The sequence below is a fragment of the Streptomyces pseudoechinosporeus genome (genome assembly GCF_054783935.1).
Window position 1 is genome coordinate 231,071 of record NZ_BAAGPS010000050.1, and the last position, 87,726, is coordinate 318,796.

Below are 87,726 nucleotides of genomic sequence, written 5' to 3' on the forward strand. Positions count from 1 at the left end.
ACGAGCACGGCAAGCACGACGAGAACGGCAAGCACGACTCGCCGCACGGCGGCATGCACACCGGCGGTGGCGCGCTGACCGGCCTCACCGACGCGGGCCACGACAACGGCTCGGAAAGCTACAAGGAGAACGGGGACAAGGGATACGGCAAGGAGGAGTCCTGGAAGGGCGAGTACGACAAGGACTCCCGGAAGGGTGAGCACGACAAGCCCCACGGCGGAGTGCACACCGGCGGCGGCGGGCTCGCCGAACCGTCGGTGACCGCGGGCGGGCTGGCCGTCCTGGCCGCCGCCGGCGCCGGCCTGTACGCGGCGCGCCGCAGGAAGACCGGCGCGAACGTGGCCTGACCCACGCCGTACGACATAGCCGCCGCAGCCGCCACGCGCACACCGTGTGGCGGCCCGGCGGCCCTCTGCGAGGCCCTTCCCTCCCCTGCTGCCGCGTCCTAGTGAGGTGGTCCCGATGGCAGCTCCCCCTCTCCCTCCCCGTCCCCCCTATCCCCCACATCCGCCCTCACCCCCCTCTGTCGACAACTCCCCCTCCGGAGGCGACGCCCCGGCCCAGAACCGATGCCGTACGAGCCTGACCATGGTGTGCGCCGCGGCCCTCATGATCCTGGCAGCCATCCTGTACGGCGGCGGGGACTCGTCCTCCGGCACCTCCCAAAGCTCCCTGCATCCGCCGTCCGCCCAGCAGGCCCCGCCTGCCGAGCCCCGGGCGGAGAGGGACCCGCCCCAGGCGGAGAAGTCGGAGAAGCAGCTGCCGCACTCGCGGCCGACGCGTCTGCTCATCCCGAAGATCTCGGTCGACGCCCCCTTCGTCCCTCTCGCCCTCGGCCGCACGGGGCAGCTCGAAGCCCCGCCCGCCGACAACGTCAACCTCGTCGGCTGGTACGCCGAGGGAGCCTCCCCCGGTGAGGCGGGCACGTCGATCATCGCCGGGCACGTGGACACCCGGACGTCCCCGGCCGTGTTCGCGGGTCTCGGCGAACTGAAGAAGGGCGATGTCTTCCACGTCGCACGGGCCGACGGGCGCAAGGCGTCCTTCGTCGTCGACAGTGCGGAGACCTTCGAGAAGGACGACTTCCCCGACGAGCGGGTGTACGCCGACACCCGCCGGGCCGAGGTCCGGCTCATCACCTGTGCGGGTGACTACGACCGCTCGGCCAGGGACTACACGGAGAACCTGGTGGTCTTCGCCCACCTGATCTGAACCCCGGCAGCGAAGCCCCGGCCGCCTCCGCGCAGTTGGGTGCCGAGGTTCCCCCGTGGCCCATCACCCGCGTAGTCCATACGAATCGCGCGCTTCCGGGGACGGGCACAAGATCGAACCACGCCGAAGTCGCAGTACCGCGACCGACGTCCACCCCTGCCCCGCGAAACGTCCATCCCTGCCCCCCGAAGGAGATAAGCAGGATGACCACCACGTCCGCCCCTGCCTCAGAACCGCCGACACGCCAGGTGTCGCCACGTGTCTCCCAGTCCGTGTTCGACGGCTCCCAGCTTCGAGTCGTCCTGCTGGTGGACGTCCACGACGGAGCCCAGCAGCAATTCCTGGAGGCGTACGAGCAACTGTGCAACCAGGTCGCGTCCGTTCCCGGGCATGTCAGCGACCAGCTGTGCCAGTCGATCGAGAATCCCTCCCAGTGGCTGATCACCAGTGAGTGGGAGAGCGCCCCGCCGTTCCTCGCCTGGGTGAACAGCGAGGAGCACTTCCAGATGGTGCAGCCGCTGCACAGCTGTGTCCGGGACACCAGGTCGCTGCGCTTCCACGTCGTCCGCGAGACCGGCGGCCCGGTGGCGGACGCCACCCCCGCGAAGCGTCATCTCCAGGCCTCGCCCCGGATCGGTGACGGCGTGATCCACCACGCCCTCACCTTCACGGTCAAGCCGGGCAGTGAGGCGGCTGTCGCCCAGATCTTCGCCGACTACGCCGTGCCCGAACCGCGGGTCGACGACACCACCCGGCTGTGCCGTACCTCCCTGTTCATGCACGGCAACCGGGTGGTGCGGGCCATCGAGGTGCGAGGCGACCTGAACGCAGCTCTGCGCCACATCGCCCGGCAGCCCGAGGTACAGGCCGTGGAGGAGGCCATCAACCCCTACCTGGAGTGGGACCGGGACCTGAGCGACCCCGAGTCCGCCCGGGTCTACTTCACGCGGGCCGCGCTGCCCGCCGTACACCATGTGACGGCGGAGCAGGAGGACCCACGGGCGGAGCGGCATGCCCTGTACTACCCGGCGCGGCCCGGTCGCGGCATGCGGCTGGCCGAGCTGCTGGCCCGGCAGGACGAAGCGGCGGCGGGCAGTCCGTACAGCCCCGTTCTGCGCAGCACGATCTTCCAGCGTGACGACGTGGTGGTCCGGCTGATCGACGTACTCGGCGGTCTCGACGCCGCCGACCCGGTGTTGGCCCTCGGCCTCCCGGACTCCGGGCCCGCGGCCGAGCTGACGACGCTCGTGGACAAAGCCGTCGGTGCGGACGCCGGTGCGGATGCTTCCCTCATCCGCCTCCTGGGCCTCGCCCGCATGGAACTCGTCACCGACCGCCGCTCGCCCGAAGCCTGACCCACCCGAAGCCTGACCCGTCCACCACACGGGTCGCGGCGATCACGGCCCTCATGTCGACCGCCCTCATGTCGACACAGCACACGATCGGAGCAACGTCATGACCAAACCCCGTCCCAGAATCGTGGATCTCAACGAGGTTGAGCCCAATACCCGGCGCGGCGGCGATCTGCGCGCCATGCTCACTCCCGCCACGGTCGGCTCCACCAGCGGTTTCATGGGCGTGGCCATCGTGCAGCCCGGCGAGCGCGTCGGTGAGCACTACCACCCGTACTCCGAGGAGTTCGTGTACGTCCTCCGCGGGCAGCTGGAGGTCGACCTGGACGGCGACCCGCACCCGCTGCGGGCCGAGCAGGGGCTCATGATCCCCGCTTACATGCGGCACCGTTTCCGCAACGTCGGCGATGTGGAGGCGCGCGTCGTCTTCCACCTCGGTCCGCTGGCGCCGAGCCCGCCGCTCGGTCACGTCGACACCGAGGGGACCGACGCCGCCGAGGTCCCGTCGGAGGAGACCGGCGCGAGTGAGGGCCGGACGGTCGACCGAAGCAAGGTCGGTTCATGAGCGGGCGCGTGGCGGTCACCGGCATGGGCGTCGTCGCCCCGGGTGGCATCGGTGTACCGGCTTTCTGGGATCTCCTGGCAGGCGGGCGCACCGCGACACGGGGCATCACGTTCTTCGACCCGACAGGGCTGCGTTCGCGGATAGCCGCCGAATGCGACTTCGATCCGGCGGCCCACGGGCTGGACGCGGAGCAGATCGCACGCTCCGACCGGTACATCCAGTTCGCACTGGTCGCCGCGGAGGAAGCGGTACGGAACGCCGGCCTGGACCTCGGCCAGGAGGACCCCTGGCGGGTCGGGGTCTCCCTGGGGACCGCGGTGGGTGGCACCACCCGCCTCGAGCACGACTACGTACTGATCAGCCACCAAGGACAGCGCTGGGACGTGGACCACCGGGAGGCCGGCCCGCATCTGCACCGCGCGTTCTCGCCGAGCACGCTCGCCTCGGCGGTGGCGGAGCGGTTCGAGGCGCGCGGGCCGGTGCAGACCGTCTCCACGGGCTGCACCTCGGGCCTCGACGCGGTCGGCTACGCCTTCCACACCATCGAGGAGGGCCGGGCGGATGTGTGCATAGCCGGCGCCTCGGACTCGCCGATCTCACCGATCACCATGGCCTGCTTCGACGCGATCAAAGCCACGTCCGCGAACAACGACGACCCCGCCCATGCCTCACGTCCCTTCGACGCCAACCGTGACGGCTTCGTCATGGGCGAGGGCAGTGCCGTACTCGTCCTGGAGAAGCTCGAACACGCCCTGGCCCGCGGCGCCCACGTGTACTGCGAGCTCAGCGGCTACGCCACCTTCGGCAACGCCTACCACATGACCGGGCTGACCAAGGAGGGCCTGGAGATGGCCCGCGCGATCGAGGTCGCCCTCGGTCACGCCGGGCTCGACGGCACAGCGATCGACTACGTCAACGCGCACGGCTCGGGCACCCAACAGAACGACCGTCACGAGACCGCCGCGGTGAAACGGGCCCTGGGACAGCACGCCTACGACACCCCCATGAGCTCCATCAAGTCCATGGTGGGCCACTCCCTCGGCGCGATCGGGGCGATCGAACTCGTCGCCTGCGTACTGGCGTTGGCCCACCAGGTGGTACCGCCCACCGCGAACTACGAGACCCCGGACCCCGAGTGCGACCTGGACTACGTCCCCCGCGTCGCTCGCGAGCGGAGACTGAACAACGTGCTCTCCGTGGGCAGCGGGTTCGGCGGCTTCCAGTCCGCGGTGGTCCTGACCCGGCGAGGGGAGAGGACACGATGAGCGAACCGCGTCCACGGCGCGCGGCCGTCACCGGAATCGGTGTGATCGCGCCCAACGGAACCAGCATTGAGTCCTTCTGGAAGTCCACTCAGGAGGGCGTCAGCGTCCTCGACCGGGTCACTCGCGAGGGCTGTGAGCACCTGCCTCTGCGGGTGGCCGGCGAAGTCCGGGGCTTCGAGCCGTCGGAGGCGGTCGAGGAACGCCACCTCGTGCAGACCGACCGGTTCACGCACTTCGCGCTGGCCGCATCCGACCTCGCGCTGGACGACGCCCGCCTCGGCCAGGCCGACACCGGCGACGCGCCGTTCTCCATGGGCGTGGTCACCGCGGCGGGTTCCGGCGGCGGTGAGTTCGGTCAGCGCGAACTCCAGCAATTGTGGGGAAAGGGCAGTCGCTACGTCGGCCCGTACCAGTCCATCGCCTGGTTCTACGCCGCCAGCACCGGCCAGATCTCCATCCGCCGCGGCTTCAAGGGCCCCTGCTCGGTCGTCGCCGCCGACGAGGCCGGCGGTCTGGACGCCCTCGCCCACGCGGCGCGGGCCACGCGGCGCGGCACCGATGTGATCGTGGCCGGCGCGACCGAGGCACCGCTGGCCCCGGCTTCGGTGGTCTGCCAACTCGGCTACCAGGAACTGAGCACGGCTCAGGACCCGGCGCACGCCTACCGCCCGTTCACCGCCGAAGCCTGCGGATTCGTGCCCGCCGAGGGCGGCGCCATGCTCGTCGTGGAGGACGAGCGCTCGGCCCGGGAGCGGGGCGCGACCGTACGGGCCACCGTCGCCGGACACGCGGCCACGTTCACCGGCGCCTCCCGCTGGGCGGAGTCCCGGCAAGGGCTCGCCCGGGCCATCAGCGGTGCGCTGGAGGAAGCCGGTTGCGCCCCGGGGGAGATCGACGTGGTCTTCGCCGACGCCCTCGGCGTACCGGAGGCGGACCGTGCCGAGGCGCTGGCGATCGCCGACGCGCTCGGTGCGCATGGCGGACGCGTACCCGTGACCGCCCCCAAGACCGGTATCGGCCGCGGCTACTGCGCGGCGTCCGTGCTGGACGCCGCGGCGGCCGTGCTCACGATGGAGCACGGCCTGATCCCCCCGACCCCCAACGTCTCCGACATCTGCCATGACCTCGACCTCGTGACCGGCCGGGCCCGTGCCGCCGAGCTGCGCACGGCGCTGGTCCTCAGCCGGGGCCTCATGGGATCGAACTCGGCGCTGGTGCTACGGCACGGCGCCGCCGAGTGAGCCGGAGGAGCGCGCCGGTGTCGAGAGCGCTGGGGGTCCCCCGGACGGAGTCTGGGGGAGCGCGGAGTGCCCGACGAAGGAGGGTCGAGCACGGTCGTGCTCTCGACACCGGCTGTAGCGCTCCGTAGGCGAACAACCGAAAAAAATCGCCTCGTAGCGAGGCGAGGAACATAAGGAGAAGAACCGCATGAGTGAGCAAATCACCGTGGAAGAGCTGTCCGAACTCATGAAGAAGGCGGCCGGAGTCACCGTCGCCCCCAGCGAACTGCAGGAGCGCAGTGACTCCGGCTTCGATGCCCTCGGCATCGACTCGCTCGGTCTGCTCGGCGTCGTGGGCGAGTTGGAGAAGCGGTACGGCACCCCGCTGCCTCCCGACGCGGAGCGCTGCAAGACGCCGCGACAGTTCCTCGACCTCGTCAACGGTGCCCTCGTGGCAGGAGCGTGACATGACCGGACACACCGAGAACGAGATCACCATCGCCGCACCGCTGGACCTGGTCTGGGACATGACCAACGACGTGGCGAACTGGCCACGGCTGTTCAGCGAATACGCCTCCGTCGAGATCCTCTCCCAGGAGGGCAACAGGACCACCTTCCGGCTGACCATGAAGCCCGACGAGAACGGCACCGTGTGGAGCTGGGTCTCGGAGCGGGAGACGGACCGCGACGCGCTCAGCGTGCGCGCCCGCCGCGTCGAGACCGGCCCCTTCGCGTACATGAGCATCCGGTGGCAGTACGAGAAGGTGCCGGAGGGCACCCGGATGGTGTGGACGCAGGACTTCGCGATGAAGCCGGACGCGCCTGTCGACGACGCCTGGATGACAGACAACATCAACAAGAACTCCAAGACCCAGATGGCACTGATCCGGGACCGCATCGAACAGGCCGCCGCTCGGCGCCGTCCCGTGCCGTCCATGACCGACTGAGCCGACGGAGGACAGCTCGATGAGTTCGATGCACCAGACCCTGATCGTCGCCCGGATGGCTCCCGGGTCGGCCCCCGACATCGCCAAGGTGTTTGAGGAGTCCGACCGGGGCGAGCTGCCGCATCTCGTGGGAGTCGCCCGGCGCAGTCTCTTCCAGTTCGGAGAGGTGTACCTGCACCTCATCGAGGCCGAACACGACCCCCGTCCGGCCATCGCCAAGATGGCCGGGCACCCCGAGTTCCGGGGCATCAGCGAGCGGCTGTCGGCGTATGTCGCCGCGTACGACCCCGCGACCTGGCGATCCCCGAAGGACGCGATGGCCCACTGCTTCTACCGCTGGGAGCGGGACTCCACCGCCTGAACCGCACTGCGTACGCCAACGGCCGCCGGGCCCGCGACAGTCAAGTCGCGGGCCCGGCGGCCGTTGGTCCGCGGCATGTCCATCCGGGATGGACCACGTGGATCGTATGGGCGGCGGCCGAGGGGGCGGCCCCGAGCCCCGTCCCGATGACCGCCGCGGTGCATGCCAGGTAGGCGATACGCTGTTTCATCATATTCCGCACGTTATGCACCAATTGATCCTCGACAAGGTCGAATGGTCCGTCTGGCGGCGCGTCCCCACCGCCATTCCTGCTTCTACGCCCACGTGTAACCGTTTTCGCGCCATGGCCGCGTATGCGAGAAGGCGCGCCAACGCGGCGGTCCCACGACCTTGACGCGCACTCGTCACGGTGCTTCCATCGCAGGCGTGTAAACGGTTTAACTCCCCAGCGTTTCCGGCCTTGGAGGTTGTCATGCGCATGAAGTACGGAGTGGCCGTCCTGGCGCTCTGCGCCACACTGGCCGTCGGCCCCACGACCCCGGCCTCACCCAGCGCGACCACGGCCACGGCCGACGCTGCCGCGGAGCCGACGGTGCAGGCCACGCGCATGATGGAGAACCTCGGTCGCGGCGTCGTGGCGGTGCGCTCCAGCAATACCCAAGTCCTGGTCTCCTGGCGGCTGTTGGGACTCGACCCGGAGGGCATCGGCTTCAACGTCTACCGGTCCACCGCCGGCGGCGCGTACACCAAGCTCAACTCGAGTGTCCTGACCGGCGGAACCAACTACGTTGACCCCACAGCCGACTTGACGCGGTCCAACAGCTACCGAGTGGCCCCGGTCGTGGGCGGCCAGGAGCAACCGCCCAGCAGCGCCTTCACGTTGACGGCCAACCACGCCACCGAGCCCGTGGTCCGCGTGCCGTTGCGTTCCGGCGGTCCGGTGAAGTTCACCTGGGTCGGCGACCTCGACGGCGACGGCGAGTACGACTACGTGGTGGACCGGCAGACCTCCCCCCAGAAACTCGAGGCCTACAGCAGCGACGGCGACTTCCTCTGGGAGGTCGACCTGGGGCCCAACAGCCAGAACCAGGACAACATCGAACCGGGGTCGTCCGCGATCGACCTGGGCCACTGGGACGGCGTCACGGTCTACGACTTCGACAGCGACGGCCGCGCGGAAGTCGCCCTGCGGATCGCCGACGGTGTCAGGTTCGGCGACGGAACGACCTGGACGCACGCGGACGACTCACGTCAGTTCATGGCCGTCCTCGACGGCCGGACCGGAGCGCTGCGCAACTGGTCCGCCATACCGACGACTTACCTGGGCGACGGTCCGATGGCCGCGCGTCTCGGGGTGGCGTATCTCAACGGCACGACGCCGAGCCTGGTCGCCTTCATGAAGAACCGGCGCGACGACGGGGCCTTCAACCTGATGATGGGCGCCTGGAGGTTCACCGGCAGTGCGCTGAGGCAGGAGTGGACGTGGCAGCGCGGCAACCAAGACGCGCCCGACGGGCACAACACCCGCGCCATCGACGTCAACGGTGACGGGACGGACGAGGTCGCCGAGATCGGGTTCGTACTGAACGGCAACGGCTCCCTGCGCTACTCGATGGCACCCGAGGGCATCATCCACGGCGACCGCTTCCACATCGCCGACATGGACCCCAGCCGTCCGGGCCTGGAGGGCTACGGCGTACAGCAGGACAACCCGAGCGGCCTCCTCGAGTACTACTACGACGCCGCGAACGGCTCCGTCATCTGGGAGCACAACGGTGGCCCGGCCGACGTCGGACGCGGCATGGCGGGCGACGTCGACCCGCGCTTCCCCGGCATGGAGGTCTGGTCCTTCTCGGGCCTGTACAACGCGCCCGCCAACAGGCTCACCGAACCGAACGCGTCATTGCGCCCCTGGCCGCAGCTGGGCCTGTGGTGGGACGGCGACCTCACCATGGAGCTGCTCAACGACGGCAAGATCGAGAAGTGGGACCCGAACAACCCGACGCCGAGCGGCAGCCTGCCCCGGCTGGTCAGCACCTGGAACTACGGCGCGGTCGACGCCGCCCAGGGCGTACAGCCCACCCTCGTCGGCGACATCCTCGGCGACTGGCGCGAGGAGGCCGTGTACACCAACGCGTCCTACAACGAGCTGATCATCTTCACCACGAACCAGCCGACGAACACCCGGCTGTACACCCTGGCGCACAACCCCGCCTACCGGAACGCCATGACCTTCAAGGGCTACCTCCAGTCCCACCACCCCGACTACTTCCTCGGAGCCGGCATGACCAGGCCGCCCCGGCCGGACATCGCGTACGCCGGACAGTGAGCCACGCGCACAGCGCGAGGTTGCGCATGGCAGAGCCCAGGTCGCCGGGCGAACACCCGGCGACCTGGTCTCTGCCTCGTTCCCGTGCGTTGCCGTGGCCTGGATCACACGGTCCGGATTGAGTGGCGCACCCGGTGGTTGTCCGTATTGGGCTGTGACGGCCCAATGCCGGTGCAAGGATGAAGCCCGCCATGAGTGCTGGACGGAGTGTTCGTACGCTGAGGGCCGCGATGTTCGCGGTCGTCTGCGTACTGTTCGCTGTCCAGGGACACGTGATGACGTCCGGTGTCGCGGTGCCCGGCTGGGCACTGGCCGCCGGAGTCGTCGCGACGGGCGGCATGGCGTGGGGTCTGGCCGACCGGGAACGCGGACTCTTCGCGGTCGGTTCTCTCACGGTCGCCACCCAAGTGGTCCTCCACGCGGTGTTCTCGCTCGCGCAGGCGGTCGTACGACCGGAATCGGCGTCGCTCGCGCAGCGGTGGGTGCGCTCCCTGCTGTGCACGCCGCCGGGAAGCGGTACGCACCCCGACGGCGCGGCGACGACCGCACACTCCATGGGCCACGGCATGGCAGGCATGTCCTCGATGGACGCCTCAGCCTCCACGGCCCACGCGGGGCATCTCATGGACGGCATGTCCCCCACCGGCATGCTCGCCGCCCACCTGGCCGCCGCCCTGCTGTGCGGCCTGTGGCTCGCCCACGGTGAGCGCGCCGCCTTCCGTATCCTGCGGGTTCTCGCCGGCTGGCTCGTCGCGCCGCTGCGCCTGCCGCTCCAGCTGCCCACCCCGCCGTACCGCCCGCGCGTCCGCGCTCTCCGGGACGGCTCGGGTCACGCGTTGCGGCAGCTCCTCCTCGTATACGCGATCACTTCTCGGGGTCCGCCTGCCCGGCCCGCTGTCCTCTGACGACAGCCGGAGTCAACAGTCACCGGAACCGCCGAGCTATCTGCTCCGGCCTGGTTCCCGGACCCCGAGAAGGACACAGGTGTTCACTCCTGCCCTGCATAGCTCACCCTGCCCGCAAGACGAGTCGATAACCTCCTGGGCGCTCGCCGCCCGCGGCGGTGACCTGGACGCCGTCGAGAAGTTCGTCCGCGCCCTCCACCGGGACGTCAGCCGCTACGTGACGTACCTCGGCGCCGATCCGCAAGCGGCCGACGACCTGACCCAGGACACCTTCCTGCGGGCCCTCGGCAGCCTGCACCGTTTCGAAGGCCGTTCCTCGGCGCGCAGTTGGCTGCTGTCCATCGCGCGCCGCGCGGTCATCGACAACATCCGGTACGCCTCCGCCCGGCCCCGGCTGTCGGACCGGGACAACTGGCAGTCGGCCGCCGAACGCGCCCAGCCGCGCGGCCTGCCCGGCTTCGACGAAGGCATCGCCCTCGCGGAACTGCTGGCCGCACTGCCCGACGACCGCCGCGAGGCCTTCGTACTGACCCAGATGCTGGGCCTGCCGTACGAGGAGGCAGCGCGGGCCGGCGGCTGCCCGGTCGGCACGGTGCGCTCACGCGTGGCCCGCGCCCGCAACTCACTGATCGAGTCCCTGTACGAGGCCGAAGGCCACGGGCCGCCGGCCGCGGTGGCTGCCTGATATCCCGTACGACCCTGTACGCCCCGTATGTCGCTGCCGCCCGGCTCATGGGCCGGGCGGCAGCACCCCGGAAAACCCGAACTCAGCCCCTACACATCGACCATCGGTACGAGGAGTCCCTGTGCATCACCCGGCCCTTGCCCTTGCCCGCAGCCTGCGCCGTGTTGGCGCCCTCGGCGCCCTCACGGCAGCCGCGTTCGCGGTCGCCGTCGCCACCGCGGGACCGGCCGCCGCCCACGCGGACGTCGAGGCGGAGGGCGCCCGGGCCCTCGACCAGAACGTGGCGCTGAACTTCTCCGCGGAGTCGGAGTCCGGCTCGGCCGGCATCACCAAGCTGGAGGTGGTCCTGCCCAAGGGCATAGCCCCCGGCGACATCACCTACAAGGAAGGCCCGGACGGCTGGAAACTCGCCCTCACCAACCGGGGTTACACCGTCTCCGGACCGAAGCTCGCCGTCGGTGAGGACGCCGAATACGTCGTCACCGTACGGCAGTTGCCCGACGCCGAGTCGCTGGTCTTCAAGACCGTGCAGAGCTACAGCGACGGCCAGGTGGACCGCTGGATCGAACTGGACGACAGCAGCAGCGGAGACGGCCATGGCCACGGTCACCCCGCACCCCGCCTGGACCTGGAACCCGCCGCCCCCGGCGCCAAGCCCGTGAGCCCCACCCCCACCGAGGAGCCCACGACGGCGGCCCCCTCGTCCGACACCGCCGCGAACGAGCCGAAGACCGGCACGTCGGCACCGGCGGCGGAGCCCGCGGCGAACAGCGCGGAGGGCGACGACGGCATGCCCATCGCCGTACCCGTCGGCATCGCCGCGTCCGTCCTCGTACTCGGCGGCGGCGCGTGGTGGCTCCGCAGCCGCCGAAGCGGATCCGCCTGAGAACCGTGGCCCCGTAGAGGGCCGGAGCCGGTGAGCGTCAGGGACCCACCGGCTCCGGTGCTGACAGGCCGCAGACTGCGGCCGGGTCCGACCTGCTGTGTTCCTCAGGCGGAGGGCGCTCCGGTCAGGACTTCCACCTGACCGGTGTCGAGCGAGTAGTACGCGCTGACCACCGCCAGGTCGCCCTTCTTCACCAGCGGGCCGAGGTCCTTGTTGGTCCGCAGGTCGGCGGAGGTCTGCTTGATGTGGACGCGGGTCATGGCCTCGACCGGGTCGGTGTGCTTCTCCTTGGCGATCACGTCGTACGCCGGGCGCAGGGCCTCGGCGATCGACTGGAGGTTGCCGGGCAGCGGCTTGCCGTCCTTCAGCGCCTTGTGCGCTGCCTTGACCGCGCCGCAGCGCTGGTGCCCCAGCACGACGATCAGCGGGGTTCCGGAGGTCATCGGCCCGTACTCGACGGAACCGGTGACCACGTCGCCGACCACCTGCCCGCCGGTACGCATCACGAACAGGTCCCCGAGCCCGGTGTCGAACAGCAGCTCCGGCGGCACACGCGAGTCGATGCAGGACAGGACCACACCGAAGGGATCCTGCTCCTCGGCGACGAACTGACGCCGGCGGGGATCCCGGTCGGGGTGCTGGAGCTTCCCGTTCACCCAGCGCTCGTTGCCCTCCATCAGTCGCGCGAACGCCGCCCAGGGCGAGTCCGGGCGCTCGCCCGCCGCCGGTGACGGTGTCGAGGGGTTCTTCTCCGCCGCCCCCGCGGCCGACGCTGTCTTCTCCGTCGTCGCGCTGTCCGTCTTCGACGAACAGCCGGTGAGGAGGGCCGCCGCGGTGGCGGCCAGCCCTCCGGTGAGAATGGCCCTGCGCTGTGGTCGCACTGCACTGCCCATGTGTGTTTCTCCTTCCAGCCTTGTGCGGGTACGCCACTCTGGCGGGCCGTCGGTTAGCGTCCGTACAGCTCTCATGCAGGCCGGAAGAAGCACTCGTCCAATTCGCCCGGCGTGACATCAGGTGACGCTGGGTAACCCGTGCCGGGCAGGGTCGAGACAGGGCGATCAGCATCACCCGTACGGGCGGCGCGGCTCAGAAGGGTCAGTACGCCGCCCGGAGTTGGCGGAGCGTGCGTCAGACGAGCAGATCGTCCACGTGTGCTTCGCCCTCGCGGTATCTGCGCGCGATCTCCGCACTGCAGTCGTCGGCCGTCCGCTGCAGCTGCCGACGGCGGCGCGAGACCTGCTGCTCGTACCGTACGAGCCGCCCCATCGCGGTGTTCAGCTCCAGATCCGTACGGGCCTCGAGGTCGGACAGCTCCACATCCGCGAGCATGTCCGCGGCCAGCCGCCGGAACTCCTCGCTGCGCGGGGTGCCGAGCGTGACATGCCGGGCCGAGGAGCGCTGCTGTGCGGGCGCGTCCGTCAGGATCTCCGACAGCCGCGCCACGACGGACGGGATGGACGAGTCGGAGGATGCTTCCTCGGCGAGCGGTGCCTCAGAGGACGAGCGGGCGGGATCGGCCCGTCGCCCGAGTTCCGCACGCAGGATGTCGATCCGCCCCTGGAGCAGTCGCCGTACATAGCTGAGGTCCGCCTCGTCCCGCTGGGCGCCGCGCCGCATCGTCCGCAGCTCGGGCAGCCGCAGCCCGGACAGATCGCGCTCGACCGGCGGACTGTCCGTCCGTTGCACCGGCGGACGGACCCCCACCGGAGGCGCCGTAATCGGATGGCCCGTAGCCGAATGTGCTGCTCCCCCAGCCCCCGCGACCGCAGGCGGTGACTGCCCCATACCCGACGTGCTCATGCTGCTCATATGCCTCAACCGTCCCCTCGACCGGCGTGTGGATGCATCGTGCCACCCCCGCAAGCTGCTATGAGCCGGAGTGCACCCGATACGCCCCAGATGGAGGCTTAAGGAGTGATAAGAAGACCCTCTACAGGGGTCAAGCCGATGCACGGCATGATGGTCCGTATGCGTGCGGTGGTGCAGAGGGTTGACGGCGCGAGTGTGGTCGTCGACGGCGAGACGGTCGGTGAGATCAACGGCGAGGGATTGTGCGTCCTGGTGGGCGTCACCCACGAGGACACCAAGGAGAAGGCGGCCCAACTGGCCCGCAAACTCTGGTCGATCCGGATGCTGGACGACGAGAAGTCGTGCAGCGACATCGACGCGCCGCTGCTCGTCATCAGCCAGTTCACGCTCTACGGCGACGCCCGCAAGGGCCGCCGCCCCACCTGGAACGCCGCCGCCCCCGGCGACATCGCCGAGCCCCTCGTGGACGAGGTCGTCGCCCAGCTCCGTTCCCTGGGCGCGACGGTGGCGACGGGCCGCTTCGGCGCCAAGATGCGCGTATCGCTGACGAACGACGGCCCGTTCACGGTCCTGCTGGAGATGTGACGCCCCGCGAGGGGCCCGGCGGCGCCCTACGGTGCGGTATCGCGCCCACTTGAGGGGCCGCAGGCCCCGATAGGGGCGCGGGGCTGTATCGATGTGCGGCTCCGCCGCGGTGGGGGTCCCCCCGCTCGAGCGAATTCGAGAGTGGGGGAGCGACCAGCCACATCGAACCCGCAGATTCGAACCGTATAACCCAGCGGAGCGCTTACGCCTCGACCACGGCCTCCTGCGACGCAGCCGTCGCGTCGGCCATCAGCGGTGCGTCGAGCGGCACGTTCCGCTTCACCAGGGCCAGGGCGATCGGGCCGAGCTCGTGATGGCGTACGGACGTCGTGATGAAACCGATCTTGCGCCCGTCCGGGCCCTCCTCCGCGAGCCGGATCTCGGTACCGTGCGGCGGCAGGTGCACCTCGCTGCCATCAAGGTGGAGGAAGACCAGCCGCCGCGGCGGCTTGCCCAGGTTCTGGACGCGGGCGACGGTCTCCTGACCCCGGTAGCAGCCCTTCTGCAGATGCACCGCCGAGCCGATCCAGCCCAGCTCGTGCGGAATGGTCCGGTGGTCGGTCTCGAAGCCGAGCCGCGGCCGGTGCTGCTCGACGCGCAGCGCCTCGTACGCCAGGATCCCGGCGACCGGCCCGCTCTTCGCCGCGTACGACTCCAGATCGCTGCGAGGCAGGAACAGATCACGCCCGTACGACATCTCCCGTACGACGACGCCCTGAGGCACCTCGGCGATGGAACCGGCCGGCAGATGCACGACCGCGAACTCGCTTGTCCGGTCCGCGACTTCGACCCGGTAGAAGAACTTCATCGACTCCAGGTACGCGATCAGCGCGTCCTGGGTGCCGGGCTCCACGTGGGCCCAGGTGGTCGTCCCGTCGTCGACGAGATACAGCGCATGCTCGATATGGCCGTGCGCGGAAAGGATCAGCGCCTCGGTGGCATGGCCGGGCGGGAGGTCGGAGACGTGCTGGGTGAGCAGCAGGTGCAGCCAGCTGAGCCGGTCCTCGCCGGAGACGGTGACGACGCCGCGGTGCGAGAGGTCGACGAAACCCGTGCCGTCGGCGAGGGCACGCTGTTCGCGGAACAGGTCGCCGTAGTGCGCGGCGACGCCTTCGTCCACACCCTCGGCGGGCACGGCACCGGGCAAGGACAGCAGGGGGCTCTTCATGGGCATACACCCTACGACCGAGTAGTTGCGTGTTTTATTTCCTGTTCGCGCTCTTGCCCGAGCAGTCCTTGCACCGGCCGAAGATCGCGAAGTGCTTCATATCGGTGTCGAACCCGAAGCTCTCCCGCAGCTTCGCCGTGAACTCGGCGGCGACCGACACATCCGCCTCGATCACGTTCCGGCAGTCCCGGCACACCAGGTGGAGATGGTGATGACGGTCCGCGAGATGGTACGTGGGCGCGCCATGCCCGAGGTGGGCGTGCGAGACCAGCCCGAGCTCCTCCAGAAGCTCCAAGGTCCGGTACACGGTGGAGATGTTGACCCCCGACGCCGTCTTCCTCACTTCCACGAGGATGTCGTCGGGCGTCGCATGCTCCAGCGTGTCCACAGCTTCGAGCACAAGCTGCCGCTGCGGCGTCAGCCGATACCCGCGCTGCCGCAGATCACTCTTCCAGTCAGTGCCTTCGGCACTGCTTCCGGTGCTGCTCTGAGTGCTCACCACACTGGAAAGTCTAGGACTACTTGAAGAAGGCGATCCCGTCGTCCGGCATGTCGTCCGGGAGGGCCTTGGCCCAGCGTTCGACGTCCTCCGGGGACACGACCTTCTTGAGCTGGGCGGACATGTAGGGGCGGAGCGGCACCTCGGGGGTCTGCTTCTCGCCGACCCACATGAGGTCGCTCTTGACGTAGCCGTACAGCCGCTTGCCGCCGCTGTACGGGCCCGAGGCCGCCGTACGCGCGACCGCGTCCGTCGCCAGGTCGATCTGCGGCTTCTTGTCGGCCAGCTCGCCGTACCAGACCTCGACGACGCCGTCGTCTCGGACCATCACGACCTCGACCTTGCGGTCGGCGTCGATACGCCAGTAGCCGGACTCGGTCTCCAGCGGCTTCACCTTGTTGCCCTCGGAGTCCAGGACCCAGGTGCGCGAGTGGTACTCGAGGAAGTCCCGCCCGTCGTGGCTGAAGCTGACTTCCTGGCCGAAGTTGCACTTCTCGGCACCGGGGAAGTCATGGACACCCGCGCCGGTCCAGTTGCCGAGCAGGAAGGCCAGGGGGACCAGGTCCTTGTGGAGGTCGGACGGGATCTCGATCATGATCAGCTCAGAAGTCTCGTACGTGGGTGATGGGGGGCGTCCGTGACGGCGCTCAGCGCTGGCCCTGGTACAGCTTCTTCACGGTCAGCCCGGCGAAGGCGAGGACGCCGACGCAGACCAGCACGAGCAGAGCTTCGAAGAAGATCGTAAGCACGGGGTGCTCCTTGGATGAGCGAGGTTGGGCGGTGGGGCCGTACACAGAGCCGGGCTCCAGCTTACGCGGCCATGGTCCGGCGCTCTGTGCGAGGTGCCGCGACTAGGCTTCACCCCATGGCGAAGAAGCTCGTGATCAAGGTGACGGCCGGGGCGGACGCTCCCGAGCGGTGCTCGCAGGCGTTCACGGTGGCGGCGGTCGCCGTGGCCAGCGGGGTGGACGTCTCGCTCTGGCTGACCGGTGAGTCGGCGTGGTTCGCACTGCCGGGCAAGGCCGCCGAGTTCGAGCTGCCGCACGCGGCTCCACTCCCCGATCTGCTCGAGTCGGTACTGGCCGGCGGCCGTCTCACACTGTGCACCCAGTGTGCGGCCCGCCGGGACATCACGGAGAAGGACGTGATCGAGGGCGTACGGATCGCCGGGGCGCAGGTCTTCGTGCAGGAGGCGCTGGCGGAGGAGACGCAGGCGCTCGTCTACTGAGACGCCTCATGCGCAAGTTCTAGCGCCGGCGCCTCCTGCCGTCCAGCTCGTCCCACCACTCGTCGGACTTCGGGTCCCCGGAGGGGGCGTCCCACCAGCGGTCGTCCGGGCCGCGCCGGTTGGCCACCATGGCCGCGAGGGGCGGAATCACCATCGCCACGACGCACATCCCGATGGCCACGGGCATCGACCAGAGCCGCACGACTCCCCAGGCGAGGACGAAGAGGCCGATGCACGTGCCCATCATCGCGAAGTAGGCGTGACGCCGTCGTGCGTACATGCCTCCAGCGTAGGTCCGGAGATCCCGGGATCCCCCGAGGTCCGGGCAAGCCGAAGGGCCGCACCCCGTGAATAACAGGTGGCGTCCAACCCCCTGGGGTGCGGCCCTTCAGCCGTTCATACGGCGCGTGCCGTCAGACCGTTCAAACGGCGATCAGACGGCGATCGCGACCTCGGCCAGCCCGCCCGTCTGGGCGACGACCGTGCGGTCCGCCGTGCCGCCCGGGACGAGGGCGCGTACGGTCCACGTGCCCTCGGCCGCGTAGAAACGGAACTGTCCCGTCGCCGAGGTCGGGACCTCGGCCGTGAACTCGCCGGTCGAGTCCAGCAGACGGACATAGCCGACCACGGGCTCGCCGTCCTTGGTCACCTGGCCCTGGATGGTGGTCTCACCGGGCTTGATCGTCGAGGCGTCGGGGCCGCCGGCCTTCGCTCCACACATGTGCTGCTCCTACGTAGTTGAAGATCGGGGCTTACTTGGCGGCGCCGAGCTCGATCGGCACGCCGACGAGGGAGCCGTACTCGGTCCAGGAACCGTCGTAGTTCTTGACGTTCTCGACGCCGAGCAGCTCGTGCAGGACGAACCAGGTCAGGGCCGAGCGCTCACCGATGCGGCAGTACGCGATGGTGTCCTTCGCCAGGTCGACCTGCTCCTCCTGGTAGAGGGCCTTTAGCTGGTCGTCCGACTTGAAGGTGCCGTCGTCGTTGGCGTTCTTGGACCACGGGATGTTGCGGGCGCTCGGCACATGGCCGGGGCGCTGCGACTGCTCCTGCGGCAGGTGAGCCGGGGCGAGCAGCTTGCCGCTGAACTCGTCGGGCGAGCGGACGTCGACCAGGTTCTGCGCACCGATCGCGGCGACGACGTCGTCACGGAACGCGCGGATCGAGGTGTCCTGCGGCTTGGCCTTGTACTCGGTCTTCGGGCGGTTCGGCACCTGGGAGCCGTCGACCAGGTCGCGGGAGTCCAGCTCCCACTTCTTGCGGCCGCCGTCGAGGAGCTTGACGTTCTCGTGGCCGTAGAGCTTGAAGTACCAGTAGGCGTACGAGGCGAACCAGTTGTTGTTGCCGCCGTAGAGAACGACCGTGGTGTCGTTGGCGATGCCCTTCTCCGACAGGAGCTTCTCGAAGCCCTCCTGGTCGATGAAGTCACGGCGGACCGGGTCCTGGAGGTCCTTGGTCCAGTCGATGCGGATCGCGTTCTTGATGTGGTTCTTGTCGTACGCGGACGTGTCCTCGTCCACCTCGACGACGGCCACACTCGGGTCATCCAGGTGCTCCTGGACCCAGTCCGCGTCAACCAGGACGTCGCTGCGGCTCATTCTGTTTCTCCTCCGGGGCAGTTGCGGCGGGGCGGTACGTCGATGAGTGGGTGCGGTACGCGCAGGACAGCGGGGCGTACGTGGCGCACGGGGGTGGCCCTGACCTGGTGAGCGCGTCAAAGGGCCCGGGGATCGCGGAAGTCGGCGCTTCCGCTCAGAAGGTGCGACAGAGCATGGCGGCGACACGGCACAGGTCTACTGCCCGCCGCTTCGTCAGATCCGCCTGCTGTCGCTTCATGGGGTCGATCGTAGGGAGGGTGGGGGTGGCATGTCACCGGCGTGTCGAATGATGAGACGCGATTGTCCGCGATGCGGGATGATGGAGCGGCAGCAGTCGTGTTCGTACGGCTGTTGCGGGCTCGTCGCCTTCATCGCATCTGCTTCGCGGACGGGGGCGTCTCGCCTTTCGGACAGCGCCCCCTCGGCCGAAGACTGCACTCGCCCTGCCGTACTACCCGACGAGCGAGACGTCCGAACCCCGAACCGTGATGTCGACGCCGTTCGGTGCCGCCTCGACCTTGTCGAGCTTGATGCCGCCGGGGAGGCCGTCGATGCGCTGCTGGAAGTCGGTGACCGTGCGGGCCTTGTCCTCGGCGAGCTGGACGCCGAGGTCGGGGAGCGCGTCGGCGCGGGCCCTGACGGTGTCGCCCTCGACGCTGACCGTGCTCAGTACGGAGACCGGCTCGGGGAGCTTGGTGCCGAGTACGGTGGCTTCGACCTCGACCTTGATCTTGCCGTTGCCGCCGTCGGAGAGGCCGACGACCTCGGCGGTGACTCCGCTCGCGAGCTGTACGGGTTCGGACTTGGCGGCCTTGAGGAGTTCGTCGTACGAGATCGTGGCCGTGCCGGTGGCCGAGGCGGCGGTGGCGGAGCTGTAGTTGCCGGAGAAGGCGACGCCGCGCATCTGAGCGGTGAGGTCGTCGATACGGATCTTGTCGGGGCCGGTGTTCTGCGCGGTGCCGCCGGTGTCCGCCTCGAGGTTCTGGATGCCGACCTCGACCTCGTCGAGTTCGCCGCCGACCACCTGGGTGAGGAAGGGGAAGCCCTTGATCGACACGCTGGGTGTGCTGGCCAGGCCCTCGCTGGTCCGCAGCTTGTCCGCCGCCTCGTCCTCGGCGAAGCCGACGGCTACGCGGTCGGCGATGACGAAGAGCCCGCCCAGGATGACGGTGACGATCAGAAGTATTCGCAGTGCGCGCATGTCTTGGTGTTCCCCCACCTCGGCATCGACGGCCTCCGGTGGCCGTCGAGCGAGAGTAACCCTGGCGAGGGGTTGGCTGTGGTGGTTACGGTGAGTTGTGGATCAGCTGTGACAGGGGAGGCTTAGCCCAATGCCCTGCCCAGCAGGTAGATCGCCGGGGCCGCCGCCGCGAGCGGAAGGGCCACTCCCGCCGTGAAGTGGACGAAGCGGGACGGGTAGTCGTAGCTGGCGACTCTGTGGCCGATCAGGGCCGAGGCGCCGGCCGCGGCGCCGAGGAGGGCGCCGCCCGTGCCCAGGTCCGTCAGGGCACCCAGCCCAAGGCCCATGCCCGCCGCCGCCAACAGGGCGACCAGCAGTGACGCCGGTGTCGGGAGGGGGAGCGCGCGGGCCAGTACCGCCGCCGCTACCGCCGCCGCGCCCACCGTCACCGCCTCCGAGGTCGCCGCGAGATGCCCCGTCGCGACGATGGCCAGCGCCGCGGAGGCGACCGTGGCCATCAGCCCGTACATGCGCTCGTCGGGTTCGGCGCGGCTGCGGAGTTGGAGGACCAGGGCGAGCAGGACCCAGACGCCGAGGGTGCCGAGGATGGCGGCGGGGGCGTTCTCGCGGCCGGCCACGAGCAGCACGACGTCCGCCGTGAGCGCGCCCGCGAAGGCCACCGCGATGCCCTGCCGGGCGGGCCACATGCCGTTCAGCCGGAACCAGCCCGCCGCGGTCACCGCCTGCAGGATCACCAGCGGGACGAGGAGTGCGTACTCGCCGATCGCCGCCGTTCCCGCGAGCAGCGCCCCGAGCACCGCCGTCAGCGCGGCCGGCTGCCCGCCGGGTTCGATGATCGGTGAACGCCCCTCGGCGCGGGCACGCTGGGCGTCGGTGACCCGGGGGTTGCCGGTGAGGGTGGGCGGTCCGTACGCGGGGGCGGAGGCGGGGACAGCGGGGTCAGGAGCAGCGGATACCGGTGCGGGTGCGGGCGCAGGCGCGGGCGCGGATACCGGCGCGGGTGCGGGCGCAGGCGCCGGAGCGGACGGCGGCGCGAAGTCCCCGTACGCCGGACCCTGCACATACCCGTACCCCTGGCCTTGACCCTGGCCCGTGTGATCCCAAGCCGGAGTCGGAGCCCCGTACCCCTGGGACGACTGGTCCGGAGCCGGAGCCCCGTACCCCTGAGACGGCTGGTCCGACGCCGGAGCCGGAGCGTGACCCCTGTACCCCTGAGACGGCTGATCCGGAGCCGGAGCGTGCCCCCCGTACCCCTCAGCCCGCTGATCCCACCCCGGCGTATGGCCCCCGTACCCATGCCGCGTCTCATACGCCGGCTCTGCCGGAGCCGGAGTCGGAGCCGCCGCCGGCGGCACAGGCGGCGTAGGACGTGCGTGGGTCTGGGTCTCCCACGTCTGGCCCTCCCACTGCTGGGTCTGGTGCTGCGCGTCCTCGTCGGACTGCTGCTGCCTGGGCCAGCGGGGCTGCTGCTGTTGAGGGGAGCCGTGCCCTTCGTGCGCCCCTCCCCCACTCTCGGCTTCGCTCGAGCGGGGGGACCCCCACTGCTGGTTGCTCATGATGCCCGTCACCCTCCTGCGAACGGCGGGAGCACCTCGACCGTGCCGCCCTCGGCCAGCTGTACCGTCTCATGTCCGCGGGTGCCCACGGGGTCACCGTCGATGAGGAACGAGCATCGCCGCAGGACGCGGACGAGTTCGCCGGGGTGTCGCGCGCGTGCCGCGTCGAGCGCCTCGGCGAGGGTCTCCGCCTCGTACGGCTCCTCGGCGACGCCGGCGGCGGCCTTGGCGGCGGCCCAGTAACGCACCGTGCCCTGTGCCATCACGTTCCTCGATCGGTAAGTCAGCGGGTGTCGGTCAATGGTGACAGTCGACACGGACAGGCTAAGCGGTCTCGGGGAGGTGGGGTGCGTTCCCGCGTCGTCCGGTGCTGGGGGCACCCCCAGCGGTAGCTGGGGGAGCATCGGCGTGCTGCCGCATCGCCCTCGTACTGGACGTACTTGGGTGATGCGGCAGTGCGGCGAGGTGCCGTGCCGGGCGGCGCGGGGGCGTGCCTCACCTCCCCGAGACCGCTTAGTGCGGCGCAGAAGCCGCCCACGCACCGATCCGCCCCAGCAGCGCATCGTCGGCCGCGTGCTCCGCGTGACCCATGCCTGCCTCCAGCCACAGCTCGGCGTGGCCCTCCCCCGCGGCGGCCAGCATCCGGGGGTGGTCCAGCGGGAAGTAGCCGTCCAGTTCGCCGTGGACGATCAGCAGGGGTGTGGGGGCGATCAACGGGACCGACTCGACGGGGGAGAGCGGGACCGGGTCCCAGTCGCAGTGGTGGATCCGGGTGCGCAGGCCGTAGCGGCTGATCGTGCGGCCCAGCGGGCGGGTCACCACCCAGTGCAGTCGCCGCATGGGTGCCGTACCCCGGTAGTACCAGCGCGCCGGAGCGCTCACCGACACCACCGCGTCCGTATACGCTCCCGTGCGTCCCACCTGCCCCTGCTGCTCCTGACCGGGCCCCCGGCGGTGCATCGCCGCGTGCCGCAGCACCACGGATCCGCCCATCGAGAAGCCGACCGTGGCGACGCGGGTGTGGCCGAGCTCTCGTGCCCAGGCGACCGCCGCCGCCAGGTCGAGCACCTCGCGGTCGCCCACCGTGGAACGCCCGCCGGAGGCCCCGTGCCCCCGGAAGGAGAACGTCACCACGGCCGCGTGCTCCGCGAGGACACCGGCCACTCGGCGTACGTGCGGCCGGTCGAGATCCCCGGTGAACCCGTGCGCGACAACGATCGCGAGCTCGTCGGTAGGGGGCGCGGACGTGCGCTTTCCGGGCTCGTACGCGGCGTCGATCGTGACCCCGTCGACCGTGCGCAGAAACCTCCGCCGCTCGGCTCGCCGTGCTGTCTCAGGTAGTGGACGATTGAAAGATCGCGTCACATGACCTGCCGGACCTTGGTTCATGTGGGCTATTCTGCTGGGTAAGAGGACTCGGGCAGCGTAGCCCCCGAGTCCTTTTGCGCTTTCTGGAGCGTTGTATACGAACGCTGTATACGGCGGGAAAGCGCAACCGCGGCGCCCAGGGGCGCGGGAGCCGCAACAGTACGGAAGCAGTGCCGCAAACGTCCTCGCAGGGACCGAGGAGGAACCAGACGTATGGGCGAGCGATTCATGCACGACCGCAAGACGACCCGGGTAGGTGGGACACGATGAGCTCTCTGCTGCTCCTGACCAATGCCCTTCAGCCGTCGACGGAGGTGCTTCCCGCTCTCGGCCTGCTTCTGCACAACGTGCGAGTGGCTCCGGCGGAAGGCCCCGCTCTCGTCGACACCCCTGGTGCCGACATCATCCTGATCGACGGCCGCCGTGATCTGCCGCAGGTGCGCAGCCTGTGCCAGTTGCTGCGGTCGACCGGTCCCGGCTGTCCGCTGATCCTCGTCGTGACGGAGGGCGGCCTCGCGGCCGTCACCGCCGACTGGGGCATCGACGACGTGCTGCTCGACACCGCCGGTCCGGCGGAGGTCGAGGCGCGGCTGCGGCTGGCCATGGGCCGCCAGCAGATCGTCAACGACGACTCCCCGATGGAGATCCGCAACGGCGATCTGTCGGTGGACGAGGCGACGTACAGCGCCAAGCTCAAGGGCCGGGTCCTGGACCTGACCTTCAAGGAGTTCGAGCTCCTGAAGTATCTGGCCCAGCACCCTGGCCGCGTTTTCACCCGCGCCCAGCTCCTCCAGGAGGTCTGGGGCTACGACTACTTCGGCGGTACGCGCACGGTCGACGTCCACGTACGACGGCTGCGCGCGAAGCTCGGTCCGGAGCACGAGTCGCTGATCGGGACCGTCCGGAACGTCGGTTATCGATTCGTTACGCCGGAGAAGCTGGACCGCACCGCGACCGAGGCGAAGGCCCCGGCAACCCAGCCAAAGCCGGAGGATGCGGACGAGACGGCGCATCTGGACGCCACCTCGGACGCCGAGCTCACGACAGAGGACGAGGAAGCCGCCGTACGCCCTGCCCAGAGGTAGGTCCATCCGCGTAGACTCCGCGCGTGGCAAAGGTGACTCGGGATGATGTGGCGCGACTGGCGGGTACTTCCACCGCCGTCGTCAGCTACGTCATCAACAACGGACCCCGGCCGGTCGCCCCGGCCACGCGCGAGCGCGTTCTCGCCGCGATCAAGGAGCTGGGGTACCGGCCGGACCGGGTCGCCCAGGCCATGGCCTCGCGGCGGACCGACCTCATAGGCCTGATCGTGCCGGACGCGCGCCAGCCGTTCTTCGGCGAGATGGCGCACGCGGTCGAAGAGGCCGCCTTCGAGCGCGGAAAGATGGTGCTCGTCGGCAACTCCGACTACGTCGGCGAGCGCGAGGTCCACTATCTGCGGGCCTTCCTCGGGATGCGGGTCTCCGGGCTGATCCTCGTCAGCCATGCCCTGAACGATCTGGCCGCGGCCGAGATCGAGGCCTGGGACGCCCGGGTGGTGCTGCTGCACGAGCGGCCCGAGGCGATCGACGACGTCGCTGTCGTGACGGACGACATAGGCGGCGCCGAGCTCGCCACCCGCCATCTCCTGGAGCACGGTTACGAGTACGTGGCCTGTCTGGGCGGCGTCGCCGAGACCCCCACCGTCGGCGACCCGGTCTCCGACCACGTCGAGGGCTGGCGGCGTGCGATGCACGAGGCCGGGAAGTCCACGGAGGGTCGCCTCTTCGAGGCGCTCTACAACCGTTACGACGCCTACCAGGTCGGCCTGAAGCTGCTCGCCGGGCCGAACCGCCCACCCGCGATCTTCTGCTCCACCGACGACCAGGCGGTCGGCATCATGCGGGCGGCGCGCGAGCTGCGTATCGACGTGCCGGGCGAGCTGGCCGTCGCCGGCTTCGACGACATCAAGGAAGCCGCGCTCACCGACCCGCCGATGACCACGGTCGCCTCCGACCGCCCGGCGATGGCCCGCGCGGCCGTCGACCTCGTCCTCGACGACGGCCAGCGGATCGGCTCCCGCCGGGAGCGGTTGAAGCTTTTCCCCTCACGGCTGGTGGTACGGCGGTCCTGCGGTTGCGCTCCGCGCTAAGCAAGGCTCTGAAGCTGCGGGTCGTCTGTGGCTGGTCGCGCCCACGCGGCGGAGCCGCATATCGACACTGCCCCGCGCCCCTTACGGGGCGCAGGGAGCCGCATGGTGTGACAGCCCCGCGACCCTTACGGGGCGCAGGGAACGCGCGTTCTCAGAAGAGCAGGTTGTACTGGTTGAAGCCCGTGCCCAGGCTCACGCGTGACGAGAAGAGGTCCGTCGACGCCTTGCCCGTGCCGCGGTAGAGCCACAGCGTGCCGTCCGAGCCGCGGGCCATGACGTCGGCTATGCCGTCACCGGAGACGTCGCCGTTGGTGACGAGCGACGTGAAGTTCCAGCCCGTACGCGCCTTGATGCGGGCCGACCACGGGGCCGACTGCTTGCCGGTGCCGCGGTAGAGCCACAGGGTGTTGTCCGGGGAGCGGACCAGCAGGTCGGGCTTGCCGTCGCCGGAGAGGTCGCCGCGGCCCATGACCTTCACGCCCTTCCAGGCGCGGTCGACGACCTTGACCTTGCCGTGGAACTCGCCGTTGCCCCGGCCCGCGTAGACGTACGTCGAGCCGTCCGCGTCCACCGCGACCAGGTCGGGGCGGGCGTCACCGGTCAGGTCGCCGGGGAAGGCGTAGGACTTGTAGCCGCCCCAGACCGTGGTGATCGGCATCCAGGTCCACTCCCAGGTGGAGTGGTCCATGTAGCTGCGGTACAGCTTGCCGTCGTTCCGGTCCCGCACGATCTGGTCCTGGAGCCAGTCGCGGTCCAGGTCGGTCTGCATGACCCAGCTCGCTTCCTGCCAGCCGTTGCTCTGGTAGGCGCGCTGCGTGAGCGAGGTGCCCTTGCTGTCCTGCCGGAACAGGTTGCCCGAGGGCGTACGGGCCAGCAGGTCGGCGCGGCCGTCGTACGACAGGTCGGCGTCGTCGATGCGCGGCTGGGCGGCCCAGGTGTACGAGGACACCTTGGTGAACACCGGGTACGCGCCCTCGGCCGTGCAGCCCGCGACGCCCCAGGAGACGATGCCGACGACCTTGCCGCCGACGACCAGGGGGCCGCCGGAGTCGCCGCTGCAGGGGCTGTTGGTGCCCTCGTCGGTGCCGGTCGCCGGGGTGCCCGCGCAGGTCATCGCGCCCTCGATGAAGCCGTCCCTGCCGAGTACGGACTGCATCGCGCTGTTGCAGGTCGAGTCGGCGACCATCGGCAGGCTCGCCTTGCGCAGCTTCGCCGCGGGTTCGCCGCCGCCGGAGGTCAGGCCCCAGCCGTAGACGGTGCCGGTGGTGCCGGGCTTGTAGAGCGCGCTGTCGTCGGACGCGGCCAGACGCAGCCACTGCTGTTCCAGCGGGCGGTCGAGGGTGAGGACCGCGACGTCGTTCTGGATGGTGGCCTCGTTGTAGCGCGGGTGCGTCCACTGGGCCCATACGCCGGCGGGGGTGCCGTTCGCGTAGTCGTCGAGGTCGGTGCTGCCGGCCAGGACGGCGCCGTTGGCGGTCCAGTCCAGGCCAGCGACGCAGTGGGCGGCGGTGAGGACCTTGGCCGGGGCGACGAGGGTGCCGCCGCAGAAGTAGCTCTCGCCGGTGGTCTCGTCGTGGTAACCGAGCTGAACCATCCACGGGGCGCCGGAGATCGTCGTCTCCGAGCCGCCGATGATGAACGGCGTCTGCTTCGGGGTCTCGGCCGGGCTCTGGGCGGCCGGGGCCGCCTGGTCCTCGGCGGCGTCGACGATCCGGTCGCGCAGTTCCTTCGGGGACGCGGTGTGCTTCGGTGCGGCTTGCCCGAGGCCCGCTTCGGGCAGGGCGGGCGGCTCGTCCGCCGCGGTCGCGGGCTGTGCCGCGAGTACGCCGGCGCAGCTCAGCGCCAGCGCGAGAGCGGCCGCCGTCACAGACGATCTTCGGCGGCCACGCAAGGCAGTTATCACTCAGGGCTCCTGAGAGTGGTGATGTTGAGAGTGGTGTGTCGTGAACCCACCAAGATTGCGGCACGCGAGCTCGTCTGCATACGAGCTTCACAGCAGGCCGACAAGTGTTCGTTCGCCGCTTCCGTCACGGCACCGAGCTGTAACCCCCTGTTTCACCGGCCTGGCGGCTTTATATCGGGCAAACGCGGTTCTAGCGGGCTTCTCAGGTAGCCCTCAGGGCCCTCTCATGCTTGCGCGCCAAGCTCTGAGTCATGACCGAGAGCTTCCGCCGCAACGGCGAGTACCCCCAGGGCGAACAGCAGCAGTCCGCGTACTCCCAGCAGGAGCACGCCACTTCCCAGCAGGAGCACTCCGCGTTCGCGGGACCCTCCGCGGGCTCCCCCGTGAACCCGGAATGGCCACCTCCGCCGGCGTACGAGCCGACGCACAACCCGGCGCCGGAGCACGAGCCGATACACAACGCGGCCTCGGCGCACGACCCGTCGCAGCAGGCCACCGCCCCCTCCGCGCTCCTCACCGAGCCGGTCTCCCCCGCCGCCCCCCGCCGCAGGCGCGCCCGGGGTCCGCTGGCGCTGCTGGCCGCCGTGGCGATAGCCGCCGCGGCCGTGGGCGGCGGCACCTCGTACGCCTTCCAGGAGCTGACCGGCAGCGACACCGTGCCGAGCAGCAGCACCACCACGAGCGTCGTGCCCACCAGCCAGAAGGGCACCGTCGCCGGGGTCGCCCAGGCGGTCAGCCCGAGCATCGTCGAGATCAACGCGACCTCGTCGGTGGGCGAGGCCACCGGTTCCGGCGTGATCATCACCAGCGACGGCGAGATCATCACCAACAACCACGTCGTCTCCGGCGCCGACTCGATCAAGGTGACGACGAGCGACGGCAAGTCGTACTCCGCTCAGGTCGTCGGCACCGACAGCAAGAAGGACCTCGCGCTGATCAAGCTGGAGGACGCCTCCGGGATGAAGGCCGCGACGCTCGGCAACTCCGACGGCGTCAAGGTCGGCGACGAGGTCGTGGCGATCGGCTCCCCCGAGGGCCTGACCGGCACCGTCACCAGCGGCATCGTCTCCGCGCTCGACCGGGACGTCACCGTCTCCACGGAAGAGGACCAGGGGCAGGGCCAGGGCGGCGGCAACGGTCAGTGGCCGTTCGGCTTCGGCGGCCAGGAGTTCAACGGCGACACCGGTTCGTCGACGACGACGTACAAGGCGATCCAGACGGACGCCTCCCTCAACCCCGGCAACTCCGGCGGCGCGCTGATCGACATGAACGGCAACATCATCGGCATCAACTCCGCGATGTACTCGCCGGCTTCGGCCACCTCGGCGAGCGCGGGCAGCGCCGGCCTCGGCTTCGCCATCCCGATCAACACCGTCAAGTCCGACCTGGACACGCTGCGGGCCGGCGGTTCCGACAGCTGAACCCCCTCCGACCAGTAGGAGTACGTCATGATCAAGCAGGTTTCGCACACGGTGACCAGCACCGACCCGGCCGACCCGGCCCTTGCCCTTGAGGTGGCGTACGAGCTGCACGCGCCTCGGACGCGGGCGCCTGAGGTGGTGGTGGCCCCCCAGATGATGGGCCTGCGCATCACTGCCGCCCGCCCGCACCGCCGCAAGGTGCCGCTGAACCGGCTCACGACGGTGCACGGTTGATCCCGCCCGGCTCCTCTCACTCTTTACGCGCCCACCGGGAACCATGCGAGGCTGACAGCGTTCAGCACCGTCAGTCGTCCCATGTCGTCCCACCGCACCCGAGGAACCCGAAGCCCATGAGCCCCGCCGAAGGCGACCGTGACATCCAGCGCATCCTGATCGTCGACGACGAGCCCGCGGTGCGTGAAGCACTCCAGCGCAGCCTCGCCTTCGAGGGATACGACACGGAGGTCGCGGTCGACGGCGCGGACGCCCTGGAGAAGGCGACCGCGTACCAGCCCGACCTGGTCGTCCTCGACATCCAGATGCCCCGCATGGATGGGCTGACCGCCGCCCGCCGGATGCGCGGCGCGGGCACCACCACGCCCATCCTCATGCTCACCGCCCGCGACACAGTCGGCGACCGCGTGACCGGGCTCGACGCCGGCGCCGACGACTACCTGGTCAAGCCCTTCGAACTCGACGAGCTCTTCGCCCGTATCCGCGCCCTGCTGCGCCGCAGCTCGTACGCGGCGTCCATCGCGGGCGCCACCCAGGACGACGAGGCCATGACCTTCGCCGACCTCCGCATGGACCTCGCCACGCGCGAGGTCACGCGGGGCGAGCGGCAGGTGGAGCTCACCCGCACGGAGTTCACGCTGCTGGAGATGTTCATGGCGCACCCGCGCCAGGTCCTCACCCGCGAGCAGATCCTGAAGGCGGTCTGGGGCTTCGACTTCGAGCCCTCCTCCAACTCCCTTGACGTGTACGTCATGTACCTGCGCCGCAAGACCGAGGCGGGCGGCGAACCGCGCCTCGTGCACACGGTGCGGGGTGTCGGGTATGTGCTGCGATCGGGCGGCGCGGAGTGAAGGGAGTCCCGAAGGTCGTACGGCGCCTGCGATCGCTGCCGATTCGCTCGCGCTTGGCGTTGCTGGTGGCGGCGGCGGTGGCGTTCGCGGTGGCGGCGGTTTCGGTGGCTTGTTGGTTCGTTGTGCAGGGGAAGCTGTATGACGAGCTGAACGAGGATCTGACGGCGAAGGCGAGCAGGTCGCAGCCGCAGAATATCGCCAAGGTCCAGTCGCTTCTCTACGGCTGTCCCGACTCTCCGACGGACACGGCGGGCTTCTCTCATCGGAACGACTACTACTTCCAGCTGGTCAAGTCAGACGGCACTCCTTGCGTCTACGACGACTCCGCGGGCACGGTGAACGTCATCGGCAGCGACATCGACGTGATCGAGTCGGGCACCGGGCAATTCCGCGACGGCATCGACAGCGAAGGCAAACACGTACGGGTGCTGACCGTGCCCCTGCTCGTCACGGCGGGCCCCGGCACCTCGAGCGTGTCCGACGACGCCGCCCTCCTCGTCGCCTACCCCCTCAACAGCACCGAGTCCACCCTCAACGAACTGGCGCTGCTCCTCCTCGCCGTTTCCGGCATCGGAGTGGTGGGCGCCGGAGTGGCGGGCCTGTGGGTCGCCCGGGCGGGCCTGCGCCCCGTGGACCAACTCACGGACGCGGTCGAGCACGTCGCCCGAACCGACGACCTCACCATCCGCATCCCGGTGGAGGACGACAGCGAGGACGAGATCGCCCGCCTCTCCCGCTCCTTCAACTCGATGACGGCGTCCCTGGCTTCCTCCCGCGACCTGCAACAGCAACTGATCGCGGACGCCGGCCACGAACTCCGTACGCCCCTCACCTCACTCCGTACGAACATCGAACTCCTCACCCGCAGCGAGGAGACGGGCCGCGCGATCCCGCCCGCGGACCGCAAGGCGCTCCTGAACTCCGTGAAGGCCCAGATGAGCGAACTGGCGTCCCTGATCGGCGACTTGCAGGAACTGTCCCGCTCGGACTCGGGCCAGCAGGGCGACCGCGTACAGGTACTGGACCTCCAGGAATCGGTGGAGTCGGCGCTGCGCCGCGCCCGCCTGCGCGGCCCGGAACTGACGATCACGGCGGACCTCCAGCCCTGGTACGTACGCGCCGAACCAACGGCGTTGGAGCGGGCGATCGTGAACGTCCTCGACAACGCGGTGAAGTTCAGCCCGGACGGCGCCACGATCGACGTAAACCTCAAGGCCGGCGAACTGACGGTCCGAGACCATGGCCCCGGCATCCCCACGGAGGACCTCCCCCACGTCTTCGACCGCTTCTGGCGCTCCCCGTCGGCCCGCGCCCTGCCCGGCTCGGGCCTGGGCCTGTCGATCGTGGCGCGTACGGTCCAACAGGCGGGCGGCGAGGTGTCGTTGACCCCGGCGGAGGGCGGCGGAACGGTGGCGACGATCCGGCTGCCGGGGGCGCCTACGCCTCCGCCGGAGTTGCCGTGATCGACGCCCGCACAGGGGCTGGTTGCCAGAAGAAGTGCATCACCGTAGGCGAGGGCATCGAGCCGCCAGTCCATCTGCCAAGGCGGCCCCATGAACCCGCCGGTCACTCGCCAGGCTCCAGTTCCCGCGTCCTGTAGCGGACCTTCGACACCTCTTCGAGGAGGGCCTGAGCCTCAGCGAAGTCAGCGGTTTCCGCCGCGCGGTGGTGCAGATCCCTCACGTGAGCGTCGAGCCTCGGATCACGGGCAATCGCGTACTCGCACCACCAGCGAGCCACGAAAGCGGGGACAGGGCCAAGATCGTACGTGTCGGCGATCGCGCGCTTCCAGTGTTTGTCGAAGTCGGAGAGGAGTTGGGGGGTGTGCACGGCGATGGCCTTGCGCAGCGCCTTCGGGGCCCGCTCCGGCATGGGAGGGACGGCCCATTGGGGTTCGTTCATGGTCCCGGCGTGGGGGTTAGTGGAAGCCGAGCATGCCGGGGGAGTCGATGTCGACCGTGAGAATGCCGGGCGGGTAGTCGTCCGCCCGACCCGTAAGGATGATCGACATGCCGCCCGTCTCGAGGTGTGGTGTCGCGACGTAGAGCGTGTGACAGGTGTCAGGGCCGCCGTAGCCCTCCCTGAACATCCCACCGACCGTCGTCGCCGCCGCCTGGCCGAGCGCGTCGACCATGACACCCGGGAGTGCGAGCACATCGCTGGCGACGCCCTTCTCCGCCGACTCGGCGTACATCAGGCACAGCGCCGGGATGTGCAGCCAGTCACCTGGCGTGTGGGCCACGTTGTCGGCGAGGTGATGTAGAGCGCGGTGCCCCTGCGCGAGGGCGACCACCGCGCTCGTGTCGAGAACGATCACGCGGCCATACCCCGCTGAGCGTGCATCTTCTCGGCGGCCATGGCGTAGATGTTGGCCAGCACATCCGGCCCTTGGTCGAACTCCTCGTCGGTCAGCGTGCACCCCATCCGCTCGCGCAGCACCTTGCGCGTGGCGGCGACACGCTCTGCGATCTGGTCGGCGGTGAGCTGCTGGGACGCCAGCTCCTCGACGAGCTGCCCCAAGGTCATCCCCCGCTCCTTGGCAACCTGGGCGAGATGGTCGCGGGCCTGTCGGGACACCTGAATGGTCGTGTTCTCTGCCATAGCTCCACCATAGCCATGCCACAGCCCATCATGACCCCGGTTTCCGTCCGCTTCACCCGATGGTGTCGGCCCTCTATCGCCCTTGAGCCCCTCCACGAAAGCGGACAAGGACACTGCTGAGAACACCAGCGGACGGACAGCCGGGACCTTGCCTCCCTCACGCCGGAGCTCACCCCGTCGAAAGATCGCTGCCGACGCGATCTAGGCTGAGGCCGGATCTTGATCAGGGGGAGCGGGCAGTGCGGGTGGAGCGAATTGAACGGCACCGGGTCGGTGAGGCGGTGGTCTCGGCCGTACGCGATGACTTCACCAGCCGCATCGGCTCGCAGGTCCGGTCGATGTCGAAGGCTGGGCCGGTGACGGCGTACGAGTGGTGGACGCTGGCCGAGGAGTTCGTCGACTACCTGGGTGCGCTCTCCGTCGAGACGCCCGATCTCCACACCCCGGAGGCGAAGGCGGTGTTGCAGGACGCCGCCGAGGCCGCCGCCGGAGCCGTAGCGTACGCGGCGTACTACCCGCACAACCACTTCCAGGTCTTCCTCAACTACGTCAACTGGGGCATGGTCTACGACGCCGGGTCCGAGGGCAGCCCCGAGTCGGTCACCGCTGCCAAGTGGCTCGACGCCTTCTGCCTGGCCGTTCTCGCTGACAAGGCCCAATGGCACGGCGAGGCCTTCCACTTCGCCCGGGAACAACCCCAGAAGGGCAGCGCCGGATACCCCGACGCCGAGCTGATCAACGGCTTCATGGCGTACGTCATCGGCGACACCGGAGACGACGACGCGAACTACCCGCCGTCCCGCGAGGAGAAGCTCGCCGCGATCGACGCGGCACTGGCCCGAATCTGGCTCCTGGACGCCGAGGTGACCGAAGACCTGCTCGACCGGCCACACACCACCGCGCTGTACGCCCTGCGGGCCCTCACCGTGGGCGACCAGGAAGCCTTCGGCACCGCGGTCGTGCGTCTCCTCCTTCCGCACGCCGCCCTCCCCGGCCAGGGCGCCTCCCCCAGCACCCTGCTGCCGCTTCTCCCTCTCGCTCTGACGGCCCTCGCCCACCGCCGCGAGGGCTGGCCGCTCCCCGTCGACACCGACTACCTCCCGCACGCGCTGATCACCGGTTTCGAGACCGCGCCACCGAGGGTGGGTGCGTACGGCCGTGACCGGCGCGCGGACGCGATCACCGAACTGGCCCACGGTGTGGTCGAGTTCGAACGTCCCGTGGATCCACAGCCGCTGACCCTCGAGAGCGCGGCCCAGTTCGAGCGGTTCACCAGGGAGGCCTTCACGCCGGTGCCCGGCGAGCAACTCGCCGTCTGGCAGCTGGCGCACGCGATGACCGACCAGGAGATCCTCTTCAAGACCCGCGCCTCGCACTCCGCCGACGTCACGGACCTCCAGCTCGGAAACCTGCGGCTCGCCGCGGAGCTGGGCGCCGCGCTCTTCCGTACGACGCTCGCGGAACCCGGCGCCGACGTCGAGGTGACGATCGACGGTACGACGGTGAGGTACCCCGCGGGCCTCGACGAGGAAGCCGGGCCGGGCTCCTGGCACAAGGCCGTCGACTTCGCCCTGATCACGGGCCGCCGCGAGGACCTGGCGCCGCTCGTCCTCGCCGGTCCGACGCGCGCTCACAAGGACGGTTCCCTCTTCGCCTCGTACCGCGAGGCCCTGCACGACTACCTGCGCGGCGAGGACCCGGAACCCGCCACGGACCGCGCGCTACGGGACTGCGAGAAGGCGAAGAACCAGACCTTCCTCCCGCCCCCGGCCATCCTCTTCTCCCAACTCGTCGAGGGCGACGAGGAAAGCTTCAACCTCGCTCTTCTCGACGCCCTGGAAGTCCACCGCGACCACCACCGGGTCGCCGACCGCGCGACGGACTGCGACGCCGCGATCAACCTGGACATCCTGGCCCTGACCTGCCATGCGCGTCGTCGGGGGTGGAGTATCGGGGTCACGTCGCCGTATTTGCCGGCGCGGATTCTGGGGGCGGCGGAGCCGTTCTAGGCCCGCACCTCGTGCTTGACCTGTGTCAGGAACGACGCCCATACCTCGAGCCCTGCCCCGAGCTCCTGGACGCCCTACGGACACGCCTGCGCGCGCTGGACGAACACATCGACACTCTCGCCCGCTCCCGCCAGGTCCTCCACGACTACGTCGAGGCCACGGAACGGCGGGTGCCACGGGACAGCCGTATGTCCGGAGCGGAGTGATCTCACCCCGCTCCGGACATAGAACCCGCCGCTGAACCAGGACGGACTGGTCGGCGCCCTGACGGGCGGGACGATGAGCGTCGGGCGGGCTGGGACGCCTGCCGCGGTCCCGGGACCCCTCCCCACCCGGGCACGCTAGAGATGTCCCATGACGAATCTGCGACCGCTTGCCGGGCCGCTCCGTTCCGCCGTGCTCACGGGCCTCGTGGTGCTCGCCGCCCTCACGGTGCCGGCGTGCGGTTCCTCGGAGCCGAAGACCCCCTCTCCGGGGGAGCTCTTCGGGGAGTACATCGACTCGACTGACGTCAAGAACGACCCGTTCGGCAATGGCGGGACGCCGGAGGACCGGAAGGCCAACCTCGCCGCTCATGGCACCCCGCAGCAGATACTCAACGGGCTGCTGTCCGCCTATCCATGCGACACCGTCGAGGACGAGGACTGCCCCAGCGCCGGGAGCCGGACCTACCAGCGCCACGTCCTGGTCAAACACGAGGACGAGTCGCTGGAGTTGATGCCCCTGTACGTGACGCGCCGCTCCGGCAAGGCCGCCGTCCTGACCGACTCCAAGGGCGAGTCGTACACCGGCGGCCTGGACGACTTCCGCCGGCACAACGACCTGCTCGGCACCGGCGACCTGGTCCTCACGCCCCGCGCCATCACCTCCACGTCGGGCAGCAAGCTGGTCGTGGTCTCCGGCCACACCGACACGGACACCTGGCACCCCTGGCTCATCGGCGGAGCCGTCACCGTGGTCGTCCTCGCGACCGGGGGCCTGGCCACCCGCGAGGTCATCCGGCACCGCTCACGCGAAGTGGTGTAGCGAGGCGGAGCGTGCGACTCCGCAGGTCACGGCTCGCGCTGGGATCGGTGTTCCGGCAGGTCGGCGAGCAGTCGACGTGGTCAACACCGGCCAAGGCGGACGTGGCAGTCGGCCAGCGGGGCCGCACGGCCTCACGGATCCGGGCGTGGGTCACGACCTGGCTCAACATCGTCCAGGACGAGTTCCCCGGCCAGCGCGTCGGCGTCTACACCTCCGGCGACGACATCGCCAACGGCCACCTGCCGCCGGGCGTGCCGCTCTGGTACCCGGCCTACCCCTGGGGCGCCGCCCCGTACAGCCGCGCCGAGGCCCTCGCCGTCCGGCCGCCAGCCCCTGTTCTGGCAGTTCACCAGCCAGCCCCTCGACCGGAACATCTGCTACCTGTCCGCCGCCGGACTGCGCGCCTGGGCGGCGGGAGAAGAGGAGGACGACGTGGCGCTCACCGATGCCGACGTCGAAAAGCTCTCCTCAGCGGGACGCCCTAGCCATCCGGCGGTACCAGCCGTCGCCTGCCAGCGTGTTGCGCAAGACACGGCGCCGCGAGTCTCGCTCCTCGGGCGTCTCCGGCCCGATCGACTCGGGCAGCTGCACGCTGGCTCGGTGGAACGGAATGACCTGCGCCAGCGGCCGCCCCTTCGGCAGGACGTGCAGGCCGTCCGGCCCGGTGGCGATGAAGGGCAGGTGCACCGGCGCGGTGTAGGTATCGGTGTCGACCACGCCGCTGAAGATCTCGATGATGTCATCCGGCCGGTTCAGCGGCGGCAGGAACAAGCAACTCCAGCCGGGCGGGGTGCGGATCGCCCAGTGGTTGTGGAACTTCATCGGCGGCCGGGGCTCGTACGTGTTGCCCGCCACCTGGAACGGCGTGTGAGTGCTCACCATCTCCCGGTCGAAGTCCCAACCAGCATTGACGGTGCGGCCACCGTCGGTGATCTCCAGCCGGACCGTCGCAGCCAGCGGGAGGATCCAGCCGGTGCTCAGCGCGTCGAGAAACGGCATGCAGCGCTTGACGGTGACGGCGAAGTCGGTCGGGCTCAGGTGCTCCGGGTCAACGCCGGGAAGCCTGCGCAGCCACGCCGGCAGGACAGTGCGCGCGGGCGCAGGCTCGGCGATCACGCCGTGGTCCTCAGCCCGGCAGCGGAAGGTGATCGTCTGCTCGCGGTGCTTCACGGCACATCCTCCAGGTCGGACAGATCGGGAACGGGCCGCAGCGGCCCCGACCCGGGGCCGCTGCGGGGAGGGGTCAGCTGGTGTTGCTCGACGTGTTCGAGCTGGTGTTGCTCGACGTGTTCGAGCTGGTATTGCTCGACGTGTTCGAGCTGGTATTGCTCGACGTGTTCGAGCTGGTATTGCTCGACGTGTTCGAGCTGGTATTGCTCGACGTGTTCGAGCTGGTGTTACTCGACGTGTTCGAGCTGGAAGCGACTACGTCGCCTTCCTCGGCGAGGGCGGGTGCAGTGCCGCCGAGGAGCAGTGCGCCGGACAGCATTGTTCCCGCCGTTATCCCGGCAAGACGTGATGGCATGGTTGATCCCTTCCGTGCACTCTGTGCACTCTGGTACCAGCGAATGTCCGTGCAAACAGATGTGCTGCTTCCCGTGTGAGCTGGCCGCCTGAGGCGGCCCTACGTCACCGGAGCCCCCTGGCTCAGGGGTGCACAGCTGTTACGGCAATCACTCTTTGCTCCCTGACTGCACTCCGCAACTTGGGCACCATGCCCGGGAGAGCCCATGTCGACAGAGGTGGCCCGACGGCCCCAGACAAACGGCCCCCGGCGTGATGACGGCGGGGGCCCTGTGTTGAATTGGGGCTAACGCTTGCAAGAACCCTTGCGGGATCAGTTGCGTCAACAGAGCGTGACCGCCATCAAGCGCCCAGCTTTGGACCCGTGGTGCCTGGGAACGAGAGAAGGGCCTCCGGTCCGAAAACCGTAAGGCCCTTGTCCCGCGCCCCGATTGACGGTCAGGGGGTACCCGTTCCTAATGGAGGCTAGGAATTGGAGCCATTGTGCCCCGTTAGAGTGATCACACGAACGGTGAGCGCATCGCGGTCCTGAGGGCCCGGAGATCCGCCAGTCCGACCTGGCGGAGATGACCGGGCTGTCGCTGCCCACCGTCCAGCAAGCCGAGCAAGACCGCCGCCTCACCCTCCCGACCCTGCTGAAGATCTCCGACGCGCTCGGAGTCGACACCTCGGTGATCCTCGGACAGCAAGCCCCTCGCCGCGCCATGCAGCACGAGGACCGGGCCATGCTGCGGGCCCTGTCCCGCGCCGTCCACGACACCTGGGAGGGCATACTCGCCCTCACTGTTCACGCCTTTTGCGTGGCAGGGGCCATGAGCCCGCGATTCACCCGATGACGTTCGCCCTCGTATCGCCCCTGATCCCCTCCACGAACGCGGACCAGGACACGGCTGAGAACACCAGCGGACGGACAGCCGGGACCTTGCTGTCGCGGACGGGGACTATGCCGGGGTGGCCGTCGGCGACCTCGAGGCAGTCGTTGGCTCCCCCTTCGCTGTAGCTCGACTTGCGCCACAAGGCGGTGCTGAGGTCGGGGGTGCGCGTCATGATCTGTGCTCCTCCAGTACGTCCCTGATGAACGCAAGCGAGTCCGACGGGGACAGCGCCAGATCGCGAAGCCGATCGTAGGACAAGCGCTGGCGCAGAACCTCGTCCGGTTCCTCGATCAGTCGGCTGCAACCGTTGCCTTCCTTGTAGGCAACAGCACTTCCGTCCCTCTGCCAGAGCAGAGTCAGCGACCCGGTCATATGGTGGTGCGCTCCCGCGGAGAACGGCAGTACTTGGAAGGCCACGTTGGGCCACATCGCGGCAGCCTCAAGGTGAAGCAGCTGGTCGTGCCAGGTCTTGGCACGGGCAGCGGGGCGCCGAAGTGCGAACTCGTCCATGATGATGCGGACGTCGGGCTCCGGCTTCTGACGTAGGAGGTACTGGCGACCCAGCCGTGCCGCCACCTGCTCCTCGACGGCCTCGTCACCGTCAGCCGTTGTCTGAGCCCCAGACAACACCTTCCGGGCAAAGTCCTCGGTCTGCAGCAGGCCCGGCACCGCTGGCGTGAACACCCGCATGACCCGAGCCGTCGCCTCCAGCCCCATGAACTCCTTGTACTGGTCCTTGAAGGCATCGAACCGCGCCGCCTGCCAGTGCCTGACCAGCAGGTCACCGGCCCCGTAATACCCGTCCAGGTCCTCCATGACCGTCACCTTGGACAGCCGCTCACCCGACTCCAGGCGGGACAGATAGCTCTTGTCGTACCCCGTCTCCTCGGCCAACTGCCCGAGCGACTTCCCGGCCTGCTCCCGCAGGAACTTCAGCGTCCGGCCGAGCACAGCCCGCCCCGGCTCCCGCTCCCCGTCAACGACTTCGCCCACGTCACCCCTCCCCGTTGCCTGGCACCCCAGGCAACACCGAACCCCTTCCGCAGCGTACGCCGAACCTGTGACGATCTGGGCACGAACGGTAATCACCGCTCGTCACGACGAAGCCAACCGACAAGAAGGAGCGCCGACATGAGCACACGTATCGCGGAGTTCTGCGAGTCACTGCTGATGGGCTTGCTACGCGTACTGCTGCCCGCCCGAGGCCGCCATCGAGCCGCCTTGCCTCAACTGGCCTACCGAGAAAGGCGATTGCAACGCCGACGGCGCCGCGCGCTCTGGCTGGCCGTGCAGGGCATCGACGTTGGCCCCCGCCGCATCCACGGAGTGGAGCTCCCCGCATGACGACTCTCCGCCTGCTGCCCTGGACAACCCCCGAAGGCAAACCCTGCTACCTCAGCACCGACAACGACGAGAGCAGACTCTCCCTGCTCGCCGACGACGTAGAAGAGGCTCAACTCCACTCCGGAGAACAGGTACTCGCAGGATCCAGAGCAGTGCTCGCGGACGCCAAGGCCGGGGAACGAGCGGTGCGCTTCGCGCTCACGAGGGCGGCGGAGTCCCTGGGGGACGTACTCCGCATCGCGGCCAGCCGAGGCGCGCGCATCCAGATGACCGATTGCCGAGGCGAGTGAACCGTGACAGTCGTATCCATCAGCGATCAACACCCGCAACGCTCTACCGTGGAACTCCGGTCACCACACCCGCCCCACGCCGGAGAAGAGAAACCGATCATGGCCCACGAGGTGGATCCGAACGCCTGCGAGAGAACGCCGGAGGCGATTCGCGCAGCCCTGCAGCGGCGCCCCGACTGGTTGCAGGCCTTCGAGCAGGACTGGCTGAGCGCGGCGGCGGACTTCGATCACTCGGCGCTCGACAGCGTGATCGACAAGTGGTTCCCCTTCGCCTGCGCCTGCGCGACGCCCGGCTACCTCGACGAGGTGGAACAGACCGTCAAGGCCATGGCCGAGGGCGACACCGAGGGCATGATCTTCCGGGACGCGGACGGCAACGCCTACGACGCCGACAACCAGCCCATCGATGTGGGCAGGTGTGGGTGAGCGCGTACTCGATCAGGTACGTGGACCGTGCGGCACAGTGCAAGGCCGCCTTGGCCTCGCCCCAGCGTGCGTCGCTGGAGGAACTCGAGAAGCGGCTCAGCCTGAACCCGTTCGGTCCGCCTGCGATCAGCAACCGCGACAACAGCTGGTCGGCTGCTTTCAAAGGCGGATTCATCACCTACGTCGTATCGAACCGCCACGTCGTGATCAACGTCGTCGATCTCGTAGCCCTCTGACGCCGCGAACCGACCGCCCGGGCTCTCCCCCCTCGGGCCGCCCAGTCGTCCGTATGTCCGGAGCGGAGTGACTCACTCCGCTCCGGACATGCGTTCCCCCGATTCCCCCGGCAGAGGAACGAACGTCGCTCACGCTAGGGACAGTCGACGATCTGTGCCACGTCACGTGCGCACAGTTACCGGGAGTAGCGCCCCACCGGTGCACGGGAGGCGCCCCTCACGCACAACGAGACGGGCAACCGCGTCAGCCGTGCACAGGCCGGCCCGGCAGCAGAGGCCGGCCCGTGGTGGCGTGGAGGGCGAAGGCCAGGGGGCGTACTCCGCTCAGTACGTGTTCGTCGTCGTCCGGGAGGCTGTCGGCGTCCAGGTCCAGGGTCAGTTCGCGTTGGATGAGGGGGGCGGCGGTGCGGAGGTGGGCGCGTACCGTCACCGGGGAGATGTCGAGAGCCGTGGCCGTCGACTCCACGTGGGTGTCGTTCTCCAGCCAGGCGCGCAGGGTGCGCGGAAGGTCGCGCGGGTCGTCCGTCAGCGGGCGCAGGAACGACTCCGCCCAGGCCCGCACCTCGGGCACGGACACCATCGCCACGAAGTCGGCCTCGGGGTCGGTCGACAGGTCGTCGTGCCCGTGCGCGATGACGATCTTGAGGGCCGCCGAGACCACGATCTGGTTCAGGACGCGATCGCGGTCGAGGCCGAGCAGGTCGAAGCAGGTGTTCATGCGGTGCGTCACCGTGTTGCGGTGGACGCCCAGCAGGCGGCCGGCCGCCTTGTGCCGGACCTCCAGGCCCAGGTCCAGGGTGCGCAGCAGTTGGTCGCGGCGGCTCATGGGGAGGGTCAGCAGGGGATGCAGCAGGGTTCCGGCCCAGCGGCGCGCCGTCTTCGGGGGCAGGACGTCCACGAGATGCATCCGCTCCTCGGCGAGCGCGACCCGGTCGGGCAGCTGCCCCGCCACCGCGAGGGCGGTATGCGCCTCCTCGTAGGCGTCAGCAACCTCGCCGAGCTCGTGCGTCCGGCTGCCGCCCATACGGTGGCTGGGCAGCGAGGCGACGATCCGCCGCAGGGCTTCGGCCGTGTCGGAAGGGTCGTACGGGTTCCCCGGCTCGTACGACTTCCCAGGGTCGTACGTGTTCCCGGGGGCGCCGTCCCGCATCGGGTCGACCACGATCAGATGGTTGAAGGCCGGGCAGCGCACCAGCAATGCGTGGTCGGCGACCGCGCGTTCACCGAGCCGGGCGGTGATCTCCCGGTCCTCCTCCGCGCAGTCGATCACGTACACCCGCATGGACTCCATGTCCAGCAGCCCGGGAGCGAGCGGGGCCATCACCCGCTGGGCGGCGGCCTCCTCACCGATCATCAGCAGCTGGAAGGCGCTCAGCTTCAACTCCCGTTCGGCGTGGGCCACTTGGTGGTGGCGTCGGCCGGCCTGGTCGATCAGGCCCAGCACCTTGGCCGCGTGCCGCGTCAGATCGGTCCCGGCATCGTCGAACGGGCGGCGCGCGGTCACCGCAAGCACCGTGCCCGACCCCACACCGGCAAGCGGCACGAACCTCGCGTTCGGTGACGGGGCGAAGGACGGCTCCACACCCCGGCCCACGAGCAGCGGCGCGAACGTCCCCGGAGCCGTCGTCGGCGAAGCGGCCAGCACACCCCGCTGCGGATCGCTGACCAGCACCTCCGCCTCCAGCGCCGCCGCCAGCCAGTCGGCGACCCGCTGCATCACCGTCACGTCCGCGTCGGCGAGCCGGTCGGGAAGCCGGTTCAGCAGGGCGGCGAGCTGCTCGGCCTGCCACTCCGCGTGCCGACGGCGGTACTCACGCAGCCGCGGGGCCAGGTCGCTCCACTCCTGAAGCGTCTTGGTCGTGGTCAGCAGCGGTACGTTCCGCCTGCCCGCCGAAACGCGGATCGCCGCCGGAACGGCGGAGGCCCCGTGCCGGTCGACGGCCACGACGAGCGCCGTGGCCCGTTGCCGCGCCAGCTCGCGCAGCAGCCGCTCGGCCGCGTCCTTGCCCCACTGCCGGTCGGCGGGCCCGTCCCCGAACGGGCGGATCACCACCAGCTCGTCGCTGACATCCCCGAGCGGATCACGGTCCCATGAGGTCCCCGGCAGCACCCGTACCGCATCGACGACCCGGTCGGCGGCCGGCGGGCTGCCGTCGACGACACGCAGCGAGAAGTCAGGCTCCGCGCACAGGTCGCCCAACGTGAGCATGACGTCCTCCCTCCGGGGTGAAGAGGTCATTGTCGCCGAGTCGACTTCAGGAAGCCACACGGGATCGGGACGCCGCCGCAGACATACGCAGACGTACGGCTTCACAGTCGGCCCCGTTTTTCTGAGACGTCTCTGATGAAACCGTGATGGCGCCGTGAAGTACGTCCGCTTCACTGGCTGTTGACCGGCGGCCCCCGCACCTCTTCTCGGCTTCTCAGCCTCTCCGACGCCGCCGGGCTCTGCTTTTCCCCCACGTAAGGCAAGAACCGGCATCATCCGGTGCCGGTGAGCAAGCAGGAGCGTACACACGTGAAATCCGCACTCAAGTCCGTCCTGAAGAGGGGCGCCCTGGTCACGGTGTCCACCGCGCTGGCCGTGACCGGCCTCGCGGCCACCGCCGGGCCCGCCAACGCGGCCCCTGGCGGCCCGGGCGGCTCGTCCAACATCCGGGGTGTGGACCCCGGCAACACGGACCTCATGATCGAGCAGCTCTGCAGCCAGGAGGCCGACGACAACGGCCTGGTCTACGGCTCGCTCAACGTCGAGACCGGGCAGTTCCGGACGATGGACGAGATGATGGCCGACGCCGAGCGCCTTGGTCACTCCCCCACCGCGCCCTGGGAGTACTTCAGCGGGTACTGCACCTACCCGCAGGCCTCGACCTGGTCCATCAAGGGGGAGACGATCCGTACCTCCAACTGGATCGGCAACCGCGGCTCGACGGAGGACAAGGAGACCTTCGTCCGGAACTACACGACGAAGACGTCCGCCAAGAAGAGCGTGGGCGCCACGATCAGTGTCTCCTTCGCCAAGGGCATCTTCGGCGGCGGCGCGGAAAGCAGCTTCAGCTACGAGTGGGGCTGGGAGAAGAGCTCGTCCTTCGAGCGCCGCAGCGAGAAGTCCATCCCGGCGTGCGCCCAGATCGCCATGACGTGGACGCCGTACCAGCGCGTGGTGCGCGTGAACCCGGTCTTCAACGTCACCAGCTACGGCTGGTACAAGGGCGGCGACCCGAACGAGTCGGAGAGCTGGGAGAACACCACCACCTGGCGCGGCCGTGACGCCTCCTGGCAGAAGATCTACTCGCACGGCTACTACATCGACGGCATCTCCGACAAGCTCCTGCCCGACGGCTCCCCCGACGGCCGCGAGGACAAGATCCAGGAGAACATGGACCCGGCGACCTGCGCCAAGTGACATAACCTGCCGCCCAACACAAGCGTGCCTCCGCCCAACCTGAACTCGGGCGGAGGCACGCTCAGTTGACAGCCGAGGTCAGCCCCCGACCGACAGCCCCTCCCCCGTGATCCGCACCCGGATCCCGTCCTTCTGTACGCGTACGTCCTGCAGTCGTACGTCCCCGTCCGTCGGCTTCGGCAGGCGGAAGCCGAGGGAGAGGCGGTCGACCAGGACCGGGCGGGTGAGCTGGGTGAGGCCGTCGAGGAGGGCCGGGTCGAAGCCGAGGCGCTTGAGCAGCGCGGGGTTGTCCACCGCGACGTCGATGAGGTTGAGGTTCATCGCCTCGCGGGTGAAGTCCGCGGAACCGGTGAGTTCGGCGAGCTTGGTGTCGTCGCGGAGCGCCTCCTGGACCGCCGCGTCCGGTACGCCGAGGCGTTGGACGATCGCGGGGACGGAGAGCAGGGCCTTCGCCTTCTTGGTCTCCTTTGCCAGGCGCTCGGCCGACTTGGGGGTGAGGTGCAGGCCCTCGGAGGGGCGGGAGCCCGGGCGGTAGGTCGCCAAGTCACCGATGTCCAGGCGCATTCCGTCGATCTCGGTCGAGATCCCGCGGTCCCCGTCCCGCTGGATCCGCGCGTCGGCGCGCAGCCGCAGATTCTGCCCGGCGACGGGCAGCGTGCCGCGCGCCCGCACCTCGTCGGTGCCGTGACCGGTGAACGTGACCTGGGAGGCGCCGAGTTCACGGTTCAGGTCCGCGAAGGAGAGCAGCACCTCGCCCTGCAAGTGGGGGATGGTGGCGCCGCGTACGGATGTGGGGCCGCCCTCGATCCGGATGCCCGTGGCCGTGGCCGACACCTTCGCCAGGGAGACCCGGTCCGCCGCCACGTCCGGCACGGTCACCTTCACCGTGTCGACCCGGCTGTCGGCGAGCTGGGTGAGGAAGGGGAAGCCGTCGATCTCCACCTCGGGCGCGGCGCTCAGGTCCAGTTGGTCCTTGAGCTTGTCGGCCGCCGCGTGCTCGGCGTAGAGGAGGGCCCAGCGGTCGGCGAGGGTCAGGAACGCCGCGAGGACGACGAGCCCGATCACCGCTTTTAAGGCGAGGGGCAGGCCCGCGAAGCGGTTTCGGCGGCGACGGGTGCCCCGGCGGCGGTGGTTGGGGGGAATCCACTCCTCGCCGGTCTCGCCGGTCTCGTCGGGGTCCTCGGGCGCGTCATGCTCCTCGTGTTCCTCGTGGAGGAACTCATCCAGCGGACCGTCATCGAGGGCGCCGAGCTCGTCATACGGGTTCGTATAGGGAGGCGTCGCTGCGGGATGCGTCTCTATTGGGTGGGGGGTACGCATCGGCTCATCTCACCATGCGTACCGACCCCACCCGCAAGCTGTACTGCTAGTAAGGGAGATTCCTCACGGTCGTCACTGCACGACCGTGATCCGGTTCGCCGCAGAGGGCGAAATCGGGTTCGTGGCCGAGGAGTTGGCCGTGAGGTACTTCTCCAGGGCCACCAGGTCGTCGGAGCCGACCAGGTCGTTCGTGCCCTGGCCCAGCGTGGTGAAGCCGTCGCCGCCGCCCGCGAGGAAGCTGTTGGTCGCGACACGGTAGGTGGCGGCCGGGTCGATGGCGGCGCCGTTCAGCTTGACCGAGTCGGCGACGACACGGTCCGTGCCGGTCTTCGTCAGGTCCAGGGTGTACGTCAGACCCGACGACACCTGAAGGACCTTCGGCGCGGCCGCGTTGACGCCGGTCACCTGCTCCTGGAGCACCTTGATGAGCTGGGCGCCCGTGAAGTCCTGCAGGTTCACCGTGTTGGCGAACGGCTGCACCGCGAAGCCCTCGGCAAACGTGACGACCCCGTCACCCTCGCCGCCCGTCGCCGCGTACGTCAGACCCGTACGGATACCGCCCGGGTTCATCAGCGCGAGATCGGTCTCCGGGTCGAGCTCCTTGCCGTGCGCGAGCTGCGCGTCCGCGATCAGGTCGCCGAGCGGGGACTCGGTGCCGGTGGCGGGGATGTCGGCGGAGATGTGGCCGATGGCGCGGCTGCCGATCGGCGCCGCGAGGGTGTTCCACTTCTTGATCAGCTCGGTCATGTCCGCGGCCTTCGGGACATCCCGGGTGACCACGTGGTTCGCGGAGTCGACGGCCGTACGCGCGATGTCGCCGGTCCAGCGGTCGTACGTCAGCGTCGTGTCGGTGTAGAGCCGGCCGAAGGACGCCGCCGAGGTGACCGTACGCGGCTTGCCCGACGGGTCGTTGATCGTGCAGGCGTACGCGGTGTGCGTGTGGCCGGTGACCAGGGCGTCGACCTTCGGCGTGATGTTCTTCGCGATGTCCACGATGGGGCCGGAGATGCCGTCGCCGGCGCCCGGGGAGTCGCAGTCGTAGTTGTACGCCGTGGACGCCGGGAAGCCGCCCTCGTGGATCAGCGCGACGACCGACTTGACGCCCTGCTTCTCCAGCAGCTTGGCGTACTTGTTGATCGTCTCGACCTCGTCCTTGAACTTCAGGCCCTTGACGCCCTCCGCGGAGACGATGCCCGGGGTGTCCTCCAGGGTCACGCCGATGAAGCCGACCTTGACGCCGTTCTGCTTCCACACCCAGTAGGGCTTGAGGATCGGCTTGCCGGTCTTCTCGTTGAGGACATTCGCCGCGAGGTAGGGGAAGTTCGCGCCTTCGAAGGTCTCGCCGTCGTTGTAGCAGCCGTCGGTGGGGTGGCAGCCGCCGTTCTGGAGGCGGGCCAGTTCCCTGGCGCCCTCGTCGAACTCGTGGTTGCCGACGCTCGTCACGTCCAGGTCGAGCTTGTTCAGCGCCTCGATGGTGGGCTCGTCGTGGAAGAGGCCCGAGATCAGCGGGGAGGCACCGACCATGTCGCCGCCGGCCGCGGTGATGGAGTACTTGTTGCCCTTGCGGGCCTCGCGCAGATGCGTCGCGAGGTACTCGACACCGCCCGCGTTGATGGTCTCGGTGTGGCCGTCCTCGTGTACCTCGGTGACGCGGCCGGAAGAACCGGACGGCGGCTCCAGGTTGCCGTGCAGGTCGTTGAAGGAGAGCAGCTGTACGTCCTGGTAGCGGCTCGGCTTGTGATAGCCGGGCTTCTTGCTCTTCGTCTCACCCGCCGTCGCGGGGAGCGCGGCGGCCAGGGCGCCGACGGTGGCGAGACCGGCGGCGGCCGCGAGGATGCGCTGGGTCCGGCGTCTGCGGCGGTGCGGCTGGGGTTTGACTGACATGTGCCCCCCTGTGGGTCGGCTGAGATCTGGGCCCCGTCGGGCCGCAGCCTAGAGTCAACGCGCGTAGCGCGAACAGAGGTTCAGGGTTACGGACTGGTTGCCATCGGGAGCATTTCGGCATGAAGGGGACAGGTCGCCGGGCCACCGCGCCCCGCTTGAGGGCCGTAGGCCCGAAAGGGGCGCGGGGCTGTATCGATTTGCGGCTCCGCCGCGTGGGCGCGGGGAACTGCGCGACCAGCCACGACGAACCCGCAGCTTCGAACCCGCACCTCCAGCGGAGCGCTTCGCCGTACTCTCGAACCATGACCAGCGACGACACCGCCCCGCCCCTCCCCACGCGCAGCCTCGACACCCTCTCCGAGCTGACGCCCGAGCAGACCGAGGCGGTGCTCGCGCTCCTCGCGGAGGCCGCCCGGGCCGACGGTCAGCAGGCGGTGTCGGAACAGGGGCGGCTGCAGTTGACCGGAGGGCCGCGGGTGGGCGTACGGCATCTGCTGCTGACCGTGCAGGGGCAGCTCGTCGGATACGCGCAGCTCGAGGACACCGACCCCGTCGAGGCCCCGGCCGCCGAGCTGGTCGTCCATCCGGCGCATCGCGGGCGCGGGCACGGGCGGGCGCTCGGCAGCGCGCTGCTCGCGGAGTCCGGCAAGCGGCTGCGGGTCTGGGCCCACGGCGGCCACTCCGCCGCACGCCACCTCGCCCAGGTCCTCGGCCTCACCCTGTTCCGCGAACTGCGCCAGATGCGGCGCCCGTTGACCGACTTCCACCCGCCCGAGCCGAAGCTCCCCGAGGGCGTGACGGTACGCACCTTCGTCCCCGGCGCGGACGACGCGGCCTGGCTCACCGTGAACGCCGAGGCCTTCGCCCACCACCCCGAACAGGGCTCCCTCACTCAACGCGACCTCGACGACCGCAAGGCCCAGCCCTGGTTCGATCCGTCCGGCTTCTTCCTCGCCTTCCGCGGCGACGAGCTGATCGGTTTCCACTGGACGAAGGTGCACGCGGCGGAGGGGCTCGGCGAGGTGTACGTCCTGGGGGTGCGGCCCGGCGCCCAGGGCGGGGGCCTGGGCAAGGCACTGACCACGATCGGCCTCCGGCATCTGGCGGGTCAGGCCCTGCCGACAGCGATGCTGTACGTCGACGCGGACAACACGGCGGCTGTGACGGTGTACGAGCGACTGGGGTTCGTGACGTACGAGGCGGATCTGATGTACCGGTCGGAGTCGTGAACGCGACCTCTCGGGGCTGACTTCCGGGGGTGACGAGCGTCAGGGACGGGCTGTGAAGGCCGCCCGGACCCGGCGTCGGCGTACCGGTTCCAGCAGGCAGGCAGCCCAGATGAGCGCGGCGCCGGCCAGCAGCCACGCCCACGACCGGTGGGCCTCGTCCCAGCGGTCGGCGTGCGGCTGGACGAAGAGGGTCCAGCGGTCGGGCATCAGCAGGGGTGCGACCAGTCCCGTGAGCAGGAGCGCGGCCGCCGCGGCCTGCCCCGGTTCGGGCTCGTCCCACAACCGCACGGCGGCGGCGCCCGCGAGGAGCGCGAGCACGGCGGTGGCTGCGGCTTCCAGAGTCATGTCCCCCACGGGCGGCCGCACCTCCGCCGGTACGAGGAGCAGCGCGGCCGTCCACCAGCCGACGGCGACCGGTGCGACGAGGGCCACCCGCAGCCCCGCCCGCACCGCCCGCCGGACCGGCACCCCCGCGGTGGTGTGCCGCGCCGGGTCGTCCATCAGGAACGCAAGGCCCAGCCCGAAGGCGAGCGCGGCGCCCCGCAGCAGCAGGAGGGCGATCTCCTCCGCGGTCTCCCCCGGCACCAGCCGCGGCACGCCGACGAGCAGCAGCCCCACGGTGCCGCCCGCGGCGAGCGGCAGCCAGGGGAGGGTACGGGCCACGGGCAGAACCAGGGCGCGGATGATGCCGGCCGTGGAGGGAGCGGGCCGGGGGTGGGGCTCGCGGCCCGGCGTCGGCCGACTGCTCCCGTGCCCCCGGGTTTCTCCGGCGCCCGCCGTCACGCCCCGCACTCGTCCTCCCCTTCCTTCCCCTGCGGCACCGGCACGTCCAGCAGCTCGGCCGCCCGCGCCGTGGACGTCTTCGGTGACGTCAGCTCCGTCCAGTGGGCCTTCACTTTCGCCGTGATGCCGTAGCGCGGGCGCTCGAGCATCTCCCGTACGACGTCGGTCTGTTGAGCCGACATGGAGAGCGGATCCGTCGGGGCGAGGACGATCGCGGAACCGGAGACGCTGTCGTCCAGGCGGACGTTCCTCAGCGACGTCATCGGGTCGGGTTCGGAGCCGAGGGCCAGCCACATCACCACGACCGTCCGGGCGTCGCACAACTGCCCGGCCGCCTCCTCGTCGCCCGCGACCAGCACGGAGGCGACACCGACGGCGAACTCGGGGATCCGGTTGCCGCCCCAGCGCGTGCCCACGGTGACCTCCCCCGGCGTACGGGAAGGGGCGAACGTCGAGTCCTGGCCGAGGCCGTAGCGGGCCTCGACGCGCTGGCGGACCGTCAGCGGGGTCCCCCCGGCGGCGCCGCCCGCGAGGGACTGCACGCGCCGGACGGTGCCGGCCCAGTCCTCGGTGCGCCCGGTCCACTCGGGGAACGCGCAGTACGTCGACCGGTCGTGCCGTACGCACGTCTGGTCCTTCTCGGGGGTCACCGAGGCCCGCACCCGAGCCGCGGTCAGCGCGGGCGAGTCACCCGCGGACTGGGCCACCGCACCCGTCAGGGTCAGCGCCGCCGAGCCGACGGCGACCGCCTTGACCAGCCGCGCCCGGCCCCCGCCGACCAGTACCGCGAGGCAGAGCAGCAGCACGGTCAGCCCCACCAGATACAGCGCGTGCCAGGCGGCGGGGCGGCCGATCAGGTCGGAGGGCAGCGGGGCGGCCCGGGTCTCGGAGACGACCGGCCACAGCCAGCGCATCCAGCGCGGGTCGTCCAGGCCCACGGCCAGCAGCATGGTGCCGACAAAGGCGCCGAGCGCCAGGAGCGGCACGGCGAAGGAGGACGGGATCAGGCGGGCGAGCAGGACACCGAGGACGCCCAGGAGCAGCACCGTCAGCGGGGCCACGGCCAGTTCGGCGTACGAACCGTGCCCGACCGCGCCCGGCTTCAGGGCCTGCCAGGTGAACTGTCCGGCCACGGCCAGCGCGACGGCGACGGCGAACGGCACGACCGACAGGGCGTGTGCCACCGTGCGCCGCCACGGCTCCATGACCAGTACGTCGAAGTGCCGGTCGGTGCCGCGCCGGCGGGAGCGCAGCACGGCCCGGTTGGCGCAGATGAGCATGGCGACCGCGACGAGCATCGGGGGCATCTGGGTGGCGCGGTCGGCGTCCTGGAGCACGGGGAACTCGTTCATGCCCTCGCGGTCGGACGTCCACACCTGCATGCCCAGGTAGCCGACGTACAGGACAGAGGACAACAACACCGGTATCTGCTGCAGCAGTTCGCGTGCCTCGAAGCGGGCGAGGGCGAACACGGCGGCCCAGCGCCGGGGTTCGGGCGCGGTGACGACGGGCGTGGGACGGGCTTCGGTCAGCGTGCTCACGCGGTCACCTCCGAGGATGAGGCCGAGGCGGCGTCCGATGCGTCGAGGGTGAGCAAGTAGCCGTCCTCCAGGGTGGGTTCGACGAGGGTGGCGCCCTCCGGCGGATGCCCGACATTGCGGAAGGACCCCGTGCCCGTACGCCAGCCGGCTCTCGCGCCCGGGTCCCGTTCCGTACTGCTCCACACCCGTCCGTCCGCCCGCGCGGTCAGCTCGGCCGGTGTCCCCTCGAAGCGGATGCGGCCGCCGGCCATGACGATCACTCGGTGGCAGAGCATGGCCACGTCCTCGGTCTGGTGCGTGGAGAGCAGGACCGTACGCCCCTCGCCTGCCGACGCGATCAACTCCCGGAACCGCATGCGCTGTTCGGGATCGAGCCCGACCGTCGGCTCGTCCAGGACGAGGAAGCCGGGGTCTCCGACGAGCGCGGCCGCCAGCGCGACCCGCTGCCGCATCCCGCCGGACAGCCTGCGGATGCGCTTGCCGCGTACGTCCCCGAGGTCGACCTCGTCGAGCACGCGCCGCACCTCACGGTGCCGTGCCGCACGGTCGGTCATCTCCTTCAGGATCGCCACATAGTCGACGAACGCGAAGGCCGTGAAGTCCGGGTGGAAGCCGGGCGTCTGCGGGAGATAGCCCAGCGCGCGCCGCACGTTCTGCCGCCCGGCCGTCGTGCTCGGGTCGTGCCCGAGCACCGTGAAGGCACCCCGGTCGGCGGGCACGGCGGTGGCCAGCACCCGCAGCAGGGTGGTCTTCCCCGCTCCATTGGGCCCGAGGAGCCCGGTGACGCCCGCGCCGAGCCGCAGCGACACGTCGTCGAGGGCGGCCGTGCTGCCGTAGTGGAGGGTCAGCCCCTCGGCGGACACCGTGGGCGGCGTGGCGAGGTCGGTCATGCGTGGACTCCTGTGGAAGAGAGCGGAAGCGTGGGGACGGCGGCGGCCGGCACGCGGCGTCGGAGAGCGGCAGCGGCGGCCCTCATCCGTCGCCCCCGCTGTCGGAGGAGGACGAGGCCGAGGAGGATCCCTGGCGGCGGGATGTCTGCGGGAGAACGACGGCGACGACGTACAGCAGCCGGAGGACGCCCGAGGCGACCATCAGCGCGGCGGCCTTGAGCAGCTTGAGCCTCCTGCGGGTGGCGTTGGACATCACGCCGCACCTCCATCCTGAAAGCCCGCGAACGGTGTGTGCGCGGAAGTCGAGTCGAAACGGTCGCGGCTGAGGTAGAGGAGCCCGACGGCGAACGCGGCGACCACAGCCGCCACACCCTGCCCGGCCACCGTGTACGGCGCGAGGGTCCCCTCGGTCTGCGCCTCCGCGATCATCAGCACCGCGACCCACACCCCGGCGACCAGCCCAGGAGCGAGGACCGGCCCCAGTCTGGGGGTCAGAGCGAGCCCGGTCGCGGTGAGGGCGAGCGCGGGCAGTAGCCAGGCCAGAGCCCGCAGTCCGTACGAGGGGAGCGCGAGCGTCGCAAGGCCGTTGAGGCCGAGCCCGACGGCCAGCACGGCAACCGTACGGATCAGCAGCAGCCGGAACCCGTGCACCGGCGCGACCACGGTCATCTCGTACGTCGGGTCCAGCGCGGGCCCGTAGGACAACGCGACCCCGGCGAGCGGCAGCAGCGGCGCGAGGGCGAGGAAGAGCGTCGGTGTCTCCGACGCCCGTACGGAGTTGGCGGCCACCACCGTCATGACCAGCACGGCGGCGACCGCGCCCAGCCAGGACAGCCGCAGCACGGGCGTGGCGGCAAGCAGCCGCGCCGTGTGGTCGGCGACCCCGATCCGTACGAGCAGCGACTCGACGAATCCGGGCCGCGGCGCGTCCAGTTCGGCGTCGAGCCGCTCCCAGCCCTCGTCCAGGGAGACCGGGTCGCTCACCTCGGCGAGCGCCGCCCGGCAGGGCGCGCAGGCGACGAGATGCGTGTCGGCGGCCCAGAGCACGGGCGGCGCCAACTCGCCCCGTACATAGGCGCGGAGGTCGTCCTCCGCCACATGCCAGGTCATGCCACTTGTGCCGCTCATGTCGTCGATGTCGCTCATGCCAGCGCCTCCCGCAACTGCTTCCGGGCCCGCAGGGCTCGTGTCTTGACCGTCCCCGGCGGAATGCCGAGCAGGACGGCCGCCTCCCGGGTGGTCAGCCCGTCGATGACCGTGGCCTGGAGAACGGCCCTGAGCTCCGGCGACAGCCGGACGAGGGCGCCCGCGAGATCCCCGTGCTCAACCCCCGCGAGTACGCGCTCCTCTGCGGACGCCTCGTCCCGGTGCCGCAGCCGCGCGAGCGCCTGCCGCATCCGCCCCCGCGCACCGTCGCCCCGCAGCGCGTCGATCAGCCGCCGCGAGCCGATCCGCCACAGCCAGCCGGCCACGTCCCCGTCCTCCCGATAGCGGGCGCTGCCCCGCCACACGGCGAGAAACGTCTCCTGCACGACGTCGTCGACGACCCCCGCATCGGCGCACCGCCCGCGCAGCCGCGCGGCGAGCCATGGCGCGTACCGCCGGTACAGCTCTTCGAAGGCGCGCCGGTCCCCGTCCGCCGCGATGGCCCGCAGCAGCTCCCCGTCGCTTCTCGTTTCCCTCACACCCCCTCATCGCACGAGCCCCGCCGATCGGTTCACGAGATCCGGAAGTGATCCGGAAAAGAGCCTGACACTCGCGCCCCATCCGCCACAGCGGAGCTGAGGCGACACCGTTCCGCCGGTTGTGCGGACTTCTCGGAGCCGCCCCCCGCTATCCCGCACGTCATGTCGCCGTAACCATCGATTCAGACGGGCTTGCGACGCTCGGCGAATGAACCCCTCCGTCCCCGAGCCTTCGCCTCCCCCGGAGAACGAGCCCTCGCCTGTGCAGGAGAACAGGAGCCTCCAGTTCGTCGCCGCGCTCCCGCCCGCTTCTTCTGACGCGCCCGTTTCCGTTCCGGCGCGGAACAATGGGTTCATGACCCAGTCCGACATCCAGGTCCAGCACGCCCAGCCCTCCGTCGGCTCCATCGCCGCCCACCGCCCGCACACCGTGTCGGCCGTGGTCTCCGACCTTGAGCCCGACATCGACGCCGACCTCGACGCGTACGAGGAGGCCGACGGCGTCGGCCCCCAGCTCCCGCCGAACCGCTTCCTGGACCGGGAGCGCAGCTGGCTCGCGTTCAACGAGCGCGTCCTGGAGCTCGCCGAGGATCCGAACACGCCCCTCCTGGAGCGGGCGAACTTCCTCGCGATCTTCGCCAGCAACCTGGACGAGTTCTTCATGGTCCGCGTGGCCGGCCTGAAGCGGCGTATCGCGACCGGCGTCGCGACCCGCTCGGCCTCCGGCCTGCAGCCGCGCGAAGTGCTGGAGATGATCTGGGCCCGCTCCCGTGAGCTCATGGCCCGGCACGCCGCCTGCTACCAGGAGGACGTGGCCCCTCAGCTCGCGGAGGAGGGCATCCATCTGGTCCGCTGGAGCGAGCTGACGGAGAAGGAGCAGGCTCGTCTCTTCACGCTGTTCCGCAACCAGATCTTCCCGGTCCTCACTCCCCTCGCGGTCGACCCGGCGCACCCCTTCCCGTACATCTCGGGCCTGTCCCTGAACCTCGCGGTCGACCTCCGCAACCCGATCTCCGGCCACCGCCACTTCGCTCGCGTCAAGGTCCCGCCACTGCTGTCCCGCTTCCTGGAGGCCTCGCCCGGCCGTTACGTCCCCCTGGAGGACGTGATTTCCGCGCCGGCCCACCTGGAGGAGCTGTTCCCGGGAATGGAGGTCCTGGAGACCCACATGTTCCGGGTCACCCGCAACGAGGACCTGGAGGTCGAGGAGGACGACGCCGAGAACCTGCTGCAGGCCCTGGAGAAGGAGCTCATGCGGCGCCGCTTCGGGCCACCGGTGCGCCTGGAGGTCGAGGAGTCCATCAACCCGTACGTCCTCAATCTCCTCCGGCGTGAGCTGAAGGTCTCCGAGGCCGAGGTGTACCCGCTGCCCGGCCCCCTGGACCTCACCGGCCTCTTCGGCATCAGCCGTCTCGACCGGCCCGAGCTGAAGTACCCGAAGTTCGTCGCGGGCACCCATCGCGATCTCGCCGAGGTCGAGTCGGCGTCGGCGCCAGACATCTTCGCCGCCCTGCGTGAGCACGACGTCCTGCTGCACCACCCGTACGACTCCTTCTCCACCTCCGTGCAGGCATTCCTGGAGCAGGCCGCGTCCGACCCGGACGTGCTCGCGATCAAGCAGACGCTGTACCGCACCTCCGGCGACTCACCGATCGTGGACGCCCTCATAGACGCCGCCGAGTCCGGCAAGCAGGTCCTCGTCCTGGTCGAGATCAAGGCGCGCTTCGACGAGCAGGCCAACATCAAGTGGGCCCGCAAGCTGGAGGAGGCGGGCTGCCATGTCGTGTACGGGCTCGTCGGCCTGAAGACGCACTGCAAGCTGTCGCTGGTGGTCCGCCAGGAGGGCGAGACGCTGGCCCGCTACTCCCATGTGGGCACCGGCAACTACCACCCGAAGACGGCCCGCCTGTACGAGGACATCGGCCTGCTGACCGCCGACGCCCAGGTCGGCGCGGACCTCTCCGACCTCTTCAACCGGCTCTCCGGCTACTCCCGCCGCGAGACCTACCGCCGCCTCCTCGTCGCCCCCAAGTCCCTGCGCGACGGACTGATCGCGCGGATCAACAAGGAGGCGCAGCACCATCGCGCCGGACGTCCCGCGTACGTCCGTATCAAGGTCAACTCGATGGTGGACGAGGCACTCATCGACGCCCTCTACCGCGCCTCCCAGGCGGGCGTCCCGGTGGACGTGTGGGTGCGGGGCATCTGCGCGGTGCGGCCCGGCGTGCCCGGCATGTCCGAGAACATACGGGTACGTTCCGTCCTCGGCCGCTTCCTCGAACACTCCCGCATCTTCGCCTTCGGCAACGGCGGCGAGCCGGAGGTGTGGTTCGGCAGCGCCGACATGATGCACCGCAACCTCGACCGCCGGATCGAGGCCCTGGTCCGGGTCAAGGACCCGGCCCACCGAGCCTCGCTCAACCGGCTCCTCGAGACCGGCATGTCCGACACGACCTCCTCCTGGCACCTCGGCCCCGACGGCGAGTGGACTCGCCACGCGGCAGACGGCGACGGCCAGCAGCTGCGCAACGTCCAGGAGACGCTCATAGACGCCCGGAGGCGCCGGCGTGGCAAAGCAACACCTTGACCCTGCGGCCGGTCCCGTGGCCGGGGACACCCTGGAGGCCTACCTCCAGGCCCAGGCCACGGAGTTCCTCCGCGCGCTGCGCCAGCACCGCGAGACGGGCGGCACGGTGTCCAACGGCAACGGCACGGAGGAGACCGTCGACGCGGCCCGCGCCCTGCGCCGCTCGGCCCGCCGCATCAGCGGCACCCTCCACACGTTCCGCCCACTCCTGGACACGGACTGGTCGGAGGCCATGCGCCCCGAACTGGCCTGGCTGTCGGGCACGTTGGCACGCGAGCACGCGTGCGCGGCACGCCTTGAGCGACTGCTGGGGGCACTACACCGGCTGTCGGGCTCGTCCCCGATTCCGTCCCAGGTGCCGTCGGGAAGACGCGAGGAGAAGAGCAACCTCACCGTGGGCGCGGCAAAAGCGGGCGCCCTCCTGGAACGCCAGCTGACCCTGGCCCGCACGCGCGCACACTCGGCGGCCCTCCAGGCACTCGGCTCAAGCCGCTTCCACGCCGTCGCGGACAACGTCGCCGTGCTGGCCAGCGAGGTCCCGCTGAGCCCGGCCGCGACCACCGCCGGCCTCAAGCCGCTCGCGGCAGCCGCGGAGGACCGCCTCACCGACGCCATCGCCGGACTGCCCCTGGTCAGCGCGGGCCACCCGTACAACTCGGAAGCCCTCGTCCACGGCCTCTCCGCCGACCCCGCCCCGCACCCCCAGGACGCCCCCTGGCACCAGGTCCGCCTCCTGCTGCGCCTGCACCGCTACGCCCGCGAGGTCCTCTACGGCACCGAAGCCCCCGTAGACGTACGCCTGTTGGACGCGGGCCGGGCCCTCGACCGGCACCGCGACGCGGCGGAGGCGGCCACGGCGGCGGCATCGGCGGCCCGTACCCCGCGGATCGCCCCGGCGACGGCGTACGCGCTCGGGGTGCTGCACGCGGACCAGCGACACGAGGTGGAAGCGGCCCGGTTCGCGTTCCAGCGGGCCTGGTTAAGGGAGACAGTCGGTACTTCGTGACCCAGGGAGGGACTGTGCAGACGACCAACGGCAACCCCGTTCTCGCGGCGGGCTGCGTCCTGTGGCGCCGCTCGCCCGTCGACGGCGAACTGGAGATCTGCCTGGTCCACAGGCCGAAGTACGACGACTGGTCCCATCCGAAAGGCAAGCTGAAGCACGGCGAGGACCCGCTCGCGGGGGCGATGCGGGAGGTCGAGGAGGAGACCGGCTTCGGTTGCGTACCCGGTGCCCGGCTGCCCACGGTGCGCTATCTGGCCAACGGACACCCCAAGGAGGTCAGTTACTGGGCGGCCGAGGCGGCCGAGGGCCACTTCACGCCCAACGACGAGGTGGACCGTGTCCGCTGGCTGCCACCGGTCGCCGCCAAGGAGCGGCTTACTCAGCCTCGCGATCAAGTGTTGGTGGACGAGTTGCTGGCCGTCCTGCGCCACGCGTAGCGCTCCGCGGGGTGCCTCCGGCGGTTGGGCGGGTGCGGGTGCGTCGTGGCTGGTCGCGCCGTTCCCCGCGCCCCTGGGGTGCGTGGGTGGGTCGGGGCCGTGGGCCGGTGCGTCAGCCCGTCGCAGGCCGGGCGTACGGCCCGGTGTTGGTACAGGGTCCTGGTTCTCCGAGACCGAACCTACGCGACGGGCATAGGACGCACCGGCCCACGGCCCCTCCCGCCGGTGGGAGGCTGCGGGCACGTGGTGGCTGGTGAGCATGGTGGCTGGCGGCTCCAGGACGCGCCCTTCAGGGGCGCGGGGAACTGCGCGACCAGCCACGACGGACCCGCAGTCGCGACACGACCTGTCACTCCCACCCCCTGGCGGGGGTCTGGGGCGTGGCCGCATGGTCCTCCGCATCCCTGCGTGCCAGGCTTCGCGCCCGCCGTGCCGGGCCCCGCCAACCGCAACTGCAGCGAGCCACGCAGAAGCGGCCCTGATCGACCGTTGTCGTGCGGTGTTCCGGAGGGTCGGCCTCGGCTTGCTCTGCCACGTTCACCACCGTACAGAGCCTGAGTAAACGCTTACTCATGGCGTGTCGCGGCGTGACGACGCCCCTGACCCGTCGTTAAGGGCAACGACAGGAGGCGCGCGAAGGACGGCCCGGCTGGGGGTATGCAGGCGATGGTGGAGCGGCAGCACAGGCGAGGGGGCGGGGCGGTCGCCCTGGCCGCCGCGGCGGCGGGGCTGATGGTGTGCGCCACCGGATGCTCGGGCAGCAGAGCCGCCGCCGAGGACACGCGCGCCGCCACCGCCCCGGTCGAGGTGCTGCGGCAGGCCTCCGAAAACCTGGTGCACGCGGGCAGTTCCAAGGCGCATACGTCGATGGAGATGGCCACCGGCGGCACCCGCGTGACCATCCGCGGCAGGGGCGTCTACGACTACCGTCGGCAGGTCGGCCGGCTGAAGGTGCGCCTCCCGCAGGACCCGGTCGGCACCGCCGGGCACCGCCCGATCACCGAACTCCTCGCTCCGGGCGCCCTCTACATGAAAAACCGCGGAGCCGGAGTGCCCGCCGACAAATGGGTCCGCGTCGACACGGCCACCCTCTCCGACGGCAACCTCGTCACCGGCGGCGCCACCGATCCGCTCGCCGCCGCGGAACTGCTGCGGGGCACGCGCAAGGCGACGTACATGGGGAGGACGTCGGTCGCCGGCACTCCCGTACGGCACTATCGCGGGACCGCCGACCTCGGCAAGGCGGCCGAGCGGGCCTCGGACGGCAATCGCGGACCCCTGCGCGCGGCGGCGAAGGGGTTCGCCACGGCCGAAGTCCCCTTCGACGCCTACCTCGACGAACAGGGACGCATCCGGAAGCTCCGGCACCGCTTCAGCTTTGTGAACGGGCAGCAGGAGGGTACGGTCGCGGTCGCCTCGACGATGCTGCTGTACGACTTCGGGGCCCCCGCCGACGTACGGCTGCCGGATGCCGAGGACATCTACACGGGGAAGATCGCCGAGTAGCCGGAGCCCGTACGGAGCCCCGGACGGCCGGAATGTGAGGGGCCGGAAATGGTCCGTTGGTGCCATGCGCCGTGTGTAGGCCGCTCCCTACTCTAGGAAGTCGGTGACGGCAGGAAGAGGTGATGCACGTGGCTCCGGCGCGCGGTACGGCAGTTCAGGACCACGTGGCCCTTGCCGAGATCGAGCTGTGCGGCGACCTGATCATCGCGGCCTCGGCCGCCCGTGAGGACCGGCTCAGCCCCGACCGCATCGACGAGGTGCTGAAGCTGGCCGAGGAACGCTTCCTCGAAGAGTACGGAGAACAAGGCGAGGACGCCGACAAGTAACACCGAGCGCGGCCGCGCCCCTTGAGGGGCGCGGGGCTGTGACATATGCGGCTCCGCCGCGATGGGGGTCCCCCGCTCGAGCGAAGCCGAGAGTGGGGGAGCGACAAGCCCCCACCGGCCCGCAGACGTAGACAACGCACGGCCGCCCCCGGAGGGTCACGTACGCAGCAGCCGTCCGATCGCCTTCGTCGCCTCCTCCACCTTGGCGTCGATCTCCGCGCCGCCCTTGACGGCCGCGTCCGCGACGCAGTGGCGGAGGTGCTCCTCGAGGAGCTGGAGGGCGAAGGACTGGAGTGCCTTCGTGGAGGCGGAGACCTGGGTGAGTATGTCGATGCAGTAGACGTCCTCGTCGACCATCCGCTGCAGTCCGCGGATCTGGCCCTCGATCCGGCGCAGGCGTTTGAGGTGCTCGTCCTTCTGCTTGTGGTAGCCGTGGATCCCGCGGTCGTGGTCGGTCACCACGTCCGGCGCGCCCGCGGAGGGCGCGGTTTCTCCGGCCTCGGTGGTCGTCATCGCGTCCTCCTGCTGCTCGCTCCGGCGAACCTGCCCGGTTCGTCGGTTACGTATACCCCTGTTGGGTATATCGTAACGAATTTTGCTGGGTATAGGGCCCTTGGCCGATACCCCCGGTGGACCACCCAATGGACCCTGTGTGGAGCACTTTGCCTGATGGGTGACACTGGAGGACGGCCCGTTTCCCGTGACTGGATGATGCACCTAGCATCAGCCTGACCGAAACCGAAGCAATCCGAGGACCCCACGTGCGATTTCGTCTGACCCCCAGGGAGACGAGCTTCTACGACATGTTCGCCGCCTCCGCGGACAACATCGTCACGGGCTCGAAGCTCCTGATGGAACTGCTCGGGGCTGACGCCTCCGGCCGGACCGAGATCGCCGAGCGTATGCGGGCCGCGGAACATGCCGGTGACGACGCGACGCACGCGATCTTCCACCAGTTGAACTCCTCGTTCATCACGCCGTTCGACCGTGAGGACATCTATTCTCTCGCGTCCTCCCTCGACGACATCATGGACTTCATGGAGGAGGCCGTCGACCTTGTCGTCCTCTATAACGTCGAGGAGCTTCCGAAGGGCGTCGACCAGCAGATCGAGGTACTGGCCCGGGCGGCCGAACTGACGGCCGAAGCCATGCCGAATCTGCGCACGATGGACAATCTCACCGAGTACTGGATCGAGGTCAACCGCCTGGAGAACCAGGCCGACCAGATCCACAGAAAGCTTCTTGCGCACCTGTTCAACGGCAAGTACGACGCCATCGAGGTGCTCAAGCTCAAGCAGATAGTGGATGTGCTGGAGGAAGCGGCGGACGCGTTCGAGCACGTGGCGAACACGGTGGAGACCATCGCCGTCAAGGAGTCCTGACCTCTCCATGGACACCTTCGCTCTGGTCGTGACCATCGGGGTCGCGCTCTTCTTCACGTACACCAACGGCTTTCACGATTCGGCGAACGCGATCGCGACGTCCGTGTCGACGCGCGCCCTGACGCCGAAGGCCGCGCTCGCGATGGCAGCGGTCATGAACCTGGCAGGCGCCTTCCTGGGCAGCGGGGTCGCCAAGACCGTCAGCGAGGGTCTGATCTCCACGCCGCAGGGCTCGAAGGGGATGGGGATCCTCTTCGCGGCGCTGGTCGGCGCGATCACGTGGAACCTCATCACCTGGTACTACGGCCTGCCCTCCTCCTCTTCTCACGCGCTGTTCGGCGGCATGGTGGGGGCGGCCCTGGCCGGCGGTACGACCGTCTACTGGTCCGGTGTCCTGGAGAAGATCGTCATCCCAATGTTCGTCTCGCCACTGGTTGGTCTGGGCGTGGGCTATCTGGTGATGACCGCGATCATGTGGATCTTCCGCCACTCGAATCCCCACAAGGCGAAGCGCGGTTTCCGCATAGCGCAGACGGTGTCGGCAGCGGGGATGGCGCTCGGTCACGGTCTCCAGGACGCGCAGAAGACGATGGGCATAGTGGTGATGGCGCTGGTCATCGCAGATGTCGAGGACTACGGCGATCCGATTCCGGTGTGGGTGAAGGTGGCCTGCGCGGTGATGTTGTCGCTGGGTACGTACGCGGGGGGCTGGCGGATCATGCGGACGCTCGGCCGCAAGATCATCGAGCTTGATCCGCCTCAGGGTTTTGCCGCGGAGACGACCGGCGCGTCGATCATGTTCGTGACGGCCTTTCTCTTCAAGGCGCCCATCTCCACGACCCATGTCATCACCTCGGCGATCATGGGAGTGGGAGCGACGAAGCGGGTGAATGCCGTGCGGTGGGGGGTCGCCAAGAACATCGTTCTTGGCTGGTTCATCACGATGCCGGCGGCGGCGCTGGTCGCTGCGCTGAGCTTCTGGGTTGTGAACCTGGCGTTTCTGTAAGGGGGTTTTCTCGCCCCCGCCGCCCCTACCCGTCCCATCCCTGGGGCTGCGCCCCGGGCCACCGCCAGGGGGTGGGGGTGACAGTCGTGTCGCGACCGCGGGTCCGTCGTGGCTGGTCGCGCCGTTCCCCGCGCCCCTGAAGGGGCGCGACCGGAGCCGCCGGCCCTCATGCTCACCAGCCACCACGTGCCCGCAGCCTGCCACCGGCGGGAGGGGCCGTGGGCCGGTGCGTCGTATGCCCGTCGCGTAGGTTCGGTCTCGGAGAACCAGGACCCTGTACCAGCAAAGGGCCGTACGCCCCGCCTGCGACGGGCTGACGCACCGGCCCACGGCCCCGCCCCACCCACGCACCCCAGGGGCGCGGGGAACTGCGCGACCAGCCACAACGCACCCGCAGTCGCCAACAAACCGAACCCACCCGACCCGTAGGCACCCCGCCCAACCGCCGGAGGCACCCCGCAGCAAGCAACGAACCCGCCCCCGGGAGCCAGGGGCGGGCCCTATCGACCTCGCGGTGGCACCGCCATGCAGCACCGCGAGGGGTCCGGTGTCAGCCGAAGCGGCCGGAGATGTAGTCCTCGGTCGCCTGGACGGACGGGTTGGAGAAGATCCGTTCCGTCTCGTCGATCTCGATGAGCTTGCCGGGCTGGCCGACCGCCGAGAGGTTGAAGAAGGCGGTGCGGTCGGAGACACGAGCCGCCTGCTGCATGTTGTGCGTCACGATGACGATCGTGAAGCGCTCCTTCAGCTCCCCGATCAGGTCCTCGATCGCGAGCGTCGAGATCGGGTCGAGCGCGGAGCAGGGCTCGTCCATCAGCAGCACCTGCGGCTCGACCGCGATGGCACGGGCGATGCAGAGACGCTGCTGCTGACCACCGGACAGCCCCGAACCGGGCTTGTTCAGGCGGTCCTTGACCTCGTTCCAGAGGTTCGCGCCCTTGAGGGACTTCTCGACGACGTCCGCCAGCTCGGCCTTCTTGTACGAACCGTTGAGCCGAAGCCCCGCCGCGACGTTGTCGAAGATCGACATCGTGGGGAAGGGGTTGGGCCGCTGGAAGACCATGCCGATCGTGCTGCGTACGGCGACGGGGTCGACCCCGGACCCGTACAGGTCCTCGTCGTCGAGCAGCACCTTGCCCTCGACGCGGCCACCGGGGGTGACCTCGTGCATACGGTTCAGCGTGCGCAAGAACGTCGACTTGCCGCAGCCGGACGGGCCGATGAAGGCCGTCACGGAGCGGGGCTCGACGGTCATGGAGATGTCTTCGATTGCCTTGTGGGCGCTGTAGTAGGCGGTCAGACCGCTTACGTCGATTCGCTTGGCCATGGGGATCACTGCTTCTTTCGGGAGTTCAGTCCGGTCGCTGTATGGCCGCGTCAGCGACCAGCCTTCGGGGCCTTCCAGCGGGCGATGCCGCGGGCCGCGAGGTTGAGGATCATCACGATGGCGATCAGCACGAGCGAGGCCGCCCAGGCACGGTCGTACGCCGCGCTCTCGCCCGACCCGTACTGCTGGTAGATGTAGAGCGGCAGCGCCTGCTGCGCGCCCTCGAACGGGTTCGTGTTGATGAACTTGGCGCCGAACACCAGCAGCAGGATGGGCGCGGTCTCACCGGCGATACGGGCTACCGCCAGCATGATGCCGGTGGTGATGCCGCCGATGGAGGTCGGCACGACCACCTTGATGATGGTGCGCCACTTGGGGACGCCCAGCGCGAGGGAGGCCTCGCGCAGCTCGTTCGGCACGAGCTTGAGCATCTCCTCGGTGGAGCGGACCACGACCGGCATCATCAGGATGGCCAGCGCGAGCGATCCGGCGAAGCCGAAGGGCTGCATCTCGAACATCAGCATGATGCTGAGGATGAACAGACCCGCGACGATCGACGGGATACCCGTCATGACGTCGACGAAGAAGGTGACGGACTTGGCGAGCTTGCCGCGCCCGTACTCGACCAGGTAGATCGCGGTGAGCACACCGATCGGCGCACCGATCAGGGTGGCGAGGCCGACCTGCTGCGCGGTGCCGAGGATGGCGTGGTAGATACCGCCGCCCACCTCGGCGTCCGTGACCACACCCATCGAGTGGGTGAGGAAGTAACCGTCGAGGACCTTCACACCGCGCGAGATGGTCGTCCAGACCAGGGAGACCAGCGGGACGACGGCGAGCAGGAAGGCCACCCAGACCATGGAGGTCGCGACGCGGTCCTTGGCCTGCCGCTTGCCCTCGACCTTCGTGGAGATGACGTACGTACCGAGGACGAAGAGGATCGAGGCGATCAGGCCCCACTGCACCTTGCTGTGCAGGCCGGCCGCCAGGCCGATGCCGACGGCGAGGGCGAGGGAGCCCGCGGCGGTCGCCCAGGCGAACCACTTGGGGAGGCTGGCGCCGCGCAGGGTGCTGGGGCGCTTGTCGGTGACGACTGCGTGGCTCATGCGTTGGCCCCCGAGTACTCCTTGCGGCGGGCGATGATCGCGCGGGCCGCACCGTTGACCAGAAGGGTGATGACGAACAGGACCAGACCGGAGGCGATGAGCGCGTCCCGGCCGAACTCCGTTGCCTCGCTGAACTTGCTGGCGATGTTCTGGGCGAAGGTGCCGCCGCCCGGGTCGAGCAGGCTGGTGTGGATCAGGAAGTCCGGCGACAGCACGGTGGCGACGGCCATCGTCTCACCGAGCGCGCGGCCGAGGCCGAGCATCGAGGCGGAGATCACGCCGGAGCGGCCGAAGGGCAGGACGGCCATGCGGATGACCTCCCAGCGGGTGGCACCGAGGGCGAGAGCCGCCTCCTCGATCATCTGCGGGGCCTGGCGGAAGACCTCACGGCTCACGTTCGTGACGATCGGCAGGATCATGATCGCGAGCAGGATGCCGACGGTGAGCATCGAGCGGGGAGCACCTTGCTGCCACTCGAAGATGCCGGTCCAGCCGAGGTATTCGTCCAGCCAGCTGAAGAGGCCGTTCAGATGCGGTACGAGGACGAGGGCACCCCACAGGCCGTACACGATGGACGGCACCGCGGCGAGCAGGTCGATCACGTACGCGATGGGGCCGCTGAGGCGGCGCGGGGCGTAGTGCGTGAGGAAGAGGGCGATGGCCACCGCGATCGGCACCGCGATGATCATGGCGATGACCGAGGAGACCACCGTGCCGAAGGCCAGGACGGCGATGCCGAAGACCGGCGGGTCGGCGGAGGTGTTCCAGTCGAAGGTGGTGAGGAAGTTGCCCTCGTTCTTGCTGATCGCGAGCGAGGCGCGGTAGGTGAGGAAGACCGCGATGGCGGCCATGATCACCAGGAGGAAGATGCCCGACCCGCGGGTGAGACCGAGGAAGATCCGGTCTCCGGGCCGGGTGGCGCCGCGGGCCGCTCGCTTCTGTTCGGCCGCGGACGGCTTGGTGGGGGGAGGCGCTGTGTTCTGTGTTGGTATACCCATCGGGTTCTCCGGTCTGCGGAGCCGCCCATGATGAGCGGCTCCTGGCGGCGGTGCACCGGACGGTGCGGCCCGGCCCGGTCAGAACGGGGCCGGGCCGCACTCAGGTCAGCTCAGGCCCTCGACGGTCGTACGGACCTTGGCGATGATCTCTTCGGGGATCGGCGCGTAGTCGTTCTCGGCGAGGATCTTCTGGCCGTCCTCGCTCGCCATGTAGCGCAGGAACGCCTTGGTGGCGGGCAGGGTGTCGGCCTTGTTGCCCTTGTCGCAGACGATCTCGTACGTGACCAGGATGATCGGGTAGGCACCCTCGGCCTTGGTCGCGTAGTCCAGCTCCAGCGCCAGGTCCTTGCCGGTGCCGACCTGCTTGGCGGCGGCGATGGCCTTGCTGGCGTTGTCGACGGTGGCCTCGACCGGCGTGCCCGCGCCCGTGTCGAGGTCAACCGTGCTGATGCCGTCCTTGGCGTACGACAGCTCGAAGTAGCCGATGGCGCCCTCAGTCTGCTTCACCTGCGCGGCGACACCGGAGGACTGCGGAGCGGACTGACCGCCCTTGGCCTCCCAGGCCTTGCCACCCTCGTACTTGCCCCAGACGTCGGGGGCCGCTTCCTTCAGGTACTTGGTGAAGTTGTCCGTGGTGCCGGACTCGTCCGAGCGGTGGAAGGCCTGGATCTTGGTGGAGGGCAGCTGGGCGTCGGGGTTCAGCGCCTTGATCGCCGGGTCGTTCCACGTGGTGATCTGGCTGTCGAAGATCTTGGCCAGGGTGTCGGCGTCCAGGACCAGGTTGTCGACCCCGGAGAGCTTGTAACCGACGGCGACCGGGCCGCCGACCATCGGGAGGTTGATGCCCTGGCCGCCCTCGCACTGCTTCTGGGAGGCGGTGACCTCTTCGGGCTTCAGCGCGGAGTCGGAACCCGCGAAGGCGACCTGCCCCTGGGTGAACGCGGTGACGCCGGCGCCGGAGCCGCCGGCCTTGTAGTTGATCTCCACCCCGCAGGCGGGCGAGAACTGCTTGACCCAGGCGTCCATCGCGTTCTTCTGCGCGGACGAACCGTCGGCGAGCAGCTGCTGCCCCTTGGCGTCGTCACACTTGATGTTGCTTTCCGCAGCGGTGCTGTCGCCGCTTCCGGTGTCGCCGCCGGTGTCGTCGGAGCCGCACGCCGTCAGGGCCAGGGCGCTGGAGACGGCGACAGCACCGAGGGAAAGGGCGCGAAGCCGGTTCTTGCGCTGAAGCTTCACTTTCGGGAGTTCCTTCCAGGAGCCGCCCCACAGGCGGCGTGCGAAGTCGTGGTGCAGCCCCTCGTCCGCAGGAGACTGCCGTCGTACTTGCCAACGTCGTACTTGCCAATACGTACCGATATAGCGTACGTACCACGGAAATTGGGCGATACCTGGGCGCACTTACGTTCGCACCACGCACCGCGTAAGGCCGAAATTAGGCAGAAGAGGTGAAGCGGCCGATGGCCGTGAGTGAACGGAAGGTGAACCCCTGCCGTCAGTGCGGTGAGGTCACGGAATGCTCACGGGGAGAACACGTGAGGGTTTCCGCACCTCCTCGCCTCCTGGTCATCGTCGCAGAGGGGACCCTCGGCTCGGGAGATGGAACCCTCAACTCCGCAGACCCGTCTCGTTCCACGTGAAACCACGGGAGGCACGCATGCGACGGCGTACGTTCGTAGGCGGAGGCACCGCGGCCCTCGCCGCCGCGGTCACCGCAGGGTGCAGCGGCAACGGGTCCGAGCCGCAGTCCACCGAGGGGGCGCGCACGTCAAGTACGCCGATCGGGACGAAGACCGGGACGCAGACAGGGTCGGTCGCGGCCGACCTGGCGGGCCTCGCCAAGGATCTGGACGGCGGTCTGGTCCGTCCGGGTGACGCTGACTGGGCAGCGGCCCGCCAGCTCTACAACACGCGCTTCGACTCACTGAAGCCGACGGCCGTCGCCTACGTCGCCCATACGGACGACGTCCGTACGACACTGTCGTACGCCCGCGCCCACAAGATCCCCGTCGCCATCCGCAACGGCGGCCACTCCTACGCCGGCTGGTCCTCGGGCAACGGCCGCCTCATCGTCGACGTATCGAAGATCGCCAAGGTCCGGGCCTCGGGCAACGAGGCGGTCATCGGCGCGGGCGCCAAGCTGATCGACGTCTACCGCGCGCTCGCCGCGAAGGGCGTCACGATCCCCGCGGGCTCGTGCCCGAGCGTCGGCGTCTCGGGCCTCACGCTCGGCGGCGGCCATGGCGTGGTCTCGCGCGCGTACGGCCTGACTTGCGACAGCCTCACCGGGGCCACGCTGGTCACCGCCGACGGCAAGGAGCTGACCGCCGACGCCGACGAGAACAAGGATCTCTTCTGGGCGCTGCGCGGCGCGGGCAACGGCAACTTCGGCGTCGTCACCGAGCTGCGTTTCCGCACCCACCCGGCTCCCCAGGCCGTAACCGCGAACCTGACCTGGCCCTGGTCCCGGGCCGCCGCCGTGCTCGCGGCCTGGCAGGAGTGGGGCCCGGACCAGCCCGACGAGATCTGGTCCTCGGCCCACCTCGCGAGCGCGGCCGGCGCGGGCCCCACCATCTCGATCTCCGCCTTCTCCCTCGGCACGCACGGCGAGCTGCAGAACGCGGTGGACCGCCTGGCCGACCGCATCGGCGCCCAGCCCAGCAACGCCTTCCTCAAGCGGCGCTCGTACGAGGAGTCGATGGAGGTGTACGCGGGCTGCTCCTCCTTCACTTCCGACGCCCAGTGCCATCTGCCCGGCACGACCCCCGGCCGCTCCCCCGAGGGCGCGCTGGGCCGCGAGACATACGCGGGCCGCTCCGACTTCTTCGACCGCTCGATCTCGACGACGGGCATCCAGACGCTGCTGAACCAGGTGGAGTCGGTACAAGGCGGCGCGGCCACCATCCAGTTGACGGCGCTCGGCGGCGAGGTCAACCGCGTGGCCCCCACGGCAACGGCCTTCGTGCACCGCCGCTCCCGCGTGCTGGCCCAGTACATCGCGTCCTGGCGCGCGGGAACCTCTGGTTCGACGGCCCAGTCGTGGCTCGCCGACGCCCACGCCGCGATGAGGCGCCACGCTTCGGGGGCGGCATACCAGAACTACACGGACGCGAGTCTCAAGGACTGGCGCACGGCGTACTACGGCCCGGCTGCGACTCGCTTGACGAAGCTGAAGAAGCGGTACGACCCGGACGGGTTCTTCGCTTACCCGCAGGCGCTGTAGGCGGGCGGCAGTTCACCGGTGGCTGGTGGGGGGGCCAGTGGCGCGGGTCCGATGGCGGGCCCGTACGCGCCCTAAACGGCCTTGGTGAAGTCCGGTGCGGCATGACGCGCCCCGAAGGGGCGCGGGGCAGTGTCGATATGCGGCTCCGCCGCGATGGGGGTCCCCCCGCTCGAGCGGAGCCGAGAGTGGGGGAGCGAACAGCCCCCACCGGCCCGCGGGTTCATCACTGTGCTTCAAGCGGAGCACTTACGCCGCGAGGTCCCGCTCCTCCGCATCGGCCTCGGCTCCGGCTCTGGCGCCGGATATCACCTGTTCCTCCCCCTCATCGTCGTCCTCATCAGGGGAGTTCCCGCGAGCCCGAATCACCCACCCCGCCCGGGCCGACCGCTCCACAGCCCGGGTCACCGGCGTCAGCAGCGCCATGGCGAGCGGCGAGAGCAGCAGCACGACGGCCGTGCCCAGGGCAAAGCCACCGACGACGTCCGTCGGGTAGTGCACGCCCATGTAGACCCGGCAAAACCCTTCGACCAGCGCAAGCCCGAGCCCCAGGAGCCCGAACTTCCGGTTCGCGATGAACAATCCGACCCCCATCGCCATGGTGAGCGTCGCATGATCGCTCACGAACGAGTAGTCGGTCTTGCCGCCGATGAGGACCTCGAGCCCCTCGTGATCACGGAAGGGCCGGGGCCGCTCCACAAAGCCCCGTATCGGCACGTTCACCAGCACCGCGATGCCCGCCGCCAGCGGCGCCCACATCAACGCGGCCACGGACGGGGCGGCGTCCTCGCCACCCCGCCGCCGTACGGTCCACCAGCACCACAGCACCAGCAGCACCATGGCGAGCAGGATCCCCCACTCACCCACGAACTTCATGATCCCGTCGAACCAGCCGGGGGCGTCCTTGGCGAGTCCGTTGATGTCGTAGAGCAAGTCGACGTCGGGGTTCGACCCGGATTCGGCGAGTCCAGCCATGGTGCAGCGGCCCCTTCGTCGTGATCTTCGTTCAGCTTCCGAGCGCATCTCTTCGATGCGCCGCGCCATCAACCCCCGTGGTCGGCTACGTCATGCGTCAGTCATATGTCCAGCCACACGCCAATGGAACGCATGGTCCCCTTCTCTACGTTCCACAATCCACCGAATGATCACGCAGACGTTATCGAAGAGAGACACATTCCCGCAGCTCAGAGGCTGATCAGAGAGCGACTGTAACAGGCAGTAACGGAAGGATCCGGCCAGATCACACCGTGGTGGGCAGTGCTTTCGCGCCATCTTCGGTGACCCGCGTCGCCCCGAAGTAGTCGGGCGTATCGATCGGGTCGAACCGGATCACGGCCCCCGGCCGCGGCGCGTTGATCATGTACCCGCCGCCCACGTAGATCCCCACATGCCGGATGGCCCGCGAATTGGTGAGGTCGTCCGAGAAGAACACCAGGTCGCCCGGCAGCAGTTCCTCACGCTTCGGATGCGGCCCGGCGTTGTACTGATCGTTCGCGACCCGCGGCAGCTCGATCCCCACACTCTCGTACGCGGCCTTCGTCAGCCCCGAACAGTCGAAGCGTCCGCCCTGGTCAGCGGTACCGTTCCCGCCCCACAGATACGGCGTCCCGAGCTTCTTCTGCGCGTACCCGATCGCCCCGGCCGCCTGCTGCGAGGGCTGCACGCGGCCGACGGGCGCGGCGAAGCTGTCCTGCAGCGTGGTGATCGTCTTGACGTAGTTCTGCGTCTCCTTGTACGGCGGCACGCCCCCGTACTTGATGACGGCGTACGCCCCCGCGTTGTACGCGGCGAGCATGTTCTTCGTCGGGTCGCCGGGCGCGTCCTTCACGTACGAGGCGAGCTTGCAGTCGTACGAAGCGGCCGACGGGATCGCGTCTTCCGGATCCCATACGTCGCGATCGCCGTCGCCGTCTCCGTCAAGGCCGTGCGTGGCCCAGGTCCCCGGGATGAACTGAGCGATGCCCTGCGCGGCGGCCGGACTCTGCGCCTTCGGATTGAACCCGCTCTCCTGATACAGCTGCGCGGCCAGCAACGCCGGATTGATGGCGCCGCACAGATTCCCCCACTTCTGCACCAGCGCCTGATACGCCCCCGGCACGGCCCCCTTGGCCAGCCCGACGGCACCCTTTCCCACCCCGTTGGCGAGGTTCCCCGCGGTCATGTAGACCCCGACGACGAGCAGCATGACGAAGCTGAGCCCCGTCCCCGTGACGGCGATGCCCACGATCCACGCCTTACGCACCGTCAACCGCCCCTCGCCGCAAGGTAGTCCTAGTCCGCCGTGCGCCAGTGTAGAGGCGGGCGCCCGACTGCGGAATGATCACCGCCCGCCGCCTGGCAGCACGCCGGTGCCTCGCCCGCAACCGGTGAGCCTGCCGTGCTCCCCCTGGCACGCGGCGAATCGCCGTACAACGGGAAGCGGTCGGTGGCGACTTCGAACCCGAGGGGCACGGGAAGCGGCACCGGCTTCCCGGGCCGGAGTCGTGGGTACGCCCACGCACCCTTCACCGCAGGCCACCCCTCTGGCACTCGGCCCACAGCAGCTTGCCGCCCTCGGAGCCGGCCAGTTCGGTTGGTGGCGCGGAGGCGCCCCAGGCGTCGGCGCAGGCTCGTACGAGGTGCAGGCCGCGGCCGTTCTCCGCGTCTGCTGCGGCTTCCGGAGGTACGTCCGTTGCGTCGCCGAAGCCGGGCGGGAGTCTCGGGTCGGAGTCCCATACGGCTACGTAGAGCCCGTCCGGTTCGGTGGCGCGGATGCGGAGGCCGTACGGGCCCTTGGTGTGCAGATGGGCGTTGGTGAGGAGCTCGGAGGCCAACAGCTCGGCGGTGGGGGTGAGTTCGGTCAGGTCGTGGGCGGCGAGGACCGTACGGAGGGTTACGCGGGCGATACCCGGTGCGCGCGGATCGTGCGGGAGTTGGAGGGTGTAGGGCCAGGGCGGGGATACGGTTGCCATGGGAAGTCTCCTGGTTCGGAGGGAAGTTGGGTGGTTTGGGGTGCAGGTTGGTTACGTTGCCCAGTGACCGCGGCCGCTCCGTCGAGCGGGGTGCTTCTGGGGGGAGGCGCCGAGTTATAAGCTAGCGGCATCCATGTAACGCATTACACGATTCCCCGTAAATCCGTGATACACCACCCGTGTGGGTGACCCGCAACGAGGAGGCGGACAAGCCCGTGAGAAGCAATCCGACGGGTCGTCAACTCCGCTTGGGCGTTGAGCTGCGCAAGCTTCGAGAGCGCGCAGGGCTGAATGCCACCGAGGCCGGTCAACTGCTTGGCGTCAAGCAAAATCAGATCAGCAACATGGAGGCCGGACGCGCGGGCGTGAGCCCTGAGCGGGTACGCACCATGGCCTGCCAGTACGAATGCTCGGACAAGGCACTGATCGAAGCCATCGTCGGGATGACCGGCGACCGCAGGCGCGGCTGGTGGGAGCAGTACCGCGAAATCCTGCCGAGCCCGCTACTCGACCTCGCCGAACTGGAGCACCACGCCCAGTCGTTGCGCACCACCGTCACAGCACGCATCCCCGGCCTGCTCCAGACCGTCGACCACGCCCGCGAGATCTTCCGCCAGGGCGTCACGGAGCTCTCCCCGCCGGACATCGAGCACCGCATCTCGTTCCGCGTCAAGCGCCAGGCGGTGCTGTACAGGGATGACCCCACCTCGTACGAGGCGATCATCCATGAGGCAGCCCTGCGGATGAAGGTCGGCGGCTCGTCAGTGTCCCGACAGCAGCTCAAGCATCTGCTCGACGCAGGCGAGCGGGAGCACATCACCTTGCGTGCTATCACGTTCGACGTCGGCGCCTACCCCGGTTCAGGCCAGTCCATCTACTACGCACACGGCCCGGTGCCAGAACTCGACACCGTCCACCTGGACCAGTCCCATGGCCTCAAGTTCCTGGATGCCGAGTCCCAACTGCGCAAGTACCGCACCCTCTTCGAGCGGCTCGATGCCGTCGCTCTCGCACCCGACAAGACCCGAGACCTCATCCGTGCCGTCATCCACGACCTATAGGGAGCTCCCATGAGTGCGCATGCCTGGCAGAAGTCGACCTACTGCTCCGAGGGCGACTCCTGCGTACACGTTGCCGCACGTGTAGGTACGGTCCATCTGACCGAAAGCAGCGACCCCACCGAAGCGATACTCGAGACCACCCCAACCACCTTCTCCGCCCTCCTCCACACCCTCAAGCACAAGGAAGAAACCCACCGTGGCTGACATCCCCCCGAACCTCGACTGGGTCCGCGCCGCACCCGAAGACGCCGAGGGCCCCGGCCCCTGGATCGAGATCGCCTTCGGCGAGGGAGACGACGGCGAAGCCCCCGTCTACATCCGCGAAACGAACGACCCGGACAACGTCGTCACAACCAACCGCCGCAAGTGGGACGCCTTCGTACTCGGCGTACAGGCAGGCGAGTTCGACCACTTCGTGGAGGGCGTGGACGGCGTGGAAGACAGCGCGCCGTAGGTGGGGAGTCCGTGAAGGGGAGGGACCTGGTGAAGCTCCTGGTAGATGGGGTGCAGACGAGTATTGGTTGCGCTCGGCCAACACACCTCAACAAGATCGTGTTACGAACTCCTACGGGGCAGCTGACAAATTGTGGCCGGTAGAAACAGGCAGACGAAGGATGGATCTCATGGAAACGACGCGGGGCCGACCGGTGCGGTACGAGGACACTCAGGTCCCCTCGGGACGGACCAGGTGGTGGTTGGTCACCCTCATCCTGGGTCTGCCGGCACTACTCGTAATTGGCTTCCTCGTCATGGTCGTGATCTGGGTGTTGGCCGCGTGATCCTCGACGTGACGCTGCTGCCCATCGACTGAATCGCTGCCGGCCGGCCGTACTACTCCGGCAGGCATCACCGGCACGGGATGAACGTGCAGGCGATCGCCGATCCTCCCCCAGCCTCCGGCCGGGGGTACCGCCCGGCGGGGCGATGGTCGGGACACTCCCACCTTCGACCACTTCGTGGAGGGTGTGGAGGGAGAGGCGCCGTAGGGACGCCACGGGCCCGGGCGGAACGGCGCTTTTGCCGTGCGTCCGGACCTGCGGCAATCATCGGGCGGCCGGATCAGTCCGCGGAATCCGCAGAAGCTGCGGAGTCGGCCGATCCGGCAGAGTTCGCGGAGGCGGCGCTGGCGCCCGAGTCGGCGCTACGGGGTGCCGGAGGAGAGTCGGCCGAGTCGCCCGAAACCGGCTTGGGCTGGGCGGGCTTCGCAGGCGGGTTCGGGGAGTCGGCGGAGGAATCGACCGGGCTGTCGGCCGAGTTGTCAGCCGGGCTGTCGGCGGAGGAGCCAGCCGGGCTGTCGCCCGAGGAGTCGGCGGGGCTGTTGGCCGAGTCCGCCCCGGCGCCAGGCGCGTTGGGCGAGTTCGCCGAGTCGAAGGGCGAGGCGAGCGGACTGTCGGCGGACTCCGGTGAGCCGTCGCGGGAATCCGGGGAGCCGTCGCCGGACGCCGGGGCGCCGTCAGGCGAATCCGCGGAACCCGGCGAGTCATCGGCGTCGTCGTCGCCGAGCTGCGTGCTGACCTGCACCGCGTTGGACTTGTCGTGCAGGTCGATGCCGCGGTCGGTGGCTGCTGCCGCGCCGCCCAGTCCGGCGAGGACGGCGGTCGCGCCGACACCGGCGACGGCTATGCGCCACGGTCGAGTGATGCGCATGGTGTGTTTCCTTCCTGGGTGCCCGTCCCGGAACGGTTCGGGCTCTGGTTCTACGGTCGGCGTCGGCGATGAGGCCTTCATGGGGCGCCAGTGAGAGGACCCTCATGTGGGCGCAGCCAGCGCGTCGCCAGGTCGAGTCGGGCCCGGGTGGCCGCCTGCCAGCCGGCCTCCTGCACCCGGTGCGGGCCGGTGGCAAGGGACAGCACCACGGCGGCGGTACGGCGCCGCAGCTCGGCGGGGTCGACGAGGCCTGCGAACGCCGCCAGGTAGGTGGCGCCCAGCCGGTTGATGCCCACGGCGCGTACGCGGTCGATCTGGGCGAGGACGGACAGATGGCCGAGAAGGCAGGCCAGGTCGTCGAGGCGTTCGCCGGGGCCTGCGGTGTCCACGTCCAGCAGCCCGCTGATACGCCCGCCGTCTACAAGGAGCTGACTCTCGTACAGGTCTCCATGTACGGCGACCACGGGCTCGGAGCCGACGCCCGTTGTCACCTCCTCAGCCAACTCGGCTGCCTGAGCAGCCAGTTGGGGCAACGCGGCGCCGACGACAGCCGCGTAATGCGGCGCCTTGGCAGCCCACGACGACTGAGGCGTCCCCGAAGCCAGTTCGGGCGGAAGCCGGTCGAGCAGGGCAAGAACCGCCTGAGCGGACGGCGCGCGGCCACCGCCCTCGCGCAGCACCTCCCGAAGGGTCCGGCCGGGCAGGGCCTGGAGGACGACCAGCCCGTCGGGGGTGTAGCCGAGGCTGGCCGGGGCGGGAACACCGGCGTCGGTGAGCAGACGGTGCCGCTGGTGCAGGGCGTCCACCCGGCTCGGACGTACGACCTTGATGAACAGCCGCCCCTGGGCGCCGCTCGCCTCGATCACGGCACGACGGCCGGGCCGGTACGCGCGTACCCGGTGCCGGACCGGACCGCTGCCGCAGCCGAGGTCCTCCAGCAACCGGGCCAGTGCGACCGGATCGCAGGCCGAAGGAAGGCCGGGCAGCCAGGGGTCGTACGGGAAACGCCACACCGCGACCCGGTCGGCGCCGTTGTCCAACACCGTTGCCCCGCGCGGCAGACGCCCGGTGCGGGCACCGATCCGCTCCTCACCGGTACTCCCGTCGGACCCGCAGACCTGCACCCGGTAGACAGCGGTACAACTGTTACCGGGCTGGTGGTCGATCTGATCGACGCGCCAGGACAACAACTGCCCGCCGGACGGCTCCAGGGCTGCCGCCAGCAGTCCACCGGCGTCCGGGCCGGTCAGCAGACGCAGATCCGGTACGCCGACGGCACTGACCGCATCGGGCACAGGCCCGGACGCCGGAGGCAGAGGCAGAGAAGACTGCTCAGGGGGCATGCGCACGACGGTGCACGCCATTGATGAATCGTCACCGTGGCCTGGATGAGAGTGCTCTCATCCACCGCCCCGATTCAGGACTCCGGCGGGACCTCCGCCCCGGTGTACGCAGCAGTCGTGGCGTCCGCCGCCGCGCGAGCCGTGGCCGGGTCCTCGCCGGACGCGACGTTCGCCTCGTACCAGGCGTCGCTGCTGAGCGAGACGAAGCGCTTGCCCTCGTCGGACGCGACCCACGCCTCCGCCTTCTGCGAATCCACAGGGCGTCCGGACGACAGGTGCACGTACAGGCACATGACCATGATGTCCCAGCCGACACCGGCCGCGCCGGGCCCGTACTCCGGCCACTTCGTGTCGTCGTCGACGTGGGCGATGTGGTCGATTTCGAAGCGCGTCCCGCCGTCCGCATCCGGCGTGAGCCGCAGCTCGATCCAGCTGACGCTCTCCTCCCACTCCCACGTGGCGGCGAACCCCTTGGGCGGGTCGCAGCGCTCGATCGTGCCGTGCGCGTTGCCGTGCAGCTGGTACTTGCCGCCCAGGGTCAGGTCGCCGGAGACGGGCATGAGCCAGCGCGGGATGCGCTCGGCGTTGGTACACGCGTCCCAGACGTCCTCGATGTCCGAGTCGTACGTCTGACTGATGGTCACGACGCGTGCCTCGCCGGCCTTGAACGTGCGCTTGCCGACCTGGCGCCGTACGGCATTGATCTGCTGGGTGACGTCGATCATGGCTTGCTCCTTGGAGGAGGTACTTGGTCTTCCGCGTCCCCGTCCCGGTCGGCTTCACGGAGGCGGCGCTCGCGCTTGCCCCGGGCGAGTTCGGTGGTCAGAGCCTCGAGAGGCGGGGTCCAGAACCGCCGGAAACGGTCCAGCCACGCGTCGATGTCGCGGAGCGGCTGCGAGTTCACCGCGTAGAGGCGGCGGGTGCCTTCCGGTCGTACGGTGGCGAACCCGTTCTCCCGCAGCACCTTGAGGTGCTGCGAGACGCCGGGCTGCGATATCCCGAACTCCTGCCGGATGACCTCGCTGACCTTCCCGGAGCTCATCTCCCCGTCGGCGAGGAGTTCCAGGATCCGGCGGCGTACAGGGTCTCCGAGCACATCGAACGCGTGCATACGAGCAATATATCACCGCCCACTTATATAAGCATTAGCTGACTTAGAGGAGCTGGGATCTCACTCACGAGTGAACGTGAAACATTGACGTCCCCGCCGACCCGGCCCCAGGCTCGGCGCATGACCATGACCATGCACCCGTACACGCGCTATGTGGCCATCGGCGACAGCCAGACCGAGGGCATCGGCGACGGTGACGACGTACGCGGATACCGGGGGTGGGCGGACCGGCTCGCGGAGATCCTGGCGGAAGGGCAACCTGACCTCACGTACGCCAATCTCGCCGTACGCGGGAAGGTGACCGCGCAGATCAGAGCGGAACAACTCGCCCCGGCCCTCGCGCTGAAGCCCGATCTGGTGACCGTCGTGGCGGGCATGAACGACCTGCTCCGCCCCGGCTTCGACGCCGAGCAAGTCATGGCAGACATCGAGGAGATGTTCGCGCGGCTCACCGAATCGGGTGCACAGGTGGCCACCATCACGTACCCCGACATGGGGAAGCTCTCACCGCTCGCGCGCCGCGCGCTGCCGCGCGTCCTCGACCTCAACACCCGCCTGCGCGCCGCCGCGGAACGTCATGGCGTCGCCGTCATGGACGTGTTCCCGCATCCCGTCACGACCGACCCACGGCTGTGGAGCCAGGACCGCATCCACGCCGGACCGCTCGGCCACGCCCGGATCGCCTCGGGCATGGCCCACACCCTCGGCCTGCCGGGCCACGAGGACTGGTCCGCCCCGCTGCCTCCGCTCGCCCCCGTCCCCTTCCTGCGCACCGTGAGCGCCGATGTGGTCTGGGCCGCGGGGTTCCTGGGCCCCTGGGTCTGGCGGCGGATCCGGGGCCGTTCCTCGGGAGACGGGCGTACGGCCAAACGCCCCGAGCTGACACCGTGGAAGGCCGAGGCGGAGCCCCTCCCCTGACACCCCGGCACCTCCCCCGCCTCCACCCCGAGATAGCCTTCGCGAAGGCGGAACGGGTGGCGTCTACTTACCAGCAGACGGAACGACCCGGAGCGCATCGGCCCGACGCACCGGCGCACATGGGACGCGGGCGGACTCATGGAAGCGGGGCGGAGTAGTCGGCCGTCGCGTAGAAGGGGGTCAACGGCGGAACCACACCACAGGTTCCGATACAACTTCATTGCCCGGCGTGACCTGCCGTGATACACAGAGTGACCGTACGTTTACTTGTATACCGTCCCACCGCCCGCAGGGGTCCCCGAGGGCCGGCGGCAAGCCGTACATACGAAACCCGCCAACCAATGGCGCCAAGTCGACATACGACAGCGTCTTTGTCGGCGACAATGAGGCCTGACCTCTGCGCAGAGTGGCAGGGGGTACGGAACTACCCACAAGGGGCGGTGACTTACATGTTCTTCGCAGCCGAAGAGGGCGACATCACCACGATCATCGGCGGAATCGCCCCGGACTGGGGCCCCTTCGGTGACTTGGGCAATGAGGCACGGGTGATGATCGAGGTCGTGATGGCGGTCGCCATCCTGCTCTGCCTCGGCATCGCGATCTGGGGCGCGGCGAAGCAGCGTATCGGCGCGACGGCCCTGCGCGACACCTTCAGTGCCGAACAGGGCAAGGGCCTCATCATCGCGGGCCTCACCGGGGTCTTCATCATCGGCTCCCTGGGCACGCTGTTCACCATCGTGTACGGCATGGCCGTGTAGGCCGGCTCCGGCCCGGCGGCCCCTCAGATCCGGCCGGGCGCGCCCGGTTCCCTCCGACCCACCCGTCCGACGTGCCCACCGGCTGAGGTTGCGTTTCCCTGATGTCGAGTCACCACACCGCGCCCGTGAAGGAAGCAGCGCGGCTACCGTCGTACTACGACTACGCGGTCCAGCACGAGGTTGAGGGGGCGTACGCGGCATGAGTCTCGGCGACGAGCACGGTTCGCGCGGCGACAACGGCGGGTACGGGGGCTCCGGCCAGACCCGTACCCGGTACCCCGACAGCGCCGGCGACCCCTACGGCGGCGCGCGCCGCGGGGGCCGTTCGTCCTCCCGCAGCCTCATCACGGTAGTGGGTGTGGTGGTGCTCCTGATCGCGGCCATCGCCTTCGCGAACCGTGGTGGCGGTGATTCCGGATCGGGGGACGGGGGTGGGGAGAGAGCGGGGGCGGCGCCTACGGCCGCGTCCGGGGAGAAGCCGGTTCAGTCGAAGGCTGGGGGGATTCCTTCGGGGTTCGCGCAGGATGAGCAGGGGGCGGAGTCGGCGGCGGCGAACTACTCGGTGGTGCTGGTCTCGGCGGACATGCTCAAACCCGCGCGGCGGAGTGAGATCGTCCGCCAGGTGTTCGTCGCCGACAAGGTGTCCGAACTGGAGGACAGGCTCAACAAGACATACGACAAGGCCTTCCTCGACAAGGTTGGCCTGGACGAGAACGGCAGCGCACCGACGGGCAGCACATACGTATCACGCACGATGCCAGTCGGCACCAAGGTCACGAGCTACTCGGACAGCACGGCCACCGTCGAGGTCTGGTGCGCGGGCGTGTTCGGGATGGCGGCGGAGAACGCGACCAACCCGGTCACCAGCGACTGGTTCACCATGACCCTCCAGATGCGCTGGGCCGACGGTGGCTGGAAGGTCGACACCTTCACCCAGAAAGAAGGTCCCGCGCCGGTCAACGGCGACAACAAGGTCTCGACGTCCGAAGAGATCTCGAAGGCCGTCGAGGAGTACGGAGGGTTCACGTATGCCCGGTAGCCCACACCGCGTGCTCAAGGGCACGGCAACCCTGACAGCCGTACAAACCGCCGTCGTCCTGCTGGCCACGCAGGCCGCCGCGGCCCCCACGCCTACGCCCACGCCGTCCGACGACAACTGCGGCCTCCTCTCAGGCGAGGCCAAGAGGATCTGCGAGAGCGATCCCGGCGACAACAGCAGCCCCGGCGGCACCCCCTCCCTAACCGACCCCACCTCCACCCTCGACCCCCTCTCCTCCCTCGCCAAAGGCTGCGCCGACGCCGCCTCCTGGACCATCGACAAGCTCAGCGAAGCCGTCAAAGAAACGGCGAACGTCGACTTCACGAACCCCAAGTTCCTCCAGCAGTACGCCGTCGTCTTCGCGGCCTCGACGATCCTCACCCTCCTCCTCTGGCTGCTCGCGGTCGCCAAGCGGGCCGTACGAGGCGTTCCCCTCACCACGGCCATCTCCGAAGCGATCGGCTTCCTCTGGCTGACCGTCCTGGCCTCGGCCTTCACGCCGCTGATCCTCTACACGGTCGTCTCGGCAACCGACGGCGTATCAGAAGTCCTCGCCCAGACCACTGGCAACCAGACGGACACCTTCTTCGGCAACTTCTCCGGCGCCCTGGAGAAGGGCGAGGACATCGGCGGCGGCCCGATCATGCTGATCGTCGTCTCCCTCGTGTCCATCCTCGCCGCGGGCGTCCTGTGGCTGGAGCTGGTCATCCGAGCTGCCCTGCTGTACGTGGGCGCGCTGCTCGGCACTGTCGTGTACGCGGGCCTGGTCGACAAGAACCTGTGGGGCCACGTCCGCCGCTGGGCTGGCATCATGATCGCGGTGATCCTGGTCAAGCCGGTGATCGTGATCGTGCTCGGCCTGGCGGGCGCGCTGTCCGCCGAGGACGGACCGGACGCCTTCTCGGCCGTCGTGTCCGGCCTCGCCATCATCCTGCTGGCCATCTTCGCGAGCGCGATGATCTACCGCTTCGTACCGGGCTTCGGCGACGAGATCGCGAACTCCCGCAACAATCGCATCATGCAGGGCGCCGAAGGCAAGGCCGCGGCCGTCATCAGCTCCCCGGCCACCCTCGTCGCCCAGGGCATCAAGACGCACAGCACCCGCGCCGACAACAACGGCAGCGGTGGCGGAGGCAACAGCGGCGGAGGCGCCCGCCCCGCCAACGCGGCCTCCGCCGGCGTAGCCGCCCACAGCACCCGCCCGTCCTCCCACGGAGGCGGCGGATCGGTCCCCGCCGCGCCCCCGCCGCGCAACAGCCCGGCGAACACCCCCCATGCCAGCAACACCCGCAACAGCAGTAGTACCAACCGCTCGGGAGGTGAAGGGCGTTGACGACCGAGTCCCATGTGTCCCATCCGGTCACGCCCCGCCGTACATATCTGATCGGCCGCGCCCGGCCGAACGCGATCGTCGGCAAGAACCGCGAAACCGGCGAGATCGCGCTGATCATCGTGGGCGCGTTCCTCGGCATGATGTGCGGCCTGCTCGTCCCCGTCCTCTCCCTGCGCATCGTCCTGCTGGTGGGCTTCCCGATGGTGGCGCTCGCGGCGGTCTACGTGCCGTACAAGCGGCGCACCTTCTACAAGTGGTACGAGATCAACCGCAGTTACAAGCGGACGCTCCGCAACGGCACGACGTACCGCAGCAACGTCATGGAGGCCGGCACCCGCATCGACGGCCGTGAGATCGAGGTCGGCCCGCCACCGGGCATTGGACGCATTACGTGGCTGGCGGCGCCCTTCGGCCCCGACGAGATCGCCGTCCTTCTGCACGCCGACCGGCGCACGGTCACGGCCGCGATCGAGATCGAGGGCCCGGGCGTCGGCCTGCGCGACTCCGAGGACCAGGAAGCCCTCGTCGACCGCTTCGGGGTGCTGCTGAAGCACGTCGCGAACGGCGACGGCTTCGTCACCCGCCTCCAGATGCTCGCCCGCACCCTCCCCGCCGACCCGGACGCGCACGCCAAGGACGTCGCCGTACGCGGCGACGAGCGCGCCCCCGGCTGGCTGCAGCAGTCGTACGACCAGCTCCAGTCCATGGTGTCCACCAGCAGTGAGCAGCACCGCGCGTACCTGGTGGCCTGCATGCACTACTCACGGGAACTCGCCGCCGAGGGCCACGCGATGGCCCGGGCCGCGCGCCCGCAGGGCGGCAAGAAGCTCGACAAGGACGCGGGGCTCGCGGTCGTGATGGCGCGTGAGCTGACGGACATCTGCTCGCGGTTGCAGGAGGCCGACATCCGGGTGCGGCAGCCGCTCGGGCAGGGACGGCTGGCGTCTCTCGTCCACTCCATGTACGACCCCGACCACCCCATCGACCACATCCAGGCGATGACGAAACGCAACGCCTGGCCGGCCGAGCTGGACGCCATGGAGCCGACGTACCTCCAGGCGAAGACCCGCGAGTCCTCCACCCGCGCGCCGTGGTGCCATGCCACGGCCTGGGTGAAGGAGTGGCCGATGACCCCGGTGGGCGTCAACTTCCTTGCCCCGCTGCTCGTCCACACCCCGGACGTCATCCGCACCGTGGCCGTCACGATGGACCTCGAACCCACCGAGATCGCCATAGAGCGGATGCTGACGGAGAAGACGAACGACGAGGCGGAGGCCAGCCGCCAGGCCAAGATGAACCGGACCGTCGACCCCCGCGACATCGCCTCGCACAACCGCCTCGACCAGCGCGGCGAGGACCTCGCGAGCGGCGCGGCCGGCGTCAACCTCGTCGGTTACATCACCGTCTCGTCCCGTAACCCCGAGGCACTCGCCCGCGACAAACGGACGATCCGCGCCTCGGCCGGCAAGTCGTATCTGAAACTCGAGTGGTGCGACCGCGAGCACCACCGCGCCTTCGTCAACACACTCCCGTTCGCGACCGGCATCCGGAGGTAGGACTCTATGCGGGACCCGCTGTCCGCCCTCACGGAAACCTTCACGTCGTTCCTGTTCGGCAAGGTCGAGACGACCCGGCTGCCGGTGCGCACCTCGACGGGGCAGGCCCAGGCGGTCTACCTCCCGACCGCCGCGCCCGGCCTCGGCGACTCCGGCGTCATCATCGGCCGCGAGGTGTACTCCGGGAAGGGCTACATCTACGACCCCTTCCAGCTGTACGGGCAGCAGCTCCCGGCACCGCACTGGCTCGTGCTCGGCGAGTCCGGCAACGGCAAGTCGGCCCTCGAGAAGACGTACGTACTACGGCAGTTGAGGTTCCGTGACCGCCAGGTCGTCGTACTCGACGCACAGGGCGAGGACGGCGTGGGCGAATGGAACCTCATCGCCCAGGAGCTGGGGATCACCCCCATCCGCCTCGACCCGACAGCGGCCCTGGACATGGGAATCCGCCTCAACCCACTCGACCCGTCGATCACCACGACAGGCCAGCTGGCCCTGCTCCGGACGATCATCGAGGTCGCGATGGGCCACGGCCTCGACGAGCGCTCCGGCTTCGCGCTGAAAGTCGCGCACGCGTACGTGAACGAGACGATCACCGACCGCCAGCCGGTCCTCACCGACATCGTCGAGCAACTGCGCCATCCCGAACCGGAGTCGGCCGAGGCGATGAACGTCGCCCTGGACGACGTACGGGCCTGGGGCCTGGACGTGGCACTCGTCCTGGACCGCCTGGTCGACGGTGACCTGCGCGGCATGTTCGACGGCCCGACGACGGTCGGCATCGACCTCGACGCCCCACTCATCGTCTTCGACCTGTCCCACATCGACCGCAACTCCATCGCCATGCCGATCCTGATGGCGATCGTCGGCGTGTGGCTGGAACACACCTGGATCCGCCCCGACCGGAAGAAGCGCATCTTCCTCGTCGAGGAGGCCTGGCACATCATCAACAGCCCGTTCGTGGCCCAACTCTTCCAGCGGCTGCTGAAGTTCGGCCGACGACTGGGCCTTTCGTTCGTAGCGGTCGTCCACCACCTGTCCGATGTCGTGGACGGAGCGGCGGCGAAGGAGGCGGCGGCCATCCTGAAGATGGCGTCGACGCGGACGATCTACGCCCAGAAGGCGGACGAGGCGCGGGCGACGGGACGCGTGCTCGGCCTGCCCAGATGGGCCGTCGAGATCATCCCCACGCTCTCCCCAGGCATCGCGGTGTGGGACGTCAACGGCAACGTCCAGGTGGTCAAACACCTGATCACCGAGATGGAACGCCCCCTCGTCTTCACCGACCGCGCCATGACCGAGTCGTCCACCCCCGATCTGTCGGACGACGCGCTACGGGCCGCCGAGCTGGAGGCGGAGGAGCGAGCAGCGGCGTTCATGGAGCAACACCTGAGCGATCTCGACGACTCGTCCGAGTCCACGGTGGCGTGAGAGCGGCAGGGGCGAGATGAGACCGTACGAACGAGGCCGGGAGCACGAACGCGGTGAAGGGGGCGTCCCCGACGGCCTGGTGATCGGGGTGCTCGCATTCCTCCTGGGCATGACCCTGCTGGTGTGGTCGGCAACAGGCCTCGCCGGCCTCTTCGACCACGGCTCCTGGCCGTCCAAGGTCACCTTCGGCCGTACGCCCCTGGCGATGCGCCACCTGATCCAGCAGCCGCACGACGTGGCGGGCGCCTGGCCGGAGACTCCGGAGGGCCAGCTGTCGGGGTACGGGCTGTTCTGGGGGCTGCTCATCGGCCAGCTGATGGTCTTGGTGGTCCTGACCGTGTTCGTGATGGGCACGGTGGCGAGGTGGCGGGCGGTGAGGGCTGGTCGGCGGAAGGCGAGGGCGTACGGGGCGGAGGGCTGGACTGGGGGCGCGGGGGATTCGAGGGGTGCGGCTGGGGCTGGCTCTGGGGGTCCGTCTGGGGCCGCTGGCTCGGGTCAGCCGTCTGGGGGCGCGGGGGCGGCGGGGGACACGACCGGCTCGGAGGGGCCGCCCGCGACTGGCTCAGGGCTTCATGCTGGGGGAGCGGCTGGCTCAGGGGGCCAGCCTGCGACCGGCGCGGGGGTTCCGCCTATTGGCGCCACCGGCGCGGGACTTCCGCCTGAGGTCGGATCCGGCTCGGACCACGTGCCCGGACGCGCGACCAACTCCGGCTCGCCTGTGGCCGACTCCGGCTCGGCGATTCCGCCCCAGAGCGCGAACAGCTCGGGCTCCGTGCCCGCTGCGGCCAACTCCCGCTCAGGCGTAGGGCCCGCGACCGCCTCCGGCCCGGCTTACCCCCACACGCCCACTTCCCCCACAGCCCCCTTTCTCCCGGAGGGACCGGCGGCGGAGCCGCCGTCCGGGTCGGCTCCCTATGCAGCCGACAGTGAACGGACGGGCGGGTGGGAAAAGCCCTCCATCCCAACCCCCCGCAGCCCCCTGTTCCTCGGCCCCCCACAAACCCGCCACCCCCTGGCCACCGAAGCCGTACGAGACGCCGAGGGCCCCGCCCTCGTCATCACCTCCAACCCCACCCTCTGGTCGGACACCAAGGACGCCCGGGCAAAGCTCGGCCCCGTCCTCCTCTACGACCCCTCCCACCTCTGCGACACCCCGGCCCGCCTCCACTGGTCCCCCTCAACCGGCTGCCAGGACAAGGACACCGCGAGAGCCAGGGCGGCAGCCCTCCTCGCCCCGGTCCGCCCCACCGCAAAAATGGACCAGGCGGTCGCAGACGTCGCGGAAACCCTCCTGCGCAGCTACCTCCACGCCGCCGCAACAGACGGCCGCACCATCCGCCACCTCCACCGCTGGGCCCAGGGCACCCAGGTCCAGGAAGCCGTACGCATCCTCCGTACGAACCCCAAGGCCGCCTCCGGCTCCGCCGGCGAACTCGAGGCCGCCCTCACCTCGTATCCCGAACGCCGCGACATCGCCCAGGAGTTGACGGCTCGCGCCCTCTCCTCCCTCTTCACAGTGAACGTCCGCGAGGCCTGCACCCCCAACCGAACTGACGCCCTCACTTTGGATTCCTTCGTCAACGAAGGGGGCACGCTTTATGTGGTGGGTGAACCCATCGAGGACCCCAAGGCGAACCCGGGCGCGATGCCACTTCTGACGGCCCTCGCCTCAAGCGTGGTCGAGCGCGGCCGGCGCATGGCCGAACGGTCATCCTCCGGTCGCCTCGACCCACCACTCACCCTCGTCCTGGACGACGTGGCCGCGGTGGCCCCTTTCCCCCAACTCCCGGACCTGCTCACCTCAGGCCCCGACCGAGGCATGCCCACCCTGGCCCTCCTCCGCTCCCGAGAACAGGCCCGCACCCGCTGGCCCCACCAGGAGCTCCCGGCCTAAGCGGCCTTGGTGAAGTCCGGTGCGGCACCGCGCCCCCAGGGGGGCCGCAGGCCTCTTAGGGGCGCGGGGCTGTATTGATATGCGGCTCCGCCGCGATGGGGGTCCCCCCGCTCGAGCGAAGCCGAGAGTGGGGGAGAAGCCGAGAGTGGGGGAGCGACCAGCCCCCACCGGCCCGCGCACGCGGCGGAGCCGCATATCGACACAGCATCACCGTTCTTCCAGCGGAGCGCTTAGCACTTCAGGGCCGCTTCATCACGAACTCCAGCTCCCGCACGGCGGGATCACCCGGCACGGGAACGGTCTTCCCCGTCGGCACGAACCCGATCTTCCGGTAGAAGCCCTCTGCCCGCGCGTTCCGCTCATGCACGAACAGCCGCACCCACTCGACCCCGGCCACCTCCCACGCCCACTCCAACGCGCACGCGAAAAGCTGCTCGGTCACCCCCCGCCCCCGCCACTCAGGCCGCACAAAAACCCCCACGAGATGCCCCTGCCGCACCTCACTCACGCTCCCGAGCGCCCCCTCCGCCCCCGCCTCCTCAACAAGCACAACCACCGACCCGACCCACCGCCCGTCGCCCTCCTCGGCCACGAACTGCTGCCGCTCGCGCACACCCTCCGCAGCCCCCGCCGCCCGCTCCCGCCAGAAACTGTCGGGCTTCACCACGGCATCCTCATACGTCTCAAGAAAGGCAAGAGACGCCACCGGGTCCCGCAGCCCAGCCAGCCGCAGCTCCTTCACCGCGGCCCACTCATCGGCACGTATGGAACGGATCACAGGGTCCATGGGCGCCACCGTAATACCCAGGTACTACGCTCTCACCCGATTTCCCGCCACCGCCCGACGCCCCACCCTGCACCGCATACGAAGATGGCCCCGTGGCAACTCGCGAACAGGACTGGCAGGGCGACTGGACCCCCAACGGGCAACCCCTTACCCGCCAGTTCCACCGCCTCGTCCAGCGGGTACGCGCCTTCGACCGACGCCGCCCGTGGGTGTGGGACGTCCTGCTCACCGGCTTCTACGTCATCGCCTGCCTCACCGACTTCCTCAGCGGCGGCTGGAAGAGCGTCACGGAGAACCCCGACACACCGAGGTGGCTGCTCGGAACGATGTCCCTGGGCTTCTCGGTCCCGCTGTTCTGGCGCCGCAGCCATCCCTTCGCGGTCCTGCTGGTGATGCTGCCGTTCTCCGTCGCCAACGTCTGGTCGGGCGCGGTCCTGCAAGCCTCCATGACCCTGCTCGTCGTCATCTTCAACATCGCTCTACGCACCCGCTTGCGCACCCTGCTCTGGTCCTACGCCCTCGCCGTGGCACCCTTCTGGATCGCTGGCTTCCGCTACCCCGACGATCAGGGCGGCCCCGGCGCGACGATCGTCCCGGTCATGATGGGCCTCGCCCTGTCGGCGGTCGGCGGCATAGCCGTCCGCACCCGCCAGGAGTACCTGGCCTCTCTCCACGAACGGGCCCGCCAGCTGGAAGTCGAACGCGACCAACAGACCCAGCTCGCCGCGGCAGCGGAACGCGCCCGCATAGCCCGCGAAATGCACGACATCATCGGCCACAACCTCTCGGTCATCACAGGCCTGGCCGACGGCGGCTCGTACGCGGCAGCCAAGTCCCCGGAACGAGCCACCCAGGCCCTGGAAGCCATCGGCACAACCAGCCGCCAGGCCCTCACCGAACTCCGCCGCCTCCTCGACGTCCTACGCGAGGAAGCCCCCACCGCCGAACTGACCCCCCAGCCTTCCCTCAGGGACCTCGACCACCTCATCGACGGCGTACGATCCGCCGGCCTCCCCGTACTCATCAAGACCCACGGCCGCCCGGCCCCCGCCCCCACCGGCACCCAGCTCACGATCTACCGCGTCATCCAGGAAGCCCTCACGAACACCCTCAAACACGCAGGCCCGGACGCCACTTCACAGGTCTCCATCTCGTACGAGGACGGGGGTGCCGTCACGGTGACAGTCACCGACACCGGCAGCGGAGGCACCCCTCCGGACGGCACCCGAGGCCGCGGCCTCACGGGAATGCGCGAGCGAACTGCCCTGTACGAAGGAACACTTGAGGCAGGCCCACTGCCGACCGGCGGCTGGCGAGTCCACCTCCATCTCCCGGCCGTCCCGGCCCTCCCGGAACCGAAGGAAGCCACTCCGTGACGACCGTCCTCATCACCGACGACCAGCCCCTCCAGCGCCTGGGCTTCCGCATGCTCCTGGAGAGCCAGGACGACATGACGGTGCTCGGAGAAGCCGGCAACGGCACGGAGGCGGTCCGCATGACGGCCGAACTCCATCCCGACGTCGTCCTCATGGACATCCGCATGCCAGGCCTCGACGGCATCGAGGCCACGCGCCGCATCGTCTCCTCCGGCGACCGCACCCGCATCCTCATCCTCACCACCTTCGACCTCGACGAGTACGCATACGCCGGCCTGCGCGCAGGCGCCAGCGGCTTCCTCATCAAGGACGCACTCCCCGAGGAACTGCTCTCGGGAATCCGAGCAGTGTCAACAGGAGACGCGGTAGTGGCCCCAAGCCTGACCCGACGGCTCCTCGACGCATACGTCCAGCACCTACCGTCCACGGCCCCGACCGACTCCACTTCCCTGGACCCCCGACTCACTGTCCTGACAGAACGAGAACGGGAAATCCTCACCGTCATCGGCCAGGGCTGGACGAACGCCGAGATCTCTTCCCGATTCCATCTCGCGGAGTCGACGGTAAAGACGCACGTGAGCCGAATTCTCGCCAAGACGGGGGCGAGGGACCGGGTTCAGGCGGTGATCCTGGCGTACGACACAAGGCTGGTCTGGCCATCCTGAAATGCAGAAAGCCCCACACCAAAAGGTGTGGGGCTTTCTCTACATTTTGTTCGGCGGTGTCCTACTCTCCCACAGGGTCCCCCCTGCAGTACCATCGGCGCTGTGAGGCTTAGCTTCCGGGTTCGGAATGTGACCGGGCGTTTCCCTCACGCTATGACCACCGAAACACTGTGAAACACTCAACCGCACCCATGCCGTGGCCCGGCATGGGGGTTGTTCGTGGTTTCAGAACCAACACAGTGGACGCGAGCATCTGAGGACAAGCCCTCGGCCTATTAGTACCGGTCACCTCCAGCGGTTACCCGCCTTCCAGATCCGGCCTATCAACCCAGTCGTCTCCTGGGAGCCTTAACCCCTCAAAGGGGGTGGGAATACTCATCTCGAAGCAGGCTTCCCGCTTAGATGCTTTCAGCGGTTATCCCTCCCGAACGTAGCCAACCAGCCATGCCCTTGGCAGGACAACTGGCACACCAGAGGTTCGTCCGTCCCGGTCCTCTCGTACTAGGGACAGCCCTTCTCAATATTCCTGCGCGCGCAGCGGATAGGGACCGAACTGTCTCACGACGTTCTAAACCCAGCTCGCGTACCGCTTTAATGGGCGAACAGCCCAACCCTTGGGACCGACTCCAGCCCCAGGATGCGACGA

General features: G+C 69.4%; 95 protein-coding genes, 2 rRNA genes and 1 pseudogene (1 of these 98 running past the window's edge). 53 read left to right on the forward strand and 45 right to left on the reverse strand.

Going from position 1 to position 87,726, the window contains the following annotated elements:
• The 13 genes from ACYVO6_RS35165 to ACYVO6_RS35225 form a co-directional block, all read left to right on the forward strand.
• Positions 1–347: hypothetical protein (locus tag ACYVO6_RS35165; RefSeq protein ID WP_461068426.1), on the forward strand; the 347-nt coding region annotated here is incomplete at its 5' end.
• A 241-nt stretch (positions 348–588) separates the two neighbouring features.
• Positions 589–1,212, forward strand: coding sequence for a class F sortase (locus ACYVO6_RS35170; protein ID WP_461068428.1), 624 nt, complete (start codon positions 589–591; stop codon positions 1,210–1,212).
• Positions 1,213–1,415: 203 nt separating this feature from the next.
• Positions 1,416–2,567, forward strand: coding sequence for a SchA/CurD-like domain-containing protein (locus ACYVO6_RS35175; protein WP_461068430.1), 1,152 nt, complete (start codon positions 1,416–1,418; stop codon positions 2,565–2,567).
• 100 nt (positions 2,568–2,667) lie between these two features.
• Positions 2,668–3,129, forward strand: a complete 462-nt coding sequence (locus ACYVO6_RS35180; protein ID WP_461068432.1) for a cupin domain-containing protein — start codon at positions 2,668–2,670, stop codon at positions 3,127–3,129.
• Positions 3,126–4,394: a beta-ketoacyl-[acyl-carrier-protein] synthase family protein gene (locus ACYVO6_RS35185; protein WP_461068434.1), complete on the forward strand. Its 1,269-nt coding sequence runs from the start codon at positions 3,126–3,128 to the stop codon at positions 4,392–4,394. Before ACYVO6_RS35180 ends, ACYVO6_RS35185 begins: the two co-directional genes overlap by 4 nt.
• Positions 4,391–5,635, forward strand: a complete 1,245-nt coding sequence (locus ACYVO6_RS35190; RefSeq protein ID WP_461068436.1) for a ketosynthase chain-length factor — start codon at positions 4,391–4,393, stop codon at positions 5,633–5,635. The genes ACYVO6_RS35185 and ACYVO6_RS35190 overlap by 4 nt, the downstream gene beginning before the upstream one ends.
• 187 nt (positions 5,636–5,822) lie before the next feature.
• Entirely contained in the window at positions 5,823–6,080 is a 258-nt protein-coding gene (locus ACYVO6_RS35195) for an acyl carrier protein (RefSeq protein WP_461068438.1), read from the forward strand.
• Between the two features lies 1 nt (position 6,081).
• Positions 6,082–6,561, forward strand: a complete 480-nt coding sequence (locus ACYVO6_RS35200) for an SRPBCC family protein (protein WP_461068440.1) — start codon at positions 6,082–6,084, stop codon at positions 6,559–6,561.
• 28 nt (positions 6,562–6,589) lie between these two features.
• Positions 6,590–6,922, forward strand: coding sequence for a TcmI family type II polyketide cyclase (locus ACYVO6_RS35205; protein WP_461068604.1), 333 nt, complete (start codon positions 6,590–6,592; stop codon positions 6,920–6,922).
• 433 nt (positions 6,923–7,355) lie between these two features.
• Positions 7,356–9,212, forward strand: coding sequence for a rhamnogalacturonan lyase family protein (locus ACYVO6_RS35210; protein ID WP_461068442.1), 1,857 nt, complete (start codon positions 7,356–7,358; stop codon positions 9,210–9,212).
• Positions 9,213–9,403: 191 nt separating this feature from the next.
• Positions 9,404–10,117, forward strand: coding sequence for a hypothetical protein (locus ACYVO6_RS35215; protein ID WP_461068444.1), 714 nt, complete (start codon positions 9,404–9,406; stop codon positions 10,115–10,117).
• Positions 10,118–10,196: 79 nt separating this feature from the next.
• Positions 10,197–10,802, forward strand: coding sequence for a sigma-70 family RNA polymerase sigma factor (locus tag ACYVO6_RS35220; RefSeq protein WP_461068446.1), 606 nt, complete (start codon positions 10,197–10,199; stop codon positions 10,800–10,802).
• A 121-nt stretch (positions 10,803–10,923) separates the two neighbouring features.
• Positions 10,924–11,688, forward strand: a complete 765-nt coding sequence (locus ACYVO6_RS35225) for a DUF1775 domain-containing protein (protein WP_461068448.1) — start codon at positions 10,924–10,926, stop codon at positions 11,686–11,688.
• Positions 11,689–11,792: 104 nt separating this feature from the next.
• Here the strand turns inward: ACYVO6_RS35225 and ACYVO6_RS35230 are convergent, their stop codons facing one another.
• Together ACYVO6_RS35230 and ACYVO6_RS35235 are read right to left on the reverse strand one after the other, a co-directional pair.
• Positions 11,793–12,581 carry a carbonic anhydrase gene (locus ACYVO6_RS35230; RefSeq protein WP_461068450.1) on the reverse strand — a complete coding sequence of 263 codons (789 nt, stop codon included), beginning with the start codon at positions 12,579–12,581 and terminating at the stop codon, positions 11,793–11,795.
• A gap of 235 nt (positions 12,582–12,816) precedes the next feature.
• A complete protein-coding gene (locus tag ACYVO6_RS35235) occupies positions 12,817–13,488 on the reverse strand; it encodes an RsiG family protein (protein ID WP_461068606.1) in 672 nt (223 codons plus the stop codon).
• 168 nt (positions 13,489–13,656) lie between these two features.
• On the opposite strand from ACYVO6_RS35235, the gene dtd reads away from it, so the two are divergent.
• Positions 13,657–14,082 (forward strand): D-aminoacyl-tRNA deacylase, encoded by a 426-nt coding sequence (dtd, locus tag ACYVO6_RS35240; protein WP_461068608.1) that lies wholly within the window; start codon positions 13,657–13,659, stop codon positions 14,080–14,082.
• 202 nt (positions 14,083–14,284) lie between these two features.
• Here the strand turns inward: dtd and ygfZ are convergent, their stop codons facing one another.
• The 3 genes from ygfZ to ACYVO6_RS35255 are packed head-to-tail and all read right to left on the reverse strand — an operon-like array spanning position 14,285 to position 16,344.
• Positions 14,285–15,250 carry a CAF17-like 4Fe-4S cluster assembly/insertion protein YgfZ gene (gene ygfZ / locus ACYVO6_RS35245; RefSeq protein ID WP_461068452.1) on the reverse strand — a complete coding sequence of 322 codons (966 nt, stop codon included), beginning with the start codon at positions 15,248–15,250 and terminating at the stop codon, positions 14,285–14,287.
• Between the two features lie 34 nt (positions 15,251–15,284).
• On the reverse strand, positions 15,285–15,752 hold the full coding sequence (locus ACYVO6_RS35250; protein WP_461068454.1) for a Fur family transcriptional regulator: 468 nt from the start codon (positions 15,750–15,752) through the stop codon (positions 15,285–15,287).
• 16 nt (positions 15,753–15,768) lie between these two features.
• Positions 15,769–16,344, reverse strand: coding sequence for a heme-binding beta-barrel domain-containing protein (locus ACYVO6_RS35255; RefSeq protein ID WP_461068456.1), 576 nt, complete (start codon positions 16,342–16,344; stop codon positions 15,769–15,771).
• A 270-nt stretch (positions 16,345–16,614) separates the two neighbouring features.
• Here ACYVO6_RS35255 and ACYVO6_RS35260 point away from each other — a divergent pair, with 270 nt between their 5' ends.
• On the forward strand, positions 16,615–16,977 hold the full coding sequence (locus tag ACYVO6_RS35260) for a DsrE family protein (protein WP_461068458.1): 363 nt from the start codon (positions 16,615–16,617) through the stop codon (positions 16,975–16,977).
• A gap of 19 nt (positions 16,978–16,996) precedes the next feature.
• Here ACYVO6_RS35260 and ACYVO6_RS35265 read toward each other — a convergent pair whose 3' ends face one another.
• The 8 genes from ACYVO6_RS35265 to ACYVO6_RS35300 all read right to left on the reverse strand — a co-directional run bounded on the left by ACYVO6_RS35265 (position 16,997) and on the right by ACYVO6_RS35300 (position 22,721).
• On the reverse strand, positions 16,997–17,257 hold the full coding sequence (locus ACYVO6_RS35265; RefSeq protein ID WP_461068460.1) for a DUF3099 domain-containing protein: 261 nt from the start codon (positions 17,255–17,257) through the stop codon (positions 16,997–16,999).
• 153 nt (positions 17,258–17,410) lie between these two features.
• Positions 17,411–17,698 (reverse strand): DUF1416 domain-containing protein, encoded by a 288-nt coding sequence (locus tag ACYVO6_RS35270; RefSeq protein ID WP_033324392.1) that lies wholly within the window; start codon positions 17,696–17,698, stop codon positions 17,411–17,413.
• A 31-nt stretch (positions 17,699–17,729) separates the two neighbouring features.
• Positions 17,730–18,575: a sulfurtransferase gene (locus ACYVO6_RS35275; protein ID WP_461068463.1), complete on the reverse strand. Its 846-nt coding sequence runs from the start codon at positions 18,573–18,575 to the stop codon at positions 17,730–17,732.
• Between the two features lie 154 nt (positions 18,576–18,729).
• Positions 18,730–18,813 carry a putative leader peptide gene (locus tag ACYVO6_RS35280; RefSeq protein ID WP_352376456.1) on the reverse strand — a complete coding sequence of 28 codons (84 nt, stop codon included), beginning with the start codon at positions 18,811–18,813 and terminating at the stop codon, positions 18,730–18,732.
• A gap of 213 nt (positions 18,814–19,026) precedes the next feature.
• Positions 19,027–19,776 (reverse strand): LmeA family phospholipid-binding protein, encoded by a 750-nt coding sequence (locus ACYVO6_RS35285; protein WP_461068465.1) that lies wholly within the window; start codon positions 19,774–19,776, stop codon positions 19,027–19,029.
• 122 nt (positions 19,777–19,898) lie between these two features.
• Positions 19,899–21,332: a hypothetical protein gene (locus ACYVO6_RS35290; protein WP_461068467.1), complete on the reverse strand. Its 1,434-nt coding sequence runs from the start codon at positions 21,330–21,332 to the stop codon at positions 19,899–19,901.
• An 8-nt stretch (positions 21,333–21,340) separates the two neighbouring features.
• Positions 21,341–21,595, reverse strand: a complete 255-nt coding sequence (locus tag ACYVO6_RS35295; RefSeq protein ID WP_461068469.1) for a MoaD/ThiS family protein — start codon at positions 21,593–21,595, stop codon at positions 21,341–21,343.
• Between the two features lie 250 nt (positions 21,596–21,845).
• Positions 21,846–22,721 (reverse strand): alpha/beta hydrolase, encoded by an 876-nt coding sequence (locus ACYVO6_RS35300; RefSeq protein ID WP_461068471.1) that lies wholly within the window; start codon positions 22,719–22,721, stop codon positions 21,846–21,848.
• Between the two features lie 245 nt (positions 22,722–22,966).
• Between ACYVO6_RS35300 and ACYVO6_RS35305 the strand changes: the two genes are divergently transcribed.
• Together ACYVO6_RS35305 and ACYVO6_RS35310 are read left to right on the forward strand one after the other, a co-directional pair.
• Entirely contained in the window at positions 22,967–23,785 is an 819-nt protein-coding gene (locus ACYVO6_RS35305; protein ID WP_461068473.1) for a winged helix-turn-helix transcriptional regulator, read from the forward strand.
• A gap of 23 nt (positions 23,786–23,808) precedes the next feature.
• Positions 23,809–24,834: a LacI family DNA-binding transcriptional regulator gene (locus ACYVO6_RS35310; protein ID WP_461068475.1), complete on the forward strand. Its 1,026-nt coding sequence runs from the start codon at positions 23,809–23,811 to the stop codon at positions 24,832–24,834.
• Between the two features lie 151 nt (positions 24,835–24,985).
• Here ACYVO6_RS35310 and ACYVO6_RS35315 read toward each other — a convergent pair whose 3' ends face one another.
• Complete coding sequence (locus ACYVO6_RS35315; protein WP_461068477.1) at positions 24,986–26,737, reverse strand: trypsin-like serine protease; 1,752 nt, start codon at positions 26,735–26,737, stop codon at positions 24,986–24,988.
• 251 nt (positions 26,738–26,988) lie between these two features.
• On the opposite strand from ACYVO6_RS35315, the gene ACYVO6_RS35320 reads away from it, so the two are divergent.
• From ACYVO6_RS35320 to ACYVO6_RS35335, 4 genes are all read left to right on the forward strand, one after another.
• Complete coding sequence (locus ACYVO6_RS35320; RefSeq protein ID WP_461068479.1) at positions 26,989–28,158, forward strand: S1C family serine protease; 1,170 nt, start codon at positions 26,989–26,991, stop codon at positions 28,156–28,158.
• A gap of 27 nt (positions 28,159–28,185) precedes the next feature.
• Positions 28,186–28,392: a hypothetical protein gene (locus tag ACYVO6_RS35325; RefSeq protein ID WP_461068481.1), complete on the forward strand. Its 207-nt coding sequence runs from the start codon at positions 28,186–28,188 to the stop codon at positions 28,390–28,392.
• A 116-nt stretch (positions 28,393–28,508) separates the two neighbouring features.
• Positions 28,509–29,243 (forward strand): response regulator transcription factor, encoded by a 735-nt coding sequence (locus ACYVO6_RS35330; RefSeq protein ID WP_461068483.1) that lies wholly within the window; start codon positions 28,509–28,511, stop codon positions 29,241–29,243.
• Positions 29,240–30,706 (forward strand): sensor histidine kinase, encoded by a 1,467-nt coding sequence (locus tag ACYVO6_RS35335; protein ID WP_461068485.1) that lies wholly within the window; start codon positions 29,240–29,242, stop codon positions 30,704–30,706. Before ACYVO6_RS35330 ends, ACYVO6_RS35335 begins: the two co-directional genes overlap by 4 nt.
• Positions 30,707–30,809: 103 nt before the next feature.
• Here the strand turns inward: ACYVO6_RS35335 and ACYVO6_RS35340 are convergent, their stop codons facing one another.
• The 3 genes from ACYVO6_RS35340 to ACYVO6_RS35350 are packed head-to-tail and all read right to left on the reverse strand — an operon-like array spanning position 30,810 to position 31,844.
• Positions 30,810–31,145: a DUF6247 family protein gene (locus tag ACYVO6_RS35340; protein WP_461068487.1), complete on the reverse strand. Its 336-nt coding sequence runs from the start codon at positions 31,143–31,145 to the stop codon at positions 30,810–30,812.
• Between the two features lie 16 nt (positions 31,146–31,161).
• A complete protein-coding gene (locus tag ACYVO6_RS35345; RefSeq protein WP_461068489.1) occupies positions 31,162–31,560 on the reverse strand; it encodes a hypothetical protein in 399 nt (132 codons plus the stop codon).
• On the reverse strand, positions 31,557–31,844 hold the full coding sequence (locus ACYVO6_RS35350; protein WP_461068491.1) for a hypothetical protein: 288 nt from the start codon (positions 31,842–31,844) through the stop codon (positions 31,557–31,559). The genes ACYVO6_RS35345 and ACYVO6_RS35350 overlap by 4 nt, the downstream gene beginning before the upstream one ends.
• A 245-nt stretch (positions 31,845–32,089) precedes the next feature.
• On the opposite strand from ACYVO6_RS35350, the gene ACYVO6_RS35355 reads away from it, so the two are divergent.
• The 3 genes from ACYVO6_RS35355 to ACYVO6_RS35365 all read left to right on the forward strand — a co-directional run bounded on the left by ACYVO6_RS35355 (position 32,090) and on the right by ACYVO6_RS35365 (position 34,879).
• On the forward strand, positions 32,090–33,853 hold the full coding sequence (locus ACYVO6_RS35355; protein ID WP_461068493.1) for an immunity 49 family protein: 1,764 nt from the start codon (positions 32,090–32,092) through the stop codon (positions 33,851–33,853).
• Between the two features lie 11 nt (positions 33,854–33,864).
• The gene (locus ACYVO6_RS35360; protein ID WP_461068495.1) at positions 33,865–34,059 is read left to right on the forward strand and encodes a MerR family transcriptional regulator; all 195 of its coding nucleotides are present in this window, start codon (positions 33,865–33,867) and stop codon (positions 34,057–34,059) included.
• Between the two features lie 148 nt (positions 34,060–34,207).
• Positions 34,208–34,879, forward strand: a complete 672-nt coding sequence (locus tag ACYVO6_RS35365) for a hypothetical protein (RefSeq protein ID WP_461068497.1) — start codon at positions 34,208–34,210, stop codon at positions 34,877–34,879.
• 468 nt (positions 34,880–35,347) lie between these two features.
• On the opposite strand, the gene ACYVO6_RS35370 is transcribed toward ACYVO6_RS35365, so the two are convergent.
• Positions 35,348–35,995 carry a DUF6065 family protein gene (locus ACYVO6_RS35370; protein ID WP_461068499.1) on the reverse strand — a complete coding sequence of 216 codons (648 nt, stop codon included), beginning with the start codon at positions 35,993–35,995 and terminating at the stop codon, positions 35,348–35,350.
• A gap of 134 nt (positions 35,996–36,129) precedes the next feature.
• Between ACYVO6_RS35370 and ACYVO6_RS35375 the strand changes: the two genes are divergently transcribed.
• Positions 36,130–36,483 (forward strand): hypothetical protein, encoded by a 354-nt coding sequence (locus ACYVO6_RS35375; protein ID WP_461068501.1) that lies wholly within the window; start codon positions 36,130–36,132, stop codon positions 36,481–36,483.
• 486 nt (positions 36,484–36,969) lie between these two features.
• Positions 36,970–37,239, forward strand: coding sequence for a hypothetical protein (locus ACYVO6_RS35380; RefSeq protein ID WP_461068503.1), 270 nt, complete (start codon positions 36,970–36,972; stop codon positions 37,237–37,239).
• On the opposite strand, the gene ACYVO6_RS35385 is transcribed toward ACYVO6_RS35380, so the two are convergent.
• Together ACYVO6_RS35385 and ACYVO6_RS35390 are read right to left on the reverse strand one after the other, a co-directional pair.
• Positions 37,229–37,450: a DUF397 domain-containing protein gene (locus ACYVO6_RS35385; protein WP_461068505.1), complete on the reverse strand. Its 222-nt coding sequence runs from the start codon at positions 37,448–37,450 to the stop codon at positions 37,229–37,231. The two genes, ACYVO6_RS35380 and ACYVO6_RS35385, sit on opposite strands and share 11 nt — an antisense overlap.
• The gene (locus tag ACYVO6_RS35390) at positions 37,447–38,271 is read right to left on the reverse strand and encodes a helix-turn-helix domain-containing protein (protein WP_461068507.1); all 825 of its coding nucleotides are present in this window, start codon (positions 38,269–38,271) and stop codon (positions 37,447–37,449) included. Before ACYVO6_RS35390 ends, ACYVO6_RS35385 begins: the two co-directional genes overlap by 4 nt.
• A 138-nt stretch (positions 38,272–38,409) precedes the next feature.
• Here ACYVO6_RS35390 and ACYVO6_RS35395 point away from each other — a divergent pair, with 138 nt between their 5' ends.
• The 4 genes from ACYVO6_RS35395 to ACYVO6_RS35410 all read left to right on the forward strand — a co-directional run bounded on the left by ACYVO6_RS35395 (position 38,410) and on the right by ACYVO6_RS35410 (position 39,574).
• On the forward strand, positions 38,410–38,622 hold the full coding sequence (locus tag ACYVO6_RS35395; protein WP_461068509.1) for a hypothetical protein: 213 nt from the start codon (positions 38,410–38,412) through the stop codon (positions 38,620–38,622).
• Positions 38,619–38,912, forward strand: a complete 294-nt coding sequence (locus tag ACYVO6_RS35400; RefSeq protein ID WP_461068511.1) for a hypothetical protein — start codon at positions 38,619–38,621, stop codon at positions 38,910–38,912. Before ACYVO6_RS35395 ends, ACYVO6_RS35400 begins: the two co-directional genes overlap by 4 nt.
• A 99-nt stretch (positions 38,913–39,011) precedes the next feature.
• On the forward strand, positions 39,012–39,338 hold the full coding sequence (locus tag ACYVO6_RS35405; protein ID WP_461068513.1) for a DUF6247 family protein: 327 nt from the start codon (positions 39,012–39,014) through the stop codon (positions 39,336–39,338).
• A 20-nt stretch (positions 39,339–39,358) separates the two neighbouring features.
• The gene (locus ACYVO6_RS35410; protein WP_386353850.1) at positions 39,359–39,574 is read left to right on the forward strand and encodes a hypothetical protein; all 216 of its coding nucleotides are present in this window, start codon (positions 39,359–39,361) and stop codon (positions 39,572–39,574) included.
• A 244-nt stretch (positions 39,575–39,818) separates the two neighbouring features.
• On the opposite strand, the gene ACYVO6_RS35415 is transcribed toward ACYVO6_RS35410, so the two are convergent.
• Positions 39,819–41,783 carry a helix-turn-helix domain-containing protein gene (locus ACYVO6_RS35415; RefSeq protein WP_461068515.1) on the reverse strand — a complete coding sequence of 655 codons (1,965 nt, stop codon included), beginning with the start codon at positions 41,781–41,783 and terminating at the stop codon, positions 39,819–39,821.
• A gap of 309 nt (positions 41,784–42,092) precedes the next feature.
• On the opposite strand from ACYVO6_RS35415, the gene ACYVO6_RS35420 reads away from it, so the two are divergent.
• Complete coding sequence (locus ACYVO6_RS35420) at positions 42,093–42,980, forward strand: hypothetical protein (RefSeq protein ID WP_461068517.1); 888 nt, start codon at positions 42,093–42,095, stop codon at positions 42,978–42,980.
• Positions 42,981–43,058: 78 nt separating this feature from the next.
• Here ACYVO6_RS35420 and ACYVO6_RS35425 read toward each other — a convergent pair whose 3' ends face one another.
• Both ACYVO6_RS35425 and ACYVO6_RS35430 read right to left on the reverse strand, forming a co-directional pair.
• Positions 43,059–44,300, reverse strand: a complete 1,242-nt coding sequence (locus ACYVO6_RS35425; protein ID WP_461068519.1) for an LmeA family phospholipid-binding protein — start codon at positions 44,298–44,300, stop codon at positions 43,059–43,061.
• A gap of 72 nt (positions 44,301–44,372) precedes the next feature.
• Positions 44,373–46,184, reverse strand: coding sequence for a bifunctional metallophosphatase/5'-nucleotidase (locus tag ACYVO6_RS35430; protein ID WP_461068521.1), 1,812 nt, complete (start codon positions 46,182–46,184; stop codon positions 44,373–44,375).
• A gap of 302 nt (positions 46,185–46,486) precedes the next feature.
• Here ACYVO6_RS35430 and mshD point away from each other — a divergent pair, with 302 nt between their 5' ends.
• Positions 46,487–47,413 carry a mycothiol synthase gene (mshD, locus tag ACYVO6_RS35435; protein ID WP_461068523.1) on the forward strand — a complete coding sequence of 309 codons (927 nt, stop codon included), beginning with the start codon at positions 46,487–46,489 and terminating at the stop codon, positions 47,411–47,413.
• Positions 47,414–47,452: 39 nt separating this feature from the next.
• Here mshD and ACYVO6_RS35440 read toward each other — a convergent pair whose 3' ends face one another.
• The 6 genes from ACYVO6_RS35440 to ACYVO6_RS35465 form a co-directional block, all read right to left on the reverse strand.
• Complete coding sequence (locus ACYVO6_RS35440) at positions 47,453–48,205, reverse strand: ABC transporter (protein WP_461068525.1); 753 nt, start codon at positions 48,203–48,205, stop codon at positions 47,453–47,455.
• Entirely contained in the window at positions 48,193–49,737 is a 1,545-nt protein-coding gene (locus ACYVO6_RS35445) for an ABC transporter permease (protein WP_461068527.1), read from the reverse strand. Before ACYVO6_RS35445 ends, ACYVO6_RS35440 begins: the two co-directional genes overlap by 13 nt.
• The gene (locus ACYVO6_RS35450; protein WP_461068529.1) at positions 49,734–50,627 is read right to left on the reverse strand and encodes an ABC transporter ATP-binding protein; all 894 of its coding nucleotides are present in this window, start codon (positions 50,625–50,627) and stop codon (positions 49,734–49,736) included. Before ACYVO6_RS35450 ends, ACYVO6_RS35445 begins: the two co-directional genes overlap by 4 nt.
• Before the next feature lie 82 nt (positions 50,628–50,709).
• A complete protein-coding gene (locus ACYVO6_RS35455) occupies positions 50,710–50,880 on the reverse strand; it encodes a hypothetical protein (protein ID WP_461068531.1) in 171 nt (56 codons plus the stop codon).
• Positions 50,880–51,737, reverse strand: a complete 858-nt coding sequence (locus ACYVO6_RS35460; protein ID WP_461068610.1) for an anti-sigma factor — start codon at positions 51,735–51,737, stop codon at positions 50,880–50,882. The genes ACYVO6_RS35455 and ACYVO6_RS35460 overlap by 1 nt, the downstream gene beginning before the upstream one ends.
• A gap of 32 nt (positions 51,738–51,769) precedes the next feature.
• Positions 51,770–52,312: an RNA polymerase sigma factor gene (locus ACYVO6_RS35465; protein ID WP_461068533.1), complete on the reverse strand. Its 543-nt coding sequence runs from the start codon at positions 52,310–52,312 to the stop codon at positions 51,770–51,772.
• A gap of 208 nt (positions 52,313–52,520) precedes the next feature.
• On the opposite strand from ACYVO6_RS35465, the gene ACYVO6_RS35470 reads away from it, so the two are divergent.
• Genes ACYVO6_RS35470 through ACYVO6_RS35480 form a run of 3 tightly spaced genes read left to right on the forward strand, consistent with a single transcriptional unit; the run spans position 52,521 to position 56,342 of the window.
• Entirely contained in the window at positions 52,521–54,899 is a 2,379-nt protein-coding gene (locus ACYVO6_RS35470) for an RNA degradosome polyphosphate kinase (protein ID WP_461068535.1), read from the forward strand.
• A complete protein-coding gene (locus ACYVO6_RS35475) occupies positions 54,880–55,905 on the forward strand; it encodes a CHAD domain-containing protein (protein ID WP_461068537.1) in 1,026 nt (341 codons plus the stop codon). Before ACYVO6_RS35470 ends, ACYVO6_RS35475 begins: the two co-directional genes overlap by 20 nt.
• Before the next feature lie 14 nt (positions 55,906–55,919).
• A complete protein-coding gene (locus ACYVO6_RS35480) occupies positions 55,920–56,342 on the forward strand; it encodes an NUDIX hydrolase (protein WP_461068539.1) in 423 nt (140 codons plus the stop codon).
• Between the two features lie 349 nt (positions 56,343–56,691).
• On the opposite strand, the gene ACYVO6_RS35485 is transcribed toward ACYVO6_RS35480, so the two are convergent.
• Positions 56,692–56,916: a hypothetical protein gene (locus tag ACYVO6_RS35485; protein ID WP_461068541.1), complete on the reverse strand. Its 225-nt coding sequence runs from the start codon at positions 56,914–56,916 to the stop codon at positions 56,692–56,694.
• A 92-nt stretch (positions 56,917–57,008) separates the two neighbouring features.
• On the opposite strand from ACYVO6_RS35485, the gene ACYVO6_RS35490 reads away from it, so the two are divergent.
• On the forward strand, positions 57,009–57,848 hold the full coding sequence (locus ACYVO6_RS35490; RefSeq protein ID WP_461068612.1) for a hypothetical protein: 840 nt from the start codon (positions 57,009–57,011) through the stop codon (positions 57,846–57,848).
• A 122-nt stretch (positions 57,849–57,970) separates the two neighbouring features.
• On the forward strand, positions 57,971–58,174 hold the full coding sequence (locus ACYVO6_RS35495) for a hypothetical protein (protein ID WP_461068543.1): 204 nt from the start codon (positions 57,971–57,973) through the stop codon (positions 58,172–58,174).
• Between the two features lie 156 nt (positions 58,175–58,330).
• Here ACYVO6_RS35495 and ACYVO6_RS35500 read toward each other — a convergent pair whose 3' ends face one another.
• Complete coding sequence (locus ACYVO6_RS35500) at positions 58,331–58,687, reverse strand: metal-sensitive transcriptional regulator (protein WP_461068545.1); 357 nt, start codon at positions 58,685–58,687, stop codon at positions 58,331–58,333.
• 248 nt (positions 58,688–58,935) lie between these two features.
• Here ACYVO6_RS35500 and ACYVO6_RS35505 point away from each other — a divergent pair, with 248 nt between their 5' ends.
• Both ACYVO6_RS35505 and ACYVO6_RS35510 read left to right on the forward strand, forming a co-directional pair.
• Positions 58,936–59,556, forward strand: coding sequence for a DUF47 domain-containing protein (locus ACYVO6_RS35505; RefSeq protein ID WP_461068547.1), 621 nt, complete (start codon positions 58,936–58,938; stop codon positions 59,554–59,556).
• 7 nt (positions 59,557–59,563) lie between these two features.
• Positions 59,564–60,562 (forward strand): inorganic phosphate transporter, encoded by a 999-nt coding sequence (locus ACYVO6_RS35510; RefSeq protein WP_461068549.1) that lies wholly within the window; start codon positions 59,564–59,566, stop codon positions 60,560–60,562.
• 550 nt (positions 60,563–61,112) lie between these two features.
• Here ACYVO6_RS35510 and pstB read toward each other — a convergent pair.
• The 4 genes from pstB to pstS all read right to left on the reverse strand — a co-directional run bounded on the left by pstB (position 61,113) and on the right by pstS (position 65,229).
• Positions 61,113–61,889 carry a phosphate ABC transporter ATP-binding protein PstB gene (pstB, locus tag ACYVO6_RS35515; RefSeq protein ID WP_165344409.1) on the reverse strand — a complete coding sequence of 259 codons (777 nt, stop codon included), beginning with the start codon at positions 61,887–61,889 and terminating at the stop codon, positions 61,113–61,115.
• 50 nt (positions 61,890–61,939) lie between these two features.
• The gene (gene pstA, locus ACYVO6_RS35520; RefSeq protein WP_461068551.1) at positions 61,940–62,995 is read right to left on the reverse strand and encodes a phosphate ABC transporter permease PstA; all 1,056 of its coding nucleotides are present in this window, start codon (positions 62,993–62,995) and stop codon (positions 61,940–61,942) included.
• Positions 62,992–63,993 carry a phosphate ABC transporter permease subunit PstC gene (gene pstC, locus ACYVO6_RS35525; RefSeq protein WP_461068553.1) on the reverse strand — a complete coding sequence of 334 codons (1,002 nt, stop codon included), beginning with the start codon at positions 63,991–63,993 and terminating at the stop codon, positions 62,992–62,994. Before pstC ends, pstA begins: the two co-directional genes overlap by 4 nt.
• Positions 63,994–64,098: 105 nt before the next feature.
• The gene (gene pstS / locus ACYVO6_RS35530) at positions 64,099–65,229 is read right to left on the reverse strand and encodes a phosphate ABC transporter substrate-binding protein PstS (RefSeq protein WP_461068555.1); all 1,131 of its coding nucleotides are present in this window, start codon (positions 65,227–65,229) and stop codon (positions 64,099–64,101) included.
• Positions 65,230–65,647: 418 nt separating this feature from the next.
• Here pstS and ACYVO6_RS35535 point away from each other — a divergent pair, with 418 nt between their 5' ends.
• Complete coding sequence (locus ACYVO6_RS35535; protein WP_461068557.1) at positions 65,648–67,213, forward strand: FAD-binding oxidoreductase; 1,566 nt, start codon at positions 65,648–65,650, stop codon at positions 67,211–67,213.
• Positions 67,214–67,459: 246 nt separating this feature from the next.
• Here ACYVO6_RS35535 and ACYVO6_RS35540 read toward each other — a convergent pair whose 3' ends face one another.
• From ACYVO6_RS35540 to ACYVO6_RS35550, 3 genes are all read right to left on the reverse strand, one after another.
• Positions 67,460–68,185: a phosphatase PAP2 family protein gene (locus ACYVO6_RS35540; RefSeq protein ID WP_461068559.1), complete on the reverse strand. Its 726-nt coding sequence runs from the start codon at positions 68,183–68,185 to the stop codon at positions 67,460–67,462.
• A 265-nt stretch (positions 68,186–68,450) separates the two neighbouring features.
• Positions 68,451–69,452: a C40 family peptidase gene (locus ACYVO6_RS35545; protein ID WP_461068561.1), complete on the reverse strand. Its 1,002-nt coding sequence runs from the start codon at positions 69,450–69,452 to the stop codon at positions 68,451–68,453.
• 262 nt (positions 69,453–69,714) lie between these two features.
• A complete protein-coding gene (locus tag ACYVO6_RS35550) occupies positions 69,715–70,161 on the reverse strand; it encodes an ATP-binding protein (protein WP_461068563.1) in 447 nt (148 codons plus the stop codon).
• Between the two features lie 215 nt (positions 70,162–70,376).
• On the opposite strand from ACYVO6_RS35550, the gene ACYVO6_RS35555 reads away from it, so the two are divergent.
• From ACYVO6_RS35555 to ACYVO6_RS35570, 4 genes and pseudogenes are all read left to right on the forward strand, one after another.
• Positions 70,377–71,222 carry a helix-turn-helix domain-containing protein gene (locus ACYVO6_RS35555; protein WP_461068565.1) on the forward strand — a complete coding sequence of 282 codons (846 nt, stop codon included), beginning with the start codon at positions 70,377–70,379 and terminating at the stop codon, positions 71,220–71,222.
• Between the two features lie 9 nt (positions 71,223–71,231).
• Positions 71,232–71,426 carry a DUF397 domain-containing protein gene (locus ACYVO6_RS35560; protein WP_461068567.1) on the forward strand — a complete coding sequence of 65 codons (195 nt, stop codon included), beginning with the start codon at positions 71,232–71,234 and terminating at the stop codon, positions 71,424–71,426.
• Entirely contained in the window at positions 71,419–71,676 is a 258-nt protein-coding gene (locus ACYVO6_RS35565; RefSeq protein WP_461068569.1) for a DUF397 domain-containing protein, read from the forward strand. Before ACYVO6_RS35560 ends, ACYVO6_RS35565 begins: the two co-directional genes overlap by 8 nt.
• A 321-nt stretch (positions 71,677–71,997) precedes the next feature.
• Positions 71,998–72,108 (forward strand): annotated as a pseudogene (locus tag ACYVO6_RS35570) (IS5/IS1182 family transposase); the annotation flags it as partial.
• A gap of 173 nt (positions 72,109–72,281) precedes the next feature.
• On the opposite strand, the gene ACYVO6_RS35575 reads toward ACYVO6_RS35570, so the two are convergent.
• From ACYVO6_RS35575 to ACYVO6_RS35590, 4 genes are all read right to left on the reverse strand, one after another.
• Complete coding sequence (locus ACYVO6_RS35575; RefSeq protein WP_461068618.1) at positions 72,282–72,869, reverse strand: hypothetical protein; 588 nt, start codon at positions 72,867–72,869, stop codon at positions 72,282–72,284.
• 77 nt (positions 72,870–72,946) lie between these two features.
• Positions 72,947–74,212 (reverse strand): phosphotransferase, encoded by a 1,266-nt coding sequence (locus ACYVO6_RS35580; protein ID WP_461068571.1) that lies wholly within the window; start codon positions 74,210–74,212, stop codon positions 72,947–72,949.
• A gap of 74 nt (positions 74,213–74,286) precedes the next feature.
• Positions 74,287–74,937: an SRPBCC family protein gene (locus ACYVO6_RS35585; protein ID WP_461068573.1), complete on the reverse strand. Its 651-nt coding sequence runs from the start codon at positions 74,935–74,937 to the stop codon at positions 74,287–74,289.
• Positions 74,934–75,323 (reverse strand): ArsR/SmtB family transcription factor, encoded by a 390-nt coding sequence (locus tag ACYVO6_RS35590; protein WP_461068575.1) that lies wholly within the window; start codon positions 75,321–75,323, stop codon positions 74,934–74,936. The genes ACYVO6_RS35585 and ACYVO6_RS35590 overlap by 4 nt, the downstream gene beginning before the upstream one ends.
• Positions 75,324–75,443: 120 nt before the next feature.
• Between ACYVO6_RS35590 and ACYVO6_RS35595 the strand changes: the two genes are divergently transcribed.
• The 7 genes from ACYVO6_RS35595 to ACYVO6_RS35625 all read left to right on the forward strand — a co-directional run bounded on the left by ACYVO6_RS35595 (position 75,444) and on the right by ACYVO6_RS35625 (position 84,252).
• Complete coding sequence (locus ACYVO6_RS35595; RefSeq protein WP_461068577.1) at positions 75,444–76,241, forward strand: SGNH/GDSL hydrolase family protein; 798 nt, start codon at positions 75,444–75,446, stop codon at positions 76,239–76,241.
• Positions 76,242–76,690: 449 nt separating this feature from the next.
• Positions 76,691–76,999 carry a hypothetical protein gene (locus tag ACYVO6_RS35600; protein ID WP_033328619.1) on the forward strand — a complete coding sequence of 103 codons (309 nt, stop codon included), beginning with the start codon at positions 76,691–76,693 and terminating at the stop codon, positions 76,997–76,999.
• Positions 77,000–77,198: 199 nt separating this feature from the next.
• Positions 77,199–78,038, forward strand: a complete 840-nt coding sequence (locus ACYVO6_RS35605) for a hypothetical protein (protein WP_461068579.1) — start codon at positions 77,199–77,201, stop codon at positions 78,036–78,038.
• Positions 78,028–79,371, forward strand: coding sequence for a hypothetical protein (locus ACYVO6_RS35610; RefSeq protein WP_461068581.1), 1,344 nt, complete (start codon positions 78,028–78,030; stop codon positions 79,369–79,371). The genes ACYVO6_RS35605 and ACYVO6_RS35610 overlap by 11 nt, the downstream gene beginning before the upstream one ends.
• Entirely contained in the window at positions 79,368–80,927 is a 1,560-nt protein-coding gene (locus tag ACYVO6_RS35615; protein ID WP_461068583.1) for an SCO6880 family protein, read from the forward strand. The genes ACYVO6_RS35610 and ACYVO6_RS35615 overlap by 4 nt, the downstream gene beginning before the upstream one ends.
• 6 nt (positions 80,928–80,933) lie before the next feature.
• Positions 80,934–82,358, forward strand: a complete 1,425-nt coding sequence (locus ACYVO6_RS35620; protein WP_461068585.1) for an ATP-binding protein — start codon at positions 80,934–80,936, stop codon at positions 82,356–82,358.
• A 16-nt stretch (positions 82,359–82,374) separates the two neighbouring features.
• Positions 82,375–84,252, forward strand: coding sequence for a type IV secretory system conjugative DNA transfer family protein (locus ACYVO6_RS35625; protein ID WP_461068587.1), 1,878 nt, complete (start codon positions 82,375–82,377; stop codon positions 84,250–84,252).
• Between the two features lie 238 nt (positions 84,253–84,490).
• Here the strand turns inward: ACYVO6_RS35625 and ACYVO6_RS35630 are convergent, their stop codons facing one another.
• Positions 84,491–85,039, reverse strand: a complete 549-nt coding sequence (locus ACYVO6_RS35630; protein ID WP_461068589.1) for a GNAT family N-acetyltransferase — start codon at positions 85,037–85,039, stop codon at positions 84,491–84,493.
• Between the two features lie 92 nt (positions 85,040–85,131).
• On the opposite strand from ACYVO6_RS35630, the gene ACYVO6_RS35635 reads away from it, so the two are divergent.
• Together ACYVO6_RS35635 and ACYVO6_RS35640 are read left to right on the forward strand one after the other, a co-directional pair.
• Positions 85,132–86,415: a sensor histidine kinase gene (locus ACYVO6_RS35635; RefSeq protein ID WP_461068591.1), complete on the forward strand. Its 1,284-nt coding sequence runs from the start codon at positions 85,132–85,134 to the stop codon at positions 86,413–86,415.
• Positions 86,412–87,080, forward strand: coding sequence for a response regulator (locus tag ACYVO6_RS35640; RefSeq protein WP_461068593.1), 669 nt, complete (start codon positions 86,412–86,414; stop codon positions 87,078–87,080). Before ACYVO6_RS35635 ends, ACYVO6_RS35640 begins: the two co-directional genes overlap by 4 nt.
• Positions 87,081–87,128: 48 nt before the next feature.
• On the opposite strand, the gene rrf is transcribed toward ACYVO6_RS35640, so the two are convergent.
• Both rrf and ACYVO6_RS35650 read right to left on the reverse strand, forming a co-directional pair.
• Positions 87,129–87,245 (reverse strand): 5S ribosomal RNA (gene rrf / locus ACYVO6_RS35645).
• Positions 87,246–87,335: 90 nt separating this feature from the next.
• A 23S ribosomal RNA gene (locus ACYVO6_RS35650) occupies positions 87,336–87,726 on the reverse strand; its annotated part runs 881 nt beyond the window's last position; the annotation flags it as partial.

What these genes read in the sequence shown, in the direction of transcription:
- ACYVO6_RS35170 (WP_461068428.1), top strand. Translation starts at nt 589, where the DNA reads ATGGTGTGCGCCGCGGCCCTCATGATCCTGGCAGCCATCCTGTACGGC.
- ACYVO6_RS35175 (WP_461068430.1), top strand. Translation starts at nt 1,416, where the DNA reads ATGACCACCACGTCCGCCCCTGCCTCAGAACCGCCGACACGCCAGGTG.
- ACYVO6_RS35180 (WP_461068432.1), top strand. Translation starts at nt 2,668, where the DNA reads ATGACCAAACCCCGTCCCAGAATCGTGGATCTCAACGAGGTTGAGCCC.
- ACYVO6_RS35185 (WP_461068434.1), top strand. Translation starts at nt 3,126, where the DNA reads ATGAGCGGGCGCGTGGCGGTCACCGGCATGGGCGTCGTCGCCCCGGGT.
- ACYVO6_RS35190 (WP_461068436.1), top strand. Translation starts at nt 4,391, where the DNA reads ATGAGCGAACCGCGTCCACGGCGCGCGGCCGTCACCGGAATCGGTGTG.
- ACYVO6_RS35195 (WP_461068438.1), top strand. Translation starts at nt 5,823, where the DNA reads ATGAGTGAGCAAATCACCGTGGAAGAGCTGTCCGAACTCATGAAGAAG.
- ACYVO6_RS35200 (WP_461068440.1), top strand. Translation starts at nt 6,082, where the DNA reads ATGACCGGACACACCGAGAACGAGATCACCATCGCCGCACCGCTGGAC.
- ACYVO6_RS35205 (WP_461068604.1), top strand. Translation starts at nt 6,590, where the DNA reads ATGCACCAGACCCTGATCGTCGCCCGGATGGCTCCCGGGTCGGCCCCC.
- ACYVO6_RS35210 (WP_461068442.1), top strand. Translation starts at nt 7,356, where the DNA reads ATGCGCATGAAGTACGGAGTGGCCGTCCTGGCGCTCTGCGCCACACTG.
- ACYVO6_RS35215 (WP_461068444.1), top strand. Translation starts at nt 9,404, where the DNA reads ATGAGTGCTGGACGGAGTGTTCGTACGCTGAGGGCCGCGATGTTCGCG.
- ACYVO6_RS35230 (WP_461068450.1), bottom strand. Translation starts at nt 12,581, where the DNA reads ATGGGCAGTGCAGTGCGACCACAGCGCAGGGCCATTCTCACCGGAGGG.
- ACYVO6_RS35235 (WP_461068606.1), bottom strand. Translation starts at nt 13,488, where the DNA reads ATGAGCACGTCGGGTATGGGGCAGTCACCGCCTGCGGTCGCGGGGGCT.
- dtd (WP_461068608.1), top strand. Translation starts at nt 13,657, where the DNA reads ATGCGTGCGGTGGTGCAGAGGGTTGACGGCGCGAGTGTGGTCGTCGAC.
- ygfZ (WP_461068452.1), bottom strand. Translation starts at nt 15,250, where the DNA reads ATGAAGAGCCCCCTGCTGTCCTTGCCCGGTGCCGTGCCCGCCGAGGGT.
- ACYVO6_RS35255 (WP_461068456.1), bottom strand. Translation starts at nt 16,344, where the DNA reads ATGATCGAGATCCCGTCCGACCTCCACAAGGACCTGGTCCCCCTGGCC.
- ACYVO6_RS35260 (WP_461068458.1), top strand. Translation starts at nt 16,615, where the DNA reads ATGGCGAAGAAGCTCGTGATCAAGGTGACGGCCGGGGCGGACGCTCCC.
- ACYVO6_RS35265 (WP_461068460.1), bottom strand. Translation starts at nt 17,257, where the DNA reads ATGTACGCACGACGGCGTCACGCCTACTTCGCGATGATGGGCACGTGC.
- ACYVO6_RS35270 (WP_033324392.1), bottom strand. Translation starts at nt 17,698, where the DNA reads ATGTGTGGAGCGAAGGCCGGCGGCCCCGACGCCTCGACGATCAAGCCC.
- ACYVO6_RS35275 (WP_461068463.1), bottom strand. Translation starts at nt 18,575, where the DNA reads ATGAGCCGCAGCGACGTCCTGGTTGACGCGGACTGGGTCCAGGAGCAC.
- ACYVO6_RS35280 (WP_352376456.1), bottom strand. Translation starts at nt 18,813, where the DNA reads ATGAAGCGACAGCAGGCGGATCTGACGAAGCGGCGGGCAGTAGACCTG.
- ACYVO6_RS35285 (WP_461068465.1), bottom strand. Translation starts at nt 19,776, where the DNA reads ATGCGCGCACTGCGAATACTTCTGATCGTCACCGTCATCCTGGGCGGG.
- ACYVO6_RS35290 (WP_461068467.1), bottom strand. Translation starts at nt 21,332, where the DNA reads ATGAGCAACCAGCAGTGGGGGTCCCCCCGCTCGAGCGAAGCCGAGAGT.
- ACYVO6_RS35295 (WP_461068469.1), bottom strand. Translation starts at nt 21,595, where the DNA reads ATGGCACAGGGCACGGTGCGTTACTGGGCCGCCGCCAAGGCCGCCGCC.
- ACYVO6_RS35300 (WP_461068471.1), bottom strand. Translation starts at nt 22,721, where the DNA reads ATGAACCAAGGTCCGGCAGGTCATGTGACGCGATCTTTCAATCGTCCA.
- ACYVO6_RS35305 (WP_461068473.1), top strand. Translation starts at nt 22,967, where the DNA reads ATGAGCTCTCTGCTGCTCCTGACCAATGCCCTTCAGCCGTCGACGGAG.
- ACYVO6_RS35320 (WP_461068479.1), top strand. Translation starts at nt 26,989, where the DNA reads ATGACCGAGAGCTTCCGCCGCAACGGCGAGTACCCCCAGGGCGAACAG.
- ACYVO6_RS35325 (WP_461068481.1), top strand. Translation starts at nt 28,186, where the DNA reads ATGATCAAGCAGGTTTCGCACACGGTGACCAGCACCGACCCGGCCGAC.
- ACYVO6_RS35330 (WP_461068483.1), top strand. Translation starts at nt 28,509, where the DNA reads ATGAGCCCCGCCGAAGGCGACCGTGACATCCAGCGCATCCTGATCGTC.
- ACYVO6_RS35340 (WP_461068487.1), bottom strand. Translation starts at nt 31,145, where the DNA reads ATGAACGAACCCCAATGGGCCGTCCCTCCCATGCCGGAGCGGGCCCCG.
- ACYVO6_RS35350 (WP_461068491.1), bottom strand. Translation starts at nt 31,844, where the DNA reads ATGGCAGAGAACACGACCATTCAGGTGTCCCGACAGGCCCGCGACCAT.
- ACYVO6_RS35365 (WP_461068497.1), top strand. Translation starts at nt 34,208, where the DNA reads ATGACGAATCTGCGACCGCTTGCCGGGCCGCTCCGTTCCGCCGTGCTC.
- ACYVO6_RS35380 (WP_461068503.1), top strand. Translation starts at nt 36,970, where the DNA reads ATGACCGGGCTGTCGCTGCCCACCGTCCAGCAAGCCGAGCAAGACCGC.
- ACYVO6_RS35385 (WP_461068505.1), bottom strand. Translation starts at nt 37,450, where the DNA reads ATGACGCGCACCCCCGACCTCAGCACCGCCTTGTGGCGCAAGTCGAGC.
- ACYVO6_RS35395 (WP_461068509.1), top strand. Translation starts at nt 38,410, where the DNA reads ATGAGCACACGTATCGCGGAGTTCTGCGAGTCACTGCTGATGGGCTTG.
- ACYVO6_RS35400 (WP_461068511.1), top strand. Translation starts at nt 38,619, where the DNA reads ATGACGACTCTCCGCCTGCTGCCCTGGACAACCCCCGAAGGCAAACCC.
- ACYVO6_RS35405 (WP_461068513.1), top strand. Translation starts at nt 39,012, where the DNA reads ATGGCCCACGAGGTGGATCCGAACGCCTGCGAGAGAACGCCGGAGGCG.
- ACYVO6_RS35415 (WP_461068515.1), bottom strand. Translation starts at nt 41,783, where the DNA reads ATGCTCACGTTGGGCGACCTGTGCGCGGAGCCTGACTTCTCGCTGCGT.
- ACYVO6_RS35425 (WP_461068519.1), bottom strand. Translation starts at nt 44,300, where the DNA reads ATGCGTACCCCCCACCCAATAGAGACGCATCCCGCAGCGACGCCTCCC.
- ACYVO6_RS35430 (WP_461068521.1), bottom strand. Translation starts at nt 46,184, where the DNA reads ATGTCAGTCAAACCCCAGCCGCACCGCCGCAGACGCCGGACCCAGCGC.
- mshD (WP_461068523.1), top strand. Translation starts at nt 46,487, where the DNA reads ATGACCAGCGACGACACCGCCCCGCCCCTCCCCACGCGCAGCCTCGAC.
- ACYVO6_RS35450 (WP_461068529.1), bottom strand. Translation starts at nt 50,627, where the DNA reads ATGACCGACCTCGCCACGCCGCCCACGGTGTCCGCCGAGGGGCTGACC.
- ACYVO6_RS35455 (WP_461068531.1), bottom strand. Translation starts at nt 50,880, where the DNA reads ATGTCCAACGCCACCCGCAGGAGGCTCAAGCTGCTCAAGGCCGCCGCG.
- ACYVO6_RS35460 (WP_461068610.1), bottom strand. Translation starts at nt 51,737, where the DNA reads ATGACCTGGCATGTGGCGGAGGACGACCTCCGCGCCTATGTACGGGGC.
- ACYVO6_RS35470 (WP_461068535.1), top strand. Translation starts at nt 52,521, where the DNA reads ATGAACCCCTCCGTCCCCGAGCCTTCGCCTCCCCCGGAGAACGAGCCC.
- ACYVO6_RS35485 (WP_461068541.1), bottom strand. Translation starts at nt 56,916, where the DNA reads ATGAGTAAGCGTTTACTCAGGCTCTGTACGGTGGTGAACGTGGCAGAG.
- ACYVO6_RS35490 (WP_461068612.1), top strand. Translation starts at nt 57,009, where the DNA reads ATGGTGGAGCGGCAGCACAGGCGAGGGGGCGGGGCGGTCGCCCTGGCC.
- ACYVO6_RS35495 (WP_461068543.1), top strand. Translation starts at nt 57,971, where the DNA reads ATGCACGTGGCTCCGGCGCGCGGTACGGCAGTTCAGGACCACGTGGCC.
- ACYVO6_RS35500 (WP_461068545.1), bottom strand. Translation starts at nt 58,687, where the DNA reads ATGACGACCACCGAGGCCGGAGAAACCGCGCCCTCCGCGGGCGCGCCG.
- ACYVO6_RS35510 (WP_461068549.1), top strand. Translation starts at nt 59,564, where the DNA reads ATGGACACCTTCGCTCTGGTCGTGACCATCGGGGTCGCGCTCTTCTTC.
- pstB (WP_165344409.1), bottom strand. Translation starts at nt 61,889, where the DNA reads ATGGCCAAGCGAATCGACGTAAGCGGTCTGACCGCCTACTACAGCGCC.
- pstA (WP_461068551.1), bottom strand. Translation starts at nt 62,995, where the DNA reads ATGAGCCACGCAGTCGTCACCGACAAGCGCCCCAGCACCCTGCGCGGC.
- pstC (WP_461068553.1), bottom strand. Translation starts at nt 63,993, where the DNA reads ATGGGTATACCAACACAGAACACAGCGCCTCCCCCCACCAAGCCGTCC.
- ACYVO6_RS35535 (WP_461068557.1), top strand. Translation starts at nt 65,648, where the DNA reads ATGCGACGGCGTACGTTCGTAGGCGGAGGCACCGCGGCCCTCGCCGCC.
- ACYVO6_RS35540 (WP_461068559.1), bottom strand. Translation starts at nt 68,185, where the DNA reads ATGGCTGGACTCGCCGAATCCGGGTCGAACCCCGACGTCGACTTGCTC.
- ACYVO6_RS35550 (WP_461068563.1), bottom strand. Translation starts at nt 70,161, where the DNA reads ATGGCAACCGTATCCCCGCCCTGGCCCTACACCCTCCAACTCCCGCAC.
- ACYVO6_RS35560 (WP_461068567.1), top strand. Translation starts at nt 71,232, where the DNA reads ATGAGTGCGCATGCCTGGCAGAAGTCGACCTACTGCTCCGAGGGCGAC.
- ACYVO6_RS35575 (WP_461068618.1), bottom strand. Translation starts at nt 72,869, where the DNA reads ATGCGCATCACTCGACCGTGGCGCATAGCCGTCGCCGGTGTCGGCGCG.
- ACYVO6_RS35580 (WP_461068571.1), bottom strand. Translation starts at nt 74,212, where the DNA reads ATGCCCCCTGAGCAGTCTTCTCTGCCTCTGCCTCCGGCGTCCGGGCCT.
- ACYVO6_RS35585 (WP_461068573.1), bottom strand. Translation starts at nt 74,937, where the DNA reads ATGATCGACGTCACCCAGCAGATCAATGCCGTACGGCGCCAGGTCGGC.
- ACYVO6_RS35590 (WP_461068575.1), bottom strand. Translation starts at nt 75,323, where the DNA reads ATGCACGCGTTCGATGTGCTCGGAGACCCTGTACGCCGCCGGATCCTG.
- ACYVO6_RS35595 (WP_461068577.1), top strand. Translation starts at nt 75,444, where the DNA reads ATGACCATGACCATGCACCCGTACACGCGCTATGTGGCCATCGGCGAC.
- ACYVO6_RS35600 (WP_033328619.1), top strand. Translation starts at nt 76,691, where the DNA reads ATGTTCTTCGCAGCCGAAGAGGGCGACATCACCACGATCATCGGCGGA.
- ACYVO6_RS35605 (WP_461068579.1), top strand. Translation starts at nt 77,199, where the DNA reads ATGAGTCTCGGCGACGAGCACGGTTCGCGCGGCGACAACGGCGGGTAC.
- ACYVO6_RS35610 (WP_461068581.1), top strand. Translation starts at nt 78,028, where the DNA reads ATGCCCGGTAGCCCACACCGCGTGCTCAAGGGCACGGCAACCCTGACA.
- ACYVO6_RS35620 (WP_461068585.1), top strand. Translation starts at nt 80,934, where the DNA reads ATGCGGGACCCGCTGTCCGCCCTCACGGAAACCTTCACGTCGTTCCTG.
- ACYVO6_RS35625 (WP_461068587.1), top strand. Translation starts at nt 82,375, where the DNA reads ATGAGACCGTACGAACGAGGCCGGGAGCACGAACGCGGTGAAGGGGGC.
- ACYVO6_RS35630 (WP_461068589.1), bottom strand. Translation starts at nt 85,039, where the DNA reads ATGGACCCTGTGATCCGTTCCATACGTGCCGATGAGTGGGCCGCGGTG.